The sequence below is a fragment of the Butyrivibrio sp. AD3002 genome (assembly GCF_000420905.1).
Lineage (GTDB): Bacteria > Bacillota > Clostridia > Lachnospirales > Lachnospiraceae > Butyrivibrio.
Window position 1 is genome coordinate 1 of sequence record NZ_ATVV01000014.1, and the last position, 114,299, is coordinate 114,299.

A 114,299-nucleotide genomic window follows, 5' to 3' on the forward strand; every position below is an offset into this window, starting at 1 on the left:
CAAAAATCGGCAGTGTTCCCTCGTATTCCTGTGCATGATAAAATCATGCTACAGGAGGAACAGCCATGGCTAGTAAAGAACTAATAGCAAAGCTTAGAGAGAAATACATCCAAAATCCGCCGGAAGGCATGTCGGCGAACGAAATCCGCGAGATGGACGATGAAGACCTTCTCGACATGGATTACTTTATGCACGAAGATGACGAATTCTTTGACGAGGTAGATTGGTAATTTATAGCCAATATACCTTTGCTTTGCGTGGCCCGGTCTTGCCGGGCCTTTTAATTCAAGGTTTCGCCGCCAAGGCGAAATTTCCTATTAAATAAAAAATGCCAGTCATCCCTATTGAATGACTGGCATATCATAAAGGTACTTTCCTTATTCATATCAAGGCCTATACAGCGATGCGTTCTTCCAGTAACCTGCATAATGAAGATGCATCCCCATTTACTCCATCATATCTGAAATCCACAGATTCCGCATCAAACATTCCATGCTTCTTCTCAAGCATTTGTTCAACCGGCGTAGGAAGATTGCCATGAAGCCTCTCCTTAAAACGTTCCTTTATGGTATCAAGATCTGCTGTGACCAGCACTTTTACTGCCTCATCCGGAAGCAGCTTAATGTGCTCAGCATCTGAGATCACATATACGATATTGTCACTGTGGGCAGCATTGCAAAGCTTTTCTTTAAACAGTGCTGTCGCTTCACTCTCACTTTTTGCCATTCTGAGATAATCCTTTCCTGTAATAACCTCAGCTCCTATTTTATTCTGAATTTCAGTTGCAAGTGTGGATTTCCCACTGCAATTTTCGCCTATAATTCCTATTACCATTGCACTTATCTCCCTATTATCAAATTCATCTTAGCGCCTCATTTACAGCTGCTGTTGCATGAATAATTGTCGTATCAAACGTCGGAAGTGCGCTGTCCTCATCCTTTATGAGCATGCCGATCTCGGTACATCCAAGAATCACACCTTCTGCTCCTTGTTGCTTCATTTTTTCAATAATACGCTTGTACTCATTTCTGGAGGTGTCCAATATTTTACCCAGACATAACTCATTAAAAATGACATTGTCGACAATCTCCATGTCCCTTTCATCAGGCACAAAAACTTCAAGCCCTGCGTCTTTAAGTCTTTCAATAACAAAGTCCTGTGTCATTGTGAATCTTGTTCCAAGAAGTCCAACCTTCTTTATTCCGTTTTGCTTTATTGCACTAGCGGCAGCATCCGCTATATGAAGGATCGGTATACTGATTTTCTTTTCGATATCAGGAACAAGCTTATGCATTGTATTTGTTGCAATTACAATAAAATCAGCTCCTGCCTTTTCAAGTCTTGCCGCAGCATCTGTCAGAATCTCAGCATTACCTTGCCAGTTGTCCTTCCCCATATTTTCCTCAAGCTCTGCAAAATCAACGCTGTACATAAGGATTTTTGCGCTGTGAAATCCTCCAAGCCTTCTGACTACCTCTTTGTTTATGATCTCATAATATGTAACAGTACTCTCCCAGCTCATACCGCCGATAATTCCGATAGTTTTCATCCTGTTCCTCCAATCTAAGTCCGTCAAATTGTATCTCTCTTAGTAAATATCAGCATTCCTAACACAGAGTATAGTACCAAACTAAAAACATCCTTGTCATTACACTTATTTGGGGCTGTTTTTCACTGATGTTCTATTTTAGTGTAAAGCCATGCAAAATCAGTGCGTCTCAAAATATCTCATATTCCACATGGTAGTTTATTTCCAATAACTAAAATAAATATTTGGGAGGTTTGCAATGTTCGAAAGTGACTACGCTAAAATTGAATACATCGAAAAGGACAACGTTGTTTTTCATACCTGGAAAAAAGAAGCACACTATAACGACTACCGCGTTCCGGTAATGGCATCTTTAGATTTACTCAGAGCACACAAAGAAAGCTACTTTGTCGTAGATGCAAGAAACGGATTCGAAGATGTAAAGGAAGATCTGGAATGGGGATTTGATTATTTTCTTCCAGAGCTTAAGAATACAGGCTGTAAGATTTGGGGATTTATTTTGCCTGAAGTATCCGACATAGAGGGTGAGATTGATCTGTGGACAAGTGAAATTGAGAAGAACTTTCAGGTTATAAGGGCTGAATCATATGATAAGATCATCAAAAATATTAGTTCCAATCAGTGACTGCAGATCACAATTCTGCCGCTATTTCAATTATCCTTCTTTGAGGCAGTCTATTTTAACCACAATATTCTGCTGCATTTTCCATTTTTCAAGTTTGCAGTAGTCGCTATGTATATCATATGACTACCGCACTTTCTATTTTGCCCATTTGTGGTAGTAGTTTTTATTCAATGACAACTGCCGCAATCAGATATTTCCTTATTAGCGGCAGATTCATCAGCACAATTTGCACTGCCGCTATTAAGCTTTCCTACTTTTGTAGCAGAGAATAGTATAAGACAACTACTTTCACTTCGATATGTCTGACATTGTTTTGATCAAACATTTTTTCCACTATTCACCGATAAACTCCCTGATATCTTCAGCTATCCTGTCCTGCATAAAGTTGTGCACATAGTGGCCGCAGTCTAATTCAATCACTTTTGCATCTGAAAGGTCTGAAACATAATCATAATGGTTTTGGACCCAGTTGGTACCCTTAACTTCTTTTCCGTCGGAAATAAACATTATCATCGGCACATCCTGCTTAGGCTTGCTGTCAATCTCGCTGACAGCATCAGTAATCGAAAGACCTTCATTTATAACATCGATATTTACAGCTTTTCTGCACGCAATGGCCCTATACAGTTCCTTTTCCTCCTTCGAAAGTGCAGCTGGCAAAGAACTGTCTAAATAATAGAATCTGACAATACCCAACTTACGCGCAAGGGCAGCCAGCTTTTCAAATTTGAATACGCCATCAAAATCGAACTCGTCATAGGTACGCGGAAGAACCATGTCAAGGCCTATGATTGCTTCGACTTCATCAGGATAATCCTGAGCCCACATAATAGATTCAAGTCCGGACAAGGAATGCGGGCAAAGGACAAACGGCCCTTCGATTCCGGCCTTTTCAAGTGCTTCCCTGTCCTGCCTTAAGATCGTATCAAAAGATCTCTCGTCATCAACTACATCACTGAATCCATAACCAAACTTCTCTATAACGACTATATGGTACTCATCTTTAAGAAGAGAATAAAGGCTCCTGAAATCTAGTATCGGCGAAGCAGTTCCCGAGCCTGACAAAAACAGCAATGTATGCTCACCTTCGCCTTCTTCATAGACGCACATCATATGTCCGTCCACATCTACCATTTGTCCCAAAGGTTTCTCTAACAACGATTCCTCCTGCTTCATCCTTATCCTGTTATAAACAAAAATCACTAATAAGGACATCACCGGAACAATGATGAGTACTAACAATACTTTTCCCAATAACTTTAATCTTTTCTTCATAATAACCTCATCGTCATATGTTTCAGAAGGATTTCTCCATCCTCTGCAGCCCTTTAAATCCGTTGAAGAGATACAATCCAAGAACCGCATTAAATCCTATCGCGGAATATATGCTGAATCTTTCTGCTATACCAAAGTACTGAGGTGGAAACGCCTGCATACCTATAGGTCCCATCAGCATCATGACGAAGAATATAGCCGCCCAGATTCCGATTCCCCTCACTTCTTTATTCCTGCATCCGGCAATTATAAGCACGACAAGTGATACTATGGAAAGAATTACCACTAATGCAGTAACCACCATGTGCATGATTTCCTGAAATGAATCAATCCCCTTGCCGGCATCATCTAGTGCAAACATCGAATAGCCGACCTTTGAGATCCAGTTCATAACAGTAAAAAGATATATCCCAACACGGAACATTCTGGTTGAAATCTCTTTTTCCGAAACGTATATTGCTACGCATGTGGCACATACCACACTTCCGGCCGAATATACCGCAGCCAGCTTATCCCATAACTGTCTTGATGGTGCGGACTCAGCCGAAAGATCACTGACTGCCTGTTCCATCCAGTTATATCCCGGAAAAGCGCCTCTGCAAAAGTATGCTGCAACTGCATACGATATCAATGCAGCAAGCCCAGTAAGTCCGACCCAGTTAATCAGTTTTCTGTTCATTATTTTCTCCTGTCTGGTGGCTGTACCAAATTGTTACTCATTTTAGGAAATCCATTCTTGTTAATGCCTTTCCATTAGGAAGGTTGACCCTTGATTGGAGTATGCCTTCATCCGACAAACAATTTTATCGTTCAATCCCTAATATGAGAGATTTCATTTTGAAACCGTACTTTTCATACAAATGAATCACCTTGTTACCGTCGACTACTTTTACTTCGATATGTCTGACATTGTATTGATCAAACATTTGCATTGCCCAATCCATGAGTTCTTTGCCAAACCCTTTTCCTCTGAATTCTTCCTTTACCACCAAATAATCAAGTTTACCGATTTCTCCGTTAATATCAACTTTGCAGAAGCCGATGATCCGGTCTTTCATTTCGATGACCGCGATATAGGATTCATTTTTTAGCAATGCTGCTTCAAATAATTCCAAGGTCTTTTCGTATGGTTTTAAAGGATAACATCCTTTGAAATTCACAGATGTTGTATTGTGATATTCTGATAACTCCCGAATACAGTCGTATAGTTTGCTTACCTCGTTATGTGTTATTTCTCTCATAGCTTTTTCCTTTATATCGTTGTTTGGAGTAATAGATGAAATCATTATCACGTCTTATTTCCGTATATCCCATTTTCGTATAAAATGAGCTTCAGTTGATTTTCACCAATGTCAGCGGATAACACTGCTTGATACCTTTTGTATCCGGCTGGCTGCTTCCTCCGGAGTAATATATGATAATGCCAGGTCTTCAAGTGCATCACATACGGCAAGGCTTAAGTCCTCGTATTTAATTCCTCTTGTTCCGGCGACATTTGTCTTTCCGTTCTCTATGATATAGTCAAGATTCTTTTTCCCATCTTCGCTTAGTCCCTGTATATTCAGCTCCATATCAGCGCGGGATGGCATATATTCAAGATATCGATTAACAAGAAGCTCCTGTCCCTCATTTACCAAATATGACATAAAACGGAAAGCCGCCTCCTTCTGGCGGGACTCCGGATTCAGGCAAAGGATTACATCTACATTAGCTGTTACCGGAGACACTTTTCCATCATCATTCCAGTCAATCAGAAAAGCCTCGTGTTCCGCTCCCTCAGCATCAAAGACTGCGCGGGTTTTTTCATCGCTTACCGTATACATGTTCATGGCCCATGAGCCATTTACTATCATGGGAGCACTTCCTTCACGCTGAAACATGTCATTAACAGTATTATAAAATGGCATTTTTATTGCTTTATCCTGAAATACTCCGTTGCTAAATGAGTCCTGCCATATTCTGAAGGATTCTATTATAGGTTCCGACTCGAAGGTCGTTCTGCCCTCAATCGCATCGTACAAGGCATCGCTCCCGCAGTCAGCTGCTATGGACATCCACAAATCAAGATTCATCCAGGAATCCTTTGCGCCTATAGCTAACGGATATTGCCCGTTTTCACGAAGTTTGCTGCATGTTTCCTGCATTTCTTTATATGAGGTTGGCACTTTAAGACCATAGTTTTTCAGCATGTTGACATCTGCCCACATATATCCGGCATAGGTCTGTCCAAGCGGAAGTCCATAAATCTTGCCGTCAGCATCGCTAACACGCGAAAGGCATGAATCAAGGAATTTATCCTGCCACTCGGATCCCCAGCTGTTCTCACAAAAAGGAGTAAGATTCTCCTCAAATAGCCTGAATGCATCAAAAGCGGAACCCGAGCTTATGCCATATACATCGGGTCCATCACCGTCTATAAGTTCTACCCGCATATGCTCCTGATATGCATTTGCCTCGGTAAAAACATAATTAACTTTTATGTCGGGATTCTCTTTTTCAAAAGAATCTATGATCTTGTAAATCGGACTGTCCGGCCCATAATCTGCAGGATTCCATGTCTGAAAGGTTATGACGGTTTTCCCTTCCTGCTCCTGGGGCTTATTACAGCCGGAAAGCGTACTCAAGCATATGATCATAAATAAAAGAAACAACGCACCTTTTTTCATAAACACATTTCCTCGAATTAACCTACTATCATGCGCACCTTAAATTTATTATCCTCGGCGACGTATCTGATCTCACTGTTTGTCTTTTTAACAAAATCAAGAACACTTCTGGTTCCGATGCCATGGCCGTCTTCTGATGTGACAGGATGCCCATCTTCATCCAGCTCCGCTCTTTCGTTACATGAATTAGATATCTCCAAAAGGAGCTGCTGCTTATATTTTGCAGTAACCTCAATAAAACGTTCACCTTCCGGCACTTTTTCGCAGGCGTGAATCGCATTCTCAAGCAAATTGCTTATCGCTATTGCAAGCTGCATCTCATCAACATCGGTTTTATAGGGAATATTTGTAGATACTGTAACCTTTATATCACTGCGCTCTGCAAGCGTCACATAATGCATAAGCGCAGCATTAACTGTGGTATTCTCGCAATAGCGGTGACTTCCGCGAGGTTCCTGAGATAATCTCTCCTCAAGGCATTTTCTGGCTTCATCCACCTTACCGTCCTGAATAAGTGCTAAAACAAGTGCCTCAAAGTGTCTCCTGTCATGACGCATAGCCCTGTCCTGACTGATGAGTTCTTCTGCAGCGTTAAGTCTGTCGCGCATACTGCCGGCAGCCATTTCCAGGATAGCTGCATCGGATTTTAGCTGATACTCCCTCTGCTTAAGTACAGTTGAATCGACGAGAGCATAGAGTTTTCCGATGACTTCACCATCTGCGAAAAGTTCTTTCTCCTCAGGAGTATAGTATTTATCACCAACCTTTATGGTATCGCCTCTTATGATAGCCTCACGAAGGGCATTAACAACATCCATCGGATCTTTAGTTATTTCCGGATAAAGCTCCTTGGCATGTTCGTTGTAATACTGCACACTTCCACTTTCATCCAATGCGATAACTCCTTCGGATAACCTGTCGACAATATAATCTCTTGCCATGTCGATAACCCCAAGCAGGTTGTATCTGAATATAGCTATAAACATAGAGATTGTGATTGCCACATTTCCAACAACGGAAATATCAAAATAGTATGTAATGAAAAATGCGTGTGCGATCTGCATAATATAAAGAGTTGCAGAAATGAAAAAGCCGCCAAGGATGATACATGCGCGCTTTCTGGCCGTACTTCCGCTATGATTCTTTACAGACCTTATCAGTAAGAAAAGCATAATTATTATTGCAATGGCCTGATATTGCATAAACACTTTATGGACAATGCCATTTCTGTGAAGCAGAACCGGAAACATTCCGGTCTTGTCAAACCATATTTTCGAATAATAGAGAGTATGCTCCTGCAGAGAAAAAATCAGCACATATACCGCAGCATCAATCAGTATAAATGCTCCCGATAAAGCTCTTGGAATATTGATATGAACAAGCTGCGCAGTAAACATAAACAGAGAAAAAACGATCCAGACTCTTCCTACATAAGAAAACTTCAGCGCAGCAATATAGGCATCTTCCGTTTTTGAAAGAAGCTGCAAAAGATATCCTGTATTACTTATGAGCATTGCTATACAGTTGAGGAAAAGATATGCATGAAGCTTATTTTTCAGGTTTCTGAATACAATAAAGCCTTCAAAAAACATGGAAAATATGCTGATTATAATTACTGCTAAAAGAACGGTGCGCACTGTCATTTCGATATTTATCCTTCATTAAATTCACTTATATTTCTTCATAGAATATTATACAAAATATCGTCAATAAGATGTATTTGAATTTTATAGTGTTTATCTGATTTTCCACATAAAAATATATCATCCACACAAAAAAACAGACTCGGATACACTTATCCGGGTCTGTTTTACACTTATTTACATAATCTCAAATAAAATTCATTCCATAAAAAAGTCGTATACTCTTTTCTTATAATCAGGTGCCGTGTCAAAGGTACCGGTTGTCATAACGGGACACCTGATTTCTTTGAGCCTGTCAGTGATATTAAAATTCTTTGCACCGTTTGCAATTATGATGAATCTTCGAAGTTCATCATCTGTGACAGTCTTAGCAATCACGGAAACTTAATTCGCGACATATATCTTGCCTTACTTCTTGTTTAAATGAAGCATTTCTGCCAGTGTTGATGCAAACTGAAGGAGCGGCTGAGTCTGAAGAATTACATGGCCGGGGCCTGTAACTACTGTATTGAAGAGACCTTCACCACCGAAGAGAACGTTGCCGATTCCTTTAATCATAACGATGTCTATAGATACAGTATCATCGCACATTACCAGGTAACCAGTGTCAATTGTCATCTTCTCGCCTGCAGCAAGATCATACTCTACAACGCCACCATCGATCTCAATAAGAGCCTTACCGTTTCCTGAAAGCTTGTTCATGATGAATCCTTCACCACCGAATAAGCCGGACCCGATCTTCTTCTGGAAGAAAATATCAAGGTTTACGCCTTCATCCATTGCAAGGAAGGAACCCTTCTGAACAACGATTGACTTACCTGTAACATCGATCTGTCGGATCTCACCGGGTGAGCATGCGCCAAGTGCAAGTATGCCGGGGCTATCAGCTACATAGCGGTTCATAAACAGAGACTCGCCTGAAAATGCACGGCCGATCATCTTGCCAAGTCCGCCACCGGTATTTGTTTCCATCTTAACGCCGCCACTGAGCCATGACATAGCGCCTGTTTCACACATGATAGCGTCTCCAGCTTCCATCTTGCAAATAGCTACCGGAAAGTTTCCACCTTTAATTTCACAATTCATTTAGTAACCTCCTTTAAAATATATGTTTATAAAAAATTTGTTCCTTAAAATTTTTCTTTTAGAACTCACCATTTTCATTGTAATTCATGATTGTGTTAGCTACAATCCCCTAGAGTCAATGCTAATGCATCCTTCGTAGAATTGACATTATCTTATATGCATACTGGTGGCTGTCGGATTCTTTATAAAAAGCTGCCATCTCATCACATGGAAAGCCATCACAGGATGCACACGAATCGAAGCCCTTTTCATTGCAGCACTTCACAGGCATACATTCATCTCCGCTCTTCCATTCCGTATGCCTGCACGACGGGCACTTCTTATTTAAAAAATCAGGGCATGCAGAACAATCCACACCACAATATGATAATTGTCCCAGCAGTTGTCTCTGTATTTCAGCTCTTTCTTCTGTTGACAGCTCTGAAATATAGATGCAATACTCATTTGGATACCCTCCAACAAACTTCATGTGTTCCATCCCGATCTGTTCTGGACGGGTTATCCATAATACCTGGTCTCCATAGTAATCATCTATGTATTTGAGCCTTTCACCTTTGTAAATAATATCCATATTACTCTTCGCCCTTTCCAAGACCATTGGGAAAACGCAGAACCTGAGCCTTCATCTCAAGTATCTCGTTATCACCTATCATCCCAAGAAATTTTTCTACAAGTTCCAGATCCATATCCTTAGCAAGGTCACAGTATCCTGCTATAAGCTGGAACATCTGATAGTTTTGCAGCATGCTGGGCTCAAGCACATGGTCTGATCTGAGAAGTTCTATAAGTGATATAAATGCTGCATTTGCATCTGTTTCACTTACATTTTCCGGAGAAATATCTTCTGTAATATATTCATAGAATTCTGAATCCTCTGTATTTGCCCCGACAATACTATCGAGTGTTCCATACATGTTCATATCAAGATGAAACATCGACGGGAAAGACTCCTTATTAGCACTTCTCTTCTGAAGCAGCACCTGATATGAATCGCCGCTTTTTCTAAGTATCCATGTATGCGCTGTTCTATGCGGAATTCCTTTGTTATGCGCTTCTGATCTTGTCACCTGCTGCCCTGTTGGAAAACCATTATCATCGCTTACATCAAATATTTCTTCCATCAGCTCTTACCCCGTTCATAAAAAATCTGTCCTATTATCATAACAAAAATCGGGCAGATTTAAAGCTATCGACTTGAAAAAATAAAAACACTGCCGGATTCTACATTCATATACATCCGACCTTTCTTTCCTTATTATGTCGATATTAGATGAAATGTCGTCGCTCTGAAGATACATTATTCTGTACTCTTTTCCGGAAAGCGCATCTCTTACATCCTTATAAAAATCGACAATCTGTTGATCACTTGCTTTTTGGAACAAGATCATATCCTCAACAAAGTTTTGAAAAATGGAACACTCAAAGATATTCTTATCTCCGTTCCAATTGCGAAGCCTTCTACAAAATAGTTCATTCAAACTTCCTTTCTAACCTGTTTCCTGTAATCATAAATAATCCCACCTTCAATGCTCTCATGGCTAAGCCATTCAAAGCCTCTTGATGTCAGCTCACTGTCCGGTCCGGTGCGCTTAAACTCATCGTCTCCGTTGCAGATAACAAGCCATCCGCCATCCTTTGTGATACGTGTAATCTCAGCAATCTCTTCCTCATAAAAATCGCCAATTACGTGTCCGCTCAGAACAACATCAAAAGTGTCATTTTCATAAGGTAGGCTCAAAACCTCTCCATCCAGCACCTTCACGTTAGAGATTTCTTCCGCCTTAATTCTGTCTCTCATGTATTCACGCAGGCAGTCGCAAGGCTCGCTGGCGTAGACTCTCTTTGCTTTCTTCGCCGCTGCAAAGGCCAGACGCCCTGTTCCGGATCCAACGTCCAGAACGATTTTGTCAGTTAGGTCAACCAGCTCGTATAAATATTTCTCATCCCAGTTTCGAATATAGTTGACCTGATTCATTACTTCCGGAAAAGCATAAACAACAAAGGTCTCGTGAGCCTGAAGAATCGCACTCTCAGCTTCCTTCATCTCGTCCTCTGTCCAGTTGCCATAGGGTATCTTCTTAATCTCATCGAGAAACTCTGTGCATTCCGGCGCCTTATTTCGCACGTACCACTCCACATGTGGATACCTGTAAAGCGCCATCGCCATGTCGAGCTTATAATCTCTGTCTCCATAGGAGAACCACTCGTTTGCACTGCAATCCGTAAATATCCATTTCAAAGCCCAGCGGTCAAATAACAGAAAACAATTCATTGTGTAGTCTTTTGCATTAATCCAGTTATAACTCATATTTCCTCCAAGTATATTCTTATGTATCAAATTGTATTTCATTCAGTTTTTTAACATTATTCTCAAGAATCAGATCATCAAAACCTGCAGATCAGATTCACTGAATCAGGCAGATCCTCATCTATAAATCCGGAGTCGACAAACCCGCACTTTTCATAGACTCGAAGTGCAGGCGCATCTTCCTTGTCCACACACACCTCTACATGATCATAGTGATGCTCCTTCTTCAGTTCATCCAAAAATTGTATGGAGACCTGGGTTGTGGATAAAAAAGAAAAACCGTGACTAATAAGCCACGGTTAAAAGACTGCTTTTAAAAATCCAAAATCAGAAAGCACAAACCGAGGTCATCATACTGTATTCATTTGCATTTCTCTTTGTCATTATGAACATACTGATTACCTCGCTTTCTTTTAGATTTGTAACGCAAAATTAAAGTTATCAAATTTCCGATAATAAGTCAACTCTGAAAATTTTAAAAAGGGCATTAAAAAAGCCGGCATTGAGCAGGTTCCTTCTTCGGTATCACTTACTTCTTCTGACTCGCCGCCTTTTTCATCATCGTTTTTTTTCGCCAGATGCATCAAGATGCTGCGTCTGAACATTCACCTGTTTTTTCTGAACTCCCATATCCGAAGGGTTCATACAGAATACAAGAGTCCCTGAAAGCGCTCCTGCGCATATCCTTGCAAATATCTTCTTAAAAAACATCTTTTACAATCTCCTTTTGAATCTCTGATTATCTTTCTCAAATATGAAATACCAACATTTTTTGGTTTTTTAAAAAATAAAGTGATTTTTTATCCTGAAGATAAATTGAAAAGGAATTCTGATTGTGTTATATATGTTTTCTGTCAAGGAGCAGTAACACAATGAAAAGAAATCTAAAAGGAATAATATATACGCTACTTGGAGCATCTTGCTGGGGATTGTCCGGATCAATGGGCCAGTACCTTTTTACCGTACAGCAGATGGATAGCAGGTGGCTCGTGCCTATAAGACTTGGTCTTTCAGGAATACTTATCCTTTTGTATTGCCTGATAAGACATAAAGATACCGTGTTCAAGCCATGGAAATCTGTAGAAATGGCAAAATGGATGATTATATATGGAGTTGCGGGTGTAAGTATCTGTCAGTTCCTATATTTTCTAACAATTGAACTTTCAAATGCAGCCATGGGAACAATACTTCAGGATCTATCACCAATATTTATACTTATCTTTACATGCATGACCTCAAAGAGATTGCCCAGATCTTTTGAAATCATATCCATACTTTTAGCAATAACCGGTGTTTTCCTGTTAACAACACATGGTGATCTAAAGCACATCTCATTACCACTTCCTGCACTTATTGCCGGTATCGGCAGTGCTTTCTGCGTAATGATATACAACGTACTTGCACCAAAGATTACAGATATCATTCCTGTCATCGTGGCTCAGGGATGGTCATTTTTACTTGGCGGTGCACTCTTGGGGATAGCTTTTAGAACCTGGAAAATACACTACATTCCAAACCTTATGGGAATATTGGGAATACTCTTTGTTGTCGTTATCGGTAATATTTGTGCATTTACCCTATACATAAGCGGAGTCTCAAAGATCGGTCCACAAAAAGCTATTCTTTACAGTTTTGCAGAACCAATAACAGCTGCCCTTATCTCAACATTTGTTTTAAAGAGTAGATTCACCATCTACGATGCCATAGGTTTTGGACTTATCTTTATGATGCTATTCTTCATTACCTTTGGTTCAAAAGAAAATACCGCTACATCAAAAGAGACTGCGAAGAATGCTAAATAAGCATTTTTCACAGTCTTTTCCTAGAGCTATGCTCTTCATTAGGAAGGACATGTTTCTGGCAAGAACTCTCATTGTCTGAAGGCCTTCAAGGTCTTTTTCAGCCTGTCCCTTTTCCCTTCCATGAATGACTTTATTTCTGTCATTCTCTCGCTTTGCTTTACGCCAAATGGACATCTGTCGTCACAATGGCCACAGGAAATGCAATCTGATGCCTTCTTTTCCAAGGTACTATAATGTTCTTTTGCAAGCGTATCTCCCACCTTTGCCAGATCATAATATTTGTTCACAAGGCCTATATCTATGCCCATGGGGCACGGTTTGCAATGATTACAGTACACACACTTACCATTTGCCTGCGGTGGCGCAAAGGAACCTATTACTGAGTAATCAAGCTCTTCATCTGTCTTGTCGTAGTAAGACAATAGTTCATCAACCTCTGCTACACTCTGCGCTCCCGGGAGCACTGTGAGTACTCCGGGCTTATCAAGCGCATATTTTATGCATTGAAAAGGTGTGAGTGCCTGTCCGAAAGGCGACCTCTTTGCATCAAGGAGCTGTCCGCCGGAAAATGGCTTCATTACAGAAATACCGACGCCTTCTTTTTCACATCGCTTGTAGACTTCTGCTCTCTCATCAACTCCTCCATGAGCATAATCGCCCTGCCCATAGTCATAACCGGGATTAACGGAAAACATGAGCATATCAATCTGGGCTTCATCCATTATCCTTTGGATTACCGAAGGCGTATGGGATGAAAGACCTGTATGCTTTACCACCCCTTCTTCCTTCATTTTCATAAGATAATCGTATACACCGTTCCGCTGATAAGTTTCCCAATCAGAATCTTCGTCCTGACAGTGAATAAATCCATAATCAATATAGTTTGTCCTAAGGTCATGGAGCTGCTTATCCAGTGATCTCTTAACCGTGTCCAGATCAAGTGACCACCCGTAAGTCCCTCTTGAATAATCCGCCCCAAAATGGATCTGGAAAAAGATATTATTCCTCACATCAGACAAAGCCTCTCCGTACATGGGAAATGCGCTCCCATCTCCTGCAGCCATATCGAAGTAGTTGATACCACCATCATAGGCTCGTCTGATGGTTTCTACCGCGACTTTAGTTCCTGATTCGTAAATATATGCTGAGCCAAATCCTATCTCACTGACCTTATCTCCGGTTCTTTTATTTACCCTGTATCTCATATAAAATCACCTGCCCTGTTTATCCAATCTTTTCAACAAAATCAGACATCATGTCTGAAATCTTTATCTGCTGCGGACATACCTGTTCACAGCTGTGGCAGTGCAGGCATGATACAGGTTTTTTAGACTCATCCATAGCAGCGAGAGCCATAGGTGCTATAAATGTCATTCCACCTGCAGCTGCTGTATAAAGATGTTCATTATACAAAGAAATAAGGTAGGGTATATCAAGTCCCTGTGGGCAGTGACTAACGCAGTAATGGCATGCTGTGCATGGAACAGATTTTGTGGACATCATCCTGTCCACTATCTTCATCAGTCCTTCCATCTCTTTTTCATTAAGAGGCTTATCTTCAGAATAAGTCTTAAGGTTATCCTCAAGCTGCTCTATTGATGACATCCCTGAAAGAACCATCGTTACACCTTTTACTGACTGCAAAAATCTGAAAGCCCATGCCGGGATTTCCTCATCAGGCCTTAGCGCTTTTAATTCTTGTTCAGACAGCGGATCAAGCTTTGCAAGCTTACCACCTCGAAGCGGTTCCATAACCCATACCGGGATATTCATATCATTCAGAAGTTTAACCTTATCTTCAGCCTTCTGGAATTTCCAGTCGAGGTAATTAAGCTGAAGCTGGCAGAATTCCATATGCTCCCCGTATGCGTCCAGGAATCTCTTAAGGACTTCATACTCTCCATGGCATGAAAATCCAAGATGCTTTATCCTGCCATTTTTCTTCTGCTCCATAAGATAATCAAAGATCCCGTACTTCGGATCAAGATACTGATTGATGTTCATCTCACACACATTATGGAAAAGATAGAAATCAAAATATTCCATCCCGGTCTTTTCAAGCTGCTTTTCAAATATCTCTTTAACCTTTGGCATATTTGAAAGGTCATACCCCGGAAACTTTGTTGCGATATAATAGCTGTCCCTTGGGTATCCTGAAAGTATCTCACCCATCACTATCTCAGAGTTACCGTCATGATATCCGAATGCTGTATCGTAATAGTTGATTCCAGCTGTCATAGCTCTATCAACCATTTTTTTTGCTTTCTCCCTGTCAATCTCCGCATCATTACCATTGACAACCGGAAGTCTCATGGCTCCAAAACCAAGTCCTGATAGTTTAATATCCTGAAAATCTCTGTACACCATAGTCTCTGCCCTCCTACAAATCAATAATCATAACCACGCTACAAGAATATCTTTTCCTTTCTTATATCCATTCAAGCTTTCCCGTCTCTAACGCTGCCTCATATCTGCTGATCTTGTAATTGATCTTTTCAAGAGCGATGTCATATTTCTTTTTGGCCTCGATATGGTCATCTTACACCTTGGAGTTAACTCCAGGTCAATAGGTTTTTGCGTACAAGATTATAAAAAATATATAAACCCTAAAAACATAAGAAATCCCATGACTTTATTACAAAAAATCATGGGATGTGATCATCTTTTTAACTTTTATTCAAATAGAACTTACAATGTCAATCCTTTGTTTATCCTTTATAAATGCCAAATACTGTCATGAATAATAATCGTATATATATTGGCATTTCGCATTTAACGCATGGTTTGAATTGATATTCACGTATATAGCATTATCAACGTTACTATGTCCAAATAACTCCACCTTAAAGCCTTCATCTTTAAGCCAAAGCAAAAACGGATCATCATCATCAAAAAAAATGTACACAGAACCTACCGTTCCATGTACACCTTATACCCGTCATAAAACATATTTCTTATCCCTGATATTTCTCCAGCATGCACTTACCGGATACCATTCACAGTCTCCGCAGATAGCTTTAAGCAGCTCATCTTCTTTTCCTGAACCCAAATGTTCATCAAGCTTGGTGATCAGCTCCTGATATGAGTAAACTCCTTCTTTAAGTCCAAGTGCGTCTATTACTCTTTTATCAAAACGCTGAACCTTTTCATCTGTTTTACATACACCCTCTGACACTTTGGATGGACAGTCACTACATAAGCAGTCCGTTGTAAAAATGATTTCCACCTTCTCATCCGAATTATTGCGGAGGCGCTTTGTAACTATATCCATATTGGAGACAAAGCCTTCCGAATATCCTTTTCCGCTATACCCTTGTGTACACAATAAGTGATGCGGTCTTAGTTTAATTATTCCGTCCACTAATATCTTAATCCTCCAAGTATTCTATATTTTTTTCCACTATATCCCTTGAAAAAACTGCACCGTAAAAGGACCGGTACATCTCCCACAGCTTTTCTTTGGACCTGATACTGCTATTTTCCAGCACAAGTATTATGAATGGAACTCCAAAGCATCTTACCCTTAGCCCAGTATCAATGCAGATGTCCCTTATCTCTTTATTCAATACAAGCCTGAGATGAGAAGAGCATTGCTAAGTGCTCAAAAAAAATGGTACAGGCATTTACACACCTGTACCACTCATATTTTTATGACAAAAACTATTAGTCCATAAGGGCCAAACGATCAGGATCGTTTGCGAAAACTTCCTTAGCGTTGTCCTTTGTAACAACTGTAGGATCAAGCTCATAGATCGGAACTTCCTTCTTGCCGTTGTCTGTTGTTACATCTGTAGCGGGCATTCCCTTACCATCCTTAAGGTCGTTGATGATCTCGATTGACTTAGCAACAAGATCCTGTGTAGGCTTAGCAACTGTGCAGTACTGCTTGCCCTGCCATACCCATTCAACTGACTCATTCTCTGCATCAAGACCTGTAACTACAGGATTAGGCTGACCTGCATCCTCACAAGCTGTTACGATTGCTCTTGCGATACCATCGTTAGGAGAAAGAACACCGTCGATCTCTTTATCGGAGTAGTTACCTGCAAGAAGTGAATCCATACGCTTCTGAGCTTTAGCATTGTCCCAGTCCTCTGTAGCACACTGTGTGAACTCTGTCTGACCGGATACTACAACGATGTTACCTGCATCAATTTCAGGCTGAAGAACTGACATAGCACCTTTGAAGAAGTTAGGAGCATTAGGATCAGCAGGGCCGCCACCGAAAAGCTCGATGTTGTAAGGGCCTTCGCCTTTTTCTTTCTTAAGACCGTCAAGGAGTGCCTGTCCCTGTAATTCACCGGTACGAACACTACCGAACTGAACTACGCCGTCAACTGCTTCTGTGTTCTCGATGAGGCGGTCATAACCGATTACATAAACACCGGCATCCTTAGCCTGCTCAAGTGCGCTACCAAGCTGTGTTCCATCGATAGGACCTACAACGATAACCTTAGCGCCGTTCTCGATCATTGACTCGATCTGCTGTTGCTGCTGAGGAACCTTCTGGTCAGCTGCCTGAACTATAGGCTTATATCCTGCTTTTTCAAGTTCTTCTTTGAACATTGTCTCAGCTTCTTTCCAGTTCTGAGTTCCAAGCCAGGGAAGTGAAACGCCGATGGTAGCACCTTCCTCAAAGCCCTCTGTAGCTGCAGGAGTTGCCTCTGCCTCTGAATCTGAAGCAGTCTCTTCTGTAGATTCTGTAGCTTCTGTTGTATCAGCTGCTTCCTCAGTTGACTCAGCTTCAGTAGCTGTTTCTGTTGTAGCTTCTGATTTCTTTTCATCAGATGAACTTGATGAGCCCTCGCGAGCTGAACTACATGCTGTAAGTGTAGTTACTGTAAGAACTACAGACAGCATCATTGCCATAATCTTTTTCTTTTGCATAACTTTCCTCCTTGGTAAATATAACCTTTTTTCTATTTAAGGCCGGCAGGCAGCGCTACCTGCCGGATACGCCTTACAAATTTACAGATTCCTGTTTATCCTCAGTTCTTTGCTGCTTCCTTTGAAGGGAAGAGTCTTCCTATAATAGACGCTTTTCCTACCTTCTTGTTGTAAACATCAAATGCTACGGCAATAAGAAGGACAAGGCCTTTTATAACCTGTGTCTTATCAGCACCTACACCCATGAGCATAAGTCCGTTGTTAAGAACTGCCATAACCATACCACCGACCATGGTTGCAATGATGGTTCCAACACCACCTGAAACAGCTGCACCGCCGATGAATACTGATGCAATAGCGTCCATCTCCCACTGGTTACCATCAGCAGGACCTGCTGCTGTAGATCTTCCTACGAAAAGAATTCCGGCAACTGCTGCAAGCATGGACATGTTCATCATTGTAAGGAAATATGTGCGGCTCACATTTACACCTGAAAGAGCTGCTGCACTCTTATTTCCACCTACTGCATAGATGTGACGACCAAATCTGGTCTTCTGTGTAATAATGTGATAAACGATAACAAGAATAAGGAGAATCAGTCCCGGTATCGGGAAGGAAGTTCCCTCTCTTCCTGTTCCATAGAGCCAGGTAAAGTAAGCAATTATCAGAGAAATCAGAACTATTCTTGCTACTACAACCCATAAAGGCTGCTTTGCACCGGCGATCTGTCCGGAATTTTTGTACTTTCTGACTTCAACGATTATAAGAGCGATAATACCGATTATTCCCAAAACAAGAGTTGAGTTATTCATTCCTGTGAATTTAGGTCCCCACTCAGGCATGTAGCCTGCTCCGAAAAATCTGAGTTCTTCAGGTGCGGGAACTGAGATGGACTGAGATATCCAGATAACTGCGCCTCTGAACATCATCATACTTCCCAGTGTTGTGATGAATCCCGGAATACCGAGCTTTGCAAGGAAAAAACCGTTCCAGGCACCAACAAGTGCTCCGATTGCAAGTGCAATGAGCACTGCCAGATACCAAGGGAGATTTAATTCACTTGCTACCTTAGCCATTACCATTCCTGAGAAACCGGCAACACTACCAACTGACAGATCAATCTGACCTATTACGATAACCATCAGCATGCCAAGCGCCAGAATAAGGACGTAAGCATTACCTGATAAAAGATTCTGGAAATTGGAAGAAGTGAGCATTCTTCCATCAGATATAACATTGAATACAACAATCAGCACAGCCAGTGCCAGAACCATGGTGTACTGACGAAGGTCTTCCCCTAAAACCTGCTTAATATATTTCATGACTTTAAACCTCTTCCCTATTTGTTGTTAAGCGGATGTAACTGTCATTCGCTTCATTAGTGCTTCCTGATCAGCTTCCTCAGCTCTCAGTTCCCCTGTGATAGCTCCTTCAAAAATTGTATATATCCTGTCTGCTACCCCTAATAGCTCAGGAAGTTCTGAAGAAACCATTATGACTGCCTTCCCCTGATCGGCAAGTTCATGTATCAGCTTGTAAATCTCATATTTTGCACCTACGTCAATACCTCTTGTAGGCTCATCAAGTATCAGCACATCCGGCTCTGTAAACATCCATTTTGATAGAACTACCTTCTGCTGATTACCACCTGATAAAGTGCTTACTCCAACTCCTACGTCCTTGCATTTGATTCGAAGCGCCTTTCTGTACTCCTCAGATGCCTTAAGCTCTTTTGTCGAATCCAGAAGTCCGTTTGTCAGAATCTTGTCCATGTTGGCTGAAACTATGGTTTTTCTGATGCTGTCCAAAAGGTTAAGTCCCAGATTCTTACGATCCTCAGGCACATAAGCTATTCCATGCTTTATGGCCGCCTGAACGGTTTTCAGCTTAACTTTCTTTCCCTTTATTTTGATTGTTCCTGATTTATAGATTCCGTAGTTTTGCCCGAAAATTGAACGCATGAGCTCTGTTCTTCCTGCTCCCATGAGTCCCGCAAATCCTACGACTTCACCTGAGCGTACATAAAATGAAGAGTTTTTGCAGACCATCCTGTCCTTGACTGCAGGATCCTCAATATTCCAGTTTGATACTTCGAAAATGACCTCTCCCGGATTGGACTTATGCTCCGGATATCTGTTTTCAATCGAACGACCTACCATCGACCTGATGATCTTGTTCTCATCCACCTGTCCGGCTACTACTTCATAGCTTTCAACAGTTTGTCCGTCACGGATAACCGTAACCGCATCAGATATCGCCGCAATCTCATTAAGTTTGTGAGATATCATGATACAGGTGATGCCCTTCTCCTTAAGACCTCTCATGAGTTCAAGAAGATTGGCCGAATCATCCTCATTAAGAGCTGATGTAGGCTCATCAAGTATGAGAAGCTTAACATTTTTGGAAAGTGCCTTCGCTATCTCAACAAGCTGCTGCTGTCCTACACCCAGGTTCTTAATAAGCGTATCAGGACTGATATTCAGCCCTACCTTGTCAAGAAGCTCCACTGTCCTTCTTCGCTGCTCTGTCCAGTCGATAAGTCCGCCATTTGTCAGCTCATTTCCCATGAAAATATTCTCTGTGATTGACAATTCCGGAATCATCGTAAGTTCCTGATGAATAATTGCAATTCCTGTCTGCTCGGATTCCTTGATATTACGGAATTTCATCTCCCGCCCGTCAAAGATGATCTGACCACTATATGTCCCATAAGGATATACACCGGACAATACCTTCATCAGCGTGGATTTACCGGCACCATTTTCACCACATATCGAGTGAATTGAGTCTCTTTTGACTTCGAGTGTTACATCTGAAAGTGCCTTAACCCCGGGAAACACCTTTGTAATTCCTCGCATTTCAAGAATTAAAGGATTTTCTTTCATTGCCGCCTTTAACCTCCCCTTATATCGCTAAAATATCAGGAATTCATATCCTGAATTATTTTGCCGTAAGATATTCACTGGGTTTCCCCAGTACTCTGTCAGTAGCAATCGCTGCTGCTCCATAAAGTGTAGGGTCAACACTTAATTCGGACATCATAATGTCGACCTGTGAAAACAGCTCAGGAATGGTTCTCTCCTCAACTATTCTTTTTATATGCGGTAATAAAATATCACCCGCTTTCGAAATGACATCGCCTATTACTATGATGTCGGGATTATATGCATTTATTAAGGTAACGCAGCCATAGGCTATGTACTGGGCCATTTCCTTCATGATATCGAGTATGACGCCATCGCCTTTTCTTGCAGCCTCGAATATCACATCGTAATCATCAATTCTATTGTGCTTTTTATCAGTAAAAATTGATGGCAAAGCTTCCTTTGCTCTTGCAAGCATTACCCGTGTAGAGCAGTAAAGCTCAAGGCATCCGTAATTGCCACATTCACATCTGGGTCCGCGATAGTCTATACTAATATGTCCAACCTCACTTGCTGCACCCTGTTTTCCAAATAAAAGCTTCTCATTCTCAACTATTCCGGAACCTACACCCTCTCCCATTAGGAAGTATGCAAGTGTATTCATGGGCTTTTTATGATTACCAAACCACCACTCTGCCATGGCTCCGGCGTTTGCATCCTGTTCTATGAAAAATGGCTTATCGAATTCATTCTCAAATTCCTTAAGGAAATTTACATCGTGCCACGACATCATGTGTGACACAACAGCTATGTGCCCTTCATTTTTAAGATAAGGCCCCGGAACCGCCATTCCTATTGCCACAACGTTCTCGTTTTTATCAAGATACTCACGGATCAGCTTCTTCATATCCTTAAGAACTATCTTCGGATCATCCGTAATGTCAAACTCGACTTCAGTCTGTTTGTAGAACTTACCTGATATATCAAACAAACCAACTGTGTACATATATCTTGAAAACTTGACCCCAATCACACAGTTCTTCTCAGAATTAAGCTTAAGTCCGATCGCACGCCTGTTTCCGCTCCCCTTGATAATACCCGTCTCTAACACAATTCCACTCTCAATAAGAGATGCAACTATCTTGGTTATGGATGCCTGGGTGAGTCCCGTCATTTTCGCAAGCTCTGCCCTGGAACATATTTCGTTTTGTAATTCCTTTTGATGAATAATCTTCAATAACTGCGCTCTGTGAGCTTCATTCATATCGCTGTTATTGACTATCGGATTGTTATCCAATTCACTAACGCCCCCATTAATTTGTTTCCGTTGTTAATGTATTAACTTTGTTAATATATTATGCACATTTATTACTAAAGTCAACCAAAAAATTGCTATTCATTGTATGTATTGTATACTTGCACTAATCGAACATTAAAATTTTGTGAACTTATTACACAAAGAATTTTGGGTTTCATTCGTTATGTTAACCAAATTACCGTGCAGATATTAATTCCAGACAGAACAGATATTAAGAATTTAAACTTAAAACAAAAAAGGTATGTACATTTTTAGTACATACCAAAATTATAAAAATCCATTATTATGAATGTATTATCTAAAAAAATTCTATCTTTTCCTATATGCGCGATATCCTTGACAAAGCAAATCTTCTAATAAAAATTCTCTTTGAGACACCTTGCCAATACTTCTGGTTGAATCTATAATTCTAACTTTACACTTATCTTTATTAATGAATTCCTTAAACAACATGACATGCGAAGATATCGCAAAGACATCACCCTGTCTAATATCCTTTATATCTATTAAATCTGCAATTTCGGGAATATCTCTAGCCCGTATTTTCTTTGGTAGTTCCCAACATACTGTTACAAGCCCCGAGCAATCTACACCCACACATTCACGACTTCCATATCGTGATGTATCTTCCGGTACATTTCCAGCGTACTTACCTTCAACAATCCCCAGGTCAAACTCTTCCAATGATGAAGCATTCCCCCATCCATAGGGAATTCCTACATTCAGCTGTCCCGGCTTCCACCAACCACAATCGAATTCTTCACCTCGCCATGTAATATCCGGCGTATCTACATATCTCCCATTTTTGTCGATACCATGCATTACATTTTTCTCTGATGCATACCACTCATGCTTAGAATATAATAGTGCCTTCTCAATAGCTCGTTTTCTAGCTTCTTCTGTCATTTTATAATCCCCATTTCCCTATGAATCAGTCTAACTCCATAGTTTAACCTATTCCTGCTCCAGTCTGTTAGTGTAATTCCTCAATAAAACTAATTTGCCTTTGCGTAGCCAACTCATCTCTGGACATTTTTCGTAATTCGCTTGCAGTAACCCACTTATAAGCAGAAGTTTCTCCATCCTGTAAAACTACGCTGTTTTTATCGATATCTGTAACGCACAGGTAATCTACATAATATGTCTTATGCCCATGATGCAGTACTCGTCCAATTTCAACTAATTCGTCGGAAGAAATACCGGTTTCTTCAAGTAACTCTCTTTGGGCACAAGTCATTGGATCTTCTCCCTGCAAAGCAGAGCCTCCAGCGGTTGCTTCCCACATTCCTCCAAAGTGTTTTCTTTCATCACGCTGCATTAACAGATATGTACCATCCTTGTGTCTTACTATAATCTCACAACAAAGATGAAACATCCCATCAGGTATCTCTTCGCCGCGAATCAGTGATGTCTCATCTATCTTATTTAGCTTTGCATCATATGCATCCCAAATTTCCATGTTTGCGTTCTCCTTGTAATAATGCCGCTGATATATCAGATGCTTTTTTGTATATCTCTCTGCAAATATCAGTCCGCCAAAACCCAAAGTCAAGCAGTGCTTCTTTGTTTTCTGTTTTTGTAACCAGATACTCTTTATATCCGTAACTGCTTTGAGCAAGTTGAAAAAGATATATATAAGGCATTACCTCCAAATCTCTTTCAGTAAGCGGCGAGTATTTCACGTACTCTTTTACATATAAAGAAAAATCCCCAACATCAAAATATGATCCGTTTCTGCTTACTCCACCTGATTGGATATATGACCTCATAATCTCCCATACTGCAGGAATACAACCTGCCGAAGAGGAATCGATAACCGCCTTAATTTCTCCTCCATCGCAGATTAACTGACAAGCCGTGTAATCCCCATGAGTTGAAGTATATGTTATGCCTTTACCCTAATGTATTCCATGTGTTTAATACCCCTTTGCCTTAATCGGATGCCTGATCACAGTCTTCAGCTTCTCCGGAGCAACCTTTCTGGCATCGCTCAAATAAATCTCATGATGCAGCCGCTTATCCGTAATATCCAGTTCATACCCCTGCTGTTCCATGAACTCATGCATCATAGACACCGTAGCAGGCTCATCATCATAAGAACCGATATGCATACACTGGACGCAAAGTCCTTCCTCGACTTTCAAAAATTCTACCTTGGAAAAATCCATCTTTTTCTTTTTAGTCGCCTCATCTACAGCCCACCGGAAATCTTCATCAGTCACAAAATCCGGAAGGCGGATCACAGATATCCAATGGAATTTTTCCTTGTGCGCATAGTCAATTCCGTCCACGCCATCTTGCCACCAGAATCCTTCCAGCGGCGGAACAACATAATCGAAATAACCCTCAATCCGATGATCGCTCTTCTTGCTCATCTTAATTGTAAAGGCAATCCCATACAGCAATCCGATAGCCTGCTTATACTCTCCATCTTCTTGATTCGGATCTCCTGATCCTCGTACTGCGATATAATTCATGCTTGGTACCGTTACAATGTCAGGCTTATTCTTTGGCATGTAAAACTTTTTATATTCCTTCTTGAAATCAAACGCCACCGCAGCTTACCTCCCCGCATCCTTATCTTCAAAAGGTTTATTCCAGGAACCGATCTCAATCAGATTTCCTTCCGGATCAGCGATATAGCAGGTCCTCTGTCCCCAAGGCTCCAACTCAGGCTCCAATACCGGCGTTGCCCCATTTTCAATTGCATTCTTGAACGCAGCATCGACCTCATCAAAGGTATCTACATAAAGAGCAATTTCCGAATGTCCATTCAGGCCCCGCACATACTCATACCGGCGGTTAGTCATCTTTTCAAAATCTTTCCTGCCGTACAATAGAAACAGCGTCCCGTCTTTTACAAGATATACATTGGATGCATCCTCCGCCTCCTTGATCTCAAATCCAAGCACATCCCTGTAAAATCGGATCATCTTTCCCATATCCTCAGCCAATAATCCAAAACCGTCCAACCTCATGACGTCAAGCCTCCTTTTTCTCATGCACTCTTCAAGCGGCAATACTTCGCAGCCTTTATCAGCATAGTACGCATACATTTCATCCAGCTTTTTCAGATCATAACTCGTTATACAATCAGCCTGTCTATCTTCATTTCTCTCACGCCCCATATGTATCTTATTAAAGTCAACACGACAACTATATGTCATGTTTATTATAATAGTCAAAATTTTTTTCCGTAAACAAAAAAGCCTGCCGGCATCGGGATTTCTCCCAACACCTGCTGGAGTTGTTTTCTAAAATCAGAGCGTTCTTTTTCAAGCTCAGTGGTATCAACTTTAGCACCAATCTTATCCCTGATGGCAGCTTTAAACTTTGGATTATTAACCATTTTCTTTATTGTTTCTTCCACAGCCGCATTTACTCTATCCTGTCCCCATTGTCTATGATAATCACAATGGTGTCCATCAATTCTGATTCTATGCTTACATGCATAGTAGAAAAAGTCTCTGTAATAAGTTCCATCTTGCTTCTTTTTCCTGTTCACATTTGCATACATGGCTCCACCACAGACAGGACATTTCAGAATTCCGGAAAGAATATGCTCATGATCTAGGCTATGTGTCTTTTCATGCTTAAAGCCTGTTCTTTCTCTCTTTGATTTGGCTAACATAAACTCCTCTTCGGATATTATTGCATCATGCTCACCTTCGTATATTGGATAAATTCTAAGAAAAACAAGAAAAAACACAAGTAATTTCATAACAAAAATAATCGGCCTTTATCCCACAATGAACTGGATAGAGGCCAGTTTTACTAATATTTTGTCATTATTCTAAACAAGCCGGAATTTTAAAAATTAACCCATACATCTATTCGTCCTTCATTGGAACTTCGAAGATAGGCTCGAATTTTTCAGCAATCGTTGAAAAATCAGTCATATTTTCCCCTACCCAATGCTTATAAATCAATGATTATATCCAATACCTGCGAATCGGCTCATCATCACCATCTATAGTAACTGTGTTTTCTAGTATCCCACCGCATTTTTCTATGGTTTTCCATGAAGCAGTATTGCTTTCGTGAACCCCAAGTAATACTTTGTAAATTTTCTTTGCTTTTGCCTCTTCAAGCACCATCTTAAGTACTTCAGTTGCATATCCTTTTCTTCGCTCACATGGACGGATTCCATATCCGATATGTCCCCAAGTATTTAAGCCTTCACATGTCAAATAATGTCTTAAACTCGCTGCCCCTACTAATCTTCCGCTCTCATCGATTACAAAAAACGAAGTTGTAGCACTGAACCTTTCATCGACGATTCCATGCTCGCAGTTATCAAGCATTCTTATATGCTTTTCGAATTCTTCTGTGGAGTCAAAGGGCTTATCCAAAAACCATGGCGCAATCTGTGTTCCGCTATCACACCATTCTTTCATCATCTCGTTGAACTGATCAAAATATACCAAATCAGGCTTTGCCAAATATAGTCTCATTTATCCCTTAACCCTTACCTTGTCGAATACAGCTTGAATATCTTCCTTCGCCCCTTCAAATTTTGGCCACGCATCTATTCCATCATCTCTTTTTCTGGGGATTATGTGAATATGGAAATTGTTTTGCCCGTTCTATCATAGCCCTGATAAGCGTTCCTCCCACGCCTTTCCGCTGATATTCAGGTAATACGCTCAGTGGGCCAAAGTCAAGGACTGGAAGAGACATATCTTCCTTTCTCACAACTGCGTTGCTACAAATAATATGCCCGACAATCGTCTCATCGTCCAGTTCCGCAACCAAACTGAGTGCCATAATCCCATCACGGTGTCGCAATTCATGGACCATCCAATGCTCATAGGGACAACCAATCTGTCCCCGCTGGACTCTGTCAGGATACCCGAAGGCAGCTCTCGTTATTTCCTCTACTCTTCTATAGTCTTTTTCTGTTTCAAGTCTAACATTTATCTCCATGCAATTATTCGCCGCTAGCTATTTTCCTTACATTGTATTTATTTATCTCAACACATTTTTTATCAGCATCAAACTCAAACTCAACAATCCATGGCATTTCAAATCTTATCTTTTCAAAATCCTCATAAATAAATGCTCATCATCTTCGCCAACCTTATAGGCTCCGTTATTTAGCATTACCTTTTGGGATGCGATATTATCCTTGTTGACGCGCAGGTAGATTTCATCTTCAGGCACGATCTCTTTTGCCTTTAAAAGAGTTAATCTAAGCCCTTCCGTTCCATATCCCTTGCCACGATACTCCTTTGAAATGCTATATCCTATGTGACCCGCGCCTTCACGAAGAGCGTCGGTAAGGTGATGTCTTATCCTAAACTCACCAATTAGTTTATCTTCATCCCATAAGTAGTAATAGGTTTCAGGTACAAACCAGTCAGGCATATCGACCGGGTTTTCATGAGAAATCTGCTTAGGAAGAACTTTTTCTTTATACTCATCAAAAGAAACTCCACGATAAGAATTGGTTAAACCATTCTCGTCTTCCGGTAAATTCGTTGTATACTCCCACTGTGCTTCTACATCTTGTAAGTTAATCTTTCGAAGTTCCATACTGCTCACCTTTCACCATTATAAATCGCGCACTAAATAATCATAGCATAGCAGGGCTTTCCAACATACACAATAGCTACAACCAAGTATTCCCGAGCAAAATTTAAGAGGCACTCTATAAAAGAATGCCTCTCTTTCGTCAAATCATCTTAAAATGCTTAAGCGCTTCTGTGATAGCCTTCTCTTTCTCTGGTGTAATTCCCGGTTGTCTACTATCATCTGACTTTGGCTTATTATAATTTTCACGTAACTCTATACCGTTCTTTCTTTTTACCTGAGCAATATTAGCCAATAGCGCATAAGCCATCGCATAAGCTGCAATGAATTAAGAATATCCGCAGCATTTCTTCCAAATCTCGACAACTTGAAAACAAGGACGTATTTTACCCCGTCCTTGCAATCTTCGATATCATTAAGCATTCTCTGAAATTCATGCCTGCCCTTTATGTTCTTGCCGGAGAATCCTTCATCAGAATACTCGCCTGCAATTTCCATATCCTGGTATTCCGCATACTTTCTGATTTTCTCTTTCCGAGCTTCCAGAGAGTATCCATCAACCTGAATAGCGGTGGATACTCTTGTATATATGTAACACTTAGTTTTCTTAGTCTTTGTCATAAATTGTCATCTCCCTCCATTTTTCTGTTGACAACTGTAACAAACCTATTTAAGATAAGAATCAAGAAATGGGTTTTCACTGGGTAGGGCTTCGGCCTGACAGGACTTGCTCGTTTCTTTTTTTATTTCCATAACATCATATAGATATTTCTTCCCACTGCCTGCATGTCTTATCAATAGTCTGGCGTGAAAAATATTGTATCCAGTGATTTCATCATCTTCACCATAGATTGGTAATCCAAAACGAGTATCATACCTATACCATCCATTCTTAGCATCACGGCCATGCTTTTTCTTCCTGTTTTCTTCAAACACCCCATTCGTAGCTATTTCAATCATTTCCGGTATTCCCTGTGCAGCATTTGCCTTAGCTTTAGCAACCGCACCTTTCAGCTTCTTGGTATAAACAGATCCGGCATATTCCCCTAGAAGAGTTGTCCCAATATATATGATTTCTCCATCCTCTGCTATTGAGTAAAACTCTCCCACATAATCTTTAAGATACTGTTCGACATCTTCCCAGTTCAGGCTTCGCTTACCCTTAAAGATAATGTCATTTATCATGACAATGCTGTTTCCATCTGCATCCTTAATTACAGATACATTTCTTGATTTGTTTCCTTTTTCCATATTGCTCCTCACTTCTTTTAACCCCCTCGAATTCGATGGGGTTAGGATCATTCAGATTATAAACAGGTCGATTTCGACCTGTTTAAACATACTGATTCCAAGACAATTATTCCTTCTCATCATCCTTAGCCTTAAAGCAAACAAAAGCAAAAATGATGATTACTATCGTAGTTCAGCTAATAACATTCTTGATTCTCTACCGTATTTAATCTAAAAAATAGCCCCTGACCATTGGTCAGGGGCATTATCGTCATATTTCCGAGATATTAAAATAATCCATAGCCACTTGGACGCATTCTTGTATAAGTGCCTCATGTTTCTTATAATCGGAGAATCCACTAAGTTTGACTCGGTATTGTTTCCATCTACTTTCATATGTAACGTCTAATCCTGCATCCTCAATTTTAGCAGACAATTCAGGATTCTCATTCGTCTTAAAAAACAAGTGTAAAAACGATTTCTTGGGTTTAAATGATATAAAATTCTTAGCTACTCCATTCTTTGCTAACCCTACATAAAATTTATTGTATTTCAGCTCATAACCAGAAGTGTATTTTTCCAAAGCATTAAAAATATCATCTACATCTTTCATTATTTTCTTAGTGCTTCGGTTTTCCCAATAGTTTCTGTCAGTTACCTCATATTCATCTTCTTCGTCAGTCCCAAGGGTGACACGATCCATGACTTTTGTAAAAGCTAAGGATATGTCATCCCCAACCTTATATGCTGACAGCTGCAAAGCTATTAGCGGAATATTACCATTAAACAGGCTAATTACATTCATAAATCTACCTGTTATCTCCTCAGCAACAATAACTGCGCAATGATCATACTGAGGATATCTCTTCTTCTCTGTATCCCAGTACTCAATTGTTCTAATGATATGACTTGGGTCAGTAGCTCCAAGCTGAATTTCGATTTCATATCGAGCATCATTATCTACATTTCCCATCAAAATATCTAACCGCCCACCTAATGGTTGTATTTTTTCTCTTTGAATCGGTGTAAGTTCTCCCAATCCCAATGACTCAGGATGTTCAAAAATAAACTTTTGAATAAGATCCTCTTTAATCTCAGGATGATTCTTTAATGAAATTCTTTGTAGATTTACAAGATTAGCCATTTCAAATTCCCCCAAAAGAAATATAAACCAAAACATCGTACAATATCATTATAGCATATCACTTATTTCCTAACGTTAAACAGTATGCATTTTTAACTGCCAGCAAACCTACCGTCTCGTCTTACCCGTAGACCAATTCCCACAAAACCTCTCAAAAATAGCAAACATAAAGGACCTGGCACTTTATGCTAATATTTTAACGTTAGCATAAAGCCGGTCCCAGTGCGGTCTTGCACAATTGACATTAACTGTGTTCAGCTTTTGTTAGCAAAGCTACCGTCTCAACATGGCAGCCAGCAGCTCTAAAGCACGATAAATACTGGCTTTATGGCGGTTTCACCTTTTAACGATAGGCCATAAAATGAACCCAGTTTTGAACCCACTTAAAAGAGTCCCATTTCTTCTATTATTATATATTACCCGGCATTCGCTAATCCATACTAGAAAATGATATTGTATAAACTCCTTCTTTATTATATGAAAATGCCAATAATGCTCCCGTATCGGGGTCCTTAGATAAAACAGAACCCCCATATCCTGTTCCATCACCCCAACCAGCATCTCTTACATTAGTACACGCTTCCTCACCATCCATTCCAATGTACAAGCCTAATAATGAATATACGTTACTATTCAATGAAACCTTTGATATAGGATCCCCCCAAACTGAAAAATCATCATTTTTATATCCTGAATTATTCTTAATTTTCGTTAATCCGTATTCAGATATAACGCTTGCTAAATCTTGACCAATTAAAATCGATATATCCATTTTATTTGTATCCGAATTTAGTAAAGTATATTTTCTATTATTATCAGTACCCTCATCTATTGAAGATTCGCTTGCCTGTTCTTCTACCGGTTCTTCATCAGATTGAATTTCAAATTGTTTCGTACTTTTCTTTTCATACCCCAAAATATCGTTCTTATCCAGATTATGGCTTTCAAATATTCCGGCCAAAACAAACGCCTGAACAAGTATAGGCATACTTTCACCATCTAGGCTCATATACTCCAAAGTAAAAACTTCCTTATCCGTGTCTATGACCCACTGAACTGTCATATCCATATCATTTCGAGTACCATCAAATTGAACAACTTTCTGTCCCGTATCACTTGTAAATGATTTCCATTTTGGATTATCAAAAAATGAATCAAAAGCTTTTCCATAAGTTATATTTGGATACCCTTCTGGAGTTGCTGTTTTTACCATGGAAACATACATATCTCCTAAGTTTGCATATAAATATGTTCCTCCAAACACTACGAGTGCTACCATAGCGGTTGCAAGCACTGCTTTATAAATTCTTAGAATACCCACATAGCCTGTATATATTTTTTCAGGAGACCATTTATAAGCTTTACTATCATATACAGTTCCAATGTAATTCATTATTGCATTCTGTTCTGCCAGGCGAGAATAATACTTAAACAATCCTCTGCTTGGCTTTTCAAAAACCAGATGCCCTTTATTTATTCTCAGTATGTATTCGCCTTGCATGCCTGTAATAATCAAATCATCCGTACCGCTCATTCGAATATCCTTGATATAACGACTCTTTGATTTTTTTAATAAATATGCTATTTCTGCAGCAGAGCTAATACCTTCAAAATTTGCACCTGTTTCATATACATACGCATTTGCAAACAAATTTCTTATAACATAAACAAGTAATAATACTGGTACTGTGAATATAAGAATTGCTATTGTTATTCCCAAAATAGAGTTTATAGCAATATTGTAAAACTCAAACATCTTAAAAGTATTGGGTAATTTCGTAAATATAAAAACCCCATAGACAATTGCTATCATAGATACAACATAGAAAACAATATAAATAACAGGCGTTTCATCAGCCATTCCAATTTTTGAATCTATAAATTTCATCTTGCTATTCACATCATCTGGCTGCTCAAAATCATCACCTGATCCCATGCGCACTAAATCTTCAGCTTGTTCATATGCATTATCTTTGCTCAAACCTTGCTTCAGCTGAAAACCACACTTAACACAATATTCATTGCTATCATTATTTTGTGTTCCACATTTTGCGCAATACATATTAACCTCCATAGAGAATTGCATCTTCTGATGAACAAAAATAGAAGAATATCCGCTGAAAACTGCGCACACTCTTACCACTTTAGTTTATGGTTATATCGATTGGACGGTCAATAAATCACAACTTAATAATTTATAAAAACTTACTGAAAAAGGATATTGGCAATTATAATATGCTCCTTCAAATATTCACACACAAAAAAGACCCAGGATTGCTTACATCCTGAGCCATGTCTCCACTATTATTTTATTTCCTACCTAGGCAGCCATTTTTTATCTCCCACAAAGATCATACTTCTATTGGATATAATCTGTATGTTATATAAAAAGATTATACTCTTTTTATATATAAATTCTTTTATTAATTGTGGATTAGATATTAAATAATATTATCATTTCATATCCCCTACAATCAAAAGGGAATTTAGCGTGGGAAGATGGAACAAACATCGTTAAATAACACTCTGAGAATATGATAAATAGTTCTGCAGGAATCAGTGCTCAATAAATAGATGAGCTGATAGCAACAATCAAGAAAACAGAATACATATCTCATAATTAGGAGGTAATGATTATGAACAATTTAAAAAAAGCATGTTTTATCGTTCTTACTGCTGTCTTTTCAATTATAGCTCTACACATTAGCCCAATCATTGCAAGCGCTTCAACTCTTTCATTCGATGACCTCTTTATTGAGGGTACTTCTTATACCTTTATAAAAAATAATTCAAGTGGCTCCCTCTCAAAAATTGACCTAACCTATTATCAAGGCTATGAGCCTTCCTTTTCATGGCAATCATATGATCCCAAAAAAGATAATAGTGTAGGACTTAGCATTTTATCCATAGGTAACAATAATGAATTCACTTTTTCAACAAGGTATGATAAAACGAGCATATCGCTCAAGTACAATAGCTTCACTGAGTCTCTTGAAGTTTCTTCATATACCGGATTTAAAGATACTAATAGTTCAGATATTTTAGGCGTATACTCACTATCAAAAAAAAGTAAGCTTCTTCATGACAATTTGCCAAAAGCAAAATATGATAATGAAGAAGACCTGATAATGGCCACAAATGAAATTAAAACCGCAATAGCTAACGGAGCATATTTGGACCAAGACGGGGATACTTTTTCTTTAAAAATGGATGACGGTACTACTATCCGGACTGTCGGCTGGTACGAAGCGGACGTTTATAGTCAAAAAGTTATTCGTAACGAGAAAGACGGTTATAATACTCCCGTATATGGAGCAGATGCTATACTTTATTCTGAAGAGATAAAGCTTCTTCAATCTGTTCCCGAAATACAAAATAATCTGTCGAATGATAAAAATCTTCGTAGATCAGGAGAAATCTCACAAGATAATAATGACTTTTTCGAATATAGTCAGTACTACTTAGTCGATGAAAATGGTTCCTGGTATTCAGAATATGCAATCAGTTTGGATTATGGCCAGATTTATGAGATAAAAAATGATGTTTGGTATTTATTATGGAGCAGTAAGGATGCTATTATTTCCAGTACGGCTCAAGAAAATCTAAATGAAGAACAAAAACGAGAAGAATATTCTTTTGTACTGGATTTTGCTAATTCTTACATCATTGATATAGCTGATAAGTCAATTCTTGATAAATATCATTATGAATATGATGAAGCAGCTGTTAAAGATGAGAATCAGACAGAAACTATAAATGGTGAAAAATGTAGCGTATATTCTGTGCTATATGTTGTTGATGATGAAACTTCAGAGCGATGTGCTAGATTGGCTGTAAATATACAAAACAAGCATATTTACAAACTAGAAGGATCTTCCTATGTCCTTATTTACAATGATTATGAATATTTAGGGCCCTATTCGGACTATGAATATGACGAGGACTACGATTACTAATTTCTACTCTCCACGTGTCCATTATTGTTGCAAAAGTTTACGTGCGTGACTGTTTTGCCACGCACGTTTTTTGTACCTTATAAATATCGATCTGTAACAATTTTATATAATTTTTTTTCACTGTCTTGGCACATCTATGTCAATTCCAGCCTTAAAAATGATCTGGAATCTGTCATCGTAAATCTTGATCTCCTTGATATAGCGCCTAACCATGATATCATCAAACTCTGCAATCTCGGTAGGCGCTTCCTGAAGGAATTTTTCCATCTCCGCAACTTTTCTCTTAACTCCTTCGTTCTTGGCCTTATCAACCATCAGCTCTTTCTTATCAACTTTGAGCTTTTCTATCTCCTCTGCCAATTTCGAATAATCTTTCCTTGCCTGGGCAAGCTCTAACAACTCTTTCTGTTTTCCGGCCAGTACCTTATTGATAGCCTCAAGCTCCTTAGAATTATCATTGGCCAGAGCTGTTTCAATGTTTTCTTTGAGCTTTACCTTCATATCCTTTGAACACTTAAGGACCTGATTGATTGCTGTAACCGCTGCTTCCTTAAGCTCAACATCGGGAACCATTGGAGCCGGGCATGCATTAGGCCCATGCTCAAATCTGGTGCAGCACTTCCATTTGATGGTGACCTTGCCTCTGTCTGTTAGAACGATCCGCCTATAAACATCTCCGCATTTGGTGCAGGTGCATAAGCTGCTAAGAGCATATTTGCTGGAGTAGAGTCTTTTCTTACCGGTCTTGGTGTAGATACTGTTTCTCCTAAGAAATTCTTCCTGAACCTCTGTGAAAATATCTCTTGGAATAATCGCTTCATGGCCGTTTGTTACATAGTATTGAGGCACTGTTCCATCGTTCTTTTTTCTCGTTTTCTGCATGAAGTCCTTGGTAATTGTCTTCTGCATAAGAGCGTCTCCCATGTACTTTTCATTTTTGAGGATTTTTTCCACAGTACTCATGTGCCACTTATATTTTTTCGCACCTGTCATAACTTTGTCTCGCTGTAAGCCATTTGCGATATCTCTAAGTGTAGCTCCGTCCAAAAACTCTTTATAAATGCGCCTTACTATCTTGGCCTCCTCTTCAACAATGGCCAACTTTCCGTCTGGCCCTTTGGTGTATCCGAGAAAACGGTTATAGTTGATGTTATATTGTCCGTTTTGGTATCTATACTGAATACCCATTTTAACATTCTGGCTGATGGATTCTGATTCCTGCTGGGCCAGCGATGCCATAATGGTAAGTAGGAGCTCTCCGGTAGAATCTAAGGTATTGATGTTCTCTTTTTCAAAGATGATCGCTATATTCTTTTCACGAAGCTGTCTTACATACTTTAAGCAGTCCAGGGTGTTTCGTGCAAATCTGCTGATGGACTTTGTAAGAACAACATCTATCTTTCCATCCATGCAGTCATCTATCATTTCTTTGAAGCCTTCTCGGTTTTTAGTGGTCACACCGGTTATTCCGTCATCAGCATAAATGCCTGCAAGCTCCCAAGCTTCATTCTTGCCAATGTACTCGGTGTAATGCTCAACCTGTGCATCATAGCTCCCCGCCTGCTCATCGCTGTCTGTACTAACTCGGCAGTACGCTGCAACCTTTAACTTTGGCTTATAAGCATCCTTAACCACATTGTTCCCGGGACGTTTCTTTGCTGGGATTAGAACAACATTTTCATTCATCACTTGCCTCCTTGATTTGGCTATAAACATATTCGGCCTGCTTATACGGGTCTTCATATCTATTCTCCAAAGCTCCGAGCTGGAACTGGATATTCATTATCATTGGTGCATCCTTCTTTATTTCTCTGATGCGATTTTGTGCTATAGCATTCTGGAGTTTAATCTCATTTGCCTTATTAAAAACTTCCTCATCAATGATCTGCGGGTAAAAGTCAGTTCCCAAATAAACCCTCTTGCTGATGATCCTCCCCAAGGTTGCATGTGGCTTCTTCAGTCCGATCTTCATGGCTGCTGCTCTCATTGATTTACACTCGATGAATTCTGTAAACAGCGCTCTTATCATCTTTGCTGCAGGTTCATCAATCTTGGCCACGCCTTTATCAATGTAGTACCCATATGGTATATGGTTCATTCAACTTCCACCCTTTCTGTTAATTTGAGGCCGCACTTCAAATTAAAAGTGTATGTTTCTCTGTCCTTTACTGTTACTGACTCGACGTATGCCAGGAAGAGCTCATCGTCATAGGCTACCGGGTTCTTAACTTTTGAAATGTATTTAAGGAGCTTCTCTGCTTCAGTTAAGTGTGTAAGGTTACCATTTATATATGAAGATATGCTCTCCTTCTCTTTTGCCAAGCGGTCAGCCTCGATCAGAAGCATGTTCTTTTCTTCCTGATAAGTTCCCGGATCTGTATAACCGGAAGCCATAAGCTCTGCTAAAACTTGCTGCTGCATATTGTTATCTCTTATCTTTTCTTCCAGAGCTTTAATCTGTCGGAGTCTGTCAGTGCTGTTAATGCCTCGAAGATTATCTACAAAAGGCCTTAACATCCTCGGATGGGCTATACGCAGTTTATTCATCATCTTTACAAAAGCTGCCTTTATGTATTCTTCCTTAACATAAAGCATCCCGCAGGATAATTGATCACTGAGGTGTGTTTTACAAGTCCAGGCAATAAAATCGCCACTCTTCTTATAATGGGTACGCCTCTTGAAGTTTGCCCCGCAATCTCCACATATGATCTTTCCTGTAAAAGCGTATCTTGTCTTGTACTTCTCTCCATCAATAATGCCTTTTTCTACACCGCGCCTTTGTACAGCATCAGCTACTCTATCAAAAGTTTCATGATCGATTATTGCCTCATGGTGATTCTGGCAAAGGTACCTGTCCACATCTCCGTAATTATGATGCCTTCTGAAATTCCCATCCGTGTATGTTTTCTGAAAAACTACATCTCCGGTGTATTTCTCATTCTTCAAAATGTCCTGGACTGATGCTGGATGCCATTTCCCGCCTCTCTTTGAAGGTATATTCTCTGAATTAAGCGCTTTTGCTATTGCTAAGGAACCATGGCCAGCAAGTGCCATGTCAAAAATCTTTTTCACAACTTCTGCCTCGGAAGGAACAACTACCATCTTGCCATCATCGTTTCTGTAGCCGTATGGCGGGTATGATATTTTGTATATTCCTTCTAAGTATCTGTGCCTTACACCCCATTTGCTGTTTTCAGAAATAGACCTTGCTTCACTCTCAGCTATAGAGCCAAGTATTGAAAGCATCAGCTCAGAGTTCATATGCTCTGTATCTATGTTTTCCTTTTCAAAATAAATACTCACGCCGATCTGATTAAGTGATCTAACCATCTCCAGCGTGTTTTCTGTGTTTCTTGAAAAGCGACTTATTGACTTAGTAATAACCCTGTCTATCTTTCCTGCTTTACAATCCTTAAGTAGATTCAAGAGTCCCTCTCGCTTCTCTACCTTAGTTCCTGTGATTCCTTCATCATAATAGAGGCCGGCGTAGCTCCAATCGCTCCTCCCCTTGATGAAGCACTCATAATGTTCTTTCTGTGCATCAAGGCTTTGGTGCTGATCATCACTATCTGTAGATACTCTTGCGTAGGCCGCGACTCTTGTTTTCTTATGAGCTGTAAAGCATTGCATGGGCTCAATCTTTGTAATCTTAACCATCGTCTCGTCTCCTTGTTTGGTCGATACCATACATCACTCTACCGGCCATTATTATCAAGTTATATTTCTATGAGTTCCTTATATAATGGCGAGAAGCTCTCTTTGTTTAATCTTGTAATTCTCCCTTGCTCTTCATCAGAAATAAGGCCCTGCTCAAAAAGGGACTTGGTAATCTTCTGTGCTATTTCATACTCAAAATCCTGCTGCATCCCTTCTACAGTTATTTCCCTTGCAGGAGTATCCATCATTTCTCTGATATCACTTGTCACGTCCATTAACACGCACCTCCAAATCTGTCTTCTAAGTAGCAATCATGACAACAGTACTTGCGGTTCTTATTGCCGTAGGCTATAAAGGTCTTTCCACAGTTCTTACATATGACCTCATAGTTGGCTTTCCTGTTTACCTGATCCAGGTGTGAGTTCCAATATTCATTTCTGCAGCGATCACAGCAGAAGCGCTTTTTCTTTCTCCCAGCGTTCTGTATAACAGGCTTACCGCAATTCTCACAGGCACAAACGTTTATTGGTCCTGCTGCCACATAGCCTCTCTTCCCGCCAAGATCATGCCTTCTGCAATATGTTTTTATGCTGTTGACAGATATCCCCATCTTCTTAGCAATCTCTGTATAACCAATGCCCTGCGCTCGGAATATTTCGATCTGATACTTTTCGCTCTGCGTCATTACCTTAGCTCCCTGCAATTGTTCTTCTATAATCCCTAATTACAAAACCTGTGAAAATGTACGAGAGATTTTGAATTTTTCTAATAGTTATGTATTTGAAGAGGATCCTTTTTCCGGTTTTTGGAAACAAATAGTTAAAGTTTTACACCTCTCTACTAGTTAGGTATCCGAGTGAGGTGTTTTTCCGGTTTTTCTGAAAAATTTCTTCTATCTTTCTAAGGGGATTTGGGAGACTGAATTCCGGGGAGCAAAAAAAAAATAAGGCCAGACATATAGTCTGACCTCATCGCTTCACTTTTATTATGCTTTTAATTCTTCTGAATGACTCTTCGATCTCTTCACCAAGCTTTTTAAATCATGTGAAAAATAGTCACTAAGCATCATCATCTTGCACTTAGTAGAATACTCAATTTCAAAAGTATTCATGTCAAGTTTCAAAAATGCTACAATCTTTGCGATTTCTTCTTTGTTTCTCACTCTTGCCTGGTCCCAAGCCAACTCCCTTTTTTCATCATTTGACATATGTTTCTTAGCCATATCTGTCCCTCCTAAATAATTTCCTTGGAGAGTATAGCCTATTTACAGAATACAAACAATGGAACTTCGCAAATTGAATAAAAAAGGGACAATAATAATTAATCTTTCATGATAGGGACAGTCTAAGACTGCCCCATATATGGTTCAAAAATAAAAGCTTAAGACTCATAGTGCTCAGTCATAACATAGGAATACTCCCATTCACCGCCTTTATATGTATCAATCACGTATGCATCATTATAGCTTCGAACTTGAATAAACAGCATGTCGCTATCTTGCTTCATGGTATTAGGATCATAAGCAAGGTATGTATTAGTATCAACCATATACAACAATGCATATAGTTTTTCTACTCCATCAACATAATAACTTATGCATCCGCACTCTTCTCCTATACCATAATCATCTTGTTCTGTGTATATACTTATAGAGTATCTTTCCTCAGAATAGTTCTCATAGTTAGGATTATACGGTATTTCATAACTTCCGCTTATATTAAATACAGAAATCTGTCCTTCATTAGGCTTTTCATATAATCCAAGATTTGCCCCATTACCATTAGTATATCTACCAACAACATCCTGCCCGGCGATAGCCATACTATCATATGAATTGGCCTTATTTGTATTACCAGTTGTTGAATTGTCATTTATTGCAGTACTAGGCCCAGTGGGATTACTGTGAGTGGTTGCACCGCTAGAATTACTTCCATTCAAGTCTATAATATAATCTAGCTCAAAAGTAGGTGTTCCGGATGACTCTATACGTACAAGATGACAAAAAACAGATATCCTATCCCCTGGAAGTATGCGAGTATGTGTAACACCATTTGCAGAATCCAATAAATGCAAAGATACCTGTGAATCTATAGAATCAGGATTGTAGTCAATAAAACAAAAATAACTATCGTCATCAGTAGAATATACTTCAACGTTCGTTAATAGACACATTTGCCCTTTTTTTCCATATCTGCAAAAGTTGGTAAAAGAACTATATGATGGCAGTGTTTCGTATGATGAGGAGTTATAAATATCATATATAAAACTTGTATCTGCCCGTGTGCATTCGTCGAACAACAACCAGAACTCATCATTAGTCATATGATCAACCACATGCGCACTAATTTTTACGCAGTCACCATCTGATAATTCGTATTTCGTTATTGATTCATCATCAATTGGCAAGCGAACCGTTGAATAAAGAGTCTCCCCATTCGATGTCTCTATATATGGACATCTTAGATAGAACATCCGGTCACCTTGACTATAAAAAACTATTCCGTATCCATAGTAATCTATCCCAGTTATAACCGTTTCTGTCTTTTGTTTATTCAAATCATGCATAAAGTTGGGATCTTTCTCTTTACTGATGCTTTTTTGAGAATTTTCAACTTTTGTATTATTCTCTGCTACTTGGATGATTTGAGTACTAGCTGTACTTGCACTACTCTTTTGAGTGTTTTCTACGGTTTTATTGTTTTTTTCACTCTCATCGGTGCTGCTGCCAAATAAAACTAACAATACTAAAAGAACACCAGCAACTATTACGGTATTTCTTAACCAATGCTTTTTCTTCTTGATTGGAGCATTGGTAGCTATATTGGAGTTATAAGCCGTATTTTGAGTATATGGCGGAATTGTATTGTTAGTGGTCTGATTTCCGAAACCATTAATTGTATTGGGTGATTGTATAATAGTAGGAATATTAGTATTTGTTGCAAGTTTTTGGCCACAAGATGAGCAAAATCTCGCAGAACGATTGTTGATTACTCCACAACTTGGGCATGAAACATGATCAGAATCAGCTGATAGACTTTCCATACTGAATACTATCATTCCTTTGGTAACATTATCTCCTACTGAAACACAAATATTTTCAATAATACCTGGTGCAGGAGCTACTATTGGTACGTTAAGGCCCATCATATGGATCTCAATGACCGTATCCCCAGTCTTCACATGATCACCTTTGTTGCATGCTATACCTACTACATTGCCATTAAATTCAGAAATGATATCAGACATTATTAACCTCCGTGATTGGGAAATAAGCCGCTCCCATGAGAGTAAAAAAATTGCACAATACCACTGATTCTATTATTTCAGATATAAGTTAAAATTATCTTAATTCGAGATAAAATAAATCTTATTTGCACAATGATTTATCTTTGTACTGACTACAATCTGAATATAAATTTCATTTTTTGTTTCCGTTTCAAATAAAAAAACGTTGCATTAATCCTTTTCATTAATGCAACGTTTTTCAGTTTAATAGCCTATAAATTCTGTTTCCAGAAACACTTAATCAAATATAAGTTCTGACGGATGGTCCTTGATATAATCAAGTGCATATATCAATCCACAATTAGTTATAAATTGAATATCAAAAGTCATTTTCTTAATTTTCCATTTGCCTTTAACTTTTACCATTTTAATATCTGTCGGATACCATTCGTATGTATTGTCCTTTTTGTAATATCTATTCATGTCCGAGATCAACTTAGCATAATTAAATTTCTTGGTCCGAAGGGCTGTAACAAATTGCTTTTTCATAGCACTTTTAACTGCATTATATGAATTATAGCAAGTAACATCCGTCCTTACCCTCGCTTCATTTCCATCAACAGTTATGCTGTTAATTTTGTAAGAAAACCTCTTTTTATTAGCAGTACGAATAAATTGCTGAGCCGATCTCTCATAAATGTAACTATTCTTTCTGTCCGTCTTAACACAGCTTTTTATCCCTCCGACATTATAGTTCTTAGCATATTTAAAGAATTGAGTCAGCTGCTTTTTTATGCTCTTTTTGTCTTTGGCAGCAAGAGCGGAATATGGATCATGCTTATAATCTGTAATATTGTATATACCATTTTCTTTTGTTATATACAGATACGTCTTGTCATAAGCATATAAGTTTTCATAACTATTACTATACGTGTCAATATTATCTGTCAGTATATAATCGAATTCATAAAGTCCTGATTTATCAATATAATAGCTAACATCGTCTTCACTAGCACCACTTTCTTCTACTGAGTAATAGCTTTCGTCATATGTTACTGTTTTCCCATTTTCTATCCTACTTATGTTTGTGTAGACATAATAGTAATCATTATCCGGAAGCTTTATCTTTAAACTTATCATAGCTTTATTATCCCTGATGAATGCTCCCGTAATCTTTAAGCTTGCACTTTTGACCTTCGCATATGTCTCCATTGGTATAGCTGTAAGAACAATCACCCATACTAACAGCATACAGAACATCGCTTTTACTATTTTTCTCATTGTACTAATCCCCCTAAACATATTTTCAATAATCAACTCCGTTAGTTTAAGCCTTTAAATATTTCTCTTATGCTCTGCCTTCCAGTCCTCGTATATTTTTTGCAACCCTTCAGAGCCCATGCCAATAACATCCAACCGGCCTTCAGCAATCTCAGGAAGTAACCATTTGAAAAACTCCTGACTCATTTTATCCATCTGCTTATACAAGCTTAAGAATATAAGCGCATCCTCAGAGTATTCTATTTCATTTGAGTCCATCCATAATTCCTCCGCTTCTCTTTTTATCGCTAAAGATATATTTTTTCTAATGGATCCTAACTAATTTACAATGCCACACCTCATAATGATGAAATAATGAATGCTACAGAAAACATCAGTATCCCCGCGCTAAAAAATGTAAGTCCCATGTCACTGATTCTATCCTTCACACCCATATTTTCAACAAAATCCGACAAAAAGACTTTTTCCATTTCAACTACATTTTTTCTATTTGTGAAACTTTTTATGTCTCTCATAAACTGGTTCCTCCTTACTCTTTATAAATCAAATTATAATTCATAAGGTGTCCAATAATTTCCACAGCACAAAAGCGGCCGTTACTATTCACAGCCTATCAGCTTCATGCTGTTCTAAATTTTTAATTCCCTCATACTCATAACGATTAATTATCTCTGTCAAAATCACCAAAAAGCTAGATGTTTTATATATTTCTTGTCGTTTTTTTATTGCCTTTACAATCGTCAATAGGTATTATTTACCATTCCAACAATTCCATATTTATTGATTTCTCGTTAAATCCGTATTTTGCATACATCTCATACGCCTGCTTATTTTTTGCATTCACTTGGAGTTCTATGCCGTCAGAGTTTATTTCTGCCGCAAGTTCCTTTAACTTATCAAAAAAGGCATGCCCTACTCCCATTCCTCTGTATGGCTCGTCGACTGCCATGCAATCCACAAAAATAACGTCTCTCGTTACATGAGAAGATGACTCTATATGACGATAAGTAAGTCCCATAATACCTACGACTTTTTCTCCATCCTCCGCGACATAGAAAGTATCCCCTTCCAGTGCTTCCAAAAATTCTTTTTTGGTAATTATCTCTTTATTCTTTTTATATATGTCAGGACGCAATTCAACATGAATATCCTGAACCTGATTCATAATTCTCAGAACTGATTCATAATCTATCTCTACTGCTGGCCTTATTTGCATCAGTTTTTATCTCCCTATGAATTTTTAATTTGTTTAATATTCTAATTGTTCCTAATACAAAAATAAAGCCCACCAATATGAGCTTCATTTCAAAATCTATTTAACTGTGAATAGTAACAAGCGGCCGTTCACCGTTCATGACCGTTCTTCTCTCCACAAGAATCCAGCTTTGTCCTGGATTTCATTATATGTACTTGCTCCTACACTCCTTAATCCCTGTATTCCTTCAAGTCCGATATCCTTTAATTCATCCAGGGTGGTTATATTATTCCTAAGAAGTGTACGATAGGCATGGTTTGAAAGATTAAGATCTTCCAGCGTCTTAATCTCACTCTTATCCTTACGCGGCTTGTAGATCATATCAGAATACTGCTTTGTACCGAGCGCTTTCAGGATCTTAACCATTCGATCCCGAACACCGCTTGGAGATATTCCATAATAATCAGAAAGCTCTACGAAGGTCTTCTCCTCTTCATAACGAAGCCTAATAAGCTCTATCTCATCATCTGTAAGGCCATTAACGACATTCAAAAGGTTAGCCCTAACATCCGAGGTTGCAGATACCGGAAGATACTCTGCTCCCCAAGTCTTACATATATCGCGTAAAAGATTCAGCGGATATCTAAATTTTCTTGTTTTCCTGTATTTTGCCATATAACCATTTTATCATTGGCAAGGCTTGCGGTATCTAAACTTTCAATAAAAAAAGAACCGGAACCCATAAAAAAGGTATCCGGCTCACTACTTCAATATAAAAGCATCTATCATATTAGTGGCAATCATCTATACATCTGTTAACAACGTCCATTACTACTGATTCAAAATCAGCCTGACCAGAATTCACTTCCGGTACAAAGAACCGTCGAGCATCATCTCTACAGAGGGCATAAATCCCATCGAGAAAATATCGCTTATCCTCCGGGTTAGGAAAGTATGTATTCAGGTTCCCCACATGAGCAATCATCCTTCCAGTGTCATTCTGCTTCTTCCCCCAAATATGGAGTCCCTTTATCTCATTTCTATACTCTAGAAGCGGATTCAGAGCACTGTGGTATTTTAACTTCTCAAAAGGATCTGTATTTATATGTTCAGCAGTAAGAAGCTGTGGAAAATCTAGGACTACTCCAAGCTTCACATCCTTCTGACGGATTTTTTCACAAAGTGCACCAATGTCCGCTGCTTTACTAACAAGGAATTTTCCACCTGAATACCTGGATCCTGCCCTGTTCTCCACCACAATCTGCACATTCGGATACTTATTATGTATAACAGCCTCAAAAACATTAAATCGATCTATGAATCCATCCATATCACAGTAGTCATTAAATGGCGGATGTATCTCGATGACTTTGGGAGCCACATGGGATTCCGTAAGCGCAATGACGAACTGTGCAAACTCGTCAGCCCACTTCTCAGATTTCCATAATTGTGGAACATATCTGTTATGAGCTTCCTTAATAGCCGGAAACCTCTTTACTAATTCAGTTGAAAGCTTCCTGCTAGCAAAGCTGTACTCCGTATGGAGTGAGTAATCTTGCACATCTTTTATTTCAGAAATATCAAAGTGGCCTGCTATTTCCGTCAGTTCAGGCTCAAGGCCAGATGGATAGGTGTATCGATTGTACTGTACAAAACAAAAGTTCATATTGATTTTCTCCATGCAAGAGGCTATTCGTTCCAGTGGATACCTCCCAGATATTTCTTTACCTTATCAGCAGCATCAGCTCCGACTTGTCCCCAGTCCTTAGAATCTGCATATTCTCCCATTTCTTCGAACTTTTTATTGATCTTATCAGCAGCTGCTGAACCAATATCTCCTGGATCTGAATTATGTATCTTGTCATTTGCCTTTTCTGCTAATGCTTTTCCCCATCCTTCCGGATCATCCTTTATATCCTGATAAGTTTCACTCGCCTTATCAAGCCATCCATCCAAAGTTCTAGAGCCTACACTATCGCTTCCAAGCACTTTTTCTGCTGCCAGTACGGCCAAATCCTTAAACTTATTCGCAGCTTGTCTTGCAGTCTCGGATATCACATGAGAGTCACATCTCACGTAATCTGTTACATTATCTGTTTGTGTCCTTCCATAAGGACTAACAAGACCATCTAATGCAGCGTATGTATAAGGGCAACGAGCCTTCAAATATCCTGCGCACTCCACATATTCCCGGAACGCTTCAGCAAAATATTCTGTAGAATCAGACATTGCATATGAATTACTTCCCCCATCAAAATTTGCACACTCCGCAGCATAGATATTATAGAATTTCTGCGATTCAGACACGTTCCCTGCAAGAATATAGTCAAAGAAATGACCCATCTCATGGTTCATAGCAGCCCCCGCATCAGTATTAGCAAGTACAATGCTTCTTGAGCCTGTCTCCGTATATCCTGCAACATATCCACCGCTAGGCGCACCTTTATACATAGCTGATACGAAATTTACCTTGAATACATCCGTTATGATCACCCGCCATCCATATGACTCAAAAGCATTTCTAACACCTTGTGGCAGCTTATTATAATACTCCTGCGCTTCTACCGAAGCAGTATCACTGTTAGATTCCTTAAGTGGGAATGAAGCATATGCTTTTGAAGGAATACATAGTATAAACAACAGAACAAGCATTATGGAAATTATAGATTTTCTCATATTTAGGCTCCTTCCTAATACTAACAAAAGAATCATTAGCATAGTTTTCAGTCCATGAAAACATATCGTAATTATCTCTCATTCCTGTGAAAAGCAGATGAATTAGGTATTAAAAATAAATTAAATATTTCGGATCGGTTCAAATTTTATCGTAATTGCTCCGTTCTTTACCACAAGCGTAATCTTCGTAGTTCTTGTTCTAAACTTAGCATAAGTAACACCCACGATTTTATCTTCGTCAGCAGCTTTACCGTACTTCTCCGATAAAAGCTCATAGTATTCTCCAAAGGCTTCATCGATTGGTTTTCCGGGATGTTCTATATAATATTCTCCCCGGACGAGCTTTGCATACTCATTAAAGAAGTAGGTTACTACACATTCATCGCCTTCAATGAGGCTATCCATCATAGAAAACTCCTCGGATCCCTGCTGGAATATCTCTGACTCTTCCCTGTCATAGACATCACCATATTTGTCTCCCCAGGAAGATGTCCTGAAATCCGTGGTATTCTTGCTACTCCGGAAGCATGCTACCGTCACTGTAAGGAGCACAAGCCATATTCCAAAAGCTACTACTCTTGTCAGTGTTATTGAGTTTTTAACTTTATCCCATATCATGATCGCCTCCAAATTAAAAAGGACACCAGGTTATCCCTGATGTCCTTAATTACTACATCCTCTTATTAAAAAACCTCACCACAAAATGGACATTTTTCAATAGCCTTCTTTACTCTATAGTCGTCTCCATTCTCGTTATATACGACCATTTCCAATACCTTTTCTTTCCTGCGAATACTCAATGATGAGCATATTTCTCCTACAAATCCACAGTCCACCCTGATATTAAATATCTCTCTACACATAAAATCGATTTTGTCATTAGAGGTACAATAAATACACATATAAAACTCCTTAAATAAAAAAAAGCTTGTTCCCTTCAGACGGCCGTCAGCAGGAATTACAGCTTATCAAATCTGCTGTCCTATAAACATTACACAGATGTCACAATATAACAGCAAGCTATTTCCTAATGTACTATTTAAGTTTGTTACGTGTAAGCACTCCAACAATCCCATCCGGATCAAGGCCTACTGCCTTTTGGAACTGTACCACTGCAGCTTTTGTCTTATATCCGAAATCGCCATCGATTGCAAGGCTGTAACCTTTAGTACGCAGCTGAGCCTGGACCCATTTGACTGAATCACCTTTCATTCCAGTCTTAACATTGAATAAGGGCTCTTTGTATGGATTTTCAATGACATCTCCTGTCTCACTATCCCATACAAAAAGCCCATATTTTTCGATTGTTTTTATAAGTGTCTTATCGTAATCCTTACCAGTAGCATATCCGTCTTTATATACATTCTGGCAAGCGGTTCTGTAATCCCGGCATCCAACGAGATTACTGTATCTCTTAGATCGAAGGAACAGCGCTGAATGATCAGCTATTGATTCTTTCCATGAAGGATATTTCCTGAACGGGGCTGCTATAGTAATGTACTTACCGTTCACATACTCCTTTGTATTCATGGTAATACTCTGGCCGTTGTAGTTGCCTTTAATTCCAAATAAATTGTTTGCCTTAACGGTCAGCCCGCTGTTTCCCCTGTTACTCTCAATGAAAGCCTGCGCCGCAGTAAGAGAAGCCAGTATACCGGTACTTTTTGCATCAGCAATTACAAAGGGCTTTATCTTCTGCAGAAACTCTTCTGCTGTATAACTCATTTTCCCTCCTTCCCGGAAGCATCAACATAAGCTTCACATGCTGCATAAATGGCAGCGGAAAGAACAGAACAAACTGTGCCTATTGCAGTAACGGTATTATTCCCACTCTGGATACCTGCCACACTTGCACCGATAGATGCCAAAAACGCTGCAAAACACAGTAAAAACTTTCTTGATGTTACCCTCGTTACAAAATCTCTCATTCTTCATTTCCTCCTCTGATTTTGAAAATGTTTTCTAGGCCACTCTTGACCATATATGCAAAAACGCAGTCCCGAAGAACCTGCGTATTGCAATCAATAAAAGTACCCAGGCTATCGAAGTTTTCATAAAGAAGCATTACCGCCATCGAATAAACATCCCCAATAACAAAAAGAGCAGTGCATATTAGCACCACTCTCTTTGAAAACTCCCACAGCCATCTGTTCTTATTCAGTTTTTTCACCATAAGGAATCCACCCTCTTTCCTGTCCCTGGTTTGATAAAAATTCCTGAAGCTCCTTCTCTACTGCCCGACACTGATCGATATCATTACCATTAATTGCATGCCTTACAAGAGCAAACTGCGCTCTTATCGTAACGGACATTGTCCGCTCAAGATATTCAATCCTACGCTTATCATTATTAAAAAAATGCTCATAATGATCAGTTTTATGCTCCAGAGCACTTATCCTTTTATCAAGATCTGCTATTGGGCCCTTTGCAAGAGTTATTATTGATGCTATTTTTTCTATCAGCGTTATAAGCGTTATAGCCGCGCCTATAAGTCCGCATATAACAAGTATTGCCTGTTCTGTCGTAAAATTCATATTTCCTCCTATCACTCGTAAGTCATTGAATATGAACACTTTATAGGCTTTTGTGCTCCTGTCCTTACGATAGTCACAACTTTTCCACCTTTTTGTATCGGATTAAAAGTCACACTATCTCCTTTATTTCCAAGAGTACCAACCGGTCCAGGACATAATATATTAGCTTGTGAGCCATTGTACTCTACCATCGTTATTGTGCAGGATGTAGCTCTTTCTGCCGGTAAAGCCACGGAAGAATCTGTAGTAATAGTCAAATTCTCTGCTTTCCATTTCACTTTTCCATCCGCTTTGCCTTTATCATATACTTTACCAATATTAGTCACTATGGTATCAGGGCTTGCATTATCGGCTGTAGAAACGCCCTTGTTGGTACATGCTTTTGCTATCTTCTTACAGCCATCCTGAAAAGACTGTTTTATAGAATCAATGTCTTTTTTAGTACTTTCCAGATCCTTTTGAAGCTCATAGGCCCCCGAAAAACTATAGAACTCCCTATACACAGCAGAAAACTGTGTTGCTCTTGTAAATAACGAAGCAATTGAAAAACATCTAAGAACTTTATCATTCTCATTCTCAGTTTCAGTAGGATTTTCAGGGATTGATATCCTCGTCGGATCGGGGCCTTCCTCATTCCCTTGCAGATACCTGAATTCTGCTCTCTCCTCACCAGTTATATTGTTTTCTATGATAAGAAGTACTATCCTGTCACGCCTGTAATAAGATGAGTTTTCAAGAGTATCAGCCTGCAGATAAATAGGTTCTGTAATCTCAAAAAATCTGCCTCCAGCATAACCACATCCTTCACTAAGTTTCATTCTCAATCCATCCATCACCGTCATTTCGAATTTCCCGTCTGCCTCAAAGAAAACAACACTTTTTGAATTTCCCAGAATACCTGCATTATTTCTTGCTGCCTGCAGCGCTGTTACATGAGGTTTACCTCTATGTCCAGTTACAAGTTCTACCATTTCTCCTCCTATCCGACATCATACGTGATTGTAGTAATGCCTCTTTTTATTTTTACTGTCTTTTGAATCACACGTGCTTTGGCGGAGAGGCCGGTAACTTCGTCAGAAGCTCCGACAATATCATTGATGTCGTACTCTCTACCATCCTTAAGCTCTATTCCAAGCTCATCCTTTTCCTGGTATTCAGCTATCTTTTTAAGAGCGCCCTCTACTAAAGCGGCATAGTGATCTTCAACCTTAGTAAAGAATGCACCCTTTGCCCACGTTGGAAAGAGCTGATACTCAACCGCCTTGTAATATTTCCCGCTGCTCCAATATGGATAGTCACCTTTCTCGTAGTATTTCCCAGCCTTAAAAGACGGAACTGCTTTTGTTGCATAGAAAAAAGAGCCCGCTACAAATGCCGGAGCATATGTACCTGCGCTCTTTTTCCAATAGTATTTTCCAGCCTGCCATGGCGGTGCATCATACACCGTGTCTTTCCTAAAGAAAGTATTTGCTTTCCACTTAGGCTTTTTCTTATAGAGTTCTGAAAGCTGATATTTCTTCGTCTTTTTGTTTACTGTCTTGTTCTTATAGTAATATTTCCAGTTCGTATTCCAATCTGAAGGTTTTATGGTCATCTTCACATATACGTCTCTGGGAACACCTTGAACAGAACGTTTTTCTATCACTGTTCCAGTAGAGTAATCAAAATAATAACTACTATAGCTCGTCCCCCAGTCTGGTGGCTGTGACGTTGTATAAAAGTATTGCTCACCCTGCCACACCCCATTAACCTTAGTTCCGTTGGAATAGTAATAATTCCCGTAAGTATTCTCCCAGTCTCCCGGTGCTGAAGTAAGCGGTGCAAGCGTATCTACAAGAGTCGGATGCACATAACTTGATCCGCTCATTTCGTAATACCGGGCATAATTTACATTCCAATCAGAAGGAGCTGCAGAAAGTGGATGATACACATCACCCTTAGTTAGCTTTTCATACTTCCCGTTCTTTATTTCATAATAATCGGTAAATACATGTTGCCAATCCTGTGGGGATGAAAGCAAAAGGTCATATCTTATAGCTTTCCCCGGATCACTTACTTCTTTATATGTTGCTTCGTTCTGATCCGTTTTCTCATCATTGATCACATAATATTTCTGAAAGCCATACTTCTTATCTTCAGGATACATAGTCTGCCAATCAGACGGTTTACTTGTCTGCGGCACATAATGATCAACAATTCCTGCACTCTTATAATCATAAATGTCAGCAATCTCATTTACACCAGTGATCATATTGTCTAAGAGCAATTTATAGTTCTTCTTGTCCTCTGCGTTAGTTGATCTCTTCAACTTTGATAAGTCCGAATAGTAGTCACTGTCATAAATTGGGTTTGACCTCGCATAAGGAAGAATCCCTCCCCCACTATCCAGAAAAATATCAATCGTATAGCGGTTCGATAACTCTCCCACTCCCATGCAATGCAAATGATTCAGCGAGTTATACTTTCGCTTTGCCCTGAACTGATCAGTCTGCGCAAGAAAGTCATAATCATTAGAATAATCCACTAATGGAACAGCTTTTATCACCCCGTCAATTATTAGAGGTTTAGCATCAAACTCACTAAGCATATCCCTAATAAGAGAATATCCCTTAGCATAATTTCCACTTTCACTGCTCACCCTATAGCCGGAAATTCTAATACCGGAGTTCTCCTTGGATGCCTTGATCACACCAGCCTTAGGTGCTTTCATCAGTTCATTTGCTTTTCCTGGTGAAAGGTTAAGTCTTTCCAGAATCTGAGCAATAACGGTATTGGCCTCACCGTTATAGTAAAGATAGTCATCACTGGCAAATGGATACATGACCTTATTCTCTAGTATCCCATGCCATGTCCGTCCGCTATATGTCAGCCTTCTTTTTTCAGTATCCACTTCGATGTGGTCTATTATTCCACCGAACTCAGTTCCTTCAACGTATATCACCTGATCTTCATAAAGGCGGGTTGCCTCATCAGGCACTACCAAAGAGAAATCATTATCGTTTTTCCCAAATGAAAGATCTAACGTATAATTGCTAAGGATTCCAATATCTTCAATTTTCCCGTCTTTAACATTCCCATATATCAGATCCATAGCGGCTCACTCCTTCTTTCAATAATAACTAGGTCAAACTTCACCTCCTGCTCAGATGAAACATTTAATTCTCCGCTTGTTATAGGCTTAAAAATATAACTATCGCGGTTTCTCGCGTTTAGGACACTTATGCTCTTACCTGATGGATATGTAAGAATACACGACTTCTCCTGATCAGATTTTTCTAAGGAAGAGATTGTAAGATAGCCGTACTGAGCAATATCCACATCAACTTCATAAAGGTGCCCGTTTATAACTATTTGAGGATCCGAAACAGGGCCATATACGATAAGCCTAAATTCTAGAGGAACTGTTGAATCAATTCCTGTAAAAGCACGATATCCTTCTACTCCATAATCAAAATCGCCATAATCAAAGGCATAATCATAGGCGTCCATAAGTCCATTTTTTCCATGACTCATAAACGATAGAACTGTCTCTCTCATCCAGAACGGATATGGGCAATATGCTGTCACGGAATTGATAGTAACATTGTCATTTTTCTCATCCGGCTGAGTATCAGATGCAAGTATAAAACATTCTATAGAGTATTCTCCAAACCAAAGCTTTCCTCTTTCATTCACCATAATGTCATGCTCAGATGCATTATGAAAATTCTTAAGGCATTCCTTTCGCTCCAAAGGATTTCCTCTCACTATGAATTCCAAATCATATGAAATCGCCTGCTTAGTAAAGTCCTGAACCTGGTCACCATACTTGTATTCGATAGTCTCAGCCACCCAAGAATACTTATGTAAATTTCCCTTTCGAAGTCTTAGCCTCTCGCCTTCTGAAGAAAGAATAAAAGTCTTTCCTTCTGAGTTGACATATTTAACTTCGATCATGCAAACACCACTCCCATCTTTCTAAGGCTCCTGCCCATTTCTCTATTATCAAGATTTATAATGATCTCTGCGTTAGAAGCGCCTTCCCTTACTGCATCATAAATATCAGCAGGATTAATTCCACCGCCTGTAGCTTTTTGAATCATCGCCATAAGTGATGCTGTTCCAACAACTGTTTCACTTCCAGCTTCTCCACCTCCAAGAAGCTTACCGCCTGAATATCCAAAGATTGTAGGGCCATTAAGGATCATTCCATTTCCCATAGCCTTCTTGTACCACTCAATCTCTATTCCAGGCATTCCCTTTGATACCCAGTCAACAGGATTTGGAGACCAGTTAGTAAACTTAAAGTGCGGTGTCTTTATCTGTGGAAGCTCCAGGTGCAGGTTCTTAAAGAATCCGCTAACAGCATTAAGCGCATTACTAACAAGTGTCTTTACTGCCTCCAACTTTTCATTAAACTTCTGTCTCGCACTCTCAAGTGCTTCCTGAGCTTTCTGAGGTATTTGCCCAAGCTGATCCTTAAACTTATTCGTCAGTTCAGAAAGCTTTCCATGTGAAAGAGTATTTATCACCTGGAATCCGGTTCTGTACTTTTCAGTCATAACAGTCCAGATGGCAGCAGCGGTTCCTTTGATACCACCACCATGTGATTCATAAGCACTTTTTACTTCATTGAGCTTTCCCTTAACCACACTGGCGATAAGGTTCTGTGCTGTAGAAGTTGCACTCTTTACGTTATCCCAGGCATTTGAACACTTCTCTTTTACACTGTTCATAGCACCTGATACGCTCTCCTTCACGTTATCAAAAGCCTGTTTTGTTGATGTCTTTATTGCATTCCACTTCTCAGAGAGCTTTGCACCAAGTTCCTGTGCCTTTGCTTTTATAGTGTCCCAGTTCTTATATAGGGCCACTCCAACTAAAATAAGAGCTCCTACTACACCAGCCACAATAAGCATTGGCGGTGAAAGAGCTCCTATCGCACCAATAAGTGTTCCTCCAACTGAGATAACCGTTCCTATGGCAGATACTATTCCGCCAATACTCGATATCACAGTTCCTATAACAACTAAGATCGGACCTACCGCAGCTGCAATCGCTGCAATATGCACGATCATGCTCTGCTGCTCAGGTGAAAGAGCCTGCATCTTTGCTGCAAGGTCCTGTAAGAATCCAATTCCCTGCTGCAGGTAAGGAAGGAGTATCTGTCCAAAACTAATACCCACATTTACAAAGCCACTCTTAAGCTGCTCAATCTGCGATGCAGTTGTTCCATATCTTTTCTCAGCCTCAGCAGAAAGTGCTGTATTCTCTGAAAAAGCTGTGTTTGCTGTATTAACAGCCTGACCTGTCATATCATAAGCAAGAGCAAGTGACTGAAGCATGTTTGACTGCCTGATACCTGTCATACCAAGATCATCAAGTGCTACAAGTGCTGACTCTCCGTTCTCACCCATAACACCAAGAGCTCTTATAAACTCTTCCGTTAGTTCTCCTGCGCCACCTTCCTGCTTCCAAAGCTCCTGGAATCCTTCTGCTGTATATCCTGTGATATCTGCGATAGTCTGAAGTGATGCTGCCCACTTACCATTTTCATCACCAGCAGTTCCTGCAAGTTCTACTGCCTTAGATATAGTTGTAAGCGTCTGGCTCATTGCTGTACCACCGGCCTCAGCATTTATACCTACAGATGTCATTGCTGCAGATAGTCCAAGGATTTCTGTTTCAGAAAGTCCCGCTATTGTTCCCGCGGAAGCAAGTCTTGTCGCCATATTTACTATTTCAGACTCAGTCGTTGCATAGTTGTTACCAAGATCAACTATTACGGATCCAAGCCTATCAACATCATCAAGTGATGTTCCTGTTATATTTGCAAACCGGGCGAGTGCTGTTGCAGCTTCATCAGCTGACAGGTTTGTTGTATCGCCCAGCATGATCATCGTTTTGGTAAAATCTACTATGTTATCAGCACCTACACCGAGCTGACCGGCTGCTTCCATTACTCCTGCAATCTCCGCCTGAGAAGAAGCTGTAACCGTAGCCATCTCCTGGATAGCTTTTGACAAATCTTCATATGATGTAGTTGCTGTTTCATCCACTGTCTTTTTTACTCCGGTGAAAGCATCCTCAAAATCAATAGCGCTTTTTGCTGCAGCTGCTCCAAGTCCAAGTATCGGTGTAGTTACCTTCTTTGTAAGATCTCCGCCAACATCTTTTATCTTGTCGCCAGTTGCTTTTATCTTTTCACCGGAATCCTTGAGGCTATCCCCAAGGGCCTTCATTTTTTCACCCATAGCACTAAAAGAGGATGCCGAGGAATCAAGTGATCCCACAGCATCCTTTAGTTCATTGAGCTTTATTGTAGTAGCTTCAATTTCTCTTCTCAGGTTCTTTGCCTGATCAGAATTCTTATCAAAGCCATCTGTATTCTTAAGCTGTTCATAGGCTTCTTTCTCAGCCTTTAGCTTTTCTTCTGTATCCGCTATCGCTTTTGACAGATACGACTGCTTCTGTGAAAGAAGCTCCAAATTCCCAGGGTCCATCTTAAGGAGCTTATTGACATCCGTAAGGCACCCCTGGGTAGTTCTTATGCTTTTGTTTACACTCTCAAGTGCTTTTGAGAGCTTTGTGGTATCACCTCCAATCTCGACTGTAATACCTTTTATTCTGTCTGCCATACATGCTCCTTTTAATGCACTAAAAAAGCACCAGACTTTTTAGTCTGATGCCTTACTAACTTACCTTTATTACTCCTCTTCGTCTTCCTCATCCTCGTCCTCTTCATAATCCTCTAAATCAGAGAACCTTGGATATTCTTCACTTTGAGGAACGAATTTATTTATAATCTCAAACATCTGTAAAAAACCATCTCCGTCTGGACTAAAGAATGGTTCAATATAAAACTCTCTTTTCCAGCTTGTTCCATCTTCGAAAACAACCTGTATTTCAAGAGCACCTACATCGACCAGGTCCTCAACCACTTTATCCTTATAATCCTGGATCATTTCAGAAAGCTCATAAAAAAGTCTTTTATACCTGAAGTTATCAGTGGTGTATTTCCACTTCCTTGGCAGATTCATATCATAGTGAACTCTTGGTGTATATGTATAGCTCACACCTTTTTCCGTAATGGAAAGTCTTTCAGTGTAGGCATCTTCAAGTCTCCCGAACCCCGACTCTCCAGTAAACACTATTTTTTTAACCCCTTTATCCATACCGTTCTCCTTTTTGCACGCATAAGCCTGCAAAAATATTTTAACTCATTTGCAAAAGGCTTTCATCAGAATCTGTCGAAATCCTCCTGCGTAGGGAGAAGGTCATATTCCTCATGATCATTGGCGTTTTCAGTTATCATATCAAACACCATACCGATATCGAGGTTATCAAGCTCAGATAGAGAAAGCCCCATCTGTACTACCCTAAGAAGGTAGATTGCAGTGTTCATGCATCTGCTTGTGGGGCGCTCTCTTTTTTTAGCTCTGAATCTGTTTTGGTATTACCCATATATACATCGATGATATCCGATGCATTCTGAGGAATATCATTTGCTTCAAACTGTGAGAGCCACTCGTAATACTCCTCTTCTGTGAGTTTTGAAAGGTCACCGCCCTTTGCCTGCATTGCCATAATGAATGAAAGCTCCATAACTGTCTCTGTGGCAAAGGCATCATCCACGCCTTCCTTTGAAGCATTATCAAAGAATTTTAAAAGGTCCTTATGAAAGACCTGCTTATATCTAAGTGGAGTTGCGCCGTTAGCGCAAAACTCCACTACAATATCTCCAACCTTTACTGTTTTTCTCATGACTTACCCTTGCCTCCTTCGGTAATTGCTGCAGGAAGGTATACATCTGTGCTCCATCCAGCATATGCTTTAGAAGTCTTATCACCGCACTTAGCTTTGATGATGTTCTTCTGAAGAGTCTTATCGTAGATTGCAGATGAGGTGAGGTTTATCGACTCAGTCTGTACATCAACTGACTCTTCTCTTGTCTTTGATCCAACAGAAGGTCTTGCAGCAGTACAGTTATAAAGCACATGCTTTACCTGGGATGCATCTCCTGTAAATTCAAAAATAAGAGCGAAGTGAACCGGTGTTGCATCAGAATCCTCAATAAGAACTCCGTTACCATCTTCCACTTCGCCAAGAACATCTTTCCTGAATGAATCCGGAACAAGTGCACTTTCAAATGATCCGGTATAGCCAGCATTACCTACTGTGGTGTAAAAGCTGACATCATCTGCAAAAAACTTTGTCTGCTCACCTGCGGGATCCATTGATAAATTAACTGCACCCGGCCATCTTACCGGAGCAGAATATGTTGCTGAGTTATCCTCAGCTATTGTGGCAAGAGCGTAAAATACGTTCTTTAAGCCAAATTTTACCTTGTTGCCCATATTAGCCTCCTTAATCTTTACCCTGCTCAAAAGAGTAGGTAACTTCATATAGCTTTTCGCTGTCTATAAACAGCTCGTACTTTTCAAAGAAGATTCCAGCTTTTGTAAGCTGGTCTTCCAGTTTCTTTTCTGTCTTTAGGTCCTTTTTATCCGTATAAAGAACAACAGCCATTTCATCCACCGGATAATAGGCCTCATCATCTGCTGAAAAGTTATCTGTTCCTTCACATCTGTAAATAACAAAAGGCGGATCTGGTCCTTCTCCTTCTGCAAAATGGTCATATGCAAAAGGAAAACCCAGCCGCCTTAAGATTTTTAAAATGGCATTCATTTTTTATCCCTTCAGAGCCTTTTCGATATCTCTTTCAAATTCCTTAACTGCTTTCTGTTCTGCCTTTCCAATGTGAGGTCTTGCTGCTACTTTTCCGCCACCTCTTTTTGCATGGCCATGCTCGAGAAGGTGTGCTATTCGGTATCTGTTCCTAGAATGAACCGTCACTTCCATAGAAGTTCCTGTTTCCTTAGTCTTTTTCACCGTCCAGCTTTTTGCATACCTTCCTGTGTCAGTAGGAGCTGTTGCAGCTATCTCTTTCCGGGCTGTCTGCCCAGCTTTTTTCACAGCACTTTTCATATCCTGAGTGGCAAGCTTCTCGTATTCCTTAAGGCCCGCCATAATCTTTGATGAAAGCTCTCCTATCTTTACCGTCTCGCTCATCTCCACACCTTCCTACATCTAAGCTTGATGCTCTTATGGTCATAGTTCATGTGGTCTACAGAAACTATGTTGTAGAAATCATCATGGAATATTACTCGAAAGCCGGTAGACTTTACTGCAGCTGCATCCTTGCTGTATCTTACAGTGAAAGTTATTATCGGTTCCTCAAGTGTCTGCCCGGCAGCAGATGTCTCATCACCGTTTCCCCCGCCCTGTGGCATGTCCGATACATGACAGAAAAAGTAGTGGTAATCCTCCCACATTTCCTGATGATTCCCGATATCGTCCTCAGTTATGGTCTTTTTCTGAACCAGTATCTTTTCCGATAATCTTGAGATATCCATTAAAAACCTGCCTTTCTGACTCCCATAAGAAGACTACGAAGTGACAACATAAGGTCATGGTGATCAGCTTCCTCCCTATGTTCATAGAGATAAGCAACTGTATATAGGACTGCTGTTCTCACTGTTCCATTCCCTGACTCTGGCACTTCTTCTGTTCTTATGACATCAAGTACCATTTCCTTGGCGCTTTCTATAAGTCCCCCAATAAGCTCATCCTCATCGCCATGATCAACTCTCAGGTATGTCTTTACTTCTTCCAAATTGATATCCATAGAAACCTCTTAAAAAGGGATGCCCACTAAGGACATCCCGTAAATGAATCATCAACCGTTATTAGCGGTAGGAGCTTTCCAACCCTTAAGGTGTGTGATCTGAACAGCTTCAGGAAGGATGATCTTTCCATCCACTCTCTCCTTAGCTACATAACCGATCATGCCGTTACCAGCAAAGAGCTCTCTTAAAGTAGAGAAAGAACGAGAGCCGCGGTCACCGATGTTGTAGTAGCTGTAATCACCAAAGGCAATTGCTGTCTCAGGTGCAAAGGCAGACGTATGTGCCTCATAGCCAAGGATCCTGTCAGGCTCACCTGCCTGGTAAGAAGGCTGCCAGATATAAGCTCCGTTGTTGTCCTTGAGCTTTCTAAGCTGAGCGAGTGTTCCATCATTAAGAATGAAGGAAGCCTTCTTTCTGTAAGGTCTCTTCAGGCCATAAATGAGGTCAAGAATATCATCAGCCTTAATATCTGCTGTAAGGGTATTGAGCACATGACCGCCCTTATCCTTATTGAAGATACCGATAGGCTTACCCTTTCCGTCGCCGTTGAGGAATGCATCCTCCTCTGCATTTCCAAGGGCTCTTCCGAACTGTGTAATGATGTAGTTCTCAAGGCCGAAAGCGCTATCATAAAGAAGCTCCTCGGTTACCTTGATTGCTACGTGGAGCTTAAATGCATCAAGGAAGATCTGATCGAATGTAGCATCACCGAATGTGAGTGCTCCGCCTTCCTCGATCCATGCTGCAGCAGGCTTTGTAGCAGCGATATTGATCTTGTGCTCACCGGATGTAGTAATCTTGGTAGCAAGACCTCTCATGATATTCTCTTCCTCAAGAACATCAATGAGTCTCTTGTCGTACTCCTCGGGAACAAGATATCCGCCATCGGCATCAACACCCTCCTGGAGTACGTTTGATACCTGTCTGAAGTTTGTTCTAAGAGCAGTAAGCATTGCCTCCTTATACTCGTTGGAAGCGCGTCCTGTCTTTTTCTCTTCCTTATCCCCCACAAAAGGCTTACCAATAATGGGTGTGTTTACGGGCTTGTTCAGCTCCGCTTCTCTGTCTGCAGCTCTCTGCTCTCTCTTAATAGAATCAGTGAGAGCATCAAATTCCGCCTCCATCTTTGCGTATGTGGCTGCATCATCTGCAGTAAGGTTTCCGTCCTTGTCCTCATGTGAATCAAGGAACTCTCTCATTGTGCCAAGCATCTCTGCTCTGTTTTTAATCATCTCATTAAGCTTCATTTTGTTTTCCTCCTGATCAAATAAGCTTTTCAATAGTTTCAAGACGTGTTCTCATTTCTTTTGAAGAAACGCCTTCCGGTGCAGGAATACTTGCTGCATCAGAAAGCTCCTGCTTTTTCTCACCGAATTTCTTCGTGAGCTTATTTACGAGTGCGTTATTTACCGCACTACGTGAAAAGAGCACCGAGTTTCTTGACCCAGTGCTCTCATCAGCGTTTTCACTATTCTTTTCAATAACTCCATCAGCAAAGCCAAGCTCTACAGCTTTTGTTGCATCCATCCATGTTTCAGCATCCATAAGGTGTGACAGCTTTGCTCTCGACTGCCCTGTCTTAATAACATAGGCATTGATGATGCTCTCCTTAACTTCACCAAGCATATCTATGGCTTTCTGCATCTCAGCATGATCACCAAATGCAATGGTCGCAGGGTTGTGAATCATCATCATTGATACGGGACTCATCAAAACCTCATCACCAGCCATCGCTATGACCGATGCTGCGGAAGCTGCAAGTCCGTCAATCTTTACCGTTATCTTTCCCGGATACTCAGAAAGCATGTTGTAAATCTGCGCTGCTGCAACGCAGTCACCTCCGGGAGAGTTAATCCAGAGCGTTACATCACCCTCGCCTCCCATAAGCTCATCCTTAAAGAGCTTTGGCGTAACATCATCATCAAACCACGACTCTTCAGCTATGGTTCCGTTTATGGAGAGGACTCGCCCTACCGGGACTTCCTCCTGATTTTCCTTCTGTTCCTGGTTCATCCAGTTCCAGAACTTCTTGTTCTTCATCAGATTCCTCCTTTTCTTTATTAGCAAAAAGACCTGCATCCTCAAGCTTTGTCATGTTTCCATTTATGAGGTATAAATCTCCTCCAAGCTCTTCAGGAATACGGTCCAGATCCTCTAACTCCCTTATGTCATTTGCACTCATCCAGCCATTCTGTCTTGCTACGGCATAACCATTCATCCTTGACTGGTAATCTCCGCGAAGAAGGCCATCTACATTGAACCTAAAAAAATAAGACTTCTTTTCCTCCTCGGAAAAGAGTCTTCTTTTCATTGCCTGTTCAAGTCTTGTAAGCCAAGGCCTAAGCGTATACTGAACATACTCAAGCGACTGCTGTTCTATGTTGGAAAAGCTCGACTTATCAAGGTCAGCAACCATATGAGGCGGCACCCTGAATATCCTGCAAATCTCTGTTACCTGGAACTTCCTTGTATCAAGGAACTGAGCTTCCGCTGGGTTAATGGATATAGGCGTGTATTTCATACCTTCTTCCAGAACAGCAACCTTATTCGAATTTGAACTTCCGCCAAATGTCTGCGTCCAGCTCTCCCTTACCTTTGATGGATCCTTTAGTGTTCCGGGATGTTCAAGTACGCCGCTCGGAGCAGCTCCGTTAGCATAGAACTTACTACCATACTCCTCGGCTGCTATTCCAAGGCCTATAGCATTTCTGGCCATAGCAATAGGACTGTAACCTACAAGTCCGTCAAAGGATAAGCCCGGTACATGAAGTACATCCTCCGGTTTAAGTATCACTGTAGTGTCTTTCTTCTTTACCGGATCATCACTTGTAAGCTGATATTCGTAGTAAAGCCTTCCCTTTTCATCTCTGTCCACGTTCATGCGATCAGGCATTAGTGGATAAAGGGCCATAACTTCACCCTTACCATTTCTTATGATCTGGGCATAAAAATTCCCCCACAGCAGCATGTGCGTGAGGGCAGCTTCAAAGAATGAGTATGCAGTCATTTCAGGATTTGGCTCATCGTGCAAAAGATGATATAAGGGATGGTCTATAGCTTTTTCTTTTCCACCGCCATCCGTATACCTGTATAGATGAAGTGGAAGGCTCGCAACAGATTCCGAGATAACTCTTACGCAGGCATACACTGCTGATGTCTGCATCGCTGTCCTCTCATTTACCCTTTTACCCGCTGCTGATGGCCCCATAAAAAAGTTATAGGCTGATCCTGAAGTTCTGTTTGTCGGTGCTCTTGATTTAAAGAGCATTGTTATTAAGTTCAATTCATTTCCTCCATCTGATTTAATGCTTCCCGAATTATCAGGAAACCTATAATTGAAAGAATGATCATAATGCCACCTTTCATTGCATGAAAAAAGCACCGCCGAAGCGATGCCTTATCCTTTTTAGTTAATTCCTATTAGTTTCTTTGCTCTTTCTTCTGCAGAAAGCTTGGTATCATCAAGAATCTTGTACGTTCTTGTATGATCCGGATCCTCTTTGTGGTCATAATAATATGAATTTCTTATTATTACGGATACTATCCCGTTTAAATCATCCAAAGCTCCTCCTGCAGGCTTTTCTCCACATAATATCTCAACTGCGTCAGCAACCTTCTCGATAGCATCATAAGCTACAACAAGGTCTTTCATGTCCTTTAAATCCATCTTATTCTCCCTTCAAAGTATTATTTATCTAATAATTCTAAAGGGGTTTTTCAATACACGCAAAAAGCACCGCCGAAGCGATGCCCTTGTCCTTAGTTCTTATTCTCTATCCAGTCTCATGAGGAGTGCTGGAATAACTTCCTTTTTATGTTCTCCCTCAAGTGCGGCCTTCCAATCTTCAATGTTTGAATTGATCTCGATAAGCCTTACCATGCGGCAGCCGCGTTTTTCAAACTCTGCGATGGTCTCAAGAAGCCCTGAGAATGTTGAGGAAATAGTGAAATCCTTTATTCCGTATCTTCTGCAGTTCTCAATGATCTCATCAATGTCTCTGTCCCAAATGACCTCTGCAAAGTTGATCAGGCGGTTTCCTGCGGTCCTGCTGTAAAAGTATGCTGCTCCGAAGGTTGGGTTAATTCCTACGTCCTGGTACTTTGCTCCTATCTCAGCTGCCTTATCAAGTTCTTCAATCCTCATTTTTAAGTCCTCCTTTTGTTTTGGTAGGTACATATTCGCTCTGAAAGAGGTATGTATCAACGTGTATAACCACCAGACATTGCGAGGATTGATTGTGTAGTATATTGCTAAAAAGGCATCCATCCGGATGCCCTTCCTGCTTTTACCTTGCTGCTTCTGCCTCTTTTATTCTCTCGCAGCCTTTTAAGAATCTGCGTCGTTCCGCGTTTGTGAGGTTTTGAATTGTGGTCCAAATCGGATCGTCGTCCTCTTCGCTTGTCAGGTATTTGCTTCCTGCAATCTTCTCAAGCAGGTCGTTTACTGCTGAATCTGTTCTCATGTTCTTAAATGCAAGTTCCGCCCAAGCATTAAGCGCGTTTTCTGTTGTAGGTTTCATTCTTATTTCCTCCTTGTCTTTTGGTATGTGTATATTCGCTCTTATAAGCACATATATCCACGTGTATTACTACCAAAGATAAGAAGGACTAACTGTGTATTATATTATCAAAAAACAATGAGCCCTCTGCTGTCGTAGACGCTCTCTCCTGAAGCAAGTCCACATCGAATCGCCCTATCCAGGGCCATGATAGTTGCCACTGCACCATCGATCTTTTCCGTAGACTTCTCTTTATCAGCTTTAATATTTCCAGCAGGATCCTGCCTGATAAAAATATTATCCATGTTCCATCTAAGAACCGGGTGTCCTCCATGAGCTATCCTCTGTTCAAGGGTAAGCTTCATAAGCTCCTTTGTGGGTGGACTCATATCTTTAAATCCCTGACCGAATGGAACTACAGTAAATCCCATATCCTCCAAGTCCTGAGTCATTTGCGTTGCTCCCCACCTATCAAATCCGATTTCTCTGATGTTGAACTTTTCTCCAAGTTTTTCTATGAACTTTTCTATATATCCATAATGAACAACATTACCTTCCGTAGTTTGGATGTATCCTTGTTTCTCCCAAAGGTCATAATTCACATGATCCCTCTTAACACGAAGATCCAAGGTCTCTTCAGGAAGCCAAAAATACGGAAGCACATAGTATTTATCATTTTCATCTTCCGGAGGAAATACCAAGCAAAATGCTGTAAGGTCAGTAGTACTTGATAGGTCAAGGCCTCCGTAGCAAACTCTACCTTCAAGATCATCTTCATTAACAGGAAATGCACAGGCATCCCACTTATCCATGGGCATCCACCTTATTGCCTGCTTTACCCACTGATTTAAGCGTAGCTGTCTGAAGCTATTCTCCTCAGCGGGATTCTGCTTCGCTGATTCGCAGGCAGCTACAACCTTCTCCATCTGTATTGTCTCTCCGAGGGATGGGTTCGCTTTCTTCCATACCTCCGGGTCAGTCCAATCTTCATCTTCCCCTGCTCCGTAAATTACTGGATAGAATGTCGGGTCTGTTTTCCTTCCCTCAATGATATCCATAGCCTTCTGATGAAGCTCATAGCATATGCTGTTTGTATCATTACCGGCTGTTGTGATCAGAAAGTATAAAGGCTGCTCTCTGGCATCACCAGATCCTTTTGTCAGAACATCGTATAAATTTCTATTTGGCTGAGCATGTACCTCGTCCAGAACCAAGCCGCTCACGTTAAGGCCATGCTTGGTTCCTACTTCTGCTGATAGCACTTGGTAGAATCCATTGTTATATATGTTATCTATTCTCTTGGTAGCACCTTTTATCTTGCTACGCTTTTCAAGGGCCGGTGTAAGTTCACACATAACCCTCCCTACATCAAATACGATACTGGCCTGCTGCCTATCTGCGGCAGCACCATAAACTTCGGGTGAAGCTTCTCCATCCCCGAATAGAAGGTATAAAGCCACAGCCGCTGCCAGTTCTGATTTACCGTTCTTCTTTGGTATTTCTACATATGCTGTAGTGAACTGCCTCTTTCCATTTGGCTTAAGGATCCCAAAGATATTTCTTATTATTTCCTCCTGCCAAGGGAGAAGCATGAACGGTTTTCCTGCCCATTTGCCTTTTGTATGGCACAGGCACTGTATAAAATTAACTACATAATCTGCTTGCTCCTTGTCATAATATGACCCCTTGGCCATAAATTTCGTAGGCTCAAACTTTAGTTTTTTCTTAGCCATATTATTTCCTTGCACAAAAATAGGACCTCCCGGTCCCCATATACGACCAAAAGGCCTTCCGGCCTCTGGTGCTTTTTCTTTAGTTGTATTCCTGAAGGATGATGCTGTAAGCTATCATCGTTGCTTCGTCGTTTTCATCCGGCTCTATGTCCCAGCCTCTGTCGTAGGAAAGCGTTGTCTTCCCGTCAATCTTCATGGAAAGCTTTGAAATGCGACCCTCGTTTATTCCGTATTCGCTGCCCTCGTCGTAAACCTTTGCCCACCAGTGTACGATCTTTGTTTCTTTCTTCCCAAAAGGCACCCCGATGGTTCCTTCTTTGAAAAGCCTTCTGTATTCTTCCTGTTCTCTCTTTGTCATGTTCCTGACCTCCTTTGGTTTTGTTGATTGTATATTCGCTCTACTAGGAATATGTATCAACGTGTACATACACCAAAGATGTGCAGAATGTGTTGTGTAGATTACACTTATATCTTCCTGCAGGAATCCTCTCCATAAACTATTCCAAGGCTGCTTCCGTTATCCCATTTCACATGAATAGTTCCGGTATCATCAACCACCTGAACTGTTCCCCTTGTTCCTTCCGAAATCTTTGTATAAGGGTCATCCATGTGGACCAGCTCAACTCTGGTCCCTTCCGGATATTCTTCTTTTATTCTTTTTACTGTATTTGCGCTTGGGAAGTTCATACTTCGTCACCTCCCTTGGGCTGTCTGAATGCTGAGTTGCCATCAAGGTTCCCCAGAAGAACTTTTCTGTCTTTCTTGTATGCATCCCCGATGAACCCGAGCCTTAGAAGGAAGCATCTGAAGGCGTATTTCTCATTTGGTACTTCAGTCTCTTTTGCGCTTATCCTTGTTTGCTTTATGCTCATCTCGCAAAGGGCTGCGATGAAGTTGCTATAAATCATGGCCTTTTCCGGATCGATTCTTTCGAACCAAGGAAATGTGACCTTATCCTCGGTGGCTTCAAGTTCAAGTGTTTCCACTCCAAGGGCCTTCATTATAAGTTTCCCCTTTGCAGTAAGGATCCTCTTTAGGTTATCAATGTTCACCTTGTCGGTGGGAATCTCAAATGCAAGTCCGTAGGAATTCTCTTCTGCTTGCTCTTCCTGCTCTATTCCCTCAGGTGTAATCCCTGTTGCTTCTATGCAGGCCTCTATAACCTTGCTGCTCTCTTCTGTATCCTTGCAGTCTTCCCATTTAAGGGTTCCGTCTCTCTCCACTCTGTAGTCTCCGATCTGGTAAGCGCAGGAAGGAACTCCAAGGTACTTTGCCTTTTCTCCGGTTGCTTCCTCGATTGCCTTTACCATAAGTTTCTTTGTTTCTTTGCTAAATGTAAGTTCCATGCTACTTTCCTCCTTTGTTTTGGTACTACATATATCACTCTGTAGGAAAGTAATAGCAACTTATATGTGCAGATAAACTGTACAAATTTAGGTTCGTATTATTGGTATATTACGCACCAAGATCAAGCTCTTTAACGAGGTCGTTATACATGAGCTTCTCTCCGTTCCTATATACATATACGTTATCCGCATCGCCTGTATCTTCAACATAGCGGCGAAGAATAACGGATGCGTATTTCTCATCAAGCTCCATGGTATGACAGATACGATTTGTCTTTTCACAGGTCATAAGTGTTGAGCCTGATCCGCCAAAGGTATCAATAACAATTGCATTCTCCTGACTGGAATTTCCAATAGGATACGCAAGAAGGTCCAACGGCTTTGATGTCGGATGGTTCTTATTTTTCTTAGGCTTATCAAAGTTCCAGATCGTTGTCTGAGACCTTCCGGCCTTGCTGCTCCAGTAATGTTTGCCATTCTGCAAAAATCCGTAAAGCACCGGCTCGTGCTGCCACTGGTAGTCTGACCTACCAAGCACTAATGAGTTCTTTACCCATATGCAGCAGCCTGATAAATGGAAGCCCGCATCAATGAATGCCTTCCTGAAATTAAGACCTTCTGTATCTGCATGAAATACATAAGCCGAGCCACCTTTCTCAAGATGCTCGGCCATATTTTTAAATGCAGCAAGGAGAAACTCATAAAACTTATCATTCTCCATCTTATCGTTTTTTATCGATAATCCATCTGAGCTTTCAAAAGCTACATTGTAAGGAGGATCAGTAACAACAAGGTTTGCTTTCTTCCCATCCATAAGAAGTTCTACATCTTCCGGGGATGTTGCATCACCGCACATAAGTCTGTGACGACCTACAATCCATACATCTCCTCTCTCTACGAATGCGGCTTCCTCAAGAGCTTCTGAAAGGTCAAAGTCATCATCTTCTACATCCGACTTATTCTCATCAGCAAACAGATCTGAAATCTCATCTTCGTTAAAGCCGGTGAGAGAAACATCGAAGTCCATACCTTCCAATGCTTCAATCTCAGCTTTTAACATCTGCTCATCCCAGCCTGCATCCTGAGCGTATCTGTTATCCGCCAGGATATAAGCTTTCTTCTGAGCTTCAGTAAGATAGTCCACAAATACACAGGGCACCTCAGTGATGCCCTCTTCCTTTGCAGCCATGAGTCTCCCATGACCGGCTATGACATTGTAGTTAGCATCAATAATAACCGGATTGATGAAACCGAACTCACGTAAGGATCCACGCAGCTTATTGATCTGCTCCGGTGAATGGGTTCTTGCGTTATTGATATATGGGATGAGCTTGGCAGTCTCAACCATTTTCATTTCTGTAGTAGTTCTGCTCAACGAAGTCCCCTCCTTCTCATCACCTTGTTCATGCCTTTGCTGGCAGCATTAACATCGCCCTTAAGTGCCTGCCCCTTTAATGTCCTATATTCCTGAATGGACATCTTGTTCTTTTTCTTCTTAAGAGCTTTTAAAAACTCTGATTTCTCTGTCATGTATTTATCCTTTTCTCTTTCTTAGGAGCATCTCCATCATGTCATCCTGCGGAGTGCCCACAAAATCTTCACTGCAATTTTCTTTAACCACCTGGAAAATCTGATACCAAACAGAATTGATCTGCTTCATATAAGCCTGCGACATCTGAACATAGGGTGATGCGCAAGCAGCTCCGGTAGTAGGATGCTTAGCAAGGAAGCCATATTCGGATATAGCCTGCTCACATTGAATCCACCGCGCAACGCTCATGGCATATTGCTCAATGAGCTGCGTGCTTATAAGCTGATCGCAGCCTCTTTCCTTTATCCATTTCCAAGTGTTTTTAAATATCTCATCAGCGCCTAACAGTTCTCCGTTTTTCTGCATGGCGTTTAAGTATTCTTTGGGATCCGGAATATCTTCTCCCTTAAGGTCTGAGCCCTTGGGGAGCTGTATCACCTTAAGTTTTCTTCCTCCTGGATTCCCGGTCTCTATTTTTTCAGTTAAAGCCTTCGACTTGCGGCCACTGCCAATGCGTGCACCGCCTCTGGCTGTGCCGTCTTTAGCCATTTTCGTATCTCCTATTTTTTACCCGGGTTAATACCCCGTTTGATTTCGCGATTTTTGCACGTGAGGGTCCGGCCCGGTCTCCGAGGGGATCTCAAAATGAGATTTAGACCGCCCCTCCCCATCAGTATTTGTACTCAGGACACTTATCTTCAGTCCATGTTTTTTGGTCATGATGTTTTTTACAAAGCGGCTGCCAGTTGCTCTCATCCCAGAAAAGTTCTTTGTCACCTCGGTGCGGTGTAATATGATCCACAACCGTTGCCCTTGTAAAAACACCTTCCTTCTTACATTCCTTGCAGAAGAAGTTCTCTGGTCTGTCCAGGAACCTTCTTCGTGCCCTCTGCCATCTACTTCCGTAGCCACGCTGCGCTGCACTCTTCCTGTCACTGTTCGGGTGCATCTTTATATGATCATCACAGTACTTCCCATCACAAAGGTTAGGACAACCAGGGTGCATGCATGGGTGCTTTGGTTTGTACGGCATTGCTTCCTCCACGTAAAAAGCCCCAGAGGTGTTGTCCTCTGAGGCTCTTATCATTTTTTCCACTTTAACTATATCATAATGTCTTACTGTCTTTTTATGGTATTTACTGTCATGTTTATGCTGCGGGTAATTTAACAGCTTTAAGTGCTCTTCTGTGAAGGCGAAATACGTGATCAATGCTGTAATTCATTTCAACAGCAATCTCCTCCCAGCGCATTGATGAAAGATACCGAAGTTCCAATAAAACTCTGTATTCATCATTGGATACGGTATCAATAATCTCCTTTGTCTCACGCTTAACCTGTATAAGTTTTTTCATATCATTATCAAGCTCTTCCTGATATTCATGCATCTTAATGACAGTACTTTCCATCTTGTGATTATCCTTGGATGTCTGAACCTTTATTGGACTAAGAGCTGCTGATACCTTTGTGGCCAAGGTCTCAAGCTCAGCTATCTGCATTGCTTTACTTCGGATCCTCATATCCAAGTAATAAGCCCTCGACAAGTATTCTTTTGTAGTCATACACACTCCTCCGCATCTAATCTTTTTATAAGCTGCTCCCCATCAACAGTTGTAAGAACACCGAACCACTCAGACCTAAAGAACCTAAGACATTGACTCTTTTCATATTGGGCATTCGTGTTCTTTGAAGCTTTCTTCAACTGCTTACAGGCTTTTCTGTAATCGCTTACTGCAAGCAGGATTACGGCATTCGCTAAATCCAGAAAAGCCTTATCATTTATCTCCTTCATGCTTTCCCCCAATCCTGGCTTTTACAGCATCTATCAGTTTGTTTTGAGTCATCTCCTTATGTTCCAAAGCCTCCATGATATCCTCATCGATTGTTCCTTCACAGCAAATGTGCTGCACGATTACTGTGCCTTCTGTCTGTCCTTGCCTCCAAAGACGAGCTACCGTCTGCTGATAGAGCTCCAAGGACCAGGTAAGGCCAAACCATATAAGGATATTTGAGCCCTGTTGAATATTGAGACCATGTCCTGCTGACGCGGGATGAATCAAGGCCACAGGTATCTTTCCGGCATTAAAATCAGCTATACTCTTGTCGCTATCAATCTTTTGGAAAGGTACCTTGATCTGCTGCAGCCTTTTACAGATTCTGTCATAGTCATGCTTGTACCAGTACGCTACAAGGACCGGCTTTCCATTTGCTGCTTCGATCAGGTCCTCCAAAGCATCAAGTTTTGCATCATGAAGGTGAAATAATCCCTGATCATCTGTGTAGACAGCACCATTTGCCATCTGGCAGAGCTTCCCTGAAAGAGCTGCTGCATTTGCTGCAGTGATCTCACCATTCTTTTCGCTATCAGGAATTATGTAATCCTCCTGAAAGCTGTCGTACAAAGCTCTCTCATAAGGTGTCATTTTTACCGGATACCTTACAGATACAAGCTCAGGCATCTTAAGGTGGTCCTTGGCCTTCATTGAAATTGTGATATCAGATATCCTCTCGTAGATAAGTCCTTCTGAATCCGGGAGCGGGATCCACTCATAAACAACCTGGCCATTGCATCTCCCGGGCCTGAAATACATAGTTCTGTACTGAGTGATAAATCTTCCGAGGCGCTTTCCCATATCAAGGCATCTGTATTCTGAAAACAAGTCCATCAGGCCATTGCTGGAAGGTGTACCGGTAAGGCCAACAACTCTCTTGACCTTAGGTCTTACATACATGAAGGCTCTAACACGCTTAGCGCTTCCATTTTTGTAACTACTAAGCTCATCAAGAACTACCATGTCATAGTCAAAGACGGTATCTGACTTTTCGATAAGCCACTGCAGGTTCTCACGGTTTGTGATGTAAATATCCGCTTTTGTTTTTATGGCTCTCATCCTCTCAGCAGGAGATCCAATAATCTTGCTGTAAGTTAGGTGGCTGAAGTTCTCCCACTTCTCGATTTCTGAACTCCAGGTATTTCTTGCTACTCTAAGAGGTGCGACTATCAGAACTTTCTTTACTTCTTCATCTGCGATAAGCTGTGATACTGCATCCAAGGTAATTGCTGTCTTTCCAAGTCCCATATCAAGAAGAATGGCTGATATAGGATTGTTAACAATAAACTCAGTCGCATAAGACTGGTAATCATGTGGTTTGTATCTCATCAAGAATTCCTCCGATTTGCTCTGTATTGTCTAAAACAAACACTTTTTGTCCTAAGTTCTTTAATTTCTGATGCCTACTAACCTGAAGCTTTCTTGGCTTACGGCCTGGTGCCTTAACTTCCACCATCCCAAACTTCCCATCAGGTAGAAAAACAAGGCGGTCCGGAGCGCCATTCCAACCAGACGCCCACTTTACACAAATGCCACCACGCTTTTTGACATCAGTTATTAGCTGCTTTTCAACTTCTTTTTCACGCATGCCAGACCTCCCATCAAAAAATTGAATAATGTAGGTCATGAACCTCTATTCGTAAACCTCTCTATATGCTTTTTTTTGACTTAAAAATCCCTATATAGGGACTTTTTACACAAGAGGTACATGACCTACATAAATGGCTTAAATAAGGCATTCTTAAAAATGAAAAAAGTTTAGGTAATTACCTACACGACCTTCATTCAAGAAATACTCAAATGAAATCATTTCCTTCTTTGAGCTTCACGCCCTGCACAACAACACCTTGTGTCTTTCTGTGTCTTAAAAATCCAAGCTTGTCCATAGACGAATAAAAATCACTTGTAGACCTTGTGTACTCACCGGTTGTAATGCAATAAGCCCTGTACTGCTGATAAAGGGCTCCGGACTTCTCTTCGTAGTCCTTCCCGATCTCACAGCAGTCATTGAGGAACTGCCCCAGCCAGTCATTATCCTGTCTGTATCTCTCAACAGCCTCTTTAACACAGGCGGGCTCTTCGACTTTGAATCCACAATCGATTGCCTTCTTAGCACCTTCGAGGATCCATGTCATGATGGCCGGACCCGCATTTTCAAATAGGTAGTCCGCATAATTTTTGATGTCACTGTTTCCTACGATATGAGCATTAAAGGGAATGACCTTAAGCCTTCTCCAGATACCATCATCATTGGCTCCCACCTTTGGCAGGTGGTTGGTATATAGCACCAACGTATGACTAGGAGTGAACTTGAACGGTTCCTTGTACTTCTTTTCCGCGAATATCTCATCAGTTGAGCAAAGCTGCTTTACTACAGCGGTATTAAGCCTCATGCCCTCTTCCATCTCTGATGCAATGATGAGGCGTTTGCCCTTAAGCTCAGCCATCTCAGGCTTTACGTTTCTCTTGCAGCCTGTAGTCAGGGTTTCTGCAGATAGCTTTCCTGAGTAGGTTCCAAGAACTCTCGAGATGGTATTCCAGAAGGTGCTCTTTCCATTCGCACCGCCTCCGTATGCGATGATCATTTGCTCTGCGTAGACTTTTCCGACAACAGCCATACCGACGTTGAGCTGCACATAATTAATGAGCTCCTGGTCGTTACAGAAAATGAGGTCAAGGCACTCTTTCCAAATCTCGGCTCCCCTATCTCCCGGAGCCACTTCGGTCATCTTCGTGATGAGGTCTCTCGGATCATGAGGTTGAACACCTTCAGTACCTTTCCTTACGTCATAGGTAGCAACCGGTGTATTAAGAAGGAACTCGTTCTTGTCCAGGTCAGCGATATCAACTGTCACCATAGGCTTTGCGGTATTAAGACCTGATTGGATGTACTTAAAGTCTCTTCTCTTCATGACGAACTTCAGGTATGCCTGAGCTGCAAGAAATCTAAAAAAGGCAGCCATTGTTTTCGTATCTACACACTTTTCCAGCGTCTTTCCTCCGGCATCAACTGCTTCCTTAGATATGCCAAGATCAATTAGCGCCTGTTTTGATTCCTCGACCTCATCCCTTGCATCCTGAAGCTGCAGATCAAGAAACTCCTCCATAGCTCCAACAGCAAGCTGCTTATTCTCAACCCACAGATCTCCATCAAATCTCATGTAATCGGTGGCATTTGAGAATATGAGCTCATTCCCGTACTCCCTAACCAGTACCTTCGCCTCGCCAATGTCGGAATAGTCATCCGGTTTAAGAGCTGCTCCACCTGCAAAGTCGTTGTTAAACTCCTCTGGTGGTACATACCCTTCCTGGGACTGAACCTTCTTAGCAAACTTGCATGCGCTGTTCCAGATAGTGGATAGCTCCTCATCTTCGAGAGGCGGAATACACTTCTTGGCCCTCTCAAGGAATAACTCATGAGCTTTTTCCGACGCTCCGAATCTTGTGACAAGCCTTCCTGCATAGCGAGACATTGTTCTGTTCCTGCTACCTTCTGTAATGGTTCCATCCGGTTCACATTCTTGCTCTTCCTGATGCTCTTCCTGATGCTCTATATTCTCGACAGTTATAAAGTCATCAATCTGAGCCCAGCCTTCATTCCAAGTAATCTCGTCCTCATCAACATCAGCTCCAAAGATGAAGCGTGCTGCATCCAAAGCGTTGTCATCAAAGAACGGATACTTCTTATGAATGGCTTCTTTCATGCCAGCATAGGTATCAGCATCTTTTACTTCCTTAATAGGGAAGTAAATGTGAAATCTTGGTCTGGCAGTTTTGTTTCCTTTGGGAAGCATGTTGTGCCTACTTGGCACAGCAGCAAAATCGATATCTGCAAGGGATTCTTCTAATGAACTTGGCGTAATCCAGTCACTCGGATTCTCTGAATTGTCATTATCACAGTCCATTACAATGACATCTGACGCGATGAAGTTGGTATTGCTCCTGCGACTACCAGTAAATTCCCCACAGACATGATCCTTAGAAACTGCTTCCTTAAGGATCTCTCCTGAGCTAACTACGACCTTATTTGGATAAGAGACGTTGCTCTTATTCCCGGTGCAGTCAGCCAAAAACAGTTTAAAAATCATATGGTCCTCCTTTGTAAAAGATAGAGGCCTTAAGCCCCTCCATCTGTTAGGTATCCGAGTTGACCCATTTTCCGGTTTTTCAAATTTTTTCTTGAAATATTTTTCTTTCTTCCTAATAAAGGGAGATTCGCCTCAAAAAAAATTTGTAAAAAAGATTTCCCAAAAACCGGAAAAACACCCTACAGCGATACCTAACTGTTAGGAACGCAAATAAAACTTCCTAGAAAGTGAGGAGAAAATGATGCTTACAACAAGCGAAAACACAAGTCCTTCTAAAGACGAAGAGCTGGTCGATGTTCTTATGGCAATCAGCGTCATCGCCAAGTGGCTTGCAAAGAAACTGCAAAATTCATTGAAAACCAAAGGAGAAAAAAATGAGCAAACAGAAACCAACAGAAGAATTGATTAAGGCACTAATTGCCTGCAGTGAGAACCTCATTGTAGTAGCAGAAAGCTTAAAAGCTTATGCCGAGGTTCCAGAGACAAAGGAAAAAGAAACTACCAATGAACAGCCTGAACCTGAAAAGGAAGTAACCGCTGCTCCTTCTGAAACACTAACGAAGCCGGAAGTAAAGGTTCCTACATTTGAAGAGGTACGAAAGACGCTGGCAGGCATATCCAGTCAGGACGATGGTAAGTACAAATCACAGATAAAGGACCTTGTTGGTAAATACTCATCAACAGGAACCCTTAAAGGTGTACCGGAAGAATCCTACGCAGCACTTGTTGCTGAAGCGGAGGCAATAATAAATGCCTGATAAGCACGCAGTACTATCCGCTTCATCCAGCCACAGGTGGCTCGAGTGTCCGCCTTCAGCTATGGAATGCGCAAAGATTCCTGATACTACTTCCGTCTATGCTCTGGAAGGAACCGATGCACATACCTTATGTGAGTACAAGGTACTAAAAGCAATAGGAAAAAAAGCTGAGGATCCAAGAGAAAACCTTGAATACTTCAATAATGAAATGGACTACCACTCCGATAGCTATGCTTCATACGTAATGGAGCAGCTTGAGGAGGCAAAGAAGCTTTGCAATGACCCGATTATCATGCTGGAGCAACACCTGGACTTTTCAAAGTGGGTTCCTGAAGGCTTCGGTACCGGCGACTGTGTAATAGTTGCAGACGATGTTCTTCAGATCATCGATTTTAAATATGGTATGGGCATTGAAGTTTCAGCGGTGAGAAACCCGCAGATGATGTTATATGCGCTTGGCGCTCTGGAAGTCTTTGATGGGATTTATGACATCAAGCAAGTTTATATGACCATCTTTCAGCCAAGGCGCGATAACGTTAACACCTACATTCTTACAAAGGATGAGCTCCTTAAGTGGGCTAACGATATACTCCTTCCTGCAGCGAAACTGGCTAGCGAAGGAAAAGGTGAATACAAAGCCGGCGATCACTGCCGCTTCTGCAAAATTAAGAACACCTGCAGAAAAAGAGCTGAGTATAACCTAGAAATGGCAAAGTATGATTTTCAGATGCCATCAAAGCTCAGCAATGATGAGATATCAATAATTCTTTCCAGAATAGACGAGCTTGTAGCTTGGGCCGGCGATATAAAAGCCTATGCTCTTCAGCAGGCACTCTCCGGTGTGAAATTTAACGGCTTCAAAGTAGTAGAGGGCAAATCCAATCGAAGGTATGTAGATGAGGCCAAGGTAGCCTCTATTGTAGAAAATGCTGGTTATGACCCTTACGAAAAGAAGCTTGTTGGAATCACAGCTATGACCGTTCTTCTTGGAAAAAAGAAGTTCAATGAACTACTTGGCGACCTCATTGAGAAGCCAGCCGGAAAGCCAACCCTAGTAAATGACGCAGATAAGCGTCCAGAGCTAAACACAGCAAATGAAGATTTCAAAGAATAATGGAGGAAAAAATTATGCCAAAGATCATGAATGCAACTAAAGTTATCACAGGCCCCAGCACCCGATGGAGCTACGCTAATGTCTGGGATCCCAAGTCAATCAACGGAGGCAGCCCAAAGTACAGTGTGAGCCTCATCATTCCCAAGTCAGACACAGCAACTATCGAGAAGATCAAGGCCGCAATTCAGGCAGCTTACGAGGAAGGCGAGTCAAAGCTTAAAGGTAACGGTAAAACTGTACCACCCCTTACTGCTATCAAGAATCCTCTTCGCGATGGTGATGTAGAAAGACCCGATGATGCAGCTTATGCTGACAGCTACTTCATCAACGCAAACTCAGCATCAGCCCCCGGTATCGTAGATGCAGATAGACAGCCAATTATCGATCGCTCAGAAGTTTATAGCGGCGTTTATGGTAGAGCTTCTATTAACCTCTACGCATTCAACTCCAACGGCAACAAGGGTATCGCCTGCGGCCTTAACAATCTCCAGAAGATTAAAGATGGTGTTCCACTTGGAGGCAAAGCATCAGCAGAAAGCGATTTTGCTACAGATGACGAGGACGATTTCCTGTCTTAATCTTTTCTCCTTTTTCAGGGTGGTCGGGTGATCTGGCCACCCACTTTTATTTCGAGGTGATAATCAATGACAAAACCAGATTCAATTAAAACAATCAGCATCGACCTTGAGACATACTCAGATGTCAATATTAAGAAATGCGGCGTATACAAATATGCTGACTCTGAAAGCTTTGATATTTTGCTCTTCTCCTATTCTTTAAATGGTAGCGACGTGGAAGTCATCGACCTAGCCCAAGGAGAAGAACTCCCAGAATGGCTTATAGATGCTATCGTATCCGAGGATGTAATAAAATGGGCTTTCAATGCTACATTCGAAAGGGTCTGCCTTAGTAAGTACATAAGAACACACTACCCTGATCACTTTATAGGATATGGAATTCCTGAGGATACTACAGGTAATTACCTCGATCCTTCATCATGGCGCTGCAGCATGATATGGGCTGCCACTTTAGGACTCCCCTTATCTCTTGAAGGTGTAGGCGCGGTCCTTGGACTAGAACAACAGAAAATGAAAGAAGGTAAAGCCCTAATAAAGTACTTCTGCTGCCCCTGTGCTCCCACTAAGGTCAATGGCGGAAGAACAAGAAATCTACCCTGTCATGATAAGGGAAAATGGAATACCTTCAAAAGTTACAATATCCGAGATGTCGTTGTTGAACAGGAAATACAAAAGAGGCTGTCAGGATATCCGGTACCTGATTCAGTTTGGGAAGAATATCACCGGGATCAGGAAATAAATGATAGAGGCATCTTACTCGATATGACTGTAGTGCAAAACGCTATCAAGTTTGATGCATTCAGCAAGGCTGCTCTTATCGCTACTATGAAGGATAAAACTGAGCTTGAGAATCCAAACTCAGTACAACAGATGAAGGATTGGCTCTCTTCAAAGGGTATAGAAACTGGGTCCTTGGATAAGAAAGCTATTGTTGATCTCATAAAAACAGTTCCTACCGATGTTGCCGATGTTCTTACTCTCCGGCAGCAGCTTGCAAAGAGCTCCGTCAAAAAATATCAGGCCATGGAAGCTGCCGCATGCAGTGACAAAAGGGCACGAGGCATGTTCCAGTTCTACGGTGCAAACCGTACCGGCAGGTGGGCAGGCCGCATTATACAGTTACAAAACCTTCCTCAGAATCATTTAGAGGATCTTGATGAAGCCAGGGCTGTCCTTAAAAGCGGCGACTATGAACTCATGAATATGCTTTATGATAATATCCCGGATATATTATCCCAGTTAATCAGAACTGCTTTTGTTGCAAAGCCGGGATATAAGTTTGTTGTAAGTGACTTTTCTGCTATTGAAGCAAGGGTTCTGGCCTTCCTAGCAGGTGAACAGTGGCGTATTGATGTATTTGCCAGAGGCGAGGACATCTACTGTGCTTCTGCATCAGCAATGTTTCATGTTCCCGTTGTTAAGCATGGTAAAAATGGTCATCTTAGACAAAAAGGCAAAATTGCTGAGCTGGCGCTTGGCTACGGTGGCTCAAAGGGTGCTCTCATCAGCATGGGTGCCTTGGATATGGGACTTTCAGAAGATGAATTGCAGCCCCTTGTAGATGCTTGGAGAGCTTCAAATCCGAATGTCGTACAGCTTTGGTGGGATGTCGATGCGGCGGTAAAAACTGCAATTAAGCGAAGAACCAGAACTCAATCGCATGGGATCCTCTTTGAGTACAAAAGCGGCATGTTATTTATAACGCTCCCCTCCGGAAGAAAGCTGTCTTATGTAAAGCCTAGGATGGGAATTAATCAGTTTGGTAGTGAATCTCCTACCTATGAAGGTGTAGGCAGTGATAAGAAATGGACACGCCTGGAAAGCTATGGTCCGAAGTTCGTAGAGAACATCGTCCAAGGCATCAGCCGCGATATTCTCTGCAATTCCATGAGAACATTGTCACATTGCTTCATAGTCGGCCATGTGCACGATGAGCTTATAATCGAATGCCGGGAAGATGCCTCTCTCGAAGCTATCTGTGAGCAAATGGGTAGGCCCCCGGAATGGCTCCCAGGAATAAAACTCAGAGCTGATGGCTACGAAACACAATTTTATAAAAAAGACTAAAAAATTTCACCTCCGGGCTGTTATGCTCAGAGGTGATTATCATATTATGCAAAAAAATCTAACAAGTGATCCAACGCAGCTTCTGCTGCTTCTTTATAATAATCAGTATTTTTTGTTCTGTTGGAATGAATATTCTCAAGGTCAATTTTTTCTAAGCCTTTACTATATAGGTATTCAGCTTCTTTTCTTATAACATTAGCACACTCATGTCCTAACTTCATCATATCCATGAATTCTTTTCCATTAACACCATTCATTATAAGTAAAAGCGCATAGGCATGCTTTGGTGATGCCTCAAGAAGCTTGTTAAAGTACTCTCCAAACATCTCTGTTGCCTTTGCCGCAAGTACCTTATCCTCAACAAATGCTTCCACACTATTCAGAGGATCCGGAACATCGTCCTCATATTGACCCTTGGTAAAATCATATGGTGTCTCTCCGGCCTTACAATATTTCCCATTGTCCTCATTCTGAACAAAATTGAGCTGCGACCTTGCAAAAGACGCTTGCTCCTCCGGTACAGCAACAAGAACAACTTTTCTTGTGCTCTTTCCTGCTGTAAACCACTTAATGCTATCAGGATTAGTCACATTAGCTTTAATAAAGTCTTCTCCTAAAACCATAGGCATAAGAACCTCTCCCGGTTTTAATGGTCTTCCATCATAATTTCTAAGTTCCTTGCCTGCCGTAACCTTTACGTCGTTGTCTTCAGTTTCGATTGTTACATTGATTTTCATTAGATTGGCGCTCCTTGTCATTCGTGGAATCACTGACAAGGGGAACCCGCTAAGTAGACGACACTTTTGGTCCAAAAAAAGCACGCAAAATAAGAGGTCAGGTGAAAAACCAATCTCAAGCAGATACCACTGGCACCTGTATAAAGATCGATATTTACGCATTCCCCTTGCTTGCATGCTCAACTAGATCGCAAGTGTGATTCGGTTATTTGTTAATGTATTTGAAATCCTTTTATAGATAATTTCATTTGTTAGGTGGTCTTATCGAGTTCAAAATTCACTTCCTTTTTTGCAAAAAAAAAAGAGCTATAAGATATGATTATTCATATCCAATAGCTCCTATAGCTGTATCCGGACTACCAGTTTAATCCGTCGTCAATATCTGTTTTTTAACTTTTAGTATTTTATAGCCTCCCCCGCTAGCCTTTCTGAACTCCAAATCAAACCCCTGATCGGCAAAGTTCTTCATATCTCTGATCATTTTTAAATCCTTTTCATCTTGTGCTCGCATATTACTTTTTTGCATCTTTTTCCTCCTATTTTTCAAGAAAAAGCGGGGCCCACTGAAGGACTCCATTAGAGCAAACCTTATGAACATCCATACTAAAAATAATATGCATAAAGAACATAATAATAATCATTTTGTTTAATTTATTAACAATTTGTGCTATTATTCATGTATAGAAGCCTAAATATCGGTTGGTAGCCATTTTTAGGTTTGCCTTTGCGGAACGTCGCTTCTGCAGGGGCTTTTTCTTTTATTTACTATAATAATTATATATTTTATCTGGCTTATTTACAAATTTTTAATAGTTGATAAATAAAAATTTAATGTTGAAAACACACAATGTATTTCCATAAAACATACGGCATATATCCTATTTCAGAGGATGGAAATATTAAAACTGATTTATAAACAGTTTATAAACTATTTATCAACTGTTGAAGCATTTATAATTCATTCAGCTTTAAAACATCACCGAGTGACAAGTCCACTCCCTGATTTCTTAAAGCAGCCTCATGCTCTCTGTACAAAGTAAAAAACATCCGTTCTCGATCCTTTCTACTACCATGCCTCAATTGTGCGGCACAATTAGGGCAAAGACAAATGCAATTTGCTTCGCTCTTTATTATCTCCAACGGATAACCGCTAAATGAAGGTAGGAGGCACTCAACTGTCATATAAGGCTTTCCCGCTTCATCTATAAACGATGTGTGCTCAGGATCTATCTCGCATTTATTTTTTCTACTCCTTAATACTTTTGCTATTGTTTCTTCGCTAAAAAAATCATTCCCAGTAATCGCTGAAAAAATATCCTTCGTAGTTATATCAGTCTTGCGCTCCTTAATATCTATTCCCTTAGATAAATAAAATACAAGCTCACAATATTTGTCCAACATAATGCTTAAGTCCATGTTGATCGTCTTATCAATATTGTGGTTGATAATATCACTTTTACTGTATATAACGGATTCTATTTCATTTTCGCTCCATTTCATCTTTTCCCAGTAAGAATCGCTGTTTTCAAGCTTATTCCATTCCTGATCCGAATCATTTGCCAAAATAATATTCTTAAACTTTTTCCGTTCTTTAGGGTCAAGATGACCTTCACTATCTCTTAAAAAGAGCCCTACGACGGTCGTGTTACGCTTATCATCTATGAGAAGCTGTATATATGGAGTATATCCATCATAACTCGTAACATTACGATGATATAATACAACAGATATCTCTCCTACAAACTCATCTGAATCACTTGAAGTCATCTCAGCTTCATCATACTTCTCATCTATACATGATTTTGTAACATAATTTGTAGGTTCTACATTCAACGCATCAATGATAGCAAGTGGCATTTCGTAGCTAACGATATCTTGAATAGAATCTACACTCGAAATAGTCCCATCTATCGCATATACTTCTCGAACGCAATCACTTATACATCTAATAGCATCAGAAAGTACATAGCCTCTAATATCATAATTATCTAAAAGAAATATCTCCGGCGTATACCCCACTGCTTTTGCTAATAATTTCAAATCAGTAGCTGAGGGTTTCTGCGTTTTATTCAGGATTTTACTTGTTTTAGATGCAGGCCACCAAGTGAGTCTACAAATATCAGCATTTTTAAGTCCCCTTGCGTCTATCACTTTAATAAGCCTATCAATCACTTCGTCTGAGTGAAGATTTAAATAATTTATTTGTGCTTTATCAAGTAAATTTTCTTTTCTCATTTTATCACCTCATGAAAATAATATATCATATACACACATATAAATCAATTATTTTTTCTTATAAGAAAATATTTTTTCTCCTCTCGTGTAAGTGATGCTGGATAAAGTATAATTTTCAATACAATCAATAAATAATCATTGAATATAATTATGAAGTTGTAACTATGCATTAAACATAGCCTAGAGATAACGATGGCATTACTCTATTTAGCCACTTATTCAGATAAAAAAATAGCTTTCATGTCTTTGAAAGCTACTTTTTTATAATAAATTCAATCTTTTAATTGAAAGTTCTACAAATTCTTTATTATTATCAATGCCTATATACTTTCTATGCAGTTTCTTAGATACGACACCGGTTGTTGAACTTCCACAAAAAGGATCCAGTATAACATCTCCAACATTAGACGCTGCCTCAATTATGTTTTCCAAAAGGTATTCTGGTTTCTGTGTAGGATGTTTTCCCTCCGTCTTTTCTGACTTTGGGGTTAATGGACCAGTCCATACATCCTTCATTTGTTTGCCACCATTTTTATCTTTCATATATTGATAGTTGAAGAGATGATGTGCCTTTTTGTCATCTTTTTGCGCCCACAAAACTGTTTCTGTGCTATGCGTAAAGCATCTGCAGGCTAAGTTTGGTGGCGGATTAGTCTTCTGCCATGTAATATTGTTTATTATCTTGTAGCCTTCCTGTTCTAAAGCCATTCCAATGCTATAAATATTATGTAAAGTACCACTAATCCAAATGCTACCGTTTGGCTTAAGAACCTTCTTGCATTCCCTTATCCACAGACGATTAAATTTGTGCTTTTCATTTACAGAAGCAACTTTATCCCAGTCTCCTTTATTAACAGAAACCATTTTACCTGCATGACATGTTATGCCGTCATTGCTTAAAAAGTACGGTGGGTCTGCAAATATCAGATCCACCGATTCCTTTTTCATCTTTTTTAAAGCAGTGAATGTATCACCTAAAATTAGTGCCTCATTCTCTGTTTCATAATAATAATCAATAGCTCTGGAAAACATTTTTTCCATACTTAAACCTCATAGTTAGTCACTATTACTTCTTTCCCAACACGTTTTTTTGCTACACTATTGATATTTCTACGTACATCAATCTCTTCTATCTTGAATTCAGCATAAAGTTCATGAACCAAAGGAACATTATGATTACTCAACATTACAAGAGCTCCTATAGAATCCAATCTCTTATATAGCTCAGATAACCTAACATGATCCTCATAAGTAAATCCATCTTTAGTATAATCTGTAAAACTAGCTGTCTCACTTACTGGAACATATGGTGAGTCGAAGTACACAAAATCACCGGCTTTAACATCCTGGCAAAGTTCTTCAAAATCTTGGCACCGAATATCAACCTTTGAGTTCTGTAAATAATACCCTATGCTCATAATGTTGGCTTCATCAATCGATTTTCCCGACTGCTTATTATTATATGGCACATTAAAAAGTCCTTTGCTGTTAACTCTATACAGGCCATTAAAACAGTGCTTATTGATCCAAATCATTAGTCCGGCGCATTCAGCATCCAGCTCATGGTTCTTAATCTTTTGATTATACTTTTCTCGCGTCTCAAGATAATAATCTTTATCGCACACTCCAGACTCATCCACATGATTAACCGCTCTGATCACTGCCCTTGGATCATTTTTTAATTGCTCGTATATATTTATAAGTTGTTCATTAATATCACCAATGACTGCTGTCTGCGGTTTCTCATTAAAAAGTAGAGCACCTCCTCCAATAAATGGTTCATAATAGCTACCATATTTATTTGGCATCCTATTATGGAGCTTTTCAAGAAGCTGTGTTTTTCCACCAGCCCATTTTACAAATGGCCCCATTGTTTCTCCTCCAGATTATTTATTTCGCATTACTATATTGCCATTTCACAAGTTTTATATCAAGTATAATCTGGTGGCGGCACAATGCCCCAGGTCATGTTTCTTCCAGAGTAATTCCAATATCGAATATCTTGCTCTATAAACAACCATTTAATCACCTTTACAAGGTGATCCACTGAATAACCACCCGTGAAATTAATCGCAGCAATCTCTTCTTCAGATACATCGTGACACTCATATACTGTTCTTAACAGTTTATAAAGCTGGCTATACATTTGCGCATTTTCTTCACGTTTATCAAGAAGATCCGATTCAAAATCATCATGTTTAGGATAGTTTCTCTTTCTTTCTCCTGCAGCGGCATAGTTTGTGTTTTCAACGCATACCAAAAAATCAAATCCATTATGTAAATTTGCGGGTCTCTGAAGGTATACTCTATTTCCATCTTTCAACTGTTCAACAAAATATATGTACTTTGAAGAGTCTTCCCCTGTACCAGTGCCAGGTTCTTCGGTAGCTAATGCATCCACAACCCGCATACGTACTTCATTTCTAGTACCCTCGTTGGAAAAAAAATGTGTTATCTCGTGCTTTGGCATTTAGCCCCCCTCCTTATAATCCCAAAAAATCCAACGGTATATTATTAAAGAAATAGAAACACCCCATTTTTTTAATGTATTCCAACGTGTCCTTATATCTAGGATCTAAAAACCAGTCATTAAACACATATGCAAACTCAACCGAAAATCCCAAAGGTTCAAATAGCTTAATATACTCCATCCTTTTGAAATGGCATCCCGGTAGTTTCTCATCAACAGACCCCGCGGCATTTTGAAACTTCTTTTCTATAATATAAGCAGTATTGTTCTGATAATTAACAAAACACTCGTCTGGATGCCATTTTTTTGAATTATAGTCGCGATAATCGATACCTTTTTCATCAAGAAATCTTGAATAAATTTTATTCTGAGGCACCGAGGCTCCGATCAATTTATCCTCATCATACACTCTACAATCTCTCACTATGAATCCTGCCTTATTAAGCACATCATCTAGTGATGTCGTTTGTTCAAACCTGAGCCCATTCGCATTTGTTTGTGCCCCACCGCCATGTGTATTGGGTATTCTAGCCATAATTAAAATCCCCTTTCTCTACATAAAGCGTCAATTTCTCTCCAGGGCATTTTCTTCATGAAAACTACTGCATCTGCCACAGGTCTATTATTATACAGAATTTCATAAGCGGCTAATCTCTTAATTCTTCTTCCCAATTTTGTGTTTGGATAATTTTCCTCTGCTGTCATAGCCATATAGAAGGTTGTATATAATTTATCCACAGCCAATGTATCAATAGCCTCGTAGCTTTGTGCAATATTTGTTATTTGTTCTAGTACAGAAGCCTCAATATTCCTTGTTGTTACATCAAATATTGAAACGAAATCAGCATAAACCTTATCTGCTCCATATTTATTTGCCAAATCTTTTAATTCAGCAAAATAATCTCTATCAAATGGCGGTTTTCTCACTCCTTCAGAATTAGTCATATATACACACCAATTATCGAATCCTCCACGGTCGAACTCTAAAAAAGCTCCATCTGAAAACTCTTTAACTAAACGTCCCACAAGACTCTCCTTTCGATACTTTCATTGTATGTAAAAGATTCACGCCACAATACTTTAACCATTCATTCTCTTTATGTCGTAAACAAATTGCTTTTGGAAATAAAAAGCGTGATTTTTATTTGAAACATCTCGCTTATAAATATTTGAGTAAATTGGATGGTATGGCTTAGAATCTTTGCTTCTAACTTGAATGTGCTTTCCATTAGAAGTATGTATATAGCCATCTGCACTTGTTTCAATGTGATGCTTCAGCTGACTACAGATAGAATAGTAATCGCTTCTCCAAATATCTCTTAATTCAGAAAACCTCGATGATGATAAATCAATATTTATACTTGGCAAAAACATCCAGTCTCTTGGATTACCATCCTTACATACAGGAACATATAAAATATTACTTATCTTTTCAAATAAATGAGTTTCTTCAAAAGGTCGCTCTTGAATAAGCTCGTCTATAACACTACTTATTTGAGTAATAAACACTGTCTCCTTCGGGTTTCCGTTTATATCACATTTATTTGTCTTTAACTCTCCATCCTCAAAATCCAAGTTACTACTTGAAAGATGCATTCCCAGTGCAAGCTCTAAAAGCTGTCCGGTCTTTCCTTTGTTGACAATAATCATGTCCATGTCAGACGGCGAGAATAATTCTCCAAATTTTATTCCTGCCAAAGAATTAAATTTGTCACATGCTTCCTGTAATCTCATAAAAACCTCCTTGTTAACAAGAGTTCATATCCAATGAGCAAAATGTCTACTTATTGTTACAAACTCATTTTGTGTACATATAATTAAACAACACAGCCAGTGTATCACACATGCTGTACAATAAATCTCCCACATAAAAAAGGCCCCTAAAATCTGTAATTTAGGTACCTTTCTTACAAATCGACACTCAATCTGTTCCCAGCATTTTATTATATAAGGTTATACCCTAGATCTAGTATCATCTACAATCTTTGCACCATGATTGATTTCTAACTTCCCCATTACCCATTTTCCTGAATCCAAATTCACTTAAAGGTTTTTCTTTACCACATTTGGGGCATATTCGAGTAGGTTCTGAACCATTATAGCCACTTGAATTAACCGTAGTTCTTTGTTTATCATTTCCAAATAGAGCCATAAGAGCACCTTCCTTTCAAACAGTTAGCATATATGCCGTTCATAATACATAATAATTATATCATCTTTATTCTTTTGTTCCACAGAATTATCTCATTATGTTTCAAAATAAAATATGATACCTCGTTGAAAATATCGTATATTGAATCCTTTTTAAATAATTAATGCTTTTTTAATACCAGCATAATACGAAATTTATACCTCTACCTAATAATATCAGTAGCATCATATATAAAAAAATCTTCAAAGGAGAATTCCTATGGGCTTATTAGATATTTTTTCTGATGTAGCTACAGAAATGATATTGCAAGGTCATAAAAATTTAGAAAAAAATGCCAAAAAGTTTGCGAATGATCCTTCCTTTTCTCAAAGTGAACGCGAACGGTACAAAAAAATGGAAGAACAACTTCGTAATAACAGCAAGTCATTATCCGATAACCTAAATACTTTAAATACATTAGCACATGACATTTCTGCATCAGCTGAAAGAAATAGAAAAAAGGAAAATATCGCTAATAATAACAAAGAAAAAGAACAAATTATTTACGATTCATCACCAGATATCCTTGACACATTAAGGGCAGAATTCGCCAAAAATTATATGTCCGTTGATATATTAAAAATCAACAAGAGAATTTATTCAGACTTGGCGGCAATAGCAAACACAACTTGCAGAGTAATCAAAAAAGAAGAATTCATCTCATATGATGAACGCTGGATTAGTAAAGGTGTTATTAGTCATTTAAACCACAATGAAGCTGACTTAAAAGAATTAGGTCTGGTCAAGTATATAAAAGAAAATAAGGTCATACTTATTGAAAGAGCCATGAACAAACATAAAGGAGGAATTCTATACACCATAGAAAGACATATTGGAAAAAAAGCAAACGTAGTTAGCAAGTACTTTACTGATAATATTGATAGAATTTCTGTAGAGATTCTACCAATAAAGCTAGAACCGTATGAGGCTTCGATTATCAGTAAGTTAGAAAAAGAAATGATTGACCACTATAACCCCGAATTATTATTAAGGTGAAAAATTATGAGTAAAGAAATTAGCGAACTATTAATTCCTGATGAATGTGTGATTAACTCATGGCGTATTTTTTCTAGTTTGGACACTCCTAACGATAAAGATGACGAAAAATGTGAGTCCGAAGATGATGCCAGCGATTCTGAGGGTATCTTCATGCAAATTCGCCTGATTTTAACGAATTATAGATTCATATATGAATCTGGTGATTATGTTAATTCCGTTCCTCTAACTAAAATAGATAGAATTATTCATTGTCCCAAAGGCCTAGCAGATGAAGATTGGCTCAGCTATGGTGATGGAAATTATAGTGTGGTTGTAGTCTGCCCGGATGTCGATACTGCATTTTGGTTTGATACTGAAAAACTTAGTTACGATTTCTATAATGAAATTACACGTATAGTATTAGAAGCGCAAAAACAATTATAAAAGTACGCTCTATAAATAAAAAAGCGAGGGTGCACTGATATGATATGAACCCTCGTTTTTTCTTATTTAGCACATGTTTCCCCCTCTCTCAACCTACTTCTCTTTTGTGATTTGAATAGATACTCATTTCTATCGTTAAGCTACATTCGCTTTTTGTCCGCTACAAGAAATGTTTTATTCGCTGATGACTCTATTTATACATAGCATCTGTATCGTTTATTTCATTATATTTTTCAAGAATACTAATAGCTTTCTCGTCGCCTTCCTCCGCACGTTTTTTTACTCTAGGCAATTCATCCCATGCATCTTCGTCGTGAACCTCATTAGGCAATACCCCCTCCGCATCAAGTTCATCTTCATATTTCCATGCATCAGTAATTTCTTTAACGAATATCAAATCTCCATATTTGTCATCATCATTAGGATCCTCATCTAAATAATCCGAATAACCTTTAGATTTATCCTTATCTAATGACAACTTTTTCCCCTCAAAGCAAAATACTAATTTGATTTTGTCTTTGCCCCAATCATCTTCTTTTACTGTATTAACGGTAAGAATCCCATTTTTAAATGACATTTTATGGTTGATAGTTGACCCTCCCGTGTCCTCTATAAAATTACCTGTTGCATTAAAGTCTGTTTCAGGCAACTGTTCTGCAACAAATATACACCAATCAATAAGATATCGTTCAAAATCATCGATACACAGGTTATTACATATTTCTATTTTTTTCCCGTTTATCTTAAAGATCGATGAAATTGGATAGTTCTGACCATTCCCAGACAAGCACTTATCGTATTCCATCGCAGCCTCAATTTGTTCCGTACTCTTACATTTTAAAACAAAGCTTGATTCAACCGACATATAGAACATCCTTCATTTTGCAAATTATGTATAATTACCAAATCCTATATCGTTCTATTGAAATTCCCATCTTTTTAGCAGCATCAATCAGTTCATTCGCAGATGCATGCTTAATATCGAAAGATTCTACTAATGCAGCTCCATAACCACCTGCATAAAAAGCTGATATAGCTTCTCCTTCGATATCTTTACGAAGCCTTTCAATATCGATTTTTGAATAATCATTCATTATCACTCTCTATTGTATAGCCTTTTGTAACTCAAAATAAACTCTGGCATTTACTTCAGCATCGCTCCACGCCCTGTGCACTTCTTTATGCTCAAAACCATAGAGCTCTGCCAAGTACGGTAATGTGATATTCTCCCATCCTTTACGATCTTTAACTCTTTTCGCTAAGACCTTAGTATCAAGATATTTATTTTCTAGCTGTACACCAGCACGCTTCGCCGCTCTAGAAATATGAGGAATGTCACAACTCTTTATGTTATGTCCAACAAGTATTTCCCCACCTATAAATTCCTTAAATTTCTTAATCACTTCATCAACAGATGGCTCGCTAGCTACCATTTCATCAGTAATATGCGTTAATCTTGCAATCCTAGGAACAATCTTTCGTCCCGGATTTGCAAGCATATCAAAGCGATCAACTATTTCACCATTACTAACCTTTACTGCCCCAATCTCAATTATTTCAGACTCAGCATCTCCTTTATTTATGCCAAAAGTACCTGTATGCTCAATGTCGAAGCAAACAAAAGAGGAAAAATCCGGCGTTGTTATTTCTTCCATCGACTTAGGCATTCCATCTTCTATTTCTTCAAATTCCATATCTGACAGAGTTAATTCTGTCATAAGCTGGCGCATCTGCCTATCAGTCCCAAATATTTTCAATACCTTATACCCGACAACAGCATCTTCATCTTCTACACTTTTCAAAGTACTATCTTCACTCTCAGAAGACGCTTCTTGCAGGAATTTGTCTGCTCCATCTAAAGATAGTTTGTCAAAGTAAAACGCCCTTAAAGCTGCCTTCTGGCTCCCACCGACTTTCTCAATAGTCTCGAAAGCATCTGAAGAATCGGTAATAATCTTATCTATATCTGCTTGCCAGTCTTTCTTTTTATAAGTTGTATTGAGCCAGCGCTGATTGAAGAAGCTGTCACTTTCTATCACTTTGTCCGCGTATTCCCCAAGAATACTCGCTTGTTTTCTGGCATATTCCATTATTTCTTGCTCTTTAGCCTTCTTTGCATTCTCCTTTATCAACGTATCAATCGTATTCAGTGGCACCTTAACCATATCAATAAGCTCTTCTAGCTGTTTTTTGACCTCTTCTATAGGCATGGAATAGGCTGTCTCAAGCTCTTTCTTTTTATCGGACAATTTTTTCTTTATAGCTTTTAATTCTTTCAGATCATGCTCTGCCTGCTTCAAATTATCTATGGTATATTCTGTAGTATTGTAAACTGATAGCCCCTTCTCCATATATTGCTTTAATTCAGCAAAGTTATGAAAACTCACCTTCCCAGGGACTTGGTCAGCTTCAACAACTATATTTTCAGCACTAATTATTTCAAATTGCTCCATAACAACTTATCTCCTTTATACCGCTGTTCTACAAATGTTATGCCTTAGATTAATATAACATAGTATACGAATTTCTATTATGAAATTTACATAAACAGCTATCGTTAAACTGTATTCATTTTCAAAATCATGGAGCACCACCGTCTCAACCTTCTCGTAGTTCAATTCCCTTACACTTTCAAAATGGCATAAAAATAACGGTGCCTCTTTGCCTGCTAACACTTTTTAACGTTAGCCACAAAGCGCACCGTTAAGCCACTTACGTTTTTCTATTTAACTGTGTTCAGCTCTTGTCAGCAAAGCCACCGTCTCAACATGATTTGTCCAAGGGAACTGATCTACTGCCACAGCCCTCTGAACATAATAGCCGCCCTCTGCAAGGGTTTCGAGATCCCTGGCGAGGGAAGTAGGTTTGCAGCTTACGTAGATCATGTGCTTTACGCCGTAGTCGATGATCTTTTTAAGTGCCTTGGGATTGATGCCTTCACGGGGAGGATCAAGAATGATGAGATTGGGCTTGTCCACGATATCATCAAGAACTTTAAGCACATCTCCTGCGATAAATTCGCAGTCCAGAAGCTGATTTCTCGCAGCGTTCTCCTTTGCGGCCGCAACAGCTTCTTCAACAATCTCAACACCTATCACCTTATTGGCAATGGGTGCAATTATCTGGGCAATGGTTCCTGTTCCGCAGTATAGATCATAGATGATCTTGTCACCCGGATCCTCCGACATGTTGTCATAAAGTCCGTCGATGTATTCCCTGACAGTGCCATACAGAACCTCTGCACTAAGAGAATTTGTCTGGAAAAATGAGAAGGGTGTAATCCTGAACTTAAGTCCAAGAAGCTCCTCATAAAAGTAGTCCTGTCCATAAAGTACAGTTGTTCCTTCATCAATTATGGCATCTGCCTTGGCATCATTTTTTGTATGAAGAATACCAACGATATGCCCGGAGAGCTCAAGGGTTAAAAGCATCTCCGCGTAATTCATGAGATTGTGGTCTTCCTGTGTCGTCGTCACTATGTCTATCAGGATGTCGCCTGTCTTCTGAGCCTTTCTTACGAGAAGGTGTCGAAGATAACCCTCCTGTTTCATTCTATGATAAAAAGTGATTTTTTCCTGTCTATATAATTCTCCGAAATACGAAAGTGTGGCGCTTAAGATGTTGTTGTAATCATCATCCACAATTCTGCAGCCTGTTACGCTGACAATATCATGCATGCTGTTTCTTTTGTGCATGCCAAGAGTGAGGGGACCACCTATCTCCTCATCTCCAAAAGTAAATTCCATCTTATTTCTGTATGCAAATTTGATGGGGCTTGTTTTTATGCCCTCCCAGGTATAACTCTGAGTCTGCTTCTCCAAAATAGGATTAAGAATATGCCTTACCTGCTGTTCTTTCATGCCAAGTTCTTTGACATAAGGCATGGTAAGATAGCTGCAGCCTCCGCATTTGCCAAAATGTATGCAGGGGCTTTCTATAGCATCAATAGGCTCTTCGAGAACCTCGAGGAGCCTACCTTCTGCTCTGCCATTTCTGTTTTTAATTATCACACATGACACCTTCTGACCGGGAAGTGTGTTCTTAACTATCACTTTTCCCTCAGGTGTCTCCATAATGCCTTTGTTAGGAAATTCAACCCTAACAATTCTGCCCGTTACTATATCTTTTTTCTTCATTTCTCCAAATCCAGATCAACGAAGTCGTCATCAAAGTCGTCGAAATCGTCATCATCATAATCGTAATCATCCTCGTACTCGGGCATCATGTAATTGAATACCAGATAAGCGATTGTTGCTACAGCAGCAATTGCTCCGAAAACTGCAAGACACCATAAAACAATGTTTGATGGCTTCTTAGCGTTTGCAGCTTCTTTTTTCTCTAAAAGCTCATTGATTCTGACTGTTTCAAGAAGTTCTTCGATTCTGTTCTTATCCATTACTTACCCCTTTCCAAGATGTAGTTAGTGGTTAATACCCCTCATCCGGCACTTCGTGCCACCTTCTCCCAGCGGGAGAAGGCATAAAATGTTATATATATTATAGCATTTATTAATTCACAATCTATTGAATTGGCAAAGTTTATACTTTTTTAAGCTTCGCAAATGCAGCGAACATGATTTTCTGTCCGTAATCGTCAAAATCGATTGTGACCTTATAGTCTCTCGGTTCCTTGACGATATCAAGGACAGTCCCTTCACCGAACTTAACATGCATGACTCTGTCACCTACGCCGTAATCAAGTGCTGCTCCGGCTGTCGGCATTCCTTTGGATAATCCGGCGAGTCCCGGTTTTCCGAGAGAAGCCTTACTGTGTGCACTGGCAGCTCCTGCGATAAAAGGTTTGTCCTTTGGTACCGCTCTCTTTTTGGGAGGTGCCGGCTTTGCGACAGGTCTTCCGTAAGCAGGCTGGGTCGCCGCTTTCGTCCCGGCATAAGCACTTCTCTTAAGAGGCGAGTTTGCTGTACCGGCTGCATAGGTGGGTTTTGAGAAGTCCATCTTTTTCTTAAAAATGCGACCTGTATCAAGATCGATATCATCGTCGTCATCAATGGATTCTCCGCCATCATACATGAAGGAAGCTTCAGCCGCTCCGACCTTTTCAAGAAGCTCAGCCGGAATCTCAGTTACAAATCTGCTCACAGGGTTGTACTGGAGCTGACCTCTTGTCATTCTGCTTCTGGCACTTGTGAGTGTGAGATGTTTTCTTGCTCTGGTTATTCCAACATAAGCAAGTCTTCTCTCCTCCTCGAGTCCCTCGGGATCTACTCCTTCGTCCATCAGCGCCATGAAGCTGGGGAAAACATTCTCCTCCATACCCGCGAGATACACATGATCAAACTCGAGTCCCTTCGCACTGTGAAGTGTCATGAGGAGCACCTTGTCGTCATCCTCGGATACATTGTCAATATCCGCTACCAGAGCGACCTCTTCCAAGAATCCTGTAAGCGTAGGCTCATCCTCTTTTTCCTCGTAGCCGGCCATTTTGGATATAAGCTCGTCCACGTTCTGCTCACGCTCGTTATCCTCAGTGTTTGCATCCTCATCGATTGTATAGAGATAATCTATGTAGCCGATTTCTCTGATGATGTGCTGCATAAGCTGGTCAAGTCTTGCCTCTTTTGCAAAGGCTCTGAAAACTCCGATCATTGATGCAAATGCCTTGCACTTTGCCTGCGCTGTCTTATTAAGTCCCGGGATCATATCAGCCTCGGCGCACGCCTTCAGAAAACTGATATTGGCCTTATCTGCGTATTCCTGAACATGAGTGATACTTGTAGCTCCGATCCCTCTTTTCGGAACATTTATGATACGTCTCGCAGCAAGGTCATCCGCACCGGAATCAATAGTCTTCAGATAGGCGAGACAGTCCTTGATCTCACGTCTGCCGTAGAAGTTCACTCCTCCCACAAGGTCGTACGGAATTCCTTCATACACGAATCGCTCTTCCAAGAGTCTCGACTGCGCATTGGTTCTGTAGAGAACTGCAATATCCTTATAATCCGCTTTGCCTGACTTTTTGAGTTTGCAAACTTCGGATGCTATAAACTCAGCCTCCTCGGGAGCCTGATTCACAACCTTTAATCTGACGAGTTCGCCTTTCCCTTCGTCAGTCCAGAGAGCCTTGTCTTTTCTTCCGTAGTTATTCCTTATGACAGCGTTTGCCGCATCAAGAATACTCTGTGTTGATCTGTAATTCTGTTCCAGTTTTATCACTGTCGCATCGGGATACACTTTTTCAAAATCAAGGATATTCCTGATGTTCGCGCCGCGGAATCTGTAAATACTCTGATCATCATCACCGACCACGCAAAGGTTCTTATACCTGTCTGCAAGAAGCCTTACGAATTCAAACTGTACGTTGTTGGTATCCTGATACTCATCAACCATTATGTACCTGAAGCGTTCCTGGTACTGCGCAAGCACCTCCGGCTCGTCCTTGAAGAGCTTCACCGTGTTAAGAAGAAGATCATCAAAATCCATTGCATTATTCTTCTTAAGCGTATTCTGATACTCGATGTATGCCTTCGCAATTTTCTGCTTCTTAAAGTCGTTTCCCGATGCCAGCATGTATTCATTGGCATCGACGCAGTTGTCCTTTGCATGCGATATCGCAGTCTGGATGTTGCGGAGCTTTAGCTGAGTTGTCTCCAGCTGATATCTTTTGCAGATATCCTTAAGTACCGACTTGGAGTCATCCGTATCATAGATTGTAAAATTGTTGCTGTAACCGATTCTGTCAGCGTAGCGTCTTAAGATTCTTACACAGGTTGAGTGAAAAGTCGCAACCCATATGCTCTCGGCGCCAAAGCCTACAATCTTATCAACTCTTTCGCGCATCTCGCCAGCCGCCTTGTTGGTAAAGGTTATCGCGAGAATGTTCCAGGGATTAACTCCGCATTCGTCAATTAAATAAGCGATCCTGTGCGTCAGGACTCTGGTCTTTCCCGAACCTGCTCCGGCAAGTATCAGGACCGGACCGTCTGTCTGCAGAACCGCTTTTTTCTGTTCACTATTCAGGGTGTCGTAAATGCTCATTAAATATGTACTACCTTTCGAAAATTACCCTCATCCGTCGGCTTCGCCGACACCTTCTCCCAGAGGGAGAAGGCATTATTTTTTCTTCTTCTTGGTCTCTTTGTCGCCCTCGCGCTCCTCTTCGATGTGATCGATGATGTTCTCGATAAGAAGCATCTTCATGAAAACATCGTAAGCAAGCATAGAGACAAAATTGAACATCTGAAGTTCGTTCTTGTCTTCGCCCTTCGCCTCGGGAAATGATTTCTGGGTGGTCTTATATTTTTCCTCGATGTCAGTTTTAAGATGGGCGATAATATCCTTCTGCTCATCGTAGATTGTCTTGTAGATATCTTTTAAATTTATGTCCTCATCGTCTTTTCCAAAACGTTTGTAAACAGGCTCAAACAAGGTCTGGATATCACTGAAGGACAGCATGTTTTTATAGTAGTAGATGAACATCAAAAGTATGATGTGATCCTTGGAATACTTCTTCTTTACCGGAGGGGGAAGCAGATCATTTTTGGCATAGTTATTGATCATGGTCTTCGTGAGTATCTTATCCACTCCGGGATGCCTTGAGGACTTCCTAAGGCTCTCATCCATAAAAGTAAGCAGCTGGTCCATATACAGGTCGATGTTAGGGATATCATTAACATCAACCTGAGTGGTTCTGTCCATGCTGGCCATTATGCTGTTTAGAAAATCATCATAGTCTAGTGTCATAAATTCACTCCAATTTAGTATCCCAAGGGGAAGGCTATTTAGATTTAACCTTTTCTGCCTGGCGCATCATCTCCCTCGCATTCTCCATTGCAGAATCTGTGATTGTGGCGCCGCCAAGCATTCTTGCAAGTTCTGATGCTCTCTCATCATCCGAGAGTTTTCTGATCCGGGTGACGGTTCTCTCGTTTCCGCCCTCTTCATGAGTTCCCTTCGCGATCTCATAATGAGTGTCAGCCATAGATGCAATCTGAGGAAGGTGTGTGATGCAGATTATCTGGTGACCCTTTGCAAGAAGTCCAAGTTTCTCCGAAACCTTCCAGGCAGTCTGTCCGCTTATTCCCGCATCTATCTCATCAAAAATGAGTGTATCTATGTCATCCTTTTCAGCGACAACGGTCTTGATTGCAAGCATGATTCTTGAGAGCTCACCGCCGCTTGCCACCTGATCAAGGGGTCTTATCCTCTCTCCGGGATTTGTGGAAATCATGAATTCCACATCATCATAGCCTCCCGCGGAAACTCTCTCTCCGTCAGGCTTAACATCAATCTCGAATCTTACATCTATGAAGTTAAGATCCTCCAACGCTTTGCGGAGAAGCTCCGATAAAGCTTTGGCATTTTCTTTTCTCAGGTCTGAGATGCTCTTGCAGGCGGATAACAACTCATCATGGAACCTCTTCTCATCAGCAAGAAGACCGTCTCGGTATGCTGCAAGGTCCTCGAGTTTTTTTAGCTCCTCTTCCTTCTCATCCCTGTACTTTAAAACTTCCTCAATGCTTCCGCCATACTTATCCTTGAGATGGTTTATGGTATTGAGTCTGTCCTCTGTTGTCGCAAAATCTTCGGGATCAAACTCAAGCTCATCGATATAGGATGAAATAGCATGACGAAAATCAGATAATAAATTATCGATATCAGAGAGCTGTTCCAAAAGCTCCGCAGCCTTATCGTCATAGCTGCTAACCGAGGAGAGCTCACGCACTGCTCTTCCTATAGCATCCGCAGCGCTTTCACCGGAGTCGCCTGCTCCCGTCACCTCAGCGGCAATACCTGCTGCCTCGGCAATCTTCCTGGAATTGACCATTCTTCTGTATCTGGTCTCAAGCTCCTCATCCTCACCCTCTTTGGGGTCTGCATCAGTAATCTCATTGTATTCGAAATTCGCGAGATCCTTTTGTCTCTCACGTTCTCTCTCGTCTAAGTTGGTCTCATCGAGAGCCTTCATAACATCCTTCCAGCTTCCGTAAGCCTTTGCACACTTTTCCTTAAGCTGCAAAAGCTCCTCACCTGCAAAATCATCCAGTATCTCCAGATGCTTTTTCTTGTGAAGGAGTTCCTGATGGTCATTCTGACCGTGAATATTTATAAGTATGTTTGAAAGATCACGAAGCTGCCTTGCGCTTACTGTCTCGCCGTTTGCCTTGCAGACACTTCTGCCCTCCATGATTTTTCTCTGCAAAATAAGTGTTCCGTCTTCTTCTACAGGAATATCAAGTTCCTTAAGGCTTCTTAGCTGCGCTTCATTTTTGATTCCAAAGGTCAGCTCGATAAGAGCATATTCAGCTCCCGTGCGAATCATACCACTGTCAGCTTTAGCACCGAGCGCCAGATTCACACTGCCGATAATAACTGATTTACCGGCGCCGGTCTCACCACTCATTATGTTAAGACCGTTTTCAAACTCAACCTCCTGCTCATTTATCAGAGCAAGATTCTTCACATGTAGATTGTATAACATATTTACCTCTTTCCTTTTTGCTTCTTCGGGCAAGTCAAGGAAATGTATATAATAACTGTCCGTTTAATGGGACAGGTACTATCAGCCTATTATTTCGTTCAGGGCATCCATAACCTTCTGAACATCGTTATTGGTACGTATAGCTGCCATGATGGTATCATCACCGGCAATACATCCTACTACCTCTTCAAATTCCATAGCATCAAGAGCAGCGGCTACAGCCATCGCCATTCCCGATACCGTGCGGATAACCAGAATATTCTGAGCATGATCCATACTGATAAATCCTGCTCGCAGGACATCCGCATACTTGTCAGTCATTCCTGCACTGTCCTGAACAAAAACATATTTATGCCTTCCGTCAGGAGTAGCTCTTTTGGTCAGTCGGAGCTCTCTTATGTCTCTGGATACGGTCGCCTGGGTAACCTTAAAACCCGCAGCATTGAGCATATCCGCGATCTGCTCCTGAGTTTCGATAACATTGTTTTGAATTATTTCGATCAGTTTGCTGTGACGTTTTTTCTTCATACAAGTTTTTTCCTTAAAATGTTTAAAAAGCTTTCACTGCTTAGTTTCAATATCTTGGTAACCTGTTTTGCTGCGGTGATATCTATCCTGTCCCCGCTCTTCATCATCATCCTTTTTCTTCCGTCGAGAGAAGCCTCCAGCTCCAAAGTACTGTCTCCGCTTCCTTTTCCGATTTCTATAGTGACCTTATCATTCTCGGAAAGCACTATTGTCCTTCCGTTAGCCGCATGCGGACATATCGGTGTCAGAAGAAGTATCCGTGCCTTTGGATCCACAATCGGTCCGCCTGCAGACATATTATAAGCCGTCGAACCCGTAGGCGATGAAAGAATTATTCCATCGGACTGATAGGTTGTAAGCGGCAGATCATTTACATACACATTAAAATTGAAAACCCGGAGCGATGAACATCTTGCGATTACGATGTCATTTAAGGCGTAGTTGATAACGCCTTTTTCTTCTCCCTGACAGAGAACTCCCTGAAGCATCATACGGTCTTCTATTTCATACTCATCACTAAGAAGCTTATCCATGGCGCTTTCGACCTCAGATAGGTCAACCTCCGCCATATAGCCCAACGTTCCAAGATTAACTCCGATAAGCGGGATATTTTTCCCAAGGACATTACCCGCCGCCTGGAGCATCGTTCCATCGCCTCCAAGGACAATGCAACACTCTACGCAGTCCGGAACCTTGCAGGAATACTCCTTGCCGTTTTTATTCGCCGTACTCTCTATCTCGGCGACCTCGCAGAATGCCCCCTTCTGCTCAAGGTAATCCCTGATGCGCAGGGTGGCCTTCATTCCGGGATCTTTGCCTCTGTTAGTGATTATGAAAAACCGTCTCATAGACCTTATAACTCCCCGTGTGCTCTTCCTACCGTCTCCTCAATAAGTTCCTTCATATCAGACTCCGTTGAAAAACCATTGCCTGCACTCAAAACCTCTGACAGCAAATGAAGTCCCTCGCCTTCATTGATTTCAGACACCTCATCGTTTCTGCTCTCATCCTTTTTGATATAAAGAAGGTATTCTATATTTCCCTCCGGTCCCCTAACCGGTGAAAAATCGAGATTTAAAACCTTAAATCCGATTATGTGGGCAAAATCTATTACCTTGCAGATGACCTCTTTGTGAGTCTCAGGTTCTCTCACAACTCCCTTTTTACCTACCTTCTCGCGGCCCGCCTCAAACTGGGGCTTGATAAGGCATACCATCTCTCCGCCATCCTTAAGAAGCTTTCTCGCGGGAATAAGTATTTTGGTAAGTGAGATGAAAGAAACATCAACCGATGCAAAATCAAGGTCATCGTCTATATCATCTCTTGTAAGATATCTGAAATTGGTTTTCTCCATGCAGACCACGCGCTCATCGGATCTAAGTTTCCAGGCAAGCTGACCATGTCCCACATCCACCGAGTAAACTTTCACCGCTCCGTTTTGAAGCATGCAATCCGTAAAGCCTCCGGTGGAAGCTCCTATGTCCATGCATACAAAGCCATCGAGTTTTAGCTCAAAGCTCTTCATAGCCTTCTCAAGCTTGAGACCGCCTCTGCTGACATAGGGGAGTTGTTCACCCTTCACTTCAAGAGATGTGATTTTTGATTCATCAAAGGATGTTCCGGGCTTGTCTTCTCTCTGACCGTTTACGAAAACATCGCCTGCCATAATGACAGCCTTTGCCTTCTCACGGGAAGTGGCAAGTCCTCTGGAAACCAGAATTACATCCAGTCTTTCCTTAGCCATCTACTGTTATTTCCTCATATTTTCTCATTACTTTTTGGGCAATCGACTCAGCATCAACACCAAGTGCCTTATAGAGCTGATCACATGAGCCGTGAGTTACAAACTCATCCGGAAGAGCTATACAAAGATGATGAATGTCAATTCCTTCATCATAGATAAAGCGTCTTACCTGATCACCAAAACCACCATTCTCAACGTTCTCTTCCATCGTAACTATAAGCTTATGTTTTTTCGCTGCGTCCCGCACATGCTCTCCGTCAATAGGCTTAGCAAATCTCGCGTTGGTAAGTGAACAATTGTAGCCTTTTTCAAGAAGTATCTCTCGAACTTTCTCCGCGGTTTTCACCATACTTCCCAATGCAAAGAGGATGATATCTCTCTCCTTGTACAGTGGCTCTGCCTTACCCATCTCAATAGGTGCACGGAAGTCTGCAAGTCCATCGTATGCTGTACCCCTCGGATATCTGATCGCCGAAGGTCCATCGAAAGCAATCGCAAACTTAAGCATGTCGGAAAGCTCCCATTTATTCTTGGGTGCCATTATATGCATATTGGGCATACTGGAAAGGTAGGACAAATCAAATATTCCCTGGTGAGTCTCACCGTCGCTTCCAACAAGTCCTGCCCTGTCTATCGCAAAGGTAACCGGAAGATTCTGAAGGCAAACATCCTCCAGTACCTGATCGTAAGCTCTCTGTAAAAACGAACTGTACACCGCAAAAATCGGATGGAAACCGCCGACTGCAAGTCCTGCTGCAAAGGTAACCGCATGTTCCTCCGCGATTCCCGCATCAAAAAATCTGTCGGGGTACATATTCCTGAATCTCTTAAGTCCGGTTCCGTCCGCCATTGCTGCTGTAATTGCAACCGCCTTGGGCTCGCGTTCACCTATTTTGCACATAACCGTGCTGAAAATATCCTGATAATTGGCTGTGGTTCTGGGATTCCTCGGAATTCCGTTCTCAATAAGGAACGGCTCCGTACCATGGAAGCGCGCAGGATGCCTCTCTGCAGGTTCAAAGCCCTTACCCTTCTTGGTAACCACATGAATCATAACAGCCTTACGAACCTTCTTAGCCTCGCGGATAGCAGCCCGCAGTGCTGTGATATCATGACCGTCGATTGGTCCAAGGTATGTGATGCCGAGATTCTCAAATACCATTCCCGGAACAAAGAGCTGTTTAAAACTGTTCTTTGCACGTCTGATTCCCTTGACCATCTTGGGACTGGAATTCTTAAGGGAGTTGTATATATCATCCCTCAAATTAAGGTATCCCTCATTGGTTCTTACGACATTGAGGTATTTCGCCATTCCACCAACATTCTCTGAAATAGACATCTCGTTGTCGTTTAGTACCATGATAAAATTCGTATCAAGCTTCGCTGCATTGTTAAGGGCTTCGTATGCAAGACCACCTGTAAGTGAACCATCACCGATTACAGATACGATGGTAAACTTCTCATCGGAGAGCTGTCTTGCTCTTACCATACCAAGTCCCGCAGATAAACTGGTGGAACTGTGGCCTGTGTCAAAGCAGTCACACTCCGACTCCGATCTCTTGGGAAATCCACTCATCCCACCGAATTTCCTCAGATTATCAAAGCCGTCCTTACGACCGGTTAAAAGCTTATGTGTGTAGGACTGATGTCCGACATCCCAAATAATTTTGTCCTTCGGAAGATCTAGTTCTAAGTGAAGAGCCATGGTCAGCTCAACCACACCAAGGTTTGATGCCAGATGTCCACCGGTCACACTTATCTTTTCTATGAGAAAATCACGAATCTCCTGCGCAAGTTCGCCCTGCTTGTTTTTCGGTATTTTCTTTATGTCGTTTGGTTTCTTTATACTGTCGAGTAACATGTTAATCCTCATCCGTCAGCTTCGCTGACACCTTCTCCATAGGAGAAGGCATAAATGTTATCACTTTTGTCTTGAGATCATCCACTTTACAAGAGGTATCAGGAATTCTTCGCTGCCATCGTATTTTGAAAGGATGGAGGCAGCTTCGTCCGAAAGCTTCCTGACTTCTTCTTTTGATTCTTCAAGTCCGTGAAGTGTCACATATGTAGTCTTCTCATTCTTTTCATCTGAACCAATCGGCTTTCCTAGCTCCGCTTCGTCGCCCGTAACATCAAGAACATCATCCTGAATCTGGAAGGCAACTCCGATCTTCCTCGCAGCCTGTTCAATATCATCAAGTGCCTTTTTATCGGCTCCTGCGAGAAGCGCTCCTATCATCATGCTGCTCTCCAGCATTGCAGCTGTCTTATTCTCATGAATGAAAATGAGTTCCTCGGAGGTCGCTGCAGCCTTTCCCTCAGCCTCTATGTCTGCGCACTGTCCGCCAACCATCCCGTATATACCGGCCTTCCTGGCAAGGATTTCAAGAGCCTTAGCTCGTCTGTCGCTAATATCTCCGTCGAAGGGATCGGGATTTGTTTTGCATAAAAATACCTTCAGAGCGGTTTCGTATGCATAATTTAAAAGTCCGTCTCCTGCAAGAGTAGCCATTCCCGCACCATATACAACATGGGTGGTCTTCCTGCCTCTTCTGTATTCATCGTTATCCATCGCCGGAAGATCGTCGTGCACAAGGGAATAGGTGTGGATCATCTCAATGGCCGCTGCAAAAGGCGCCACCAGATCCTTGTCCTTTCCGGAAAAAATCTTAAACATCTCAAGCATCAGAACCGGTCTGATTCTCTTGCCACCTGCCATGACACTGTAATTCATGGCTTCGATTACTTTTTTCTGATAGCCTTCCTCAGCGGGAAGAAAGCTCTTTATGATATCCTCTGCTTCTGCCGCTCTGCTATCCAGCATCTTATCAAAATCGGACATTACTCAAAATCCTCCATGCTGCCGTCAGCCATAACCTTCTGAACCTTTTTCTCAACCTTGTCGATGGAATCGTTACAGTATTTAAGCAAATCCATGCCTTCCTTGAAGAATTTAAAGGATTCCTCAAGAGTGACATCGCTCTTTTCAAGAGCCTTGATGCGCTCGTCTACTTCAGCGAAGGCTTCTTCTATTGTGATTTCTTTTTCTTCGTTTTTCTTAGCCATATTTTCTCTTCTCCGCACCCACAACTTCTGCCCCGATAACACCGTCGCTGACATTTATTTCAATCTTGTCGCCGGGCGCTACATTTTTGATACTCCTGACATTCTTGCCTTCGGAATCAGCCACATAGGAAAATCCCGACTGCAGTTTATCAAGAGGACTGAGGGCTTTAAGCCTCTCTATATTGACATCCAGGCGGTGCCTGTTGTCCCTTATGAGGTCTGTCATCAGACGCTCAAGCTTGTCAGCAGCCTGCGCAGCTCTCATTCTCTGATCGCGTATTCTCGCCTCCGGTGAAAGGTGTTCCAAAAGGCGCCTATCGGAGGCTGCCTTCTCGCGGAGTCTCATTATCCTGTCGTTCATTCTGCGGGTAAGAATATCGCGGTAGGCATCGATATCCTGAAAAAGCAGGTCAATCTCATATACCGCCAGCTCTGCTGCAGCAGAAGGTGTGGGTGCTCTTAAGTCCGCAACATAATCGGCTATCGTAGTATCCGTCTCGTGGCCTACTGCCGAGATGATGGGAATCGGACAGTTGAAAATCGCTTCCGCCACAATCTCTTCGTTAAATGCCCACAGATCCTCAATGGATCCGCCGCCTCTTCCGACAATGATTACATCCACATTCATTGCTGTGAGAGTCTCTATGCCTCGGACAATACTCTCCTTCGCCTGATCTCCCTGAACTATTGCAGGATACAGATATATCTGCACATAGGGATTTCTTCTGGTGGAAATATTTATAATATCTCGCACAGCCGCACCGGTAGGAGCTGTCACAACTCCAAGCGTTTTTATATGCTTTGGTATCTGCTGTTTATATTCATTAGCAAACATTCCGCGCTCTGACAGCTCTTTTTTTAAAGCCTCAAAACGCTCAAACAAAGCACCTGCTCCATCCAGTTCAATTTTTCTGGCATAAAGCTGGTACTTCCCGTCCCGTTCATATACATCTATTGATCCGGTAACGCAGACCTGTTGGCCCTCCTGCATACGGAATCTAAGCCCCGTAGCGGCGCTTCCCCGGAACATCACACAAGAAATCGCTCCGGACGCATCCTTAAGCGTGAAGTAGATGTGACCGGAGGAGTGATATTTGCAGTTACTGACCTCGCCCTTCACCGTAAGTGATGAGAGCAGGAAGTCCTGCGTGAACATATTTTTAATATAGGAATTTATCTGCTCAACTGTATATACATTACGCAAGTTTTGCCAGCACTCCGTTTACAAAGGAAGAAGCGCCGTCCTGGCCGAATTTCTTGGACAGCTCAACTGCCTCGTTGATTGCTACCCCTGTGGGGATAGATTCATCGAATTTAATCTCATAGACAGCGAGTCTCAGGATTGCGAGCTCAACTTTTCCGATACGCCCTGTATCCCATCCCGTTGTCACTTCATTGATGAGCTTGTCGATCTCCGGGAGCTTCTCTGCGATGTTCTCGTAGCGCTCCTTCACGTAATCAACATCTTTGGCACTCATCTCTATGTCGCTTGTTTCAATGAACAGGTCCTCCTGCTCACGCATCTCCTCAGGTGTATTGAATTCTACACGAAAAAGAAGCTGAAAAACCTGTTCTCTAAGTTCTGATCTTTTCATAATATCCTCTGTAATCCTTAATCAGGCATCTTGATGCCGGCAATACGTACGTTGACGTCAGTAACACTAAGTCCTGTCATGCTCTCGATGGAGCTCTTAACCTTATCCTGGACCTGCTTACTTGTAGCGGGAATGTTGTAGCTATAATCCATAAGAATGGACATATCCACACGTACCTTACCTTCATTCAAAAAGATCTTGGAACTCTTCTGGATGTTCTTCGGACCTGCCTTATCTATATTTTCACTGGTATAACCACCTGCCATCTCACTTACTCCGTCAATCTCAAGAGCAGCAAGCGCAGCAATCTTGGCAACAACGTCGTCGGCAATCTTTACAGAGCCGATTCCCTTTGCCTTTAATAGTGTATTATTCTGTACTTCCTTTTCCATAATAATCACGTTCCTTTCATACTGAAATCCTTATAATTATACAAGATAGAAAAGCGGAGGGCAACTTTTTATGTATACCCTCCGCCAAAGCTTCAATATGTTTTTTCGTAAAATTTCGTGCTATTATTTGTCGCTCTTTTTGTTCTCTTCAATGTACTTGTCGAGCTTATCAAGCTGCTTTGTAGCGAATGCCTTTCCGCCGATACCGAAGGAAATTGCAAATGCAACAGCAAGTGCTGCAACAATGATAATGAAGGCTGAGTTAACGATTGTAGTAGCAATTCCGAGCTGGTTGAGAACCATGAAAATGCCGATTACAAAGATAACTGCCTTGGAAACAAGTGCATAGCCGTCCATTCCGTTCTTCTTAAGAGCCTTCTCTGCAAGGATTGCAGCAAAGTATGTAAGTGTAAGAACGATGATAGCAGCAAGAGCCTTGGGCATATAGCCGATAACAGCAGCACCGATGTCTGTAAGGAGCTTAAGATCTACTACCGCAAAGCCCTGTACGATGAACATGATGTTGATAACAACCTGAACAACGGTACCTGTAACCTTTGAAAGAACGAACTTCTCTGTCTTACCTTCTGTTGCGTCTGTGAGCTTCTTATCAACGCCTGTTGAAGCAAGGAGCTGAGTAACGATCTGACCTGCGAATCTGCCGATAAGGTAGCCGACAAATACAACAAGGCAAGCTACTACTATGCGAGGGATGTAATCAACAACAACTGTGAGCATGCTTACAGCGGGTGCTGTGATAGCATCAATCTTAAGAACGTTGAGTGCTACGATGAAAACAGGGATCATGATAAGAACATATACGATGTAAGCAAGTGTATATGAAAGCTTAGCTGTGTCCTTAACCTCAATGCCTGCCTTAGCCTGAAGCTCATCAACCTTAAGTCTTGCAAATACAGGAACAAGAAGTGTTCTTACTGTTGTAGCGATAAGGTTACCTACAAAGATAACGATAAGTGCTGCAAGAACGTTGGGAACATATCCCCAAATTGTGTTAAGCAGTCCCATTACAGGAGATGTAACACTGTCAATTCCCAATGTGTTAAAAATCTGTGGAATAAAAAGTAAGAATACCAGGAAGTAAACAAGCTTACTGATGTAAGTAATTGTAACTCCGGGTCTCGGACCATCTGCTCTTGAAACAATGAATCCAAGCTTAGTGTGTGTCATCAACTTAATGATGAGTGTCTTGGCAATTGAAGCCGCGATGTAGGCTATAAGCAGAATAACAAGCGCTACTATCACTTTCCCCAGGCCCCCAAATATGCCGGTCATGAAACTAGTAACATCGAACAAATTAAACATACCATTTCCTCCTTGGTGTTTATATAGTTACCCGGTCCTTACGAATGTATGAAAACATGTAGATAATCATAAAAAACCGAACGATACAATTTTACCACCGGGGAACGCTCTAAGCAAGGTAATATCTATATTTGCAAAAAGAAACTTCGTACCCAAAATGCAATTTTCATCAACATTTTAAAGTACGAAGTTTTAATATAACCAGATTATAAGAATGTATTGTTCATCAAAGGTCGTATATGAAACTGTATTGTTTGAGCCCTCCATATATCCGAATACCTGCTGATCGGTTATGAGCCTTCTTATGAATTCGTCGTATACGGCTCTTGTACTGCATTTTATCGTGACATTGTTACTTCCGTCGGCGTATCTTCTTGAGAAAAGATTCCCCAGCGCAGTCATGTCATTTTCCGTAAAGTACTCACCTTCCCTTACGTAATAATTGTTGCGCATTGAAGTGCAATCCGGCATTGGAAGCGTCTCGGATATGGTATGTGTCTTACTGATATCCTGAGTTGTGCAGCACAAATAGGTGTAGTTGATCAGCGGAAGTTTTTGCGAATCAGCTCCTCCGCTCTCAAATTTCTGATAAGAGGAATCTCCCCAGGTCGTATCGACGTAGGTGTACTCTCCGTCAGCATATACAAGATTCCACGCATGGCCGACACCGTTCACCTTACCTGTGACCATCGTGGTAGGAACCCCAAGTTTGTTAAGGATATACTGCGTAGCTTTGGCATAGCCCTGGCACACCGATTTTCCATATAAAAATACCGAGCAGATATTCTGGTTATCCGGCGCACTCGCGTCGTATTCAGTATTGGTTATAAGATAATCATAGACATACTTGACCTTCTCATAATCATCAGCATCCTGCGGAGCTCCTGCCAGGCATGTATCCACGTAGGCATCGATTTTGGCCTGACGTGAATCAATCTCCTCATCGCTGTAAATATAATTGCCGGTAAACGATATCTTCTTCAGAACTCCTGCTACCGTATAGCGCGTGTAGGTATAACCGTCCATATAGAAAAGCTCGGGGTGATCGGCAAGTACAAACTGACATACCACATCGAGAACCTCTTCATCAAGTGTCGATACAACTACGTCCTCGGCGCGTCTCTCAATAATTCTAAGAAGCTCGACGTATAAGGTCTGTCCTTCCTTTGTCAGATGTTCATAGGCGTAGTTGCCCTGCTGAGCCTTCTTTAAATCCTCTATATCAACTACAGATAAACCGAGGGATTCTCTTTGCGCCTGCTGGAAGGAGTCACTAAAATAGGTTGTCGCGTCCTTCCCCTGCTCCTCGTCGGTTTCCTCAACATCCTTGCGGCGTCCTGTTCTTCCAGTCTCCTTCTCAATCTGAGTGATGAGATCATCGATAGCCTGGTTAACCTTATCGGGATCAAATGTACCCGAATGGGAGGCATCGTTATTAGAGACTTCAACGGAATCTACAGAAGCGTCGGTTGTAGGGGCATCTGAAGCTTCTGCCTCCGCGGCTGCAGGTTCAGATTCTGCTGCTACTTCTTCTCCCACCAAAATCTCATCATCGGAATTAATAAGATTGTTGGCCTTAAAAAAGTCAGTAACCGAATCATTACATCCTGTCAGAAATGCCGCCATAAAAACAGATGCAAAAAAGACAGATGCTTTCCCTATTAAGTTTTTAAAACATCTGTCTCTTCTCATTAGTTTTTCCTAAACTCGCTAAGCGATAATCCTTTGTTTCTGTCGAGAACCATCTGGGGACTCCACTCGTTGATAAAGATAAGAAGCGGTCTTCCGTTCATATCCTTTATCTTCTTCATATCAGAGGTGCCCACAAGTGAATTCATGTCGACATCCTCGTTATCAACCCAACGTATATACTCATATGGTAACATATCCAGGATAATTTCGACATTATATTCGTTCTCAAGTCTGAATTTAAGTACGTCAAACTGAAGTACGCCGACAACGCCTACGATGATTTCCTCCATTCCCATGTTGAATTCCTGGAAAATCTGGATAGCACCTTCCTGCGCAATCTGTTCGATACCCTTGACGAACTGTTTTCTCTTCATGGTATCAACCTGACGAACCCTTGCAAAGTGCTCGGGTGCGAAGGTCGGGATTCCCTCATAGGTTACGGAATCCTTGGGCATGCATACCGTGTCACCGATTGAAAAGATACCGGGATCGAATACACCCATTATATCACCTGCATAGGCCTCACTTAAAATCTTACGTTCATCGGCCATAAGCTGCTGAGGCTGTGAAAGTCTGAACACTTTTCCTGACTGAACATGCTTAACTTCCTTGTCCGCATCGTAGCGTCCGGAGCATATTCTCATGAAGGCAACTCTGTCTCTGTGTGCCTTGTTCATGTTGGCCTGGATTTTGAAAACAAAAGCAGTAAATTCGTGCTCCTTAGGGTCGATAACCTCTCCCTCTGAATCAGTTCTTCCACTCGGAGGTGTAGCCATCTGAAGGAAGTTGTGAAGGAAGAGCTCAACACCGAAGTTCTGAAGCGCAGAACCGAAGAACACGGGAGTAAGCTTACCTGCTCTGACCTCTTCAAGATTAAATTCAGCACCTGCACCGTCCATAAGCTCGATCTCACCCTCAAGATTCTCAAGAGCTTCCTCACCTATTGTGGAAACAAGCTGATCCCTGTCTTCCATAGGGATTATGGTCTCTGTACCTTCCTTTGTTCCCTTCATTGTATCCTGGAAAGTTACGACATGTTTCTCCGCTCTGTCATAGATTCCCTTGAAGTTCTTACCTGATCCGATAGGAAGATTCATCGGGCATGTAGCAATTCCAAGGTGGTCTTCGATATCATCAAGAAGCTCGTATGTATCCATCGCATCTCTGTCGAGCTTATTTATAAATGTAAAGATCGGAATATGTCTCATGGTGCAGACTTTGAAAAGTTTCTTGGTCTGTGGCTCAACACCCTTACTTGCATCGATGACCATGACTGCGGAATCAGCAGCCATAAGTGTTCTGTAAGTATCCTCTGAGAAATCCTGGTGTCCGGGTGTATCAAGGATATTGATACAGCAGTCCTCAAAGTTAAACTGAAGAACTGAGGATGTAACCGAAATACCTCTCTGTTTCTCAATCTCCATCCAGTCTGAAACGGCGTGCCTTGCTGTAGCCTTACCCTTTACGGATCCTGCGAGATTGATGGCTCCGCCGTAGAGAAGGAATTTCTCTGTAAGTGTGGTCTTACCTGCATCGGGGTGGGAAATGATTGCAAAGGTACGTCTCTTATTTATCTCTTCTGTGATCTGGTTGTTACTCATTTTAAAACCTTTCAAAAAAACGCAAAAATTACTATTACTTACAAAATATCTGCCGTGCGCTCATCAAAAAATATCTCACCTATAAAAATGCGCACCCAACCTATTTTAAGGAAAGGTGCGCGTAAAGTCAATTACTGACTTAATCTATTTGTATTTTCTCTATAAAAACGGGTTATAGAACCTGCTGCCGTTTATGTGCGTAAGTGTAATCGATGCCACAAAAAGCACTGCACATACGACGATGCAAAGGTAGTCTAACCATCTGAATTTTCTCTCCATATACCAGGTTCGCTTTTTGTTTTTCCCAAAGCAGCGAAGCTCCATGGCATTTGCTATGACCTCGATTCTGTCCATACTGCTTAATACCAGCGGTATAAGAATTGAAGAAGCCGACTTAAGCCTGCTTATAAGCGACGCTTTTTTACTAAGCTCTATCCCTCTGGCCTGAGATGCCTGACTGATCTCGTGATACTGTTTCTGTATGTCCGGTATGTAGCGAAGTGCCAGCGCCACTGAATAAGCAACGGAATACGGAACTCCTATCTTATTAAGCGATGCCGCAAATTCACTGGGGTTCGTGGTGCAGACAAACAGCAGCACAAAGGGTATCGTCGCAAAGTACTTCAGAATGTAATTGAGCTGAAAAAACAGCTGCTCAGCGGTTGGTGCGAAGTATCCCGAAAGTCCAAAGAGAAGGGTTGTACTGCCGTAAACTCCGCAGCCGTGGCGAGGCGAAAACAGATAAACCAACGTTGTACTCAATGCAAGATAAACCAGTGTAAATACAAGCATAAAGGTTACATCCTTAAGTTTTATCCTGCCTACAGGGAAAAGCGCGACTCCCAAAACCGACATAACAGCAAGAAGTCTCGTGTCATATGTAGTCATGGCGGCAAGGCTCCACAAAAGAAGACACACCAGCTTGGTAGCCCCTGTAAGCTCATGAATCGGAGACTCTCTTTCTATATAATTAAAAAGATTATTCATCGCATAATCCTCTCACATTCTCTCGCTCATAGTCGATAAAGTCCTGAACAAAGGTGGCAGCATCTTCAATACCGCACAAATTTGCCAGATCGTAAAGACTGGTCTCTTTAAGGCTTGCCCTGTCGACAATTTCAGAATCAGTCAGAATCTCTGCACAGGTTTTATCCGCGATTATCTTCCCGCCGGAAAAGACTATGCCTCTGTCAGCATATTCCAGCATAAGATGCATATCATGAGTTATCATGATTATCGTGATTCCCTGCTGATTCAGCTGTCTCAAAAACTCCATGATTTTGGTGTAATGCCTGTAGTCCTGTCCTGCAGTGGGTTCATCGAGAATAAGCACCTTGGGCTCAAGCACAAGAATGGAGCAAATGGTAACTCGCTTCTTTTGTCCATAGCTAAGCGCTGATATAGGCCAGTTTCTCATCGTATAGAGACCGCAGATTTTGAGCGCTTTTGTGACCTTTTCCTGAACCTCTTCCTCCGGGACTCCCCTGAGCCTTAAGCCCATAGCGACTTCGTCCATGATCATGACCTTGGAGATCATCTGATTCGGGTTCTGCATTACATAGCCCACATAGGCCGCTCTCTCCTTGATAGACAGTGCAGAAAAGTCACTGCCTTCAAAGAATATCTGCCCTTCATCTTCGTTTTCCATTCCGCAGACAACCTTGGAAAAGGTGGATTTTCCGGCGCCGTTGGTCCCGACGATTGCCACCATTTCACCCTTCGAAACAGCAGTGGAAATATTATCAAGGGCCCGTTTTTTCATCTTTTCATAAGTAAAAGAAAGACCCTTTGTTTCAAGGAGCTTTTCTTTAGATAAAGACTTTTTATCCTTGTGAACCTCCTTCATAAACTTCCTTAGCTGAGCTTTGTCAGTATCGGAAAGAATAAGATTTTCTATTGAAGAAGGTCGCATTTTGCTCTCTATACTCACGCCTGCATATTTAAGAGCAGTAAGATACAGAGGCTCTCTTACACCACATTCGGCAAGAAGCCCTTTTGAAAGAAGCTCATCAGGACTTTCATCTGCAACTATATGTCCCTCCTGCATCAGAACAATTCTGTCAACACTTCTGTGAAGGACATCCTCAAGACGGTGCTCAATTATGATAACCGCAGCACCTGTCTTTTTTTGAAGCTCATCGATAAGTTCAATTGCCTGTTTTCCCGTCTTGGGATCAAGATTTGCGAGAGGCTCATCAAACAAAAAGAGATCCACATCGCTGGCAAGAACTCCTCCGACGGATACTCTCTGCTTCTGCCCACCGGAAAGCTCCCCGGGCGCGTGAAGCAGAAAGTCCTTTAGATTCAGAGTTGTCGCAACTTCATCCACTCTCTTTCTCATATCCGGTAGAAGAACGCAGTCATTCTCAAGAGCAAAAGCCAAATCTTCCGCAACAGTCATCCCTACAAACTGGGCATCACTGTCCTGAAGAACAGTTCCCACGATATGTGAGATATCAAAGATTGACATTTCCTTTGAATCTTTACCGTTGATCAAAAGGGATCCGGTTATATCGCCCTTATAAGACGACGGAATAAGACCGTTTATAAGACTTCCCAGAGTGGACTTACCGCAACCGGAAGGCCCCGCTATAAGCAGCTTTTCACCCCTTTTAATTTTGAGGTCAATATTATAGAGCGTAGGCTTAGCCTGCGCCCTATATTTAAATCCAAGATTCTTAAATTCCAGTATATATTCGCTCATATTATAATCAGTTTTCTTCCGTAAGGCTGCCCTTCTTCGGGATTGCCTTAGAATAAGCTATGCAAAGAATTGTTCCAACAATGGCAGTTGTAATAATGTTTATGATAGCACCGGTCACACCCTGAACGAATACCTTATTTGCAGGTTCCTGGAACATAAGGATGTCCAGGATCGGTGCAACAACTATCCATGAAATAGCATGTGCAATAGCCTGACCTACGTTAAAAGTGATAATACCCTTTGTACCGAACTCACCCTCATCTATCTTCAGTTTCATTGTTACGATTCCCATGAGGCAGCCAAATACCGCTGAAGCGATAACCCAGCTCCACCATACTCCCCAGCCGTAACTGAAGTCGATAAAGAAGTGTCCGATAAGGCCTGCGAGAGCTCCCGGAATCGGTCCGAAAACAGCGGCTATAAATGCAAGCAGACCATACTGGATTGAAATGTTAGTGTTGGGCACAGGACTCGGGATTGCAACGAATCTTCCGAGCACAAAGAAAAGTGCCGCACCGATACCAATAGCTACAATTGATTTTACCCCTAGTTTTTTCATACTTCTTCCTCCTAAATATACGTTTTATAGCATTGATGTTCCTTCAAACTCCGGTTTAATTCCAAAGTAGTCAAGAACAGTGGCTCCTATATCAGCGAAAGTACTTCTGGTTCCGAGGTTCTTCGGTGTTACATTCTTGCCATACATAATGAAAGGTATGTATTCCCTGGTATGATCCGTGGTCTTCTGGTATGCGGGATCACAGCCATGGTCAGCTGTCATCATAATGATGTCATCATCGCGAAGCTTAGCGACCATCTCGGGAAGCTTGTTATCAAAGTAATTAAGCGCCTTTGCGTAGCCGTCGATATCTCTTCTGTGTCCGTAAAGCATATCGAAATCTACCAGATTCACAAAGCAGAGTCCGTCGAAATCCCTGTCCATATATGCGAGTGTCTTTTCGATTCCATCGGCATTGCTCTCGGAGAAAACATACTCCGTAAGGCCTTTTCCTTCAAATATGTCTCTTATCTTACCAACGCCCAGAACATCCTTGCCTGCTGCCTTGAGCTGGTCAAGCATGGTTGTCTTCGGAGGCTCAAGTGAATAATCGTGTCTGTGAGGAGTTCTTGTATAATTACCGCTTGTACCGACGAAAGGTCTTGCAATTACACGTCCCACGCCAAGGTCTCCCTGAAGCATTTCTCTTGCAATATGGCAATACTCATAGAGGGTCTCCAGCGGAACTATGTCCTCATGTGCTGCAATCTGGAACACACTGTCTGCAGATGTATAGACGATAAGATTTCCTGTCTTTACATGTTCATCGCCATAATCATTGATTACCTGAGTGCCTGAGTAAGGCTTATTACAGATAACTCCTCTTCCGACGCGCTTACTGAATGCATCCAGGAACTCCTGCGGGAATCCGTCGGGGAATTTCGGCATGGGTTTGGGTGATATCACACCTGCGATTTCCCAGTGACCTGTCGTTGTATCTTTATCCTTACTTGCCTCCTGGCATTTGCCATAAGCTGCTGTGGGATTGGGAACGGAAGGCACACAGTCAACTCCATCAATATTGAAAAGTCCCATCGCTCCCATATTAGGCATGCTGAAATACTTGCTGGTAGCGCATGACCTTATTGTATTTACATCAAAATCTCCGTACTCTGCAGCATCGGGCTCTTCTCCGACACCAAAGCTATCAAGCACTATTAGAAAAATTCTTCCCATATTTGTATCCTCCGGAAAAATTAGAAATAGTAGGTAAATCTTTCCTACCCTATTAGTTTATCATGAAATAGTATCAAAACATTATAATTTTTTGATAAAATGAGTTTTTTCCATATTAAAAAAACTGAGAAAATGATTCAAGGTCACTTTCTCAGTTCTTCTTATTTTGTATTTATCGCAGCAAATCTGCTTTTGATTATTTCTGTGCAACATCCTTCATTGAGAAGCTGATTCTGCCCATACGATCCTTGCCAAGGCATACAACCTTAACCTCATCGCCAAGAGTAAGAACATCCTCAACGTGATCGATACGCTCGTTAGCGATCTTGCTGATGTGTACCATACCCTCTTTGCCGGGTGCAAACTCAACGAATGCGCCGAATTCCTTGATGCTTACAACTTTTCCTGTGAAGATCTGGCCCTTCTCGAAATCTGTTGTAATGATATTGATCATATCAATAGCCTGCTGCATCTTACCCTTATCTTCACCGCAGATGCTTACCTTACCATCATCTGTGATGTCGATCTTAACGCCTGTGCGGTCGATGATCTCGTTGATTGTCTTACCTCTCTGACCAACAACATCACCAATCTTATCAGGATCGATCTCGATAGAGATGATCTTGGGAGCATACTGGCTAACTTCCTTACGAGGCTCAGCGATAGCCTTGCTCATGCACTCATCCATGATGAAGAGACGAGCTTCGCGGCACTGTGAAATAGCCTGAGTTACGATATCCTTTGTAAGACCGTGGATCTTGATATCCATCTGGATAGCTGTGATACCTTCCTTAGTACCTGTTACCTTGAAGTCCATGTCTCCGAAGAAGTCCTCAAGACCCTGGATATCTGTAAGTACTACGAAATCGTCATCTGTATCGCCTGTTACAAGACCGCAGCTGATACCTGCAACCATCTTCTTGATCGGAACACCTGCTGCCATAAGTGACATACATGATGCACATGTGGAAGCCATTGATGTTGATCCGTTAGACTCAAAGGTCTCTGATACGCAGCGGATTGCGTAAGGGAACTCTTCCTCTGAAGGAAGTACAGGGAGAAGTGCTCTCTCTGCAAGTGCGCCGTGACCAATCTCACGACGTCCGGGTCCTCTTGAAACCTTTGTCTCACCTACTGAATAAGCAGGGAAATTGTACTGGTGAATGTATCTCTTACCTGTTACGAAAGGATCAAGTCCCTCAACCTTCTGCATCTCTGAAAGAGGAGCAAGAGTTGTAACGTCACAGATCTGAGTCTGTCCACGTGTGAACATAGCACTTCCGTGTACTCTCGGAATAAGATCAATCTCTGCTGCAAGAGGACGGATCTGATCAAGTGCTCTTCCGTCAGGACGCTTGTGATCCTTGAGGATCATCTTACGAACTGTCTTCTTCTCATACTGGTAAATAGCCTCTCCAAGGATAGCAAGCCACTCCTCGTTGTCAGCGAACTTCTCTTCAAGACGAGCTGTGATCTCAGCGATGTTAGCCTCACGCTTCTGCTTCTCATCTGTGAATACAGCGTTCTCCATCTCTTCCTGAGGAACTACTTCCTTGATTGCTGCGAAAAGCTCTTCCGGTACTGCACAGCTTGCATACTCGTGCTTCGGCTTACCAACCTCTGCAACGATGCCCTTGATGAACTCGATGAGCTTAAGGTTTACATCATGTGCAAGGTAAATAGCTTCCTTCATCTTATCCTCGGGAACCTCGTTACAACCTGCCTCGATCATGATAACCTTCTGGCCTACTGAAGCAACTGT

130 protein-coding genes and 2 pseudogenes (1 of these 132 running past the window's edge) are annotated in these 114,299 nt (G+C 41.0%); 11 read left to right on the forward strand and 121 right to left on the reverse strand.

The window, feature by feature from the left end:
• Positions 1-65: 65 nt before the first annotated feature.
• On the forward strand, positions 66-230 hold the full coding sequence (locus G596_RS25220) for a hypothetical protein (protein ID WP_170832732.1): 165 nt from the start codon (positions 66-68) through the stop codon (positions 228-230).
• A gap of 163 nt (positions 231-393) precedes the next feature.
• Here G596_RS25220 and G596_RS0110580 read toward each other — a convergent pair whose 3' ends face one another.
• Both G596_RS0110580 and G596_RS0110585 read right to left on the reverse strand, forming a co-directional pair.
• Complete coding sequence (locus G596_RS0110580) at positions 394-834, reverse strand: hypothetical protein (protein ID WP_022761817.1); 441 nt, start codon at positions 832-834, stop codon at positions 394-396.
• 25 nt (positions 835-859) lie between these two features.
• Positions 860-1,549, reverse strand: a complete 690-nt coding sequence (locus G596_RS0110585) for an aspartate/glutamate racemase family protein (protein WP_022761818.1) — start codon at positions 1,547-1,549, stop codon at positions 860-862.
• Between the two features lie 238 nt (positions 1,550-1,787).
• Between G596_RS0110585 and G596_RS0110590 the strand changes: the two genes are divergently transcribed.
• A complete protein-coding gene (locus G596_RS0110590; protein ID WP_022761819.1) occupies positions 1,788-2,174 on the forward strand; it encodes a hypothetical protein in 387 nt (128 codons plus the stop codon).
• 333 nt (positions 2,175-2,507) lie between these two features.
• Here the strand turns inward: G596_RS0110590 and G596_RS0110595 are convergent, their stop codons facing one another.
• The 12 genes from G596_RS0110595 to G596_RS24805 all read right to left on the reverse strand — a co-directional run bounded on the left by G596_RS0110595 (position 2,508) and on the right by G596_RS24805 (position 11,863).
• Positions 2,508-3,449: an alpha/beta fold hydrolase gene (locus tag G596_RS0110595; protein WP_022761820.1), complete on the reverse strand. Its 942-nt coding sequence runs from the start codon at positions 3,447-3,449 to the stop codon at positions 2,508-2,510.
• Positions 3,450-3,471: 22 nt separating this feature from the next.
• Positions 3,472-4,128 (reverse strand): DUF998 domain-containing protein, encoded by a 657-nt coding sequence (locus G596_RS24405; RefSeq protein ID WP_022761821.1) that lies wholly within the window; start codon positions 4,126-4,128, stop codon positions 3,472-3,474.
• Positions 4,129-4,252: 124 nt separating this feature from the next.
• Positions 4,253-4,735 carry a GNAT family N-acetyltransferase gene (locus G596_RS23800; RefSeq protein WP_022761822.1) on the reverse strand — a complete coding sequence of 161 codons (483 nt, stop codon included), beginning with the start codon at positions 4,733-4,735 and terminating at the stop codon, positions 4,253-4,255.
• A 66-nt stretch (positions 4,736-4,801) separates the two neighbouring features.
• The gene (locus G596_RS0110615; RefSeq protein ID WP_196805217.1) at positions 4,802-6,085 is read right to left on the reverse strand and encodes an ABC transporter substrate-binding protein; all 1,284 of its coding nucleotides are present in this window, start codon (positions 6,083-6,085) and stop codon (positions 4,802-4,804) included.
• 47 nt (positions 6,086-6,132) lie between these two features.
• Positions 6,133-7,758, reverse strand: a complete 1,626-nt coding sequence (locus tag G596_RS23805; RefSeq protein ID WP_022761824.1) for an ATP-binding protein — start codon at positions 7,756-7,758, stop codon at positions 6,133-6,135.
• 198 nt (positions 7,759-7,956) lie between these two features.
• A complete protein-coding gene (locus tag G596_RS0110625; protein WP_022761825.1) occupies positions 7,957-8,136 on the reverse strand; it encodes a hypothetical protein in 180 nt (59 codons plus the stop codon).
• A 30-nt stretch (positions 8,137-8,166) separates the two neighbouring features.
• The gene (locus G596_RS0110630; RefSeq protein ID WP_022761826.1) at positions 8,167-8,844 is read right to left on the reverse strand and encodes a TIGR00266 family protein; all 678 of its coding nucleotides are present in this window, start codon (positions 8,842-8,844) and stop codon (positions 8,167-8,169) included.
• Between the two features lie 121 nt (positions 8,845-8,965).
• The gene (locus G596_RS24795) at positions 8,966-9,415 is read right to left on the reverse strand and encodes a DUF3795 domain-containing protein (protein ID WP_022761827.1); all 450 of its coding nucleotides are present in this window, start codon (positions 9,413-9,415) and stop codon (positions 8,966-8,968) included.
• A gap of 1 nt (position 9,416) precedes the next feature.
• Positions 9,417-9,965 carry an NUDIX hydrolase gene (locus G596_RS23810; protein ID WP_022761828.1) on the reverse strand — a complete coding sequence of 183 codons (549 nt, stop codon included), beginning with the start codon at positions 9,963-9,965 and terminating at the stop codon, positions 9,417-9,419.
• A 353-nt stretch (positions 9,966-10,318) separates the two neighbouring features.
• Positions 10,319-11,152 (reverse strand): class I SAM-dependent methyltransferase, encoded by an 834-nt coding sequence (locus tag G596_RS0110650; protein WP_022761830.1) that lies wholly within the window; start codon positions 11,150-11,152, stop codon positions 10,319-10,321.
• Positions 11,153-11,229: 77 nt separating this feature from the next.
• On the reverse strand, positions 11,230-11,391 hold the full coding sequence (locus G596_RS24800; protein ID WP_155829244.1) for a hypothetical protein: 162 nt from the start codon (positions 11,389-11,391) through the stop codon (positions 11,230-11,232).
• A gap of 319 nt (positions 11,392-11,710) precedes the next feature.
• Positions 11,711-11,863 (reverse strand): hypothetical protein, encoded by a 153-nt coding sequence (locus tag G596_RS24805; protein ID WP_022761832.1) that lies wholly within the window; start codon positions 11,861-11,863, stop codon positions 11,711-11,713.
• Between the two features lie 161 nt (positions 11,864-12,024).
• On the opposite strand from G596_RS24805, the gene G596_RS0110665 reads away from it, so the two are divergent.
• Complete coding sequence (locus G596_RS0110665; RefSeq protein WP_022761833.1) at positions 12,025-12,954, forward strand: DMT family transporter; 930 nt, start codon at positions 12,025-12,027, stop codon at positions 12,952-12,954.
• A gap of 68 nt (positions 12,955-13,022) precedes the next feature.
• On the opposite strand, the gene G596_RS0110670 is transcribed toward G596_RS0110665, so the two are convergent.
• The 21 genes and pseudogenes from G596_RS0110670 to G596_RS23815 form a co-directional block, all read right to left on the reverse strand.
• On the reverse strand, positions 13,023-14,159 hold the full coding sequence (locus tag G596_RS0110670) for an aldo/keto reductase (protein ID WP_022761834.1): 1,137 nt from the start codon (positions 14,157-14,159) through the stop codon (positions 13,023-13,025).
• A gap of 19 nt (positions 14,160-14,178) precedes the next feature.
• A complete protein-coding gene (locus tag G596_RS0110675; protein WP_022761835.1) occupies positions 14,179-15,321 on the reverse strand; it encodes an aldo/keto reductase in 1,143 nt (380 codons plus the stop codon).
• Between the two features lie 571 nt (positions 15,322-15,892).
• The gene (locus tag G596_RS0110680; protein WP_022761836.1) at positions 15,893-16,315 is read right to left on the reverse strand and encodes a DUF1284 domain-containing protein; all 423 of its coding nucleotides are present in this window, start codon (positions 16,313-16,315) and stop codon (positions 15,893-15,895) included.
• 7 nt (positions 16,316-16,322) lie between these two features.
• Positions 16,323-16,520 (reverse strand): hypothetical protein, encoded by a 198-nt coding sequence (locus G596_RS24810; protein ID WP_155829246.1) that lies wholly within the window; start codon positions 16,518-16,520, stop codon positions 16,323-16,325.
• 97 nt (positions 16,521-16,617) lie between these two features.
• Entirely contained in the window at positions 16,618-17,841 is a 1,224-nt protein-coding gene (locus G596_RS21815) for a substrate-binding domain-containing protein (protein WP_022761837.1), read from the reverse strand.
• A gap of 101 nt (positions 17,842-17,942) precedes the next feature.
• A complete protein-coding gene (locus G596_RS21820) occupies positions 17,943-19,163 on the reverse strand; it encodes a sugar ABC transporter permease (protein ID WP_022761838.1) in 1,221 nt (406 codons plus the stop codon).
• Between the two features lie 27 nt (positions 19,164-19,190).
• Positions 19,191-20,726, reverse strand: a complete 1,536-nt coding sequence (locus tag G596_RS0110695) for a sugar ABC transporter ATP-binding protein (protein ID WP_022761839.1) — start codon at positions 20,724-20,726, stop codon at positions 19,191-19,193.
• A 55-nt stretch (positions 20,727-20,781) separates the two neighbouring features.
• Positions 20,782-22,002 carry an ROK family transcriptional regulator gene (locus G596_RS0110700; RefSeq protein ID WP_022761840.1) on the reverse strand — a complete coding sequence of 407 codons (1,221 nt, stop codon included), beginning with the start codon at positions 22,000-22,002 and terminating at the stop codon, positions 20,782-20,784.
• Between the two features lie 330 nt (positions 22,003-22,332).
• Positions 22,333-22,929: a hypothetical protein gene (locus tag G596_RS0110705; RefSeq protein WP_022761841.1), complete on the reverse strand. Its 597-nt coding sequence runs from the start codon at positions 22,927-22,929 to the stop codon at positions 22,333-22,335.
• Between the two features lie 67 nt (positions 22,930-22,996).
• A complete protein-coding gene (locus G596_RS0110710) occupies positions 22,997-23,482 on the reverse strand; it encodes an NUDIX hydrolase (protein WP_022761842.1) in 486 nt (161 codons plus the stop codon).
• Positions 23,460-23,792, reverse strand: coding sequence for a hypothetical protein (locus G596_RS0110715; RefSeq protein WP_022761843.1), 333 nt, complete (start codon positions 23,790-23,792; stop codon positions 23,460-23,462). Before G596_RS0110715 ends, G596_RS0110710 begins: the two co-directional genes overlap by 23 nt.
• A 147-nt stretch (positions 23,793-23,939) precedes the next feature.
• The gene (locus G596_RS0110720; RefSeq protein ID WP_022761844.1) at positions 23,940-24,578 is read right to left on the reverse strand and encodes a GyrI-like domain-containing protein; all 639 of its coding nucleotides are present in this window, start codon (positions 24,576-24,578) and stop codon (positions 23,940-23,942) included.
• Positions 24,579-24,584: 6 nt separating this feature from the next.
• A complete protein-coding gene (locus G596_RS0110725; protein ID WP_026671297.1) occupies positions 24,585-25,001 on the reverse strand; it encodes a VOC family protein in 417 nt (138 codons plus the stop codon).
• Between the two features lie 251 nt (positions 25,002-25,252).
• Positions 25,253-25,630 (reverse strand): annotated as a pseudogene (locus G596_RS0110730) (zinc ribbon domain-containing protein); the annotation flags it as partial.
• A 325-nt stretch (positions 25,631-25,955) separates the two neighbouring features.
• Entirely contained in the window at positions 25,956-26,477 is a 522-nt protein-coding gene (locus G596_RS21825) for a GNAT family N-acetyltransferase (RefSeq protein ID WP_044928442.1), read from the reverse strand.
• Between the two features lie 82 nt (positions 26,478-26,559).
• Entirely contained in the window at positions 26,560-26,949 is a 390-nt protein-coding gene (locus G596_RS21830) for a GNAT family N-acetyltransferase (RefSeq protein ID WP_022761848.1), read from the reverse strand.
• A 105-nt stretch (positions 26,950-27,054) separates the two neighbouring features.
• Positions 27,055-27,558, reverse strand: coding sequence for a GNAT family N-acetyltransferase (locus G596_RS0110750; protein WP_022761850.1), 504 nt, complete (start codon positions 27,556-27,558; stop codon positions 27,055-27,057).
• Between the two features lie 306 nt (positions 27,559-27,864).
• A pseudogene (locus tag G596_RS0110755) lies at positions 27,865-28,176 on the reverse strand (recombinase family protein); the annotation flags it as partial.
• Between the two features lie 45 nt (positions 28,177-28,221).
• Complete coding sequence (locus G596_RS21835) at positions 28,222-28,806, reverse strand: hypothetical protein (protein WP_022761852.1); 585 nt, start codon at positions 28,804-28,806, stop codon at positions 28,222-28,224.
• A 250-nt stretch (positions 28,807-29,056) separates the two neighbouring features.
• On the reverse strand, positions 29,057-29,929 hold the full coding sequence (locus tag G596_RS0110765) for a hypothetical protein (RefSeq protein WP_022761853.1): 873 nt from the start codon (positions 29,927-29,929) through the stop codon (positions 29,057-29,059).
• Between the two features lie 430 nt (positions 29,930-30,359).
• Positions 30,360-31,991 (reverse strand): zinc ribbon domain-containing protein, encoded by a 1,632-nt coding sequence (locus tag G596_RS23815; RefSeq protein WP_022761854.1) that lies wholly within the window; start codon positions 31,989-31,991, stop codon positions 30,360-30,362.
• 574 nt (positions 31,992-32,565) lie between these two features.
• On the opposite strand from G596_RS23815, the gene G596_RS0110775 reads away from it, so the two are divergent.
• A complete protein-coding gene (locus G596_RS0110775) occupies positions 32,566-33,885 on the forward strand; it encodes a hypothetical protein (protein ID WP_022761855.1) in 1,320 nt (439 codons plus the stop codon).
• A gap of 117 nt (positions 33,886-34,002) precedes the next feature.
• Here the strand turns inward: G596_RS0110775 and G596_RS0110780 are convergent, their stop codons facing one another.
• From G596_RS0110780 to G596_RS0111030, 51 genes are all read right to left on the reverse strand, one after another.
• Positions 34,003-35,571 carry a recombinase family protein gene (locus G596_RS0110780; RefSeq protein WP_022761856.1) on the reverse strand — a complete coding sequence of 523 codons (1,569 nt, stop codon included), beginning with the start codon at positions 35,569-35,571 and terminating at the stop codon, positions 34,003-34,005.
• On the reverse strand, positions 35,564-35,983 hold the full coding sequence (locus G596_RS0110785; RefSeq protein ID WP_022761857.1) for a hypothetical protein: 420 nt from the start codon (positions 35,981-35,983) through the stop codon (positions 35,564-35,566). The genes G596_RS0110780 and G596_RS0110785 overlap by 8 nt, the downstream gene beginning before the upstream one ends.
• The gene (locus G596_RS0110790) at positions 35,980-37,542 is read right to left on the reverse strand and encodes a recombinase family protein (protein ID WP_022761858.1); all 1,563 of its coding nucleotides are present in this window, start codon (positions 37,540-37,542) and stop codon (positions 35,980-35,982) included. The genes G596_RS0110785 and G596_RS0110790 overlap by 4 nt, the downstream gene beginning before the upstream one ends.
• A gap of 59 nt (positions 37,543-37,601) precedes the next feature.
• On the reverse strand, positions 37,602-37,817 hold the full coding sequence (locus G596_RS0110795) for an SHOCT domain-containing protein (RefSeq protein WP_022761859.1): 216 nt from the start codon (positions 37,815-37,817) through the stop codon (positions 37,602-37,604).
• The gene (locus G596_RS0110800) at positions 37,817-38,227 is read right to left on the reverse strand and encodes an LIM domain protein (RefSeq protein WP_022761860.1); all 411 of its coding nucleotides are present in this window, start codon (positions 38,225-38,227) and stop codon (positions 37,817-37,819) included. Before G596_RS0110800 ends, G596_RS0110795 begins: the two co-directional genes overlap by 1 nt.
• A gap of 300 nt (positions 38,228-38,527) precedes the next feature.
• Positions 38,528-38,764, reverse strand: a complete 237-nt coding sequence (locus G596_RS0110805) for a hypothetical protein (RefSeq protein ID WP_022761861.1) — start codon at positions 38,762-38,764, stop codon at positions 38,528-38,530.
• Positions 38,765-38,922: 158 nt separating this feature from the next.
• The gene (locus G596_RS0110810; RefSeq protein WP_022761862.1) at positions 38,923-40,788 is read right to left on the reverse strand and encodes a biotin/lipoyl-containing protein; all 1,866 of its coding nucleotides are present in this window, start codon (positions 40,786-40,788) and stop codon (positions 38,923-38,925) included.
• A 276-nt stretch (positions 40,789-41,064) separates the two neighbouring features.
• Positions 41,065-42,048 carry a hypothetical protein gene (locus G596_RS0110815; protein ID WP_022761863.1) on the reverse strand — a complete coding sequence of 328 codons (984 nt, stop codon included), beginning with the start codon at positions 42,046-42,048 and terminating at the stop codon, positions 41,065-41,067.
• A gap of 54 nt (positions 42,049-42,102) precedes the next feature.
• The gene (locus G596_RS0110820) at positions 42,103-42,306 is read right to left on the reverse strand and encodes a hypothetical protein (RefSeq protein ID WP_022761864.1); all 204 of its coding nucleotides are present in this window, start codon (positions 42,304-42,306) and stop codon (positions 42,103-42,105) included.
• 80 nt (positions 42,307-42,386) lie between these two features.
• Positions 42,387-42,563, reverse strand: coding sequence for a hypothetical protein (locus tag G596_RS24815; protein ID WP_022761865.1), 177 nt, complete (start codon positions 42,561-42,563; stop codon positions 42,387-42,389).
• Positions 42,564-42,802: 239 nt separating this feature from the next.
• Positions 42,803-43,264: a GNAT family N-acetyltransferase gene (locus tag G596_RS0110830; RefSeq protein WP_022761866.1), complete on the reverse strand. Its 462-nt coding sequence runs from the start codon at positions 43,262-43,264 to the stop codon at positions 42,803-42,805.
• A 135-nt stretch (positions 43,265-43,399) separates the two neighbouring features.
• A complete protein-coding gene (locus G596_RS0110835) occupies positions 43,400-43,918 on the reverse strand; it encodes a sigma factor-like helix-turn-helix DNA-binding protein (protein ID WP_022761867.1) in 519 nt (172 codons plus the stop codon).
• A 115-nt stretch (positions 43,919-44,033) separates the two neighbouring features.
• On the reverse strand, positions 44,034-44,909 hold the full coding sequence (locus G596_RS0110840) for a hypothetical protein (RefSeq protein WP_044928446.1): 876 nt from the start codon (positions 44,907-44,909) through the stop codon (positions 44,034-44,036).
• 23 nt (positions 44,910-44,932) lie between these two features.
• Complete coding sequence (locus tag G596_RS23820; protein WP_022761869.1) at positions 44,933-45,919, reverse strand: anthrax toxin lethal factor-related metalloendopeptidase; 987 nt, start codon at positions 45,917-45,919, stop codon at positions 44,933-44,935.
• 120 nt (positions 45,920-46,039) lie between these two features.
• Positions 46,040-46,537, reverse strand: coding sequence for a hypothetical protein (locus G596_RS0110850; RefSeq protein WP_022761870.1), 498 nt, complete (start codon positions 46,535-46,537; stop codon positions 46,040-46,042).
• A 65-nt stretch (positions 46,538-46,602) separates the two neighbouring features.
• The gene (locus tag G596_RS25225; RefSeq protein ID WP_196805218.1) at positions 46,603-46,782 is read right to left on the reverse strand and encodes a hypothetical protein; all 180 of its coding nucleotides are present in this window, start codon (positions 46,780-46,782) and stop codon (positions 46,603-46,605) included.
• A gap of 172 nt (positions 46,783-46,954) precedes the next feature.
• A complete protein-coding gene (locus G596_RS21850) occupies positions 46,955-47,644 on the reverse strand; it encodes a glucosaminidase domain-containing protein (RefSeq protein WP_022761872.1) in 690 nt (229 codons plus the stop codon).
• Positions 47,641-47,847: a hypothetical protein gene (locus G596_RS0110865; protein ID WP_022761873.1), complete on the reverse strand. Its 207-nt coding sequence runs from the start codon at positions 47,845-47,847 to the stop codon at positions 47,641-47,643. The genes G596_RS21850 and G596_RS0110865 overlap by 4 nt, the downstream gene beginning before the upstream one ends.
• Positions 47,844-48,092, reverse strand: a complete 249-nt coding sequence (locus tag G596_RS0110870) for a hypothetical protein (protein ID WP_022761874.1) — start codon at positions 48,090-48,092, stop codon at positions 47,844-47,846. Before G596_RS0110870 ends, G596_RS0110865 begins: the two co-directional genes overlap by 4 nt.
• Positions 48,073-48,453 (reverse strand): hypothetical protein, encoded by a 381-nt coding sequence (locus G596_RS0110875; protein ID WP_022761875.1) that lies wholly within the window; start codon positions 48,451-48,453, stop codon positions 48,073-48,075. The genes G596_RS0110870 and G596_RS0110875 overlap by 20 nt, the downstream gene beginning before the upstream one ends.
• A gap of 11 nt (positions 48,454-48,464) precedes the next feature.
• Positions 48,465-49,424: a hypothetical protein gene (locus tag G596_RS0110880; RefSeq protein WP_022761876.1), complete on the reverse strand. Its 960-nt coding sequence runs from the start codon at positions 49,422-49,424 to the stop codon at positions 48,465-48,467.
• An 8-nt stretch (positions 49,425-49,432) separates the two neighbouring features.
• Positions 49,433-51,544: a Gp37-like protein gene (locus tag G596_RS0110885; protein WP_022761877.1), complete on the reverse strand. Its 2,112-nt coding sequence runs from the start codon at positions 51,542-51,544 to the stop codon at positions 49,433-49,435.
• Positions 51,535-52,389: a hypothetical protein gene (locus G596_RS0110890; RefSeq protein ID WP_022761878.1), complete on the reverse strand. Its 855-nt coding sequence runs from the start codon at positions 52,387-52,389 to the stop codon at positions 51,535-51,537. Before G596_RS0110890 ends, G596_RS0110885 begins: the two co-directional genes overlap by 10 nt.
• A complete protein-coding gene (locus tag G596_RS23825) occupies positions 52,386-55,070 on the reverse strand; it encodes a phage tail tape measure protein (protein WP_022761879.1) in 2,685 nt (894 codons plus the stop codon). Before G596_RS23825 ends, G596_RS0110890 begins: the two co-directional genes overlap by 4 nt.
• 69 nt (positions 55,071-55,139) lie before the next feature.
• Complete coding sequence (locus G596_RS0110900) at positions 55,140-55,607, reverse strand: hypothetical protein (RefSeq protein ID WP_022761880.1); 468 nt, start codon at positions 55,605-55,607, stop codon at positions 55,140-55,142.
• Between the two features lie 65 nt (positions 55,608-55,672).
• Positions 55,673-55,837, reverse strand: coding sequence for a hypothetical protein (locus G596_RS25230; RefSeq protein WP_022761881.1), 165 nt, complete (start codon positions 55,835-55,837; stop codon positions 55,673-55,675).
• A complete protein-coding gene (locus G596_RS0110910; RefSeq protein WP_022761882.1) occupies positions 55,834-56,196 on the reverse strand; it encodes a hypothetical protein in 363 nt (120 codons plus the stop codon). Before G596_RS0110910 ends, G596_RS25230 begins: the two co-directional genes overlap by 4 nt.
• The gene (locus G596_RS0110915) at positions 56,193-56,789 is read right to left on the reverse strand and encodes a major tail protein (protein WP_022761883.1); all 597 of its coding nucleotides are present in this window, start codon (positions 56,787-56,789) and stop codon (positions 56,193-56,195) included. The genes G596_RS0110910 and G596_RS0110915 overlap by 4 nt, the downstream gene beginning before the upstream one ends.
• Before the next feature lie 10 nt (positions 56,790-56,799).
• Positions 56,800-57,120 carry a hypothetical protein gene (locus tag G596_RS0110920; RefSeq protein WP_022761884.1) on the reverse strand — a complete coding sequence of 107 codons (321 nt, stop codon included), beginning with the start codon at positions 57,118-57,120 and terminating at the stop codon, positions 56,800-56,802.
• Between the two features lie 3 nt (positions 57,121-57,123).
• Positions 57,124-57,504 carry an HK97 gp10 family phage protein gene (locus G596_RS0110925; protein WP_022761885.1) on the reverse strand — a complete coding sequence of 127 codons (381 nt, stop codon included), beginning with the start codon at positions 57,502-57,504 and terminating at the stop codon, positions 57,124-57,126.
• Positions 57,501-57,848, reverse strand: coding sequence for a phage head closure protein (locus tag G596_RS0110930; protein ID WP_022761886.1), 348 nt, complete (start codon positions 57,846-57,848; stop codon positions 57,501-57,503). The genes G596_RS0110925 and G596_RS0110930 overlap by 4 nt, the downstream gene beginning before the upstream one ends.
• Positions 57,848-58,120, reverse strand: coding sequence for a head-tail connector protein (locus G596_RS0110935; RefSeq protein WP_022761887.1), 273 nt, complete (start codon positions 58,118-58,120; stop codon positions 57,848-57,850). Before G596_RS0110935 ends, G596_RS0110930 begins: the two co-directional genes overlap by 1 nt.
• Before the next feature lie 51 nt (positions 58,121-58,171).
• Complete coding sequence (locus tag G596_RS0110940; RefSeq protein ID WP_022761888.1) at positions 58,172-59,368, reverse strand: phage major capsid protein; 1,197 nt, start codon at positions 59,366-59,368, stop codon at positions 58,172-58,174.
• A 16-nt stretch (positions 59,369-59,384) separates the two neighbouring features.
• Positions 59,385-60,161, reverse strand: coding sequence for a head maturation protease, ClpP-related (locus G596_RS21860; protein WP_081646727.1), 777 nt, complete (start codon positions 60,159-60,161; stop codon positions 59,385-59,387).
• Entirely contained in the window at positions 60,058-61,404 is a 1,347-nt protein-coding gene (locus G596_RS0110950) for a phage portal protein (protein WP_026671299.1), read from the reverse strand. The genes G596_RS21860 and G596_RS0110950 overlap by 104 nt, the downstream gene beginning before the upstream one ends.
• A gap of 123 nt (positions 61,405-61,527) precedes the next feature.
• Positions 61,528-61,788 carry a hypothetical protein gene (locus G596_RS0110955; protein WP_022761891.1) on the reverse strand — a complete coding sequence of 87 codons (261 nt, stop codon included), beginning with the start codon at positions 61,786-61,788 and terminating at the stop codon, positions 61,528-61,530.
• A gap of 99 nt (positions 61,789-61,887) precedes the next feature.
• The gene (locus G596_RS0110960) at positions 61,888-62,265 is read right to left on the reverse strand and encodes a DUF7698 family protein (protein WP_022761892.1); all 378 of its coding nucleotides are present in this window, start codon (positions 62,263-62,265) and stop codon (positions 61,888-61,890) included.
• A gap of 142 nt (positions 62,266-62,407) precedes the next feature.
• The gene (locus G596_RS0110965; RefSeq protein ID WP_022761893.1) at positions 62,408-62,641 is read right to left on the reverse strand and encodes a hypothetical protein; all 234 of its coding nucleotides are present in this window, start codon (positions 62,639-62,641) and stop codon (positions 62,408-62,410) included.
• A 107-nt stretch (positions 62,642-62,748) separates the two neighbouring features.
• Positions 62,749-64,353, reverse strand: a complete 1,605-nt coding sequence (locus G596_RS0110970) for a terminase large subunit (protein ID WP_022761894.1) — start codon at positions 64,351-64,353, stop codon at positions 62,749-62,751.
• A gap of 79 nt (positions 64,354-64,432) precedes the next feature.
• Positions 64,433-64,711, reverse strand: coding sequence for a DUF7678 domain-containing protein (locus tag G596_RS0110975; RefSeq protein WP_022761895.1), 279 nt, complete (start codon positions 64,709-64,711; stop codon positions 64,433-64,435).
• A 107-nt stretch (positions 64,712-64,818) separates the two neighbouring features.
• The gene (locus G596_RS0110980) at positions 64,819-65,040 is read right to left on the reverse strand and encodes a DUF4314 domain-containing protein (RefSeq protein ID WP_022761896.1); all 222 of its coding nucleotides are present in this window, start codon (positions 65,038-65,040) and stop codon (positions 64,819-64,821) included.
• Positions 65,037-65,699, reverse strand: coding sequence for a hypothetical protein (locus tag G596_RS0110985; RefSeq protein WP_022761897.1), 663 nt, complete (start codon positions 65,697-65,699; stop codon positions 65,037-65,039). Before G596_RS0110985 ends, G596_RS0110980 begins: the two co-directional genes overlap by 4 nt.
• Before the next feature lie 109 nt (positions 65,700-65,808).
• Positions 65,809-67,074 (reverse strand): site-specific DNA-methyltransferase, encoded by a 1,266-nt coding sequence (locus tag G596_RS0110990; RefSeq protein ID WP_022761898.1) that lies wholly within the window; start codon positions 67,072-67,074, stop codon positions 65,809-65,811.
• Entirely contained in the window at positions 67,071-67,229 is a 159-nt protein-coding gene (locus G596_RS25235; protein WP_022761899.1) for a hypothetical protein, read from the reverse strand. The genes G596_RS0110990 and G596_RS25235 overlap by 4 nt, the downstream gene beginning before the upstream one ends.
• Before the next feature lie 4 nt (positions 67,230-67,233).
• Positions 67,234-67,779 (reverse strand): P27 family phage terminase small subunit, encoded by a 546-nt coding sequence (locus tag G596_RS0111000; protein ID WP_022761900.1) that lies wholly within the window; start codon positions 67,777-67,779, stop codon positions 67,234-67,236.
• A 121-nt stretch (positions 67,780-67,900) separates the two neighbouring features.
• Positions 67,901-68,263 carry an HNH endonuclease signature motif containing protein gene (locus G596_RS0111005; RefSeq protein ID WP_022761901.1) on the reverse strand — a complete coding sequence of 121 codons (363 nt, stop codon included), beginning with the start codon at positions 68,261-68,263 and terminating at the stop codon, positions 67,901-67,903.
• A 115-nt stretch (positions 68,264-68,378) separates the two neighbouring features.
• On the reverse strand, positions 68,379-68,789 hold the full coding sequence (locus G596_RS0111010; protein WP_022761902.1) for a DUF1492 domain-containing protein: 411 nt from the start codon (positions 68,787-68,789) through the stop codon (positions 68,379-68,381).
• Positions 68,786-69,019: a hypothetical protein gene (locus G596_RS0111015; RefSeq protein ID WP_022761903.1), complete on the reverse strand. Its 234-nt coding sequence runs from the start codon at positions 69,017-69,019 to the stop codon at positions 68,786-68,788. The genes G596_RS0111010 and G596_RS0111015 overlap by 4 nt, the downstream gene beginning before the upstream one ends.
• Complete coding sequence (locus G596_RS0111020) at positions 69,003-70,388, reverse strand: DEAD/DEAH box helicase (RefSeq protein WP_022761904.1); 1,386 nt, start codon at positions 70,386-70,388, stop codon at positions 69,003-69,005. The genes G596_RS0111015 and G596_RS0111020 overlap by 17 nt, the downstream gene beginning before the upstream one ends.
• Positions 70,369-70,647 (reverse strand): VRR-NUC domain-containing protein, encoded by a 279-nt coding sequence (locus G596_RS0111025; protein WP_022761905.1) that lies wholly within the window; start codon positions 70,645-70,647, stop codon positions 70,369-70,371. Before G596_RS0111025 ends, G596_RS0111020 begins: the two co-directional genes overlap by 20 nt.
• Before the next feature lie 208 nt (positions 70,648-70,855).
• Positions 70,856-73,147 carry a phage/plasmid primase, P4 family gene (locus tag G596_RS0111030; RefSeq protein ID WP_022761906.1) on the reverse strand — a complete coding sequence of 764 codons (2,292 nt, stop codon included), beginning with the start codon at positions 73,145-73,147 and terminating at the stop codon, positions 70,856-70,858.
• A gap of 238 nt (positions 73,148-73,385) precedes the next feature.
• On the opposite strand from G596_RS0111030, the gene G596_RS24820 reads away from it, so the two are divergent.
• The 5 genes from G596_RS24820 (at position 73,386) to G596_RS0111055 (ending at position 77,664) form a co-directional block, all read left to right on the forward strand.
• The gene (locus G596_RS24820; protein ID WP_155829248.1) at positions 73,386-73,556 is read left to right on the forward strand and encodes a hypothetical protein; all 171 of its coding nucleotides are present in this window, start codon (positions 73,386-73,388) and stop codon (positions 73,554-73,556) included.
• Complete coding sequence (locus G596_RS0111040) at positions 73,522-73,905, forward strand: hypothetical protein (RefSeq protein WP_155829250.1); 384 nt, start codon at positions 73,522-73,524, stop codon at positions 73,903-73,905. The genes G596_RS24820 and G596_RS0111040 overlap by 35 nt, the downstream gene beginning before the upstream one ends.
• Positions 73,898-75,019, forward strand: a complete 1,122-nt coding sequence (locus G596_RS0111045) for a DUF2800 domain-containing protein (RefSeq protein ID WP_022761909.1) — start codon at positions 73,898-73,900, stop codon at positions 75,017-75,019. Before G596_RS0111040 ends, G596_RS0111045 begins: the two co-directional genes overlap by 8 nt.
• 14 nt (positions 75,020-75,033) lie before the next feature.
• A complete protein-coding gene (locus tag G596_RS0111050) occupies positions 75,034-75,597 on the forward strand; it encodes a DUF2815 family protein (protein WP_022761910.1) in 564 nt (187 codons plus the stop codon).
• A 66-nt stretch (positions 75,598-75,663) separates the two neighbouring features.
• The gene (locus G596_RS0111055) at positions 75,664-77,664 is read left to right on the forward strand and encodes a DNA polymerase (RefSeq protein ID WP_022761911.1); all 2,001 of its coding nucleotides are present in this window, start codon (positions 75,664-75,666) and stop codon (positions 77,662-77,664) included.
• A gap of 44 nt (positions 77,665-77,708) precedes the next feature.
• Here the strand turns inward: G596_RS0111055 and G596_RS0111060 are convergent, their stop codons facing one another.
• The 10 genes from G596_RS0111060 to G596_RS0111105 all read right to left on the reverse strand — a co-directional run bounded on the left by G596_RS0111060 (position 77,709) and on the right by G596_RS0111105 (position 85,258).
• Positions 77,709-78,401 (reverse strand): hypothetical protein, encoded by a 693-nt coding sequence (locus G596_RS0111060; RefSeq protein ID WP_022761912.1) that lies wholly within the window; start codon positions 78,399-78,401, stop codon positions 77,709-77,711.
• Positions 78,402-78,765: 364 nt separating this feature from the next.
• A complete protein-coding gene (locus G596_RS24825) occupies positions 78,766-78,927 on the reverse strand; it encodes a hypothetical protein (protein ID WP_022761913.1) in 162 nt (53 codons plus the stop codon).
• 425 nt (positions 78,928-79,352) lie between these two features.
• Positions 79,353-80,636: a hypothetical protein gene (locus G596_RS0111070; protein WP_022761914.1), complete on the reverse strand. Its 1,284-nt coding sequence runs from the start codon at positions 80,634-80,636 to the stop codon at positions 79,353-79,355.
• 261 nt (positions 80,637-80,897) lie between these two features.
• Complete coding sequence (locus G596_RS0111075) at positions 80,898-81,677, reverse strand: DNA-methyltransferase (RefSeq protein ID WP_022761915.1); 780 nt, start codon at positions 81,675-81,677, stop codon at positions 80,898-80,900.
• 2 nt (positions 81,678-81,679) lie between these two features.
• Positions 81,680-82,507, reverse strand: a complete 828-nt coding sequence (locus G596_RS0111080; RefSeq protein WP_022761916.1) for a DNA adenine methylase — start codon at positions 82,505-82,507, stop codon at positions 81,680-81,682.
• 59 nt (positions 82,508-82,566) lie between these two features.
• Positions 82,567-83,106, reverse strand: coding sequence for a hypothetical protein (locus G596_RS0111085; protein WP_022761917.1), 540 nt, complete (start codon positions 83,104-83,106; stop codon positions 82,567-82,569).
• Positions 83,107-83,119: 13 nt separating this feature from the next.
• Entirely contained in the window at positions 83,120-83,641 is a 522-nt protein-coding gene (locus tag G596_RS0111090) for a PD-(D/E)XK nuclease superfamily protein (protein ID WP_022761918.1), read from the reverse strand.
• A gap of 2 nt (positions 83,642-83,643) precedes the next feature.
• Positions 83,644-84,132 carry a DUF7004 family protein gene (locus tag G596_RS0111095; protein ID WP_022761919.1) on the reverse strand — a complete coding sequence of 163 codons (489 nt, stop codon included), beginning with the start codon at positions 84,130-84,132 and terminating at the stop codon, positions 83,644-83,646.
• A 54-nt stretch (positions 84,133-84,186) separates the two neighbouring features.
• Positions 84,187-84,840 carry a MutH/Sau3AI family endonuclease gene (locus tag G596_RS0111100; RefSeq protein ID WP_022761920.1) on the reverse strand — a complete coding sequence of 218 codons (654 nt, stop codon included), beginning with the start codon at positions 84,838-84,840 and terminating at the stop codon, positions 84,187-84,189.
• A gap of 238 nt (positions 84,841-85,078) precedes the next feature.
• Positions 85,079-85,258, reverse strand: a complete 180-nt coding sequence (locus G596_RS0111105) for a hypothetical protein (RefSeq protein WP_022761921.1) — start codon at positions 85,256-85,258, stop codon at positions 85,079-85,081.
• Positions 85,259-85,516: 258 nt separating this feature from the next.
• On the opposite strand from G596_RS0111105, the gene G596_RS0111110 reads away from it, so the two are divergent.
• Together G596_RS0111110 and G596_RS0111115 are read left to right on the forward strand one after the other, a co-directional pair.
• Positions 85,517-86,293 (forward strand): hypothetical protein, encoded by a 777-nt coding sequence (locus tag G596_RS0111110; RefSeq protein ID WP_022761922.1) that lies wholly within the window; start codon positions 85,517-85,519, stop codon positions 86,291-86,293.
• Between the two features lie 6 nt (positions 86,294-86,299).
• Positions 86,300-86,719, forward strand: coding sequence for a hypothetical protein (locus tag G596_RS0111115; protein ID WP_022761923.1), 420 nt, complete (start codon positions 86,300-86,302; stop codon positions 86,717-86,719).
• A 190-nt stretch (positions 86,720-86,909) separates the two neighbouring features.
• Here G596_RS0111115 and G596_RS0111120 read toward each other — a convergent pair whose 3' ends face one another.
• From G596_RS0111120 to G596_RS0111240, 25 genes are all read right to left on the reverse strand, one after another.
• Positions 86,910-87,524 carry a hypothetical protein gene (locus tag G596_RS0111120; protein WP_155829252.1) on the reverse strand — a complete coding sequence of 205 codons (615 nt, stop codon included), beginning with the start codon at positions 87,522-87,524 and terminating at the stop codon, positions 86,910-86,912.
• Positions 87,525-87,618: 94 nt separating this feature from the next.
• Entirely contained in the window at positions 87,619-87,813 is a 195-nt protein-coding gene (locus G596_RS0111125) for a hypothetical protein (protein WP_022761925.1), read from the reverse strand.
• Positions 87,814-87,822: 9 nt separating this feature from the next.
• Positions 87,823-89,172 (reverse strand): exonuclease domain-containing protein, encoded by a 1,350-nt coding sequence (locus tag G596_RS23830; protein ID WP_022761926.1) that lies wholly within the window; start codon positions 89,170-89,172, stop codon positions 87,823-87,825.
• A 273-nt stretch (positions 89,173-89,445) separates the two neighbouring features.
• Complete coding sequence (gene rlmD / locus G596_RS0111135; RefSeq protein ID WP_022761927.1) at positions 89,446-90,855, reverse strand: 23S rRNA (uracil(1939)-C(5))-methyltransferase RlmD; 1,410 nt, start codon at positions 90,853-90,855, stop codon at positions 89,446-89,448.
• Positions 90,852-91,115 (reverse strand): hypothetical protein, encoded by a 264-nt coding sequence (locus tag G596_RS0111140; protein ID WP_022761928.1) that lies wholly within the window; start codon positions 91,113-91,115, stop codon positions 90,852-90,854. Before G596_RS0111140 ends, rlmD begins: the two co-directional genes overlap by 4 nt.
• 142 nt (positions 91,116-91,257) lie before the next feature.
• Entirely contained in the window at positions 91,258-93,714 is a 2,457-nt protein-coding gene (locus G596_RS0111145; RefSeq protein WP_022761929.1) for an ATP-dependent helicase, read from the reverse strand.
• A 75-nt stretch (positions 93,715-93,789) separates the two neighbouring features.
• Complete coding sequence (locus G596_RS0111150; protein ID WP_022761930.1) at positions 93,790-94,419, reverse strand: DUF1836 domain-containing protein; 630 nt, start codon at positions 94,417-94,419, stop codon at positions 93,790-93,792.
• Between the two features lie 34 nt (positions 94,420-94,453).
• Positions 94,454-96,157 carry a DNA repair protein RecN gene (recN, locus tag G596_RS0111155; protein WP_022761931.1) on the reverse strand — a complete coding sequence of 568 codons (1,704 nt, stop codon included), beginning with the start codon at positions 96,155-96,157 and terminating at the stop codon, positions 94,454-94,456.
• Positions 96,158-96,238: 81 nt separating this feature from the next.
• Positions 96,239-96,685, reverse strand: a complete 447-nt coding sequence (argR, locus tag G596_RS0111160) for an arginine repressor (RefSeq protein ID WP_022761932.1) — start codon at positions 96,683-96,685, stop codon at positions 96,239-96,241.
• Entirely contained in the window at positions 96,682-97,533 is an 852-nt protein-coding gene (locus tag G596_RS0111165; RefSeq protein ID WP_022761933.1) for an NAD(+)/NADH kinase, read from the reverse strand. The genes argR and G596_RS0111165 overlap by 4 nt, the downstream gene beginning before the upstream one ends.
• 5 nt (positions 97,534-97,538) lie before the next feature.
• A complete protein-coding gene (locus G596_RS0111170; RefSeq protein WP_022761934.1) occupies positions 97,539-98,429 on the reverse strand; it encodes a TlyA family RNA methyltransferase in 891 nt (296 codons plus the stop codon).
• Complete coding sequence (gene dxs / locus G596_RS0111175; protein WP_022761935.1) at positions 98,422-100,290, reverse strand: 1-deoxy-D-xylulose-5-phosphate synthase; 1,869 nt, start codon at positions 100,288-100,290, stop codon at positions 98,422-98,424. Before dxs ends, G596_RS0111170 begins: the two co-directional genes overlap by 8 nt.
• A gap of 60 nt (positions 100,291-100,350) precedes the next feature.
• On the reverse strand, positions 100,351-101,271 hold the full coding sequence (locus tag G596_RS0111180; RefSeq protein WP_022761936.1) for a polyprenyl synthetase family protein: 921 nt from the start codon (positions 101,269-101,271) through the stop codon (positions 100,351-100,353).
• The gene (gene xseB, locus G596_RS0111185) at positions 101,271-101,495 is read right to left on the reverse strand and encodes an exodeoxyribonuclease VII small subunit (RefSeq protein ID WP_022761937.1); all 225 of its coding nucleotides are present in this window, start codon (positions 101,493-101,495) and stop codon (positions 101,271-101,273) included. Before xseB ends, G596_RS0111180 begins: the two co-directional genes overlap by 1 nt.
• A complete protein-coding gene (gene xseA, locus G596_RS0111190; protein ID WP_022761938.1) occupies positions 101,488-102,699 on the reverse strand; it encodes an exodeoxyribonuclease VII large subunit in 1,212 nt (403 codons plus the stop codon). The genes xseB and xseA overlap by 8 nt, the downstream gene beginning before the upstream one ends.
• Positions 102,692-103,090: a transcription antitermination factor NusB gene (gene nusB, locus G596_RS0111195; protein ID WP_022761939.1), complete on the reverse strand. Its 399-nt coding sequence runs from the start codon at positions 103,088-103,090 to the stop codon at positions 102,692-102,694. The genes xseA and nusB overlap by 8 nt, the downstream gene beginning before the upstream one ends.
• Positions 103,091-103,107: 17 nt before the next feature.
• Positions 103,108-103,482: an Asp23/Gls24 family envelope stress response protein gene (locus tag G596_RS0111200; protein WP_022761940.1), complete on the reverse strand. Its 375-nt coding sequence runs from the start codon at positions 103,480-103,482 to the stop codon at positions 103,108-103,110.
• Positions 103,483-103,605: 123 nt separating this feature from the next.
• Complete coding sequence (locus G596_RS0111205) at positions 103,606-104,805, reverse strand: mechanosensitive ion channel (RefSeq protein ID WP_022761941.1); 1,200 nt, start codon at positions 104,803-104,805, stop codon at positions 103,606-103,608.
• A 192-nt stretch (positions 104,806-104,997) separates the two neighbouring features.
• Positions 104,998-106,497 (reverse strand): transglutaminase domain-containing protein, encoded by a 1,500-nt coding sequence (locus tag G596_RS23835; protein ID WP_022761942.1) that lies wholly within the window; start codon positions 106,495-106,497, stop codon positions 104,998-105,000.
• A complete protein-coding gene (locus G596_RS0111215) occupies positions 106,497-108,098 on the reverse strand; it encodes a peptide chain release factor 3 (RefSeq protein WP_022761943.1) in 1,602 nt (533 codons plus the stop codon). Before G596_RS0111215 ends, G596_RS23835 begins: the two co-directional genes overlap by 1 nt.
• Before the next feature lie 159 nt (positions 108,099-108,257).
• Positions 108,258-109,085, reverse strand: coding sequence for an energy-coupling factor transporter transmembrane component T family protein (locus G596_RS0111220; RefSeq protein WP_022761944.1), 828 nt, complete (start codon positions 109,083-109,085; stop codon positions 108,258-108,260).
• The gene (locus tag G596_RS0111225) at positions 109,078-110,802 is read right to left on the reverse strand and encodes an ABC transporter ATP-binding protein (protein ID WP_022761945.1); all 1,725 of its coding nucleotides are present in this window, start codon (positions 110,800-110,802) and stop codon (positions 109,078-109,080) included. Before G596_RS0111225 ends, G596_RS0111220 begins: the two co-directional genes overlap by 8 nt.
• A 7-nt stretch (positions 110,803-110,809) precedes the next feature.
• Positions 110,810-111,361, reverse strand: a complete 552-nt coding sequence (locus G596_RS0111230) for an ECF-type riboflavin transporter substrate-binding protein (RefSeq protein WP_022761946.1) — start codon at positions 111,359-111,361, stop codon at positions 110,810-110,812.
• A 24-nt stretch (positions 111,362-111,385) separates the two neighbouring features.
• Positions 111,386-112,537: a phosphopentomutase gene (locus G596_RS0111235; RefSeq protein WP_022761947.1), complete on the reverse strand. Its 1,152-nt coding sequence runs from the start codon at positions 112,535-112,537 to the stop codon at positions 111,386-111,388.
• 196 nt (positions 112,538-112,733) lie between these two features.
• Positions 112,734-114,299: the 3' portion of a polyribonucleotide nucleotidyltransferase gene (locus G596_RS0111240; protein ID WP_022761948.1), read on the reverse strand. The gene runs 522 nt beyond the window's last position; the window shows 1,566 of its 2,088 coding nt (coding positions 523-2,088); its start codon lies off the right edge, out of view — the gene reads right to left on this strand; the stop codon is at positions 112,734-112,736.

What these genes read in the sequence shown, in the direction of transcription:
- G596_RS25220 (WP_170832732.1), top strand. Translation starts at nt 66, where the DNA reads ATGGCTAGTAAAGAACTAATAGCAAAGCTTAGAGAGAAATACATCCAA.
- G596_RS0110580 (WP_022761817.1), bottom strand. Translation starts at nt 834, where the DNA reads ATGGTAATAGGAATTATAGGCGAAAATTGCAGTGGGAAATCCACACTT.
- G596_RS0110585 (WP_022761818.1), bottom strand. Translation starts at nt 1,549, where the DNA reads ATGAAAACTATCGGAATTATCGGCGGTATGAGCTGGGAGAGTACTGTT.
- G596_RS0110590 (WP_022761819.1), top strand. Translation starts at nt 1,788, where the DNA reads ATGTTCGAAAGTGACTACGCTAAAATTGAATACATCGAAAAGGACAAC.
- G596_RS0110595 (WP_022761820.1), bottom strand. Translation starts at nt 3,449, where the DNA reads ATGAAGAAAAGATTAAAGTTATTGGGAAAAGTATTGTTAGTACTCATC.
- G596_RS24405 (WP_022761821.1), bottom strand. Translation starts at nt 4,128, where the DNA reads ATGAACAGAAAACTGATTAACTGGGTCGGACTTACTGGGCTTGCTGCA.
- G596_RS23800 (WP_022761822.1), bottom strand. Translation starts at nt 4,735, where the DNA reads ATGATTTCATCTATTACTCCAAACAACGATATAAAGGAAAAAGCTATG.
- G596_RS0110615 (WP_196805217.1), bottom strand. Translation starts at nt 6,085, where the DNA reads ATGATCATATGCTTGAGTACGCTTTCCGGCTGTAATAAGCCCCAGGAG.
- G596_RS23805 (WP_022761824.1), bottom strand. Translation starts at nt 7,758, where the DNA reads ATGACAGTGCGCACCGTTCTTTTAGCAGTAATTATAATCAGCATATTT.
- G596_RS0110630 (WP_022761826.1), bottom strand. Translation starts at nt 8,844, where the DNA reads ATGAATTGTGAAATTAAAGGTGGAAACTTTCCGGTAGCTATTTGCAAG.
- G596_RS24795 (WP_022761827.1), bottom strand. Translation starts at nt 9,415, where the DNA reads ATGGATATTATTTACAAAGGTGAAAGGCTCAAATACATAGATGATTAC.
- G596_RS23810 (WP_022761828.1), bottom strand. Translation starts at nt 9,965, where the DNA reads ATGGAAGAAATATTTGATGTAAGCGATGATAATGGTTTTCCAACAGGG.
- G596_RS0110650 (WP_022761830.1), bottom strand. Translation starts at nt 11,152, where the DNA reads ATGAGTTATAACTGGATTAATGCAAAAGACTACACAATGAATTGTTTT.
- G596_RS24805 (WP_022761832.1), bottom strand. Translation starts at nt 11,863, where the DNA reads ATGTTTTTTAAGAAGATATTTGCAAGGATATGCGCAGGAGCGCTTTCA.
- G596_RS0110665 (WP_022761833.1), top strand. Translation starts at nt 12,025, where the DNA reads ATGAAAAGAAATCTAAAAGGAATAATATATACGCTACTTGGAGCATCT.
- G596_RS0110670 (WP_022761834.1), bottom strand. Translation starts at nt 14,159, where the DNA reads ATGAGATACAGGGTAAATAAAAGAACCGGAGATAAGGTCAGTGAGATA.
- G596_RS0110675 (WP_022761835.1), bottom strand. Translation starts at nt 15,321, where the DNA reads ATGGTGTACAGAGATTTTCAGGATATTAAACTATCAGGACTTGGTTTT.
- G596_RS21815 (WP_022761837.1), bottom strand. Translation starts at nt 17,841, where the DNA reads ATGCAAAAGAAAAAGATTATGGCAATGATGCTGTCTGTAGTTCTTACA.
- G596_RS21820 (WP_022761838.1), bottom strand. Translation starts at nt 19,163, where the DNA reads ATGAAATATATTAAGCAGGTTTTAGGGGAAGACCTTCGTCAGTACACC.
- G596_RS0110695 (WP_022761839.1), bottom strand. Translation starts at nt 20,726, where the DNA reads ATGAAAGAAAATCCTTTAATTCTTGAAATGCGAGGAATTACAAAGGTG.
- G596_RS0110705 (WP_022761841.1), bottom strand. Translation starts at nt 22,929, where the DNA reads ATGACAGAAGAAGCTAGAAAACGAGCTATTGAGAAGGCACTATTATAT.
- G596_RS0110710 (WP_022761842.1), bottom strand. Translation starts at nt 23,482, where the DNA reads ATGGAAATTTGGGATGCATATGATGCAAAGCTAAATAAGATAGATGAG.
- G596_RS0110715 (WP_022761843.1), bottom strand. Translation starts at nt 23,792, where the DNA reads ATGAGGTCATATATCCAATCAGGTGGAGTAAGCAGAAACGGATCATAT.
- G596_RS0110725 (WP_026671297.1), bottom strand. Translation starts at nt 25,001, where the DNA reads ATGAGGTTGGACGGTTTTGGATTATTGGCTGAGGATATGGGAAAGATG.
- G596_RS21825 (WP_044928442.1), bottom strand. Translation starts at nt 26,477, where the DNA reads ATGAGACTATATTTGGCAAAGCCTGATTTGGTATATTTTGATCAGTTC.
- G596_RS21830 (WP_022761848.1), bottom strand. Translation starts at nt 26,949, where the DNA reads ATGGAGATAAATGTTAGACTTGAAACAGAAAAAGACTATAGAAGAGTA.
- G596_RS0110750 (WP_022761850.1), bottom strand. Translation starts at nt 27,558, where the DNA reads ATGGAACTTCGAAAGATTAACTTACAAGATGTAGAAGCACAGTGGGAG.
- G596_RS21835 (WP_022761852.1), bottom strand. Translation starts at nt 28,806, where the DNA reads ATGGAAAAAGGAAACAAATCAAGAAATGTATCTGTAATTAAGGATGCA.
- G596_RS0110765 (WP_022761853.1), bottom strand. Translation starts at nt 29,929, where the DNA reads ATGGCTAATCTTGTAAATCTACAAAGAATTTCATTAAAGAATCATCCT.
- G596_RS23815 (WP_022761854.1), bottom strand. Translation starts at nt 31,991, where the DNA reads ATGTATTGCGCAAAATGTGGAACACAAAATAATGATAGCAATGAATAT.
- G596_RS0110775 (WP_022761855.1), top strand. Translation starts at nt 32,566, where the DNA reads ATGAACAATTTAAAAAAAGCATGTTTTATCGTTCTTACTGCTGTCTTT.
- G596_RS0110780 (WP_022761856.1), bottom strand. Translation starts at nt 35,571, where the DNA reads ATGAATGAAAATGTTGTTCTAATCCCAGCAAAGAAACGTCCCGGGAAC.
- G596_RS0110785 (WP_022761857.1), bottom strand. Translation starts at nt 35,983, where the DNA reads ATGAACCATATACCATATGGGTACTACATTGATAAAGGCGTGGCCAAG.
- G596_RS0110790 (WP_022761858.1), bottom strand. Translation starts at nt 37,542, where the DNA reads ATGGTTAAGATTACAAAGATTGAGCCCATGCAATGCTTTACAGCTCAT.
- G596_RS0110795 (WP_022761859.1), bottom strand. Translation starts at nt 37,817, where the DNA reads ATGGACGTGACAAGTGATATCAGAGAAATGATGGATACTCCTGCAAGG.
- G596_RS0110800 (WP_022761860.1), bottom strand. Translation starts at nt 38,227, where the DNA reads ATGACGCAGAGCGAAAAGTATCAGATCGAAATATTCCGAGCGCAGGGC.
- G596_RS0110805 (WP_022761861.1), bottom strand. Translation starts at nt 38,764, where the DNA reads ATGGCTAAGAAACATATGTCAAATGATGAAAAAAGGGAGTTGGCTTGG.
- G596_RS0110810 (WP_022761862.1), bottom strand. Translation starts at nt 40,788, where the DNA reads ATGTCTGATATCATTTCTGAATTTAATGGCAATGTAGTAGGTATAGCA.
- G596_RS0110815 (WP_022761863.1), bottom strand. Translation starts at nt 42,048, where the DNA reads ATGAGAAAAATAGTAAAAGCGATGTTCTGTATGCTGTTAGTATGGGTG.
- G596_RS0110820 (WP_022761864.1), bottom strand. Translation starts at nt 42,306, where the DNA reads ATGGACTCAAATGAAATAGAATACTCTGAGGATGCGCTTATATTCTTA.
- G596_RS24815 (WP_022761865.1), bottom strand. Translation starts at nt 42,563, where the DNA reads ATGAGAGACATAAAAAGTTTCACAAATAGAAAAAATGTAGTTGAAATG.
- G596_RS0110830 (WP_022761866.1), bottom strand. Translation starts at nt 43,264, where the DNA reads ATGCAAATAAGGCCAGCAGTAGAGATAGATTATGAATCAGTTCTGAGA.
- G596_RS0110835 (WP_022761867.1), bottom strand. Translation starts at nt 43,918, where the DNA reads ATGGCAAAATACAGGAAAACAAGAAAATTTAGATATCCGCTGAATCTT.
- G596_RS0110840 (WP_044928446.1), bottom strand. Translation starts at nt 44,909, where the DNA reads ATGAACTTTTGTTTTGTACAGTACAATCGATACACCTATCCATCTGGC.
- G596_RS23820 (WP_022761869.1), bottom strand. Translation starts at nt 45,919, where the DNA reads ATGAGAAAATCTATAATTTCCATAATGCTTGTTCTGTTGTTTATACTA.
- G596_RS0110850 (WP_022761870.1), bottom strand. Translation starts at nt 46,537, where the DNA reads ATGATATGGGATAAAGTTAAAAACTCAATAACACTGACAAGAGTAGTA.
- G596_RS25225 (WP_196805218.1), bottom strand. Translation starts at nt 46,782, where the DNA reads ATGTGTAGAGAGATATTTAATATCAGGGTGGACTGTGGATTTGTAGGA.
- G596_RS21850 (WP_022761872.1), bottom strand. Translation starts at nt 47,644, where the DNA reads ATGAGTTATACAGCAGAAGAGTTTCTGCAGAAGATAAAGCCCTTTGTA.
- G596_RS0110865 (WP_022761873.1), bottom strand. Translation starts at nt 47,847, where the DNA reads ATGAGAGATTTTGTAACGAGGGTAACATCAAGAAAGTTTTTACTGTGT.
- G596_RS0110870 (WP_022761874.1), bottom strand. Translation starts at nt 48,092, where the DNA reads ATGGTGAAAAAACTGAATAAGAACAGATGGCTGTGGGAGTTTTCAAAG.
- G596_RS0110875 (WP_022761875.1), bottom strand. Translation starts at nt 48,453, where the DNA reads ATGAATTTTACGACAGAACAGGCAATACTTGTTATATGCGGACTTATA.
- G596_RS0110880 (WP_022761876.1), bottom strand. Translation starts at nt 49,424, where the DNA reads ATGGTAGAACTTGTAACTGGACATAGAGGTAAACCTCATGTAACAGCG.
- G596_RS0110885 (WP_022761877.1), bottom strand. Translation starts at nt 51,544, where the DNA reads ATGGATCTGATATATGGGAATGTTAAAGACGGGAAAATTGAAGATATT.
- G596_RS0110890 (WP_022761878.1), bottom strand. Translation starts at nt 52,389, where the DNA reads ATGATCGAAGTTAAATATGTCAACTCAGAAGGAAAGACTTTTATTCTT.
- G596_RS23825 (WP_022761879.1), bottom strand. Translation starts at nt 55,070, where the DNA reads ATGGCAGACAGAATAAAAGGTATTACAGTCGAGATTGGAGGTGATACC.
- G596_RS0110900 (WP_022761880.1), bottom strand. Translation starts at nt 55,607, where the DNA reads ATGGATAAAGGGGTTAAAAAAATAGTGTTTACTGGAGAGTCGGGGTTC.
- G596_RS25230 (WP_022761881.1), bottom strand. Translation starts at nt 55,837, where the DNA reads ATGAACACTGCAATCTACCTTCTTAGGGTAGTACAGATGGGGCTTTCT.
- G596_RS0110910 (WP_022761882.1), bottom strand. Translation starts at nt 56,196, where the DNA reads ATGAGAAAAACAGTAAAGGTTGGAGATATTGTAGTGGAGTTTTGCGCT.
- G596_RS0110915 (WP_022761883.1), bottom strand. Translation starts at nt 56,789, where the DNA reads ATGGGCAACAAGGTAAAATTTGGCTTAAAGAACGTATTTTACGCTCTT.
- G596_RS0110920 (WP_022761884.1), bottom strand. Translation starts at nt 57,120, where the DNA reads ATGAATGCCATTTTAAAAATCTTAAGGCGGCTGGGTTTTCCTTTTGCA.
- G596_RS0110925 (WP_022761885.1), bottom strand. Translation starts at nt 57,504, where the DNA reads ATGAGCGAGACGGTAAAGATAGGAGAGCTTTCATCAAAGATTATGGCG.
- G596_RS0110930 (WP_022761886.1), bottom strand. Translation starts at nt 57,848, where the DNA reads ATGGATATCTCAAGATTATCGGAAAAGATACTGGTTCAGAAAAAGACC.
- G596_RS0110935 (WP_022761887.1), bottom strand. Translation starts at nt 58,120, where the DNA reads ATGGATATCAATTTGGAAGAAGTAAAGACATACCTGAGAGTTGATCAT.
- G596_RS0110940 (WP_022761888.1), bottom strand. Translation starts at nt 59,368, where the DNA reads ATGAAGCTTAATGAGATGATTAAAAACAGAGCAGAGATGCTTGGCACA.
- G596_RS21860 (WP_081646727.1), bottom strand. Translation starts at nt 60,161, where the DNA reads ATGAAGAACAAGAAGTTCTGGAACTGGATGAACCAGGAACAGAAGGAA.
- G596_RS0110955 (WP_022761891.1), bottom strand. Translation starts at nt 61,788, where the DNA reads ATGGATTTAAAGGACATGAAAGACCTTGTTGTAGCTTATGATGCTATC.
- G596_RS0110960 (WP_022761892.1), bottom strand. Translation starts at nt 62,265, where the DNA reads ATGAGGATTGAAGAACTTGATAAGGCAGCTGAGATAGGAGCAAAGTAC.
- G596_RS0110965 (WP_022761893.1), bottom strand. Translation starts at nt 62,641, where the DNA reads ATGAAACCTACAACAGAAAACGCGCTTAATGCTTGGGCGGAACTTGCA.
- G596_RS0110970 (WP_022761894.1), bottom strand. Translation starts at nt 64,353, where the DNA reads ATGGCTAAGAAAAAACTAAAGTTTGAGCCTACGAAATTTATGGCCAAG.
- G596_RS0110975 (WP_022761895.1), bottom strand. Translation starts at nt 64,711, where the DNA reads ATGACAAAGAGAGAACAGGAAGAATACAGAAGGCTTTTCAAAGAAGGA.
- G596_RS0110980 (WP_022761896.1), bottom strand. Translation starts at nt 65,040, where the DNA reads ATGAACTTCCCAAGCGCAAATACAGTAAAAAGAATAAAAGAAGAATAT.
- G596_RS0110985 (WP_022761897.1), bottom strand. Translation starts at nt 65,699, where the DNA reads ATGGAACTTACATTTAGCAAAGAAACAAAGAAACTTATGGTAAAGGCA.
- G596_RS25235 (WP_022761899.1), bottom strand. Translation starts at nt 67,229, where the DNA reads ATGACAGAGAAATCAGAGTTTTTAAAAGCTCTTAAGAAGAAAAAGAAC.
- G596_RS0111000 (WP_022761900.1), bottom strand. Translation starts at nt 67,779, where the DNA reads ATGGCTAAAGACGGCACAGCCAGAGGCGGTGCACGCATTGGCAGTGGC.
- G596_RS0111005 (WP_022761901.1), bottom strand. Translation starts at nt 68,263, where the DNA reads ATGCCGTACAAACCAAAGCACCCATGCATGCACCCTGGTTGTCCTAAC.
- G596_RS0111010 (WP_022761902.1), bottom strand. Translation starts at nt 68,789, where the DNA reads ATGACTACAAAAGAATACTTGTCGAGGGCTTATTACTTGGATATGAGG.
- G596_RS0111015 (WP_022761903.1), bottom strand. Translation starts at nt 69,019, where the DNA reads ATGAAGGAGATAAATGATAAGGCTTTTCTGGATTTAGCGAATGCCGTA.
- G596_RS0111020 (WP_022761904.1), bottom strand. Translation starts at nt 70,388, where the DNA reads ATGAGATACAAACCACATGATTACCAGTCTTATGCGACTGAGTTTATT.
- G596_RS0111025 (WP_022761905.1), bottom strand. Translation starts at nt 70,647, where the DNA reads ATGCGTGAAAAAGAAGTTGAAAAGCAGCTAATAACTGATGTCAAAAAG.
- G596_RS0111030 (WP_022761906.1), bottom strand. Translation starts at nt 73,147, where the DNA reads ATGATTTTTAAACTGTTTTTGGCTGACTGCACCGGGAATAAGAGCAAC.
- G596_RS24820 (WP_155829248.1), top strand. Translation starts at nt 73,386, where the DNA reads ATGATGCTTACAACAAGCGAAAACACAAGTCCTTCTAAAGACGAAGAG.
- G596_RS0111040 (WP_155829250.1), top strand. Translation starts at nt 73,522, where the DNA reads ATGAGCAAACAGAAACCAACAGAAGAATTGATTAAGGCACTAATTGCC.
- G596_RS0111045 (WP_022761909.1), top strand. Translation starts at nt 73,898, where the DNA reads ATGCCTGATAAGCACGCAGTACTATCCGCTTCATCCAGCCACAGGTGG.
- G596_RS0111050 (WP_022761910.1), top strand. Translation starts at nt 75,034, where the DNA reads ATGCCAAAGATCATGAATGCAACTAAAGTTATCACAGGCCCCAGCACC.
- G596_RS0111055 (WP_022761911.1), top strand. Translation starts at nt 75,664, where the DNA reads ATGACAAAACCAGATTCAATTAAAACAATCAGCATCGACCTTGAGACA.
- G596_RS0111060 (WP_022761912.1), bottom strand. Translation starts at nt 78,401, where the DNA reads ATGAAAATCAATGTAACAATCGAAACTGAAGACAACGACGTAAAGGTT.
- G596_RS24825 (WP_022761913.1), bottom strand. Translation starts at nt 78,927, where the DNA reads ATGCAAAAAAGTAATATGCGAGCACAAGATGAAAAGGATTTAAAAATG.
- G596_RS0111070 (WP_022761914.1), bottom strand. Translation starts at nt 80,636, where the DNA reads ATGAGAAAAGAAAATTTACTTGATAAAGCACAAATAAATTATTTAAAT.
- G596_RS0111075 (WP_022761915.1), bottom strand. Translation starts at nt 81,677, where the DNA reads ATGGAAAAAATGTTTTCCAGAGCTATTGATTATTATTATGAAACAGAG.
- G596_RS0111080 (WP_022761916.1), bottom strand. Translation starts at nt 82,507, where the DNA reads ATGGGGCCATTTGTAAAATGGGCTGGTGGAAAAACACAGCTTCTTGAA.
- G596_RS0111085 (WP_022761917.1), bottom strand. Translation starts at nt 83,106, where the DNA reads ATGCCAAAGCACGAGATAACACATTTTTTTTCCAACGAGGGTACTAGA.
- G596_RS0111090 (WP_022761918.1), bottom strand. Translation starts at nt 83,641, where the DNA reads ATGGCTAGAATACCCAATACACATGGCGGTGGGGCACAAACAAATGCG.
- G596_RS0111100 (WP_022761920.1), bottom strand. Translation starts at nt 84,840, where the DNA reads ATGAGATTACAGGAAGCATGTGACAAATTTAATTCTTTGGCAGGAATA.
- G596_RS0111105 (WP_022761921.1), bottom strand. Translation starts at nt 85,258, where the DNA reads ATGGCTCTATTTGGAAATGATAAACAAAGAACTACGGTTAATTCAAGT.
- G596_RS0111110 (WP_022761922.1), top strand. Translation starts at nt 85,517, where the DNA reads ATGGGCTTATTAGATATTTTTTCTGATGTAGCTACAGAAATGATATTG.
- G596_RS0111115 (WP_022761923.1), top strand. Translation starts at nt 86,300, where the DNA reads ATGAGTAAAGAAATTAGCGAACTATTAATTCCTGATGAATGTGTGATT.
- G596_RS0111120 (WP_155829252.1), bottom strand. Translation starts at nt 87,524, where the DNA reads ATGGAATACGATAAGTGCTTGTCTGGGAATGGTCAGAACTATCCAATT.
- G596_RS0111125 (WP_022761925.1), bottom strand. Translation starts at nt 87,813, where the DNA reads ATGAATGATTATTCAAAAATCGATATTGAAAGGCTTCGTAAAGATATC.
- G596_RS23830 (WP_022761926.1), bottom strand. Translation starts at nt 89,172, where the DNA reads ATGGAGCAATTTGAAATAATTAGTGCTGAAAATATAGTTGTTGAAGCT.
- rlmD (WP_022761927.1), bottom strand. Translation starts at nt 90,855, where the DNA reads ATGAAGAAAAAAGATATAGTAACGGGCAGAATTGTTAGGGTTGAATTT.
- G596_RS0111140 (WP_022761928.1), bottom strand. Translation starts at nt 91,115, where the DNA reads ATGGATAAGAACAGAATCGAAGAACTTCTTGAAACAGTCAGAATCAAT.
- G596_RS0111145 (WP_022761929.1), bottom strand. Translation starts at nt 93,714, where the DNA reads ATGAGCATTTACGACACCCTGAATAGTGAACAGAAAAAAGCGGTTCTG.
- G596_RS0111150 (WP_022761930.1), bottom strand. Translation starts at nt 94,419, where the DNA reads ATGACACTAGACTATGATGATTTTCTAAACAGCATAATGGCCAGCATG.
- recN (WP_022761931.1), bottom strand. Translation starts at nt 96,157, where the DNA reads ATGTTATACAATCTACATGTGAAGAATCTTGCTCTGATAAATGAGCAG.
- argR (WP_022761932.1), bottom strand. Translation starts at nt 96,685, where the DNA reads ATGAAGAAAAAACGTCACAGCAAACTGATCGAAATAATTCAAAACAAT.
- G596_RS0111165 (WP_022761933.1), bottom strand. Translation starts at nt 97,533, where the DNA reads ATGAGACGGTTTTTCATAATCACTAACAGAGGCAAAGATCCCGGAATG.
- G596_RS0111170 (WP_022761934.1), bottom strand. Translation starts at nt 98,429, where the DNA reads ATGGCTAAGGAAAGACTGGATGTAATTCTGGTTTCCAGAGGACTTGCC.
- dxs (WP_022761935.1), bottom strand. Translation starts at nt 100,290, where the DNA reads ATGTTACTCGACAGTATAAAGAAACCAAACGACATAAAGAAAATACCG.
- G596_RS0111180 (WP_022761936.1), bottom strand. Translation starts at nt 101,271, where the DNA reads ATGTCCGATTTTGATAAGATGCTGGATAGCAGAGCGGCAGAAGCAGAG.
- xseB (WP_022761937.1), bottom strand. Translation starts at nt 101,495, where the DNA reads ATGGCTAAGAAAAACGAAGAAAAAGAAATCACAATAGAAGAAGCCTTC.
- nusB (WP_022761939.1), bottom strand. Translation starts at nt 103,090, where the DNA reads ATGAAAAGATCAGAACTTAGAGAACAGGTTTTTCAGCTTCTTTTTCGT.
- G596_RS0111200 (WP_022761940.1), bottom strand. Translation starts at nt 103,482, where the DNA reads ATGGAAAAGGAAGTACAGAATAATACACTATTAAAGGCAAAGGGAATC.
- G596_RS0111205 (WP_022761941.1), bottom strand. Translation starts at nt 104,805, where the DNA reads ATGTTTAATTTGTTCGATGTTACTAGTTTCATGACCGGCATATTTGGG.
- G596_RS23835 (WP_022761942.1), bottom strand. Translation starts at nt 106,497, where the DNA reads ATGAGAAGAGACAGATGTTTTAAAAACTTAATAGGGAAAGCATCTGTC.
- G596_RS0111215 (WP_022761943.1), bottom strand. Translation starts at nt 108,098, where the DNA reads ATGAGTAACAACCAGATCACAGAAGAGATAAATAAGAGACGTACCTTT.
- G596_RS0111220 (WP_022761944.1), bottom strand. Translation starts at nt 109,085, where the DNA reads ATGAATAATCTTTTTAATTATATAGAAAGAGAGTCTCCGATTCATGAG.
- G596_RS0111225 (WP_022761945.1), bottom strand. Translation starts at nt 110,802, where the DNA reads ATGAGCGAATATATACTGGAATTTAAGAATCTTGGATTTAAATATAGG.
- G596_RS0111230 (WP_022761946.1), bottom strand. Translation starts at nt 111,361, where the DNA reads ATGAAAAAACTAGGGGTAAAATCAATTGTAGCTATTGGTATCGGTGCG.
- G596_RS0111235 (WP_022761947.1), bottom strand. Translation starts at nt 112,537, where the DNA reads ATGGGAAGAATTTTTCTAATAGTGCTTGATAGCTTTGGTGTCGGAGAA.